The organism is Brevibacterium yomogidense, from assembly GCF_016107685.1.
GTDB classification, from domain to species: Bacteria; Actinomycetota; Actinomycetes; order Actinomycetales; family Brevibacteriaceae; genus Brevibacterium; species Brevibacterium yomogidense.
On sequence record NZ_JABASY010000002.1, the window covers coordinates 230,687 to 343,954 of the forward strand.

General features: G+C 67.8%; 107 protein-coding genes and 5 tRNA genes (2 of these 112 only partly in view). 84 read left to right on the forward strand and 28 right to left on the reverse strand.

Annotated elements, in window-relative coordinates; translation table 11 throughout:
• The 4 genes from JFC09_RS05355 to JFC09_RS05370 form a co-directional block, all read left to right on the forward strand.
• Positions 1 to 648, forward strand: partial view of a hemolysin family protein gene (locus JFC09_RS05355; RefSeq protein WP_198392980.1) — the 3' end only. It extends 804 nt beyond the left edge of the window; only the last 648 of its 1,452 coding nucleotides appear in the window; the start codon falls outside the window, past its left edge; its stop codon occupies positions 646 to 648.
• Positions 645 to 1,703, forward strand: coding sequence for a hemolysin family protein (locus JFC09_RS05360; protein WP_198392981.1), 1,059 nt, complete (start codon positions 645 to 647; stop codon positions 1,701 to 1,703). Before JFC09_RS05355 ends, JFC09_RS05360 begins: the two co-directional genes overlap by 4 nt.
• A 156-nt stretch (positions 1,704 to 1,859) precedes the next feature.
• Positions 1,860 to 2,783, forward strand: coding sequence for a M15 family metallopeptidase (locus JFC09_RS05365; RefSeq protein ID WP_232483202.1), 924 nt, complete (start codon positions 1,860 to 1,862; stop codon positions 2,781 to 2,783).
• Between the two features lie 124 nt (positions 2,784 to 2,907).
• A tRNA-Arg gene (locus JFC09_RS05370) sits at positions 2,908 to 2,983 on the forward strand.
• A gap of 79 nt (positions 2,984 to 3,062) precedes the next feature.
• Here JFC09_RS05370 and JFC09_RS05375 read toward each other — a convergent pair.
• From JFC09_RS05375 to JFC09_RS05400, 6 genes are all read right to left on the reverse strand, one after another.
• The gene (locus JFC09_RS05375; RefSeq protein WP_198392982.1) at positions 3,063 to 3,977 is read right to left on the reverse strand and encodes a tyrosine-type recombinase/integrase; all 915 of its coding nucleotides are present in this window, start codon (positions 3,975 to 3,977) and stop codon (positions 3,063 to 3,065) included.
• 188 nt (positions 3,978 to 4,165) lie between these two features.
• Positions 4,166 to 4,381 (reverse strand): helix-turn-helix transcriptional regulator, encoded by a 216-nt coding sequence (locus tag JFC09_RS05380; RefSeq protein ID WP_198392983.1) that lies wholly within the window; start codon positions 4,379 to 4,381, stop codon positions 4,166 to 4,168.
• 249 nt (positions 4,382 to 4,630) lie between these two features.
• Complete coding sequence (locus JFC09_RS05385) at positions 4,631 to 6,118, reverse strand: hypothetical protein (protein WP_198392984.1); 1,488 nt, start codon at positions 6,116 to 6,118, stop codon at positions 4,631 to 4,633.
• Positions 6,119 to 6,785: 667 nt separating this feature from the next.
• Positions 6,786 to 7,013: a hypothetical protein gene (locus JFC09_RS05390; protein WP_198392985.1), complete on the reverse strand. Its 228-nt coding sequence runs from the start codon at positions 7,011 to 7,013 to the stop codon at positions 6,786 to 6,788.
• Positions 7,010 to 7,345: a helix-turn-helix domain-containing protein gene (locus JFC09_RS05395; RefSeq protein ID WP_198392986.1), complete on the reverse strand. Its 336-nt coding sequence runs from the start codon at positions 7,343 to 7,345 to the stop codon at positions 7,010 to 7,012. The genes JFC09_RS05390 and JFC09_RS05395 overlap by 4 nt, the downstream gene beginning before the upstream one ends.
• A gap of 136 nt (positions 7,346 to 7,481) precedes the next feature.
• A complete protein-coding gene (locus tag JFC09_RS05400; RefSeq protein WP_332839661.1) occupies positions 7,482 to 8,618 on the reverse strand; it encodes a protein rep in 1,137 nt (378 codons plus the stop codon).
• A 671-nt stretch (positions 8,619 to 9,289) separates the two neighbouring features.
• Here JFC09_RS05400 and JFC09_RS05405 point away from each other — a divergent pair.
• Positions 9,290 to 10,021: a GAF and ANTAR domain-containing protein gene (locus JFC09_RS05405; RefSeq protein WP_198392988.1), complete on the forward strand. Its 732-nt coding sequence runs from the start codon at positions 9,290 to 9,292 to the stop codon at positions 10,019 to 10,021.
• Positions 10,022 to 10,042: 21 nt separating this feature from the next.
• Here the strand turns inward: JFC09_RS05405 and JFC09_RS05410 are convergent, their stop codons facing one another.
• Together JFC09_RS05410 and JFC09_RS05415 are read right to left on the reverse strand one after the other, a co-directional pair.
• A complete protein-coding gene (locus tag JFC09_RS05410) occupies positions 10,043 to 10,336 on the reverse strand; it encodes a hypothetical protein (protein WP_198392989.1) in 294 nt (97 codons plus the stop codon).
• Positions 10,337 to 10,445: 109 nt separating this feature from the next.
• Positions 10,446 to 10,604, reverse strand: a complete 159-nt coding sequence (locus tag JFC09_RS05415) for a hypothetical protein (protein WP_198392990.1) — start codon at positions 10,602 to 10,604, stop codon at positions 10,446 to 10,448.
• Positions 10,605 to 10,811: 207 nt separating this feature from the next.
• On the opposite strand from JFC09_RS05415, the gene argS reads away from it, so the two are divergent.
• The 21 genes from argS (at position 10,812) to murA (ending at position 33,145) form a co-directional block, all read left to right on the forward strand.
• Entirely contained in the window at positions 10,812 to 12,452 is a 1,641-nt protein-coding gene (argS, locus tag JFC09_RS05420) for an arginine--tRNA ligase (RefSeq protein WP_198392991.1), read from the forward strand.
• An 11-nt stretch (positions 12,453 to 12,463) separates the two neighbouring features.
• On the forward strand, positions 12,464 to 13,888 hold the full coding sequence (lysA, locus tag JFC09_RS05425; protein ID WP_198392992.1) for a diaminopimelate decarboxylase: 1,425 nt from the start codon (positions 12,464 to 12,466) through the stop codon (positions 13,886 to 13,888).
• 10 nt (positions 13,889 to 13,898) lie between these two features.
• On the forward strand, positions 13,899 to 15,209 hold the full coding sequence (locus JFC09_RS05430) for a homoserine dehydrogenase (RefSeq protein ID WP_198392993.1): 1,311 nt from the start codon (positions 13,899 to 13,901) through the stop codon (positions 15,207 to 15,209).
• A gap of 33 nt (positions 15,210 to 15,242) precedes the next feature.
• The gene (gene thrC / locus JFC09_RS05435) at positions 15,243 to 16,331 is read left to right on the forward strand and encodes a threonine synthase (RefSeq protein WP_198392994.1); all 1,089 of its coding nucleotides are present in this window, start codon (positions 15,243 to 15,245) and stop codon (positions 16,329 to 16,331) included.
• Complete coding sequence (thrB, locus tag JFC09_RS05440; RefSeq protein ID WP_198392995.1) at positions 16,328 to 17,284, forward strand: homoserine kinase; 957 nt, start codon at positions 16,328 to 16,330, stop codon at positions 17,282 to 17,284. Before thrC ends, thrB begins: the two co-directional genes overlap by 4 nt.
• A 313-nt stretch (positions 17,285 to 17,597) precedes the next feature.
• Positions 17,598 to 19,658, forward strand: coding sequence for a transcription termination factor Rho (gene rho / locus JFC09_RS05445; RefSeq protein WP_332839662.1), 2,061 nt, complete (start codon positions 17,598 to 17,600; stop codon positions 19,656 to 19,658).
• 152 nt (positions 19,659 to 19,810) lie between these two features.
• A complete protein-coding gene (gene prfA / locus JFC09_RS05450) occupies positions 19,811 to 20,926 on the forward strand; it encodes a peptide chain release factor 1 (protein WP_198392996.1) in 1,116 nt (371 codons plus the stop codon).
• Complete coding sequence (locus JFC09_RS05455; RefSeq protein ID WP_198392997.1) at positions 20,923 to 21,852, forward strand: N5-glutamine methyltransferase family protein; 930 nt, start codon at positions 20,923 to 20,925, stop codon at positions 21,850 to 21,852. Before prfA ends, JFC09_RS05455 begins: the two co-directional genes overlap by 4 nt.
• A gap of 11 nt (positions 21,853 to 21,863) precedes the next feature.
• Complete coding sequence (locus JFC09_RS05460) at positions 21,864 to 22,577, forward strand: L-threonylcarbamoyladenylate synthase (protein WP_198392998.1); 714 nt, start codon at positions 21,864 to 21,866, stop codon at positions 22,575 to 22,577.
• Complete coding sequence (locus JFC09_RS05465) at positions 22,578 to 23,684, forward strand: MraY family glycosyltransferase (RefSeq protein ID WP_198392999.1); 1,107 nt, start codon at positions 22,578 to 22,580, stop codon at positions 23,682 to 23,684.
• Complete coding sequence (locus JFC09_RS05470) at positions 23,681 to 24,130, forward strand: hypothetical protein (RefSeq protein ID WP_198393000.1); 450 nt, start codon at positions 23,681 to 23,683, stop codon at positions 24,128 to 24,130. Before JFC09_RS05465 ends, JFC09_RS05470 begins: the two co-directional genes overlap by 4 nt.
• A 299-nt stretch (positions 24,131 to 24,429) precedes the next feature.
• Positions 24,430 to 25,224, forward strand: a complete 795-nt coding sequence (gene atpB, locus JFC09_RS05475; RefSeq protein ID WP_198393001.1) for a F0F1 ATP synthase subunit A — start codon at positions 24,430 to 24,432, stop codon at positions 25,222 to 25,224.
• Between the two features lie 78 nt (positions 25,225 to 25,302).
• Positions 25,303 to 25,539 carry an ATP synthase F0 subunit C gene (locus tag JFC09_RS05480; RefSeq protein WP_198393002.1) on the forward strand — a complete coding sequence of 79 codons (237 nt, stop codon included), beginning with the start codon at positions 25,303 to 25,305 and terminating at the stop codon, positions 25,537 to 25,539.
• A gap of 18 nt (positions 25,540 to 25,557) precedes the next feature.
• Positions 25,558 to 26,121 (forward strand): F0F1 ATP synthase subunit B, encoded by a 564-nt coding sequence (locus JFC09_RS05485; protein WP_198393003.1) that lies wholly within the window; start codon positions 25,558 to 25,560, stop codon positions 26,119 to 26,121.
• Positions 26,121 to 26,930 (forward strand): F0F1 ATP synthase subunit delta, encoded by an 810-nt coding sequence (locus JFC09_RS05490; protein ID WP_198393004.1) that lies wholly within the window; start codon positions 26,121 to 26,123, stop codon positions 26,928 to 26,930. The genes JFC09_RS05485 and JFC09_RS05490 overlap by 1 nt, the downstream gene beginning before the upstream one ends.
• Positions 26,931 to 27,009: 79 nt before the next feature.
• Positions 27,010 to 28,641 (forward strand): F0F1 ATP synthase subunit alpha, encoded by a 1,632-nt coding sequence (gene atpA, locus JFC09_RS05495; RefSeq protein WP_198393005.1) that lies wholly within the window; start codon positions 27,010 to 27,012, stop codon positions 28,639 to 28,641.
• Between the two features lie 40 nt (positions 28,642 to 28,681).
• Entirely contained in the window at positions 28,682 to 29,608 is a 927-nt protein-coding gene (locus tag JFC09_RS05500) for a F0F1 ATP synthase subunit gamma (protein ID WP_198393006.1), read from the forward strand.
• Positions 29,609 to 29,645: 37 nt separating this feature from the next.
• Complete coding sequence (atpD, locus tag JFC09_RS05505) at positions 29,646 to 31,100, forward strand: F0F1 ATP synthase subunit beta (protein WP_198393007.1); 1,455 nt, start codon at positions 29,646 to 29,648, stop codon at positions 31,098 to 31,100.
• A gap of 3 nt (positions 31,101 to 31,103) precedes the next feature.
• Positions 31,104 to 31,367 (forward strand): F0F1 ATP synthase subunit epsilon, encoded by a 264-nt coding sequence (locus tag JFC09_RS05510; RefSeq protein ID WP_198393008.1) that lies wholly within the window; start codon positions 31,104 to 31,106, stop codon positions 31,365 to 31,367.
• A gap of 21 nt (positions 31,368 to 31,388) precedes the next feature.
• Complete coding sequence (locus JFC09_RS05515; RefSeq protein ID WP_198393009.1) at positions 31,389 to 31,847, forward strand: DUF2550 domain-containing protein; 459 nt, start codon at positions 31,389 to 31,391, stop codon at positions 31,845 to 31,847.
• A complete protein-coding gene (murA, locus tag JFC09_RS05520) occupies positions 31,844 to 33,145 on the forward strand; it encodes a UDP-N-acetylglucosamine 1-carboxyvinyltransferase (RefSeq protein WP_198393010.1) in 1,302 nt (433 codons plus the stop codon). Before JFC09_RS05515 ends, murA begins: the two co-directional genes overlap by 4 nt.
• Before the next feature lie 48 nt (positions 33,146 to 33,193).
• Here murA and nucS read toward each other — a convergent pair whose 3' ends face one another.
• Entirely contained in the window at positions 33,194 to 33,889 is a 696-nt protein-coding gene (gene nucS, locus JFC09_RS05525; protein ID WP_198393011.1) for an endonuclease NucS, read from the reverse strand.
• Between the two features lie 31 nt (positions 33,890 to 33,920).
• Here nucS and JFC09_RS05530 point away from each other — a divergent pair, with 31 nt between their 5' ends.
• On the forward strand, positions 33,921 to 34,220 hold the full coding sequence (locus tag JFC09_RS05530) for a hypothetical protein (protein WP_232483204.1): 300 nt from the start codon (positions 33,921 to 33,923) through the stop codon (positions 34,218 to 34,220).
• 114 nt (positions 34,221 to 34,334) lie between these two features.
• On the opposite strand, the gene JFC09_RS05535 is transcribed toward JFC09_RS05530, so the two are convergent.
• Positions 34,335 to 35,957, reverse strand: a complete 1,623-nt coding sequence (locus JFC09_RS05535) for a cell division protein (RefSeq protein WP_198393012.1) — start codon at positions 35,955 to 35,957, stop codon at positions 34,335 to 34,337.
• Positions 35,958 to 36,430: 473 nt separating this feature from the next.
• Between JFC09_RS05535 and JFC09_RS05540 the strand changes: the two genes are divergently transcribed.
• From JFC09_RS05540 to ettA, 8 genes are all read left to right on the forward strand, one after another.
• On the forward strand, positions 36,431 to 37,627 hold the full coding sequence (locus JFC09_RS05540; RefSeq protein WP_198393013.1) for an acetyl-CoA C-acetyltransferase: 1,197 nt from the start codon (positions 36,431 to 36,433) through the stop codon (positions 37,625 to 37,627).
• 3 nt (positions 37,628 to 37,630) lie between these two features.
• Positions 37,631 to 37,948: a thiamine-binding protein gene (locus JFC09_RS05545; protein ID WP_198393014.1), complete on the forward strand. Its 318-nt coding sequence runs from the start codon at positions 37,631 to 37,633 to the stop codon at positions 37,946 to 37,948.
• Positions 37,949 to 38,097: 149 nt separating this feature from the next.
• Positions 38,098 to 38,170: transfer RNA gene (locus JFC09_RS05550), tRNA-Arg, on the forward strand.
• 180 nt (positions 38,171 to 38,350) lie between these two features.
• On the forward strand, positions 38,351 to 40,057 hold the full coding sequence (locus JFC09_RS05555; protein WP_198393015.1) for a dynamin family protein: 1,707 nt from the start codon (positions 38,351 to 38,353) through the stop codon (positions 40,055 to 40,057).
• The gene (locus JFC09_RS05560) at positions 40,054 to 41,670 is read left to right on the forward strand and encodes a GTPase (protein WP_198393016.1); all 1,617 of its coding nucleotides are present in this window, start codon (positions 40,054 to 40,056) and stop codon (positions 41,668 to 41,670) included. Before JFC09_RS05555 ends, JFC09_RS05560 begins: the two co-directional genes overlap by 4 nt.
• Before the next feature lie 195 nt (positions 41,671 to 41,865).
• Positions 41,866 to 42,498 carry a single-stranded DNA-binding protein gene (locus JFC09_RS05565; protein WP_198393017.1) on the forward strand — a complete coding sequence of 211 codons (633 nt, stop codon included), beginning with the start codon at positions 41,866 to 41,868 and terminating at the stop codon, positions 42,496 to 42,498.
• 148 nt (positions 42,499 to 42,646) lie between these two features.
• Positions 42,647 to 43,306, forward strand: a complete 660-nt coding sequence (locus tag JFC09_RS05570; RefSeq protein ID WP_198393018.1) for a DUF6993 domain-containing protein — start codon at positions 42,647 to 42,649, stop codon at positions 43,304 to 43,306.
• Between the two features lie 82 nt (positions 43,307 to 43,388).
• The gene (gene ettA / locus JFC09_RS05575) at positions 43,389 to 45,071 is read left to right on the forward strand and encodes an energy-dependent translational throttle protein EttA (RefSeq protein ID WP_198393019.1); all 1,683 of its coding nucleotides are present in this window, start codon (positions 43,389 to 43,391) and stop codon (positions 45,069 to 45,071) included.
• 94 nt (positions 45,072 to 45,165) lie between these two features.
• Here ettA and JFC09_RS05580 read toward each other — a convergent pair whose 3' ends face one another.
• Positions 45,166 to 46,050, reverse strand: coding sequence for an acyl-CoA thioesterase (locus JFC09_RS05580; protein ID WP_198393020.1), 885 nt, complete (start codon positions 46,048 to 46,050; stop codon positions 45,166 to 45,168).
• Positions 46,051 to 46,188: 138 nt separating this feature from the next.
• Here JFC09_RS05580 and JFC09_RS05585 point away from each other — a divergent pair, with 138 nt between their 5' ends.
• Both JFC09_RS05585 and JFC09_RS05590 read left to right on the forward strand, forming a co-directional pair.
• A complete protein-coding gene (locus JFC09_RS05585) occupies positions 46,189 to 46,734 on the forward strand; it encodes an acyl-CoA thioesterase (RefSeq protein WP_198393021.1) in 546 nt (181 codons plus the stop codon).
• Positions 46,727 to 47,494: a hypothetical protein gene (locus JFC09_RS05590; protein WP_198393022.1), complete on the forward strand. Its 768-nt coding sequence runs from the start codon at positions 46,727 to 46,729 to the stop codon at positions 47,492 to 47,494. Before JFC09_RS05585 ends, JFC09_RS05590 begins: the two co-directional genes overlap by 8 nt.
• 25 nt (positions 47,495 to 47,519) lie before the next feature.
• Here the strand turns inward: JFC09_RS05590 and JFC09_RS05595 are convergent, their stop codons facing one another.
• The 3 genes from JFC09_RS05595 to pepN are packed head-to-tail and all read right to left on the reverse strand — an operon-like array spanning position 47,520 to position 51,837.
• Positions 47,520 to 47,963: a globin gene (locus tag JFC09_RS05595; protein ID WP_198393023.1), complete on the reverse strand. Its 444-nt coding sequence runs from the start codon at positions 47,961 to 47,963 to the stop codon at positions 47,520 to 47,522.
• A complete protein-coding gene (locus tag JFC09_RS05600) occupies positions 47,960 to 49,126 on the reverse strand; it encodes a mechanosensitive ion channel family protein (RefSeq protein ID WP_198393024.1) in 1,167 nt (388 codons plus the stop codon). The genes JFC09_RS05595 and JFC09_RS05600 overlap by 4 nt, the downstream gene beginning before the upstream one ends.
• A 38-nt stretch (positions 49,127 to 49,164) precedes the next feature.
• The gene (gene pepN, locus JFC09_RS05605; RefSeq protein WP_198393025.1) at positions 49,165 to 51,837 is read right to left on the reverse strand and encodes an aminopeptidase N; all 2,673 of its coding nucleotides are present in this window, start codon (positions 51,835 to 51,837) and stop codon (positions 49,165 to 49,167) included.
• A gap of 127 nt (positions 51,838 to 51,964) precedes the next feature.
• Here pepN and JFC09_RS05610 point away from each other — a divergent pair, with 127 nt between their 5' ends.
• Both JFC09_RS05610 and JFC09_RS05615 read left to right on the forward strand, forming a co-directional pair.
• Positions 51,965 to 52,573, forward strand: a complete 609-nt coding sequence (locus JFC09_RS05610; protein WP_198393026.1) for a mycothiol-dependent nitroreductase Rv2466c family protein — start codon at positions 51,965 to 51,967, stop codon at positions 52,571 to 52,573.
• 88 nt (positions 52,574 to 52,661) lie between these two features.
• A complete protein-coding gene (locus tag JFC09_RS05615) occupies positions 52,662 to 53,120 on the forward strand; it encodes a ribose-5-phosphate isomerase (RefSeq protein WP_198393027.1) in 459 nt (152 codons plus the stop codon).
• Positions 53,121 to 53,158: 38 nt separating this feature from the next.
• On the opposite strand, the gene JFC09_RS05620 is transcribed toward JFC09_RS05615, so the two are convergent.
• The 4 genes from JFC09_RS05620 to JFC09_RS05635 all read right to left on the reverse strand — a co-directional run bounded on the left by JFC09_RS05620 (position 53,159) and on the right by JFC09_RS05635 (position 56,447).
• A complete protein-coding gene (locus JFC09_RS05620) occupies positions 53,159 to 53,689 on the reverse strand; it encodes a methylated-DNA--[protein]-cysteine S-methyltransferase (RefSeq protein WP_198393028.1) in 531 nt (176 codons plus the stop codon).
• Positions 53,686 to 55,380: an AlkA N-terminal domain-containing protein gene (locus JFC09_RS05625; protein WP_198393029.1), complete on the reverse strand. Its 1,695-nt coding sequence runs from the start codon at positions 55,378 to 55,380 to the stop codon at positions 53,686 to 53,688. The genes JFC09_RS05620 and JFC09_RS05625 overlap by 4 nt, the downstream gene beginning before the upstream one ends.
• Positions 55,381 to 55,435: 55 nt before the next feature.
• Positions 55,436 to 56,284 (reverse strand): type II CAAX endopeptidase family protein, encoded by an 849-nt coding sequence (locus JFC09_RS05630; protein ID WP_232483205.1) that lies wholly within the window; start codon positions 56,282 to 56,284, stop codon positions 55,436 to 55,438.
• A gap of 92 nt (positions 56,285 to 56,376) precedes the next feature.
• Positions 56,377 to 56,447, reverse strand: a tRNA-Gly gene (locus JFC09_RS05635).
• 127 nt (positions 56,448 to 56,574) lie between these two features.
• Here JFC09_RS05635 and JFC09_RS05640 point away from each other — a divergent pair.
• Positions 56,575 to 56,648 (forward strand) — tRNA-Pro (locus tag JFC09_RS05640).
• Positions 56,649 to 56,762: 114 nt separating this feature from the next.
• Here JFC09_RS05640 and JFC09_RS05645 read toward each other — a convergent pair.
• Entirely contained in the window at positions 56,763 to 56,939 is a 177-nt protein-coding gene (locus JFC09_RS05645) for a hypothetical protein (protein ID WP_198393030.1), read from the reverse strand.
• 68 nt (positions 56,940 to 57,007) lie between these two features.
• A complete protein-coding gene (locus tag JFC09_RS05650) occupies positions 57,008 to 57,253 on the reverse strand; it encodes a hypothetical protein (protein WP_198393031.1) in 246 nt (81 codons plus the stop codon).
• Positions 57,254 to 57,368: 115 nt separating this feature from the next.
• On the opposite strand from JFC09_RS05650, the gene JFC09_RS05655 reads away from it, so the two are divergent.
• The 12 genes from JFC09_RS05655 (at position 57,369) to JFC09_RS05710 (ending at position 69,693) form a co-directional block, all read left to right on the forward strand.
• Entirely contained in the window at positions 57,369 to 58,625 is a 1,257-nt protein-coding gene (locus tag JFC09_RS05655) for a hypothetical protein (RefSeq protein WP_198393032.1), read from the forward strand.
• 125 nt (positions 58,626 to 58,750) lie between these two features.
• Positions 58,751 to 60,211, forward strand: coding sequence for a purine-cytosine permease family protein (locus tag JFC09_RS05660; RefSeq protein ID WP_198393536.1), 1,461 nt, complete (start codon positions 58,751 to 58,753; stop codon positions 60,209 to 60,211).
• The gene (locus JFC09_RS05665; RefSeq protein WP_198393033.1) at positions 60,208 to 60,837 is read left to right on the forward strand and encodes a cysteine hydrolase family protein; all 630 of its coding nucleotides are present in this window, start codon (positions 60,208 to 60,210) and stop codon (positions 60,835 to 60,837) included. The genes JFC09_RS05660 and JFC09_RS05665 overlap by 4 nt, the downstream gene beginning before the upstream one ends.
• A 119-nt stretch (positions 60,838 to 60,956) precedes the next feature.
• Positions 60,957 to 61,883 carry an ABC transporter substrate-binding protein gene (locus tag JFC09_RS05670; protein WP_198393034.1) on the forward strand — a complete coding sequence of 309 codons (927 nt, stop codon included), beginning with the start codon at positions 60,957 to 60,959 and terminating at the stop codon, positions 61,881 to 61,883.
• A complete protein-coding gene (locus JFC09_RS05675) occupies positions 61,880 to 62,932 on the forward strand; it encodes an ABC transporter ATP-binding protein (RefSeq protein ID WP_198393035.1) in 1,053 nt (350 codons plus the stop codon). Before JFC09_RS05670 ends, JFC09_RS05675 begins: the two co-directional genes overlap by 4 nt.
• Positions 62,929 to 63,576: an ABC transporter permease gene (locus JFC09_RS05680; RefSeq protein WP_198393036.1), complete on the forward strand. Its 648-nt coding sequence runs from the start codon at positions 62,929 to 62,931 to the stop codon at positions 63,574 to 63,576. Before JFC09_RS05675 ends, JFC09_RS05680 begins: the two co-directional genes overlap by 4 nt.
• Positions 63,573 to 64,226 carry an ABC transporter permease gene (locus JFC09_RS05685; RefSeq protein WP_198393037.1) on the forward strand — a complete coding sequence of 218 codons (654 nt, stop codon included), beginning with the start codon at positions 63,573 to 63,575 and terminating at the stop codon, positions 64,224 to 64,226. Before JFC09_RS05680 ends, JFC09_RS05685 begins: the two co-directional genes overlap by 4 nt.
• 127 nt (positions 64,227 to 64,353) lie before the next feature.
• On the forward strand, positions 64,354 to 65,724 hold the full coding sequence (gene tig, locus JFC09_RS05690; protein WP_198393038.1) for a trigger factor: 1,371 nt from the start codon (positions 64,354 to 64,356) through the stop codon (positions 65,722 to 65,724).
• A 245-nt stretch (positions 65,725 to 65,969) separates the two neighbouring features.
• Positions 65,970 to 66,563: an ATP-dependent Clp protease proteolytic subunit gene (locus JFC09_RS05695; protein ID WP_198393039.1), complete on the forward strand. Its 594-nt coding sequence runs from the start codon at positions 65,970 to 65,972 to the stop codon at positions 66,561 to 66,563.
• 35 nt (positions 66,564 to 66,598) lie between these two features.
• Positions 66,599 to 67,249, forward strand: a complete 651-nt coding sequence (locus JFC09_RS05700) for an ATP-dependent Clp protease proteolytic subunit (protein ID WP_198393537.1) — start codon at positions 66,599 to 66,601, stop codon at positions 67,247 to 67,249.
• A gap of 197 nt (positions 67,250 to 67,446) precedes the next feature.
• Positions 67,447 to 68,727: an ATP-dependent Clp protease ATP-binding subunit ClpX gene (gene clpX / locus JFC09_RS05705; RefSeq protein ID WP_198393040.1), complete on the forward strand. Its 1,281-nt coding sequence runs from the start codon at positions 67,447 to 67,449 to the stop codon at positions 68,725 to 68,727.
• A gap of 255 nt (positions 68,728 to 68,982) precedes the next feature.
• On the forward strand, positions 68,983 to 69,693 hold the full coding sequence (locus JFC09_RS05710; RefSeq protein ID WP_198393041.1) for a transcriptional regulator: 711 nt from the start codon (positions 68,983 to 68,985) through the stop codon (positions 69,691 to 69,693).
• Between the two features lie 167 nt (positions 69,694 to 69,860).
• On the opposite strand, the gene valS is transcribed toward JFC09_RS05710, so the two are convergent.
• Positions 69,861 to 72,542 carry a valine--tRNA ligase gene (gene valS / locus JFC09_RS05715; RefSeq protein ID WP_198393042.1) on the reverse strand — a complete coding sequence of 894 codons (2,682 nt, stop codon included), beginning with the start codon at positions 72,540 to 72,542 and terminating at the stop codon, positions 69,861 to 69,863.
• Positions 72,543 to 72,668: 126 nt separating this feature from the next.
• Here valS and JFC09_RS05720 point away from each other — a divergent pair, with 126 nt between their 5' ends.
• The 7 genes from JFC09_RS05720 (at position 72,669) to ndk (ending at position 81,856) form a co-directional block, all read left to right on the forward strand.
• On the forward strand, positions 72,669 to 73,856 hold the full coding sequence (locus JFC09_RS05720; RefSeq protein ID WP_198393043.1) for an acyltransferase: 1,188 nt from the start codon (positions 72,669 to 72,671) through the stop codon (positions 73,854 to 73,856).
• A 128-nt stretch (positions 73,857 to 73,984) separates the two neighbouring features.
• Positions 73,985 to 74,737, forward strand: a complete 753-nt coding sequence (locus JFC09_RS05725; RefSeq protein WP_198393044.1) for an SDR family oxidoreductase — start codon at positions 73,985 to 73,987, stop codon at positions 74,735 to 74,737.
• A 49-nt stretch (positions 74,738 to 74,786) separates the two neighbouring features.
• Positions 74,787 to 76,022 carry an FAD-dependent monooxygenase gene (locus JFC09_RS05730; protein WP_198393045.1) on the forward strand — a complete coding sequence of 412 codons (1,236 nt, stop codon included), beginning with the start codon at positions 74,787 to 74,789 and terminating at the stop codon, positions 76,020 to 76,022.
• A gap of 283 nt (positions 76,023 to 76,305) precedes the next feature.
• Positions 76,306 to 79,584 (forward strand): isoleucine--tRNA ligase, encoded by a 3,279-nt coding sequence (ileS, locus tag JFC09_RS05735; RefSeq protein ID WP_198393046.1) that lies wholly within the window; start codon positions 76,306 to 76,308, stop codon positions 79,582 to 79,584.
• Positions 79,581 to 80,978, forward strand: coding sequence for a bifunctional folylpolyglutamate synthase/dihydrofolate synthase (locus tag JFC09_RS05740; RefSeq protein ID WP_198393047.1), 1,398 nt, complete (start codon positions 79,581 to 79,583; stop codon positions 80,976 to 80,978). The genes ileS and JFC09_RS05740 overlap by 4 nt, the downstream gene beginning before the upstream one ends.
• On the forward strand, positions 80,975 to 81,346 hold the full coding sequence (locus JFC09_RS05745; RefSeq protein ID WP_198393048.1) for a DUF4233 domain-containing protein: 372 nt from the start codon (positions 80,975 to 80,977) through the stop codon (positions 81,344 to 81,346). Before JFC09_RS05740 ends, JFC09_RS05745 begins: the two co-directional genes overlap by 4 nt.
• A gap of 87 nt (positions 81,347 to 81,433) precedes the next feature.
• Positions 81,434 to 81,856, forward strand: a complete 423-nt coding sequence (ndk, locus tag JFC09_RS05750; RefSeq protein ID WP_198393049.1) for a nucleoside-diphosphate kinase — start codon at positions 81,434 to 81,436, stop codon at positions 81,854 to 81,856.
• A 163-nt stretch (positions 81,857 to 82,019) separates the two neighbouring features.
• On the opposite strand, the gene JFC09_RS05755 is transcribed toward ndk, so the two are convergent.
• Positions 82,020 to 82,655, reverse strand: a complete 636-nt coding sequence (locus tag JFC09_RS05755) for a vitamin K epoxide reductase family protein (protein WP_332839663.1) — start codon at positions 82,653 to 82,655, stop codon at positions 82,020 to 82,022.
• A gap of 84 nt (positions 82,656 to 82,739) precedes the next feature.
• On the opposite strand from JFC09_RS05755, the gene JFC09_RS05760 reads away from it, so the two are divergent.
• The 14 genes from JFC09_RS05760 to JFC09_RS05825 all read left to right on the forward strand — a co-directional run bounded on the left by JFC09_RS05760 (position 82,740) and on the right by JFC09_RS05825 (position 97,917).
• Positions 82,740 to 83,291 carry an NUDIX hydrolase gene (locus tag JFC09_RS05760; RefSeq protein ID WP_198393050.1) on the forward strand — a complete coding sequence of 184 codons (552 nt, stop codon included), beginning with the start codon at positions 82,740 to 82,742 and terminating at the stop codon, positions 83,289 to 83,291.
• A gap of 267 nt (positions 83,292 to 83,558) precedes the next feature.
• The gene (locus JFC09_RS05765; protein ID WP_232483206.1) at positions 83,559 to 86,936 is read left to right on the forward strand and encodes an Rne/Rng family ribonuclease; all 3,378 of its coding nucleotides are present in this window, start codon (positions 83,559 to 83,561) and stop codon (positions 86,934 to 86,936) included.
• 304 nt (positions 86,937 to 87,240) lie between these two features.
• Positions 87,241 to 88,815: an alanine/glycine:cation symporter family protein gene (locus JFC09_RS05770; protein WP_198393051.1), complete on the forward strand. Its 1,575-nt coding sequence runs from the start codon at positions 87,241 to 87,243 to the stop codon at positions 88,813 to 88,815.
• Positions 88,816 to 88,993: 178 nt separating this feature from the next.
• Positions 88,994 to 89,320: a chorismate mutase gene (locus JFC09_RS05775; RefSeq protein WP_198393052.1), complete on the forward strand. Its 327-nt coding sequence runs from the start codon at positions 88,994 to 88,996 to the stop codon at positions 89,318 to 89,320.
• 209 nt (positions 89,321 to 89,529) lie between these two features.
• Complete coding sequence (gene rplU / locus JFC09_RS05780) at positions 89,530 to 89,838, forward strand: 50S ribosomal protein L21 (RefSeq protein ID WP_198393053.1); 309 nt, start codon at positions 89,530 to 89,532, stop codon at positions 89,836 to 89,838.
• 30 nt (positions 89,839 to 89,868) lie between these two features.
• Positions 89,869 to 90,120, forward strand: a complete 252-nt coding sequence (gene rpmA / locus JFC09_RS05785) for a 50S ribosomal protein L27 (protein ID WP_198393054.1) — start codon at positions 89,869 to 89,871, stop codon at positions 90,118 to 90,120.
• A 223-nt stretch (positions 90,121 to 90,343) separates the two neighbouring features.
• Positions 90,344 to 91,924, forward strand: a complete 1,581-nt coding sequence (gene obgE / locus JFC09_RS05790) for a GTPase ObgE (protein WP_198393055.1) — start codon at positions 90,344 to 90,346, stop codon at positions 91,922 to 91,924.
• Positions 91,921 to 93,075 carry a glutamate 5-kinase gene (gene proB / locus JFC09_RS05795; protein ID WP_198393056.1) on the forward strand — a complete coding sequence of 385 codons (1,155 nt, stop codon included), beginning with the start codon at positions 91,921 to 91,923 and terminating at the stop codon, positions 93,073 to 93,075. Before obgE ends, proB begins: the two co-directional genes overlap by 4 nt.
• Positions 93,072 to 94,355, forward strand: coding sequence for a glutamate-5-semialdehyde dehydrogenase (locus JFC09_RS05800; protein WP_198393057.1), 1,284 nt, complete (start codon positions 93,072 to 93,074; stop codon positions 94,353 to 94,355). Before proB ends, JFC09_RS05800 begins: the two co-directional genes overlap by 4 nt.
• A gap of 109 nt (positions 94,356 to 94,464) precedes the next feature.
• Positions 94,465 to 94,620, forward strand: coding sequence for a hypothetical protein (locus JFC09_RS05805; RefSeq protein ID WP_198393058.1), 156 nt, complete (start codon positions 94,465 to 94,467; stop codon positions 94,618 to 94,620).
• A 36-nt stretch (positions 94,621 to 94,656) separates the two neighbouring features.
• The gene (nadD, locus tag JFC09_RS05810; protein ID WP_332839664.1) at positions 94,657 to 95,277 is read left to right on the forward strand and encodes a nicotinate-nucleotide adenylyltransferase; all 621 of its coding nucleotides are present in this window, start codon (positions 94,657 to 94,659) and stop codon (positions 95,275 to 95,277) included.
• A complete protein-coding gene (locus JFC09_RS05815) occupies positions 95,270 to 96,820 on the forward strand; it encodes a hypothetical protein (protein ID WP_198393059.1) in 1,551 nt (516 codons plus the stop codon). The genes nadD and JFC09_RS05815 overlap by 8 nt, the downstream gene beginning before the upstream one ends.
• Before the next feature lie 27 nt (positions 96,821 to 96,847).
• Complete coding sequence (gene rsfS, locus JFC09_RS05820) at positions 96,848 to 97,258, forward strand: ribosome silencing factor (RefSeq protein WP_198393060.1); 411 nt, start codon at positions 96,848 to 96,850, stop codon at positions 97,256 to 97,258.
• Between the two features lie 2 nt (positions 97,259 to 97,260).
• Positions 97,261 to 97,917 (forward strand): histidine phosphatase family protein, encoded by a 657-nt coding sequence (locus JFC09_RS05825; protein ID WP_332839665.1) that lies wholly within the window; start codon positions 97,261 to 97,263, stop codon positions 97,915 to 97,917.
• 42 nt (positions 97,918 to 97,959) lie between these two features.
• On the opposite strand, the gene JFC09_RS05830 is transcribed toward JFC09_RS05825, so the two are convergent.
• Entirely contained in the window at positions 97,960 to 99,057 is a 1,098-nt protein-coding gene (locus JFC09_RS05830) for a glycosyltransferase family 4 protein (RefSeq protein ID WP_198393061.1), read from the reverse strand.
• A 149-nt stretch (positions 99,058 to 99,206) separates the two neighbouring features.
• Here JFC09_RS05830 and JFC09_RS05835 point away from each other — a divergent pair, with 149 nt between their 5' ends.
• From JFC09_RS05835 to JFC09_RS05860, 6 genes are read left to right on the forward strand one after another with little or no spacing between them, the layout of a single operon-like run.
• Entirely contained in the window at positions 99,207 to 102,293 is a 3,087-nt protein-coding gene (locus JFC09_RS05835) for a DUF4040 family protein (protein ID WP_332839666.1), read from the forward strand.
• The gene (locus tag JFC09_RS05840; protein ID WP_198393062.1) at positions 102,290 to 102,616 is read left to right on the forward strand and encodes a sodium:proton antiporter; all 327 of its coding nucleotides are present in this window, start codon (positions 102,290 to 102,292) and stop codon (positions 102,614 to 102,616) included. Before JFC09_RS05835 ends, JFC09_RS05840 begins: the two co-directional genes overlap by 4 nt.
• Entirely contained in the window at positions 102,616 to 104,178 is a 1,563-nt protein-coding gene (locus JFC09_RS05845) for a monovalent cation/H+ antiporter subunit D family protein (protein WP_232483207.1), read from the forward strand. Before JFC09_RS05840 ends, JFC09_RS05845 begins: the two co-directional genes overlap by 1 nt.
• On the forward strand, positions 104,171 to 104,683 hold the full coding sequence (locus JFC09_RS05850; protein WP_198393063.1) for a Na+/H+ antiporter subunit E: 513 nt from the start codon (positions 104,171 to 104,173) through the stop codon (positions 104,681 to 104,683). Before JFC09_RS05845 ends, JFC09_RS05850 begins: the two co-directional genes overlap by 8 nt.
• Entirely contained in the window at positions 104,680 to 104,940 is a 261-nt protein-coding gene (locus tag JFC09_RS05855) for a monovalent cation/H+ antiporter complex subunit F (protein WP_198393064.1), read from the forward strand. The genes JFC09_RS05850 and JFC09_RS05855 overlap by 4 nt, the downstream gene beginning before the upstream one ends.
• Positions 104,940 to 105,458 (forward strand): cation:proton antiporter, encoded by a 519-nt coding sequence (locus tag JFC09_RS05860; RefSeq protein ID WP_198393065.1) that lies wholly within the window; start codon positions 104,940 to 104,942, stop codon positions 105,456 to 105,458. Before JFC09_RS05855 ends, JFC09_RS05860 begins: the two co-directional genes overlap by 1 nt.
• Before the next feature lie 25 nt (positions 105,459 to 105,483).
• Here the strand turns inward: JFC09_RS05860 and JFC09_RS05865 are convergent, their stop codons facing one another.
• Positions 105,484 to 106,569 (reverse strand): alpha/beta fold hydrolase, encoded by a 1,086-nt coding sequence (locus tag JFC09_RS05865; RefSeq protein WP_198393066.1) that lies wholly within the window; start codon positions 106,567 to 106,569, stop codon positions 105,484 to 105,486.
• Positions 106,570 to 106,679: 110 nt separating this feature from the next.
• Between JFC09_RS05865 and JFC09_RS05870 the strand changes: the two genes are divergently transcribed.
• Positions 106,680 to 106,752, forward strand: a tRNA-Ala gene (locus JFC09_RS05870).
• 390 nt (positions 106,753 to 107,142) lie between these two features.
• Here JFC09_RS05870 and JFC09_RS05875 read toward each other — a convergent pair.
• The 3 genes from JFC09_RS05875 to JFC09_RS05885 form a co-directional block, all read right to left on the reverse strand.
• Complete coding sequence (locus JFC09_RS05875; RefSeq protein WP_198393067.1) at positions 107,143 to 107,829, reverse strand: SDR family NAD(P)-dependent oxidoreductase; 687 nt, start codon at positions 107,827 to 107,829, stop codon at positions 107,143 to 107,145.
• A gap of 153 nt (positions 107,830 to 107,982) precedes the next feature.
• Positions 107,983 to 108,717: a dihydrofolate reductase family protein gene (locus JFC09_RS05880; protein ID WP_198393068.1), complete on the reverse strand. Its 735-nt coding sequence runs from the start codon at positions 108,715 to 108,717 to the stop codon at positions 107,983 to 107,985.
• Between the two features lie 66 nt (positions 108,718 to 108,783).
• Positions 108,784 to 109,803 (reverse strand): alpha/beta hydrolase, encoded by a 1,020-nt coding sequence (locus JFC09_RS05885; protein ID WP_198393069.1) that lies wholly within the window; start codon positions 109,801 to 109,803, stop codon positions 108,784 to 108,786.
• A gap of 204 nt (positions 109,804 to 110,007) precedes the next feature.
• Here JFC09_RS05885 and JFC09_RS05890 point away from each other — a divergent pair, with 204 nt between their 5' ends.
• Genes JFC09_RS05890 through JFC09_RS05900 form a run of 3 tightly spaced genes read left to right on the forward strand, consistent with a single transcriptional unit; the run spans position 110,008 to position 112,362 of the window.
• Positions 110,008 to 111,051 (forward strand): NAD(P)-dependent alcohol dehydrogenase, encoded by a 1,044-nt coding sequence (locus JFC09_RS05890; protein WP_198393070.1) that lies wholly within the window; start codon positions 110,008 to 110,010, stop codon positions 111,049 to 111,051.
• Between the two features lie 37 nt (positions 111,052 to 111,088).
• Entirely contained in the window at positions 111,089 to 112,036 is a 948-nt protein-coding gene (locus JFC09_RS05895; protein WP_332839667.1) for a helix-turn-helix transcriptional regulator, read from the forward strand.
• Positions 112,021 to 112,362, forward strand: a complete 342-nt coding sequence (locus tag JFC09_RS05900; RefSeq protein ID WP_198393071.1) for a cupin domain-containing protein — start codon at positions 112,021 to 112,023, stop codon at positions 112,360 to 112,362. The genes JFC09_RS05895 and JFC09_RS05900 overlap by 16 nt, the downstream gene beginning before the upstream one ends.
• A gap of 109 nt (positions 112,363 to 112,471) precedes the next feature.
• Here JFC09_RS05900 and JFC09_RS05905 read toward each other — a convergent pair whose 3' ends face one another.
• Positions 112,472 to 112,924 (reverse strand): pyridoxamine 5'-phosphate oxidase family protein, encoded by a 453-nt coding sequence (locus JFC09_RS05905; protein WP_198393072.1) that lies wholly within the window; start codon positions 112,922 to 112,924, stop codon positions 112,472 to 112,474.
• A 206-nt stretch (positions 112,925 to 113,130) separates the two neighbouring features.
• On the opposite strand from JFC09_RS05905, the gene JFC09_RS05910 reads away from it, so the two are divergent.
• Positions 113,131 to 113,268: the 5' portion of a TetR/AcrR family transcriptional regulator gene (locus JFC09_RS05910; RefSeq protein ID WP_198393073.1), read on the forward strand. 396 nt of this gene lie beyond the right edge of the window; only the first 138 of its 534 coding nucleotides appear in the window; it begins with the start codon at positions 113,131 to 113,133; the stop codon falls past the right edge of the window.

Below are 113,268 nucleotides of genomic sequence, written 5' to 3' on the forward strand. Positions count from 1 at the left end.
GCGCTGTCCGTTCCCCTCGACAACCGGTCGGACGCGTTCGCGGGCGGCCTCATGACCGATGTGGCACAGGTCCCGGAGACGCTGCCGCTGGACCGCCTGCTGCTGCGGCTGCGGACCCGGTCGATGCAGATGGTGGTCGTCGTCGACGAGTACGGCGGCACCGCGGGTGTCGCGACCCTCGAGGACGCGGTCGAGGAGCTCGTGGGCGAGGTCGCGGACGAGCACGACCGTCTGCGCGTGCACGTGCGTCCGGCACGGGACGGGTCGTGGATCGTCCCCGGTCGGCTCCGCACGGACGAGGTGTCGTCCGCCGTCAACATCGACATCCCGGAAGAAGCGGACTACGAGACCGTCGCGGGCTATGTGATGTTCGTGCTGGGGCGGATCCCGGACGAGGGCGACGAGGTGCGCATCGACGGTGCCCGCATCATCGTCGAGCGGATGCACGGCAGGCGCATCGAACGACTGCGGCTCGTCCCGGACTACCTCGTCCACGACCGTCTGCGAGCACGCGCGGTCGCCGCCGTCGCCGGCGAGAGCGGCGACCGCGCGGGCGGCGCGACGGCCACCGTGCCCGGGAGCGCGGAGCCCGGGGGCTCCCGTTCCGGGGCCTCCGCTGATGCGCAGAGGGGAGGTGCGGCCCGATGAGTGACTGGATGGGACTCGTATGGCTGGCGCTCCTGCTGCTGGGCAACGCCTTCTTCGTCGCCGCGGAGTTCGCGGTCGTGTCCGCGAAGCGGTCACAGATCGAGCCGTTCGCCGACGCCGGCCGGAAATCCGCCAAGACGACGCTCTACGCCATGGAGCACGTCTCGCTCATGCTCGCCGTCTGCCAGCTGGGCATCACTGTCTGCTCACTGCTCATCGGCAATATCGCGGAGCCCGCGATCCACCACCTGCTGGTGGGCCCGCTGAGCGCGCTGGGGATCCCGGCGTCGCTGTCGGGCGTCATCTCCTTCGTGCTCGCGCTGTCGATCGTCACCTACCTGCACGTCGTCGTCGGCGAGATGATCCCCAAGAACATCGCGATCGCCGTCTCGCAGCAGGCGGCGATGCTCCTCGCCCCGCCCCTGGTTTCCCTGGGACACGTCCTCCGCTTCGTCATCCATCCGATGAACGCATTCGCGAACTGGACGCTGCATCGCCTGGGGGTCGATCCGCGGGATGAGGTGAACGCGGCCTACACGGTCGAGGAGGTGCAGTCGATCGTGGCGGAGTCGCAGCGGGAAGGCCTCCTCCACGACGATTCCGGCCTGCTCAAGGGCGCCCTCGAATTCTCTGACAAGACGGTCGACGAGGTCATGGTGGCACGCGACGACCTCGTGACGATCGACCAGACGGCCACGCCGGAACAGGTGGAGGCCCTCATCGGCCGTACGGGCTTCTCCCGTTTCATCGTCACCGATGACGACGGGCAGCCGGTGTCCTACCTCCACATCAAGGACCTGCTCTACGCGGACAACGACGAGGCGCACCGTGCACCGGTCCAGGACCGCCGGTTCCGATCGATGACCTCCGTCGCCGCGCATGCGGAGATCGAGGACGCGCTCCAGGAGATGCAGTACGCGGGCAGCCACGTGGCGCGCGTGCACGATCCCGGAGGTCGGGCGGTGGGTGTGATCTTCCTGGAGGACGTGCTCGAAGAGCTGGTGGGCGAGGTCGACGACGCGATGCAGAGGAACGCGCGGCGTTCTCGTTCGTGATCATCAGTCACAGTTGTAATATGGTTGTCACGGCTTTGACCTGCGGAAACGCCTCGATTGGACTCCAATGTAACAACCTCGTTATAGTGTTGTGACACATGGAGAGAGCCCGGGGTGAAGCCTGGGCATTCCACCGCAATCTGACTGGAGTGATGCATGGCCGAGCAGCCTGCCGAGCAGGTCTTCACCAGCCGCCGCGAACGCCGGATGGCTGAGGCGGCAGACCGACGCTCGACTCGCCGGATCACGCTTCGCCGCACCCCTGCACCCGCTCTGCCGGCCCCAGCGCCGCGCGCGCGTGTGGGTGCGGGCGCCGTCGCTTTCCGCGGCTCCGATGGTTCGATCGTGCGCGGGATGCGCCGTCGCCGTGCTGTCGCGACGACCGCACTCACCGGAGTTTCCGTCGCGGGTGCCGCGGCGGCCGTCGTGCTCATCTCCGGCAACGGCGCAGGTCAGGCGCAGGCTGCGGAGTACAACGAGGACGCGCCCGTCCTCACTGCCCTGGGTGCGGAGACCGTGTCCGCGGATGTGGGCGACGGTGCCGACGCGGCTGCCGGCCGCACCGCGTCCGGTGCGGTGCCCAGCGCAGAGGGCGAGAGCGCACAGGCTGCGGGCCGCTCCATCACGAAGACCGTGCTCCCCGGCTGCTCGGAGGACGCTGACTTCGGCGATGCGACGAACGGGGAGCTGCCGGATTCGTGGCTGTGCGATCTGGGGATCGGCAACCACAAGCTCCGGGCGGATGCCGCGATCGCGTTCGCGAAGATGAATGCCGCGTACAAGGAGGAGACCGGCGAGGACATGGCCCTCACGGACACCTACCGCTCGCTCGAATCCCAGGTGTCCGTCGCCGGTCGCAAGCCCGGTCTCGCCGCACGTCCGGGAACGTCCATGCACGGCTGGGGCATCGCCATCGACTTCGGCGGGGGTGCCGCCTCCGCGTCCGGCAAGCAGTACGACTGGCTCGTGGCCCACGGGGCGGAGTACGGCTGGGAGAACCCGGACTGGGCGAAGTCCAGCAAGTACGAGCCATGGCACTGGGAGTACGTCCCGGCGCGCCAGGACGTCCGCGGCTCCTGACAGTCGTGTTCGGGCCGTCCGGCCCGACTTCCCGCGCGTGACGATCCTCACGGAGCGCCGCGTGGATCCTGCCGCGGAAGAACGTGACTCACCGCCCCACCGGTGTTAGTGTGGGGTGTCGCCCGCCCGCGTAGCTCAGTGGATAGAGCGTCTGCCTCCGGAGCAGAAGGTCGTAGGTTCGAATCCTGTCGCGGGCACCAATTACGAGGAAGCCCCTGGTCCACTGACCAGGGGTTTTCTCGTTCCTGCACGACACGTTCAACTTTCAATGGACTGTTACTACTGCTCTGTGGCCACACTCTGGCCATGCGAGCCACCGAGAGCCGCTTCTAGGGACGCTCCCAACTCGTCGATCTCGTCGTCATAGAGGTGGCCGTACCGGTCGATGGTCGTCGCGATCTCCCGATGACCGAGCACCTTCTGAAGCACATAGATGTCAGCACCGGATCGGCGGACCAAAGAGGCGTAGGTGTGACGCAGATCGTGCAACCTGACACGGCCAAGACCCAACGAATCGAGAGCAGCCTTCCACCCGGCATCACGCCGCCAGTTGTTCGGATTGAACCGAGCACCACGACGCGGACCCAACACCAACGGCGCATACGGGTGACGGTCCTCCTCGGGGCGCTCAGCGATTCGCCGCTCAATGACCGACCTCGCTGCACCGATCACCGGAACGGTTCGCTTCCCTGCTTCCGTCTTCGGCTCACCAACCACAGCGCCACCACGAGGCCAGGAGACCGCCCGAATCACCGACAGACGCGACCGGGCAGCGTTATAGTCCCGAACCTCCAGACCTGCAAGCTCCCCAACCCTCAGGCCGGTGAAGGCCAGCAGCTCGACAACATCCCCATGCAAAGGGCCGATCTGAGCCGCAAGCGCCTGCACCTCCTCAACACTCAAAGCGCGCTGAGCGGTCTCAGGAGGCCGAGGAGACGGCATAGACACCGTGGCAGGCACAACCTCGTAGCCCAGCGACCGCGCATGCTTCACAGCCCCCTTCACAGCGTTCACAGCCTGCCGAGCCACATACGGACTCAACGACTCCACTGCCTCCCTAACTACCTCTGGAGTCAGACGATCCACCCGGACGGTAGCAATGCAGGCCAGTCGATCCGCCGCAGAAGCATTAACCACAGCAGTCTTCGACCGCCACCGATCTGCGTTGACCTCCTGCCAGAACCCCAGCGCCATGCCGAGCGTGAGGCGATCACCGGCACCACGAGGCCGACCCGCAGCACCCATCGCCTCAACCTTGGCACGGTACGCCCGAGCCTCACGCTGAGTTCCGAATGACCGGCTCCGCAGCTTCCCGGCAACGTCGTACCAGCGCACCTGCCACGACACACCCGAACGCAACTCACGCCGCCTCACCGATGCCATCACTGACCCCGCTTCTGCTCGATCCAGGCCACCACATCCGCCTTCGCCCAGACACGCTTACGGGGCGAGAGCTGGATATGCGGAGGACCGAACGCTGACCGACCACGATCCGCATCAGCAGCCCAGTTAGCCAGCGTCGACTTCGGCACCCGAGTAATCTCCGAGACTTCCTCGACGGTCAACAGCTCCGGTACTTCAACACGCACCACCGTCACAGCAGACCACCTCCTGTACTGTCGCCTACGGCGGGGCCACCCGGCAAAATACTCGTTCCTCGCATTTCACCGGCTATCGAGGAATGTCGCGCCACTAAAACGATGTCCAGAGACGACTCAGCCCTATGAAGCAACCGTTCGACTCGCACACGGTCGTCCTCCTCAACACATGCAGCCACCCACTCCCGCAGCGCAGCCACAACGTCACCCGCTTCCAAGTGCGTCAACGGGCAATAGTCATAATTTGATTCAGGCAGCAACACGATGCTTCACCCTTTCCAGATAAGTTTCGTAACTCGTGTAGTCGGCCCTGTAACGACGTTGACCGAAACCTGGGCGCTCAATGAGTCCCTGACCCGGCTCGAACGCCGCGACGATAGGTGCCCACTCTGTGCCGTTGTCGTGGAGCATCGAGACCGCATCCGCGTTGTCCACGCGCAAGGTATGACGGACACCAAAATTAGAGCGGCTATCGGTATCGAGTGCCTTTGAGGACAATCGCTGCCCCAGGAGAATGACCCGAATCCCAGATTTCGCGCCCTCAGCGACCAAACGGCCGACAGCAGCCTCGATCTTCGGGCCTACCCGCTCCGCTGCCTTACGGTTCTCAGCAGCGTCCTCAGATACAGCAGCCCTACTGATGCCAGGCCACTCCTCCAGCACGGTGACGAGGCACGGCAGCTCCGAGGAGAAGTCACCAGCATCGAGCTTGTCCTTACCATCAGCAGCCAGCTGCAATGTTCGCCGGTCCATTTCCGAGACAATGCCGGTCAGTACGTCGAGAAAGTGCCTGTAGATCGGAGAATCGCCCGCATTCCCGGGGACACCAATGCGCCGGTTCCCCGCAGAGACAAATGGCCCGAGCAGAACGCCGGTCGGATCCAGGCCGCACACTTCCACATCCTCGCGGGCAGCGATCCCGGAAAGACGGGTGTACTCCTGAATGGACTTCCCGCTCCTCGTCATGCCTTGGACAGCCGTATGAGTCGCGTCGAACGGATCCCACATCACATCCTCGCCACGTTCATCGAGTCCGATTTGGACCGGAGAACGATCACCAGTCGGCTCCCGCGACGACCGTGAACCCGACAACGGGTCAGACCACAGCAGCCGGAAGATGGTGTGAGGCCCATCCACCTCTGAACGCAGGATCAGCGACCATGCACCAGTCAGTTCCTTGAACGTCTGGGCGAATTTCTGAACAGAATCAACTGAACCTACGTCCTCCGCCGTTGTACCCGCCTTACCACGCCGAATGCGCAACGTCATCGACGTAGTTGTTACCGACCAGGCCACGAGGCGAGGCGTATCGAAATAGCGCTCCGCGCGCTCCGCCCTAACAAGACCAGCGAGGAACAGCCCATACCGGACAAGACCGGTCCATGCGTCGTCGTCATCCTCAGTCAAATTCGGATTGCGCTCCAACCGTGCACGGCGCACTTCGTCCTCCGACTGCCCGTGGCCACTCCTCCAGGCGATATAGGGCCAGAGCGTCGAGATGCGAACCGCTGCCGATGCGACGTGCCACGGGACCCCAGTCAGCAACTTGACGTACAGGATGTGAACCACGGTCCGCATGGGCAGCGCTGCGAAGGCCCCAATCACCCAGAGCACCCATAGAAGTAAAGACAACGCAGAGGAGTCCACCAGACCAACGATGATCCCGGTGACCACCGCCGCAACCAGGCCGCGAGCCGCCCACGCGATCCACCGTGCAACTCGACGTAAACTGATCATGGTGCATCACCTCGGGCCGCTTGAAACTGCTCAGAGTGATGAACCTCCGGCGAGGGGCAGGCATGCTTACCAGGCTGAAGACCTGCCCCTCGCTCCTGAGATACCTGCATCCGTCTACGGGCACCGCCTCGGCGCGATCCCAGCGCGAACATGGACCACAACGCACCAATGACCGTTGCGCCAGCGATAAACCCTACGATCACGCAGTCCCACGCCCAGGGGGAGTTGAACAGCGTCATCAAGAGCTGATGCCCCGACGAACCTCCGGGAAGCATCGTCACTCACGACCCTTCGCGCTCTCCTGCTGCGGAGCTGCCTGGACCTTACTGGTAGTTCCCACAGGCTCCACCTCAGAAGCGCTCAGCGACACGCCGGATCGACCGCCTTCCATGGACCAGGCCATTGCAAGGAGCCCCTTAGGGAACCGAACTTCAGTGAACACCGGGATAGTCGGAGGGCTTGAAGTCGCCAGCTTGATCTTCGCCGTCGTGCCTTCGGCATTCTCGTCTGCCGGTTTGACGTAGCACTGAATCTCGTACACTGGGGTGTTATTTCGGTCGACACGCTGCACTCCATCTCTGTCGACTCTCGGGGCCGGGCCTTCAGTTAGGAAGAAGGCGCCTGTGCCTGCTTGATCCAGCATGAATCGGTTAAGCATTGTTACTCCTTAGAAAGATGTTTCGATCAGTCGGAACACATTCGTGTGCGATCCAGGGGCGACAACTCGCACCTGCTCCAGGTCTCCCGCAAGGAGAAGGTTCTGCACCGCCTCGACCGCGTCTACGCGCCTCATATCGCAGCCGCGCGCTAGAGCGCTGAGATTCACGGCTGTGAACTCCTCGGCATTGACATCGCTCCACATCTTCAGTTCGTCCAGAACCTTTGTCTCGTTCACTTGCCCTCCTCCGTTTCGGCAGCGATAGAGAGGAATTCCTCTGAGTAGCCTGCATAGTTGACTGGACGGCCTTCACGCACGACTTGCACCTTGATGACGCCGAATGCTGACAACCGATCCAGGCTATTGCGGGTCGTGATCCGCGACAGGCCGGATTCCCTTGCAATCTGGCTGAGATTTATCGCAGTCATATCTCCGGATGCGAGTAAGTAACCGGCCAGCACGTTCAGCAATCTCGTAGCTTGTCCCTCAACTGGCAGCGAGTCGTGTTTCTTCTCAAATTGCCGCAGGGTTCTCCATGCGGTGCCTACTGAAAGTCTCTTGGATTCCATCGGCTCAAACCTTTCGCTAGGTGGCGATCGCCCCCTATTGAGTGACGATGGTTCCACCGTAGCCAACTGGTACGAACCTTGTCAATAGGTACGATGCATATGATCCTTAGGGGTAGGAGCGTATCGGAGGGCCAGCTCACTCCCTCACCTCGTCCACCGATCGAGCCCGCTCAGGTGGCTCATCACCAGGCAGCAGAGCCTGCACGACCGGCCAGTTCTCACCCGCAGCAGCATCGAGGACTAGCGCCAGCAGCTCCGGGTCAGACCGCCTCAGCGCGTCATACGAGCGCCCGTCAGCCACCCACCGGACCGGCGCAGCCTCGGTCTCCTCGATGACCTCCTCATCCGACTTCTCGCCCACGTCATAACGTGCCTTCAGGCCGCGAGACCAGGTGATCGCCCGCCGGCCCTTGGTGCCTGTGTAGTACTCCACCCATAGCCGGCGGCGCTGGGGGAGGGGCAACGGGTGATCGAAGTCGAGCAGCTCGAACGGCACGAAGTTGTCACCACGGCCCCGCTTCACATCAGCACGAGCAAGCTCCGCCGCCGAATCCCACTTCTCCGTCTTACTGTTCCCCTCGTCTTGCACCTTCGCCAGGTACTTACCGAGCACCTGACCATTCTCATCAACCTGCTGCACATCCGTCCCATGCTCACGAGTCGGCAACTTCCCGGTCGCCTTATGCGAGAACCGCGCCCAGCGGGTATGGAGTTCATCCCCAAAAGCCGCCACCTCAGTGCCAGATAGCTTGTCATCGGTGAAGAACAGCGCGTGAATGTGCGGATGCCACCCATTCGACCCATAAGTCACTTCGGTGCTGCGGATATAGCCCGAGACCCGGTAGCGATCCCGCGCCCCCTGCTTCGACTTCGAGCCGACCCAGGCGCTTCCCTGCAACAGCTTCCGCCACGACCCCAACACTGCATCCATGCTCTGCTTCAGCGAGTCAGCACGATCATGTCGAATCGTCAGAGTCACGAATAGGATCGACCCACCCGCTGCATGATGAGCCTCCACCGCTTGTGAAATCTCCCGAGCGCGCTCCGCCCGGATCACGGCTGAACACACTGGGCACGCCCACACAGACGAACACCGCTCAGTCCCCGAGAAGTGAGCAAACTGCCCATCCGAGTGCACAGCCACGTTCTCGCCAATCCGCCAACCGCACCGAGCCGGACGAGGCGGACGCACCCAATCCGAATCCAGCACCTCCCCGCTCGCGGTATCCACGAATAGACCATCACCTAGCTCCTCAACGGTCGAAGAGTCCACCGCGTCGGCAATGAGCCACTTCGAGGATCGGGAACGACGACCAAAACGCGACCGACGCAGCCCGTCAGATGTATGCCGTTGACCAGTGGGGAAACTCTGTCCGCGATGTACGTACCAAGGGCGCCGCCTCTGGCGGCGCCTGCGGGCCAGCCGGGCGTGCGGCCTTCGGCCGTTCCGGGCCGGTCCTCAGCGCAGCCGACGTCGGCGCGTGGCCTCCGGCCACAGTGACCCCACCGGAGCCGGGCTGACTTAGAACTGCTTGACGGGTATGATTTACGGACACGAATCCCTCCCAGGGTTCCAACCGCCTCATGGGTCACTACCCCAGGGGCGGTTATTCGTGTCGTGGCCACAATCGGGCCATGCCAGCTCGTCAGATGTAGCTCTGACAACCGGATTTGAGCCTCAACTGACCCGTAGCTCCGTGGTAATCTGGGCACGTATGGGCCCGTCGCTATCTCCGGAGCAGAAGGTCGTAGGTTCGAATCCTGTCGCGGGCACCACCGGAAGAGCCCCTTGGACACCCGTCCAAGGGGCTCTTCCGCTGTCCTCAGCGAAACGGTGCTTCCCAGAGCAAGACACCTTGACGGCGATTGGGACGGGCCCAGCGCACAGTGGGGTGTCACATCGCATGGGGGACACTCCCATCGGTCTGTGGCACGATCAGGCCCATGGACCTCACGCTCACCCAGGAAACCGCCTCGGAGCAGCTGCTCGCGCTGCTGTCGGAGGAATACGATCTCGTCGAGTTCCTCGACCGTTTCGCACGGCTGTCCGCCCACGGGCTGGGAGGGGGAGTGGAGGTCGACTGCGGCATCACCCTCAAGCTCGCCAAGCGGTCCACGGTGGTCGGCAGCGGCTCCGAGCAGGCGAGGCTCATGGACGAGGTGCAGGTGGGCTTCGAGGAGGGGCCGTGCCTCGAAGCGCAGAAGACGGACTCCTCCATCATCATCGACGACGTGCGCAGCGATGAGCGCTGGCCCGCCTACATGTCCGCGGTGCGCGATCGCGGGTACCGGTCGGCGCTCGCAGTGCCGCTGGATCTCAAGAGCGGTGCCGTCGCCGCCATGAACTTCTACGCCGCCGAACCCTGTGCGCTCGGCCCCGACGACGTCGCGCGTGCGCAGGAGTACGCGGCGATCGCCTCCCTCGTGCTGAGCGTCGCGGTGCGGGTCGCCACTCACGCGGATGAAGCGGAGCACCGTCGGATCGCGATGGCGACCCGCACCGCGATCGACACGGCGGTGGGGATCGTCATGGCGCAGAACCGGTGCTCGCAGTCGGAGGCGTTCGCACTCCTGCGCGACGCGTCTTCACACCGCAATATCAAGCTCGCGCGGCTCGCGGAGGAGGTCGTCGCCGCGGTGGGCGGCGGGGAGGCCCTCACACACTTCGACGTGTGAGAACACGCGAGGCACCGGCGGTCACAGCTTGCCGGGATCGATGACGATCGGTTCCGTGCCCGCAGAGGTGCCGGTGAGGAGCCGTTGCGAGATGGTGCAGAGGACGCGCACGCGCATCCGTCGCGAGTGCGCCTCCTCGAGACCCCTGCGCAGGACTTCACGGCGGTGGGAATCGGGTGAGTCGTCGTCGATCGATTCGCAGTAGACGAACCACATCTCGTCCGTGGTGAAACGGTAGTGCAGTGAAGCGACCAGCCTGCCAGGCAGGTAGAGGTCGAGCTTCGACGACTCCATGTTGTTGAGCAGCGTGTACACCGAGGGTCTCCAGGTACTCCGGTGGCCGGCTGCTTGACCGCCCCGATCGTAGCGGATCCGAGGGGCCCGTCACGAATCCGCCTGCACGCTCCCGGACGGCGTCCGCAGGTCACTCGTCGACGTGCACGGCCCTCGATGCGGTGAGTCGCTGAGCGAGCAGCCTGGCCTGTTCCGATTCTTCGGGCCCGAACGCCGTGCCCAGCCCCGTCGCGTACTCCTCGAGTGCCAGGAAGATCAGGGTCACATCGGCTGTCGTGAGGTCTGCCATGAGTCGTTCGTCCTCGGGTCCCGCAAGCGCGTGTCGATCGGTGGGATGTCTCAGTCCTGAAGCTAAGAAGACTGCCGGGCGGGCACAAGCCCCCTGGTGGGATTCCCTGTTCCGTGGTACGCACTCTCCGTCCCGCGCCGATCGCCACGGACATCCTCGCCCGGGGGCGATTGTCCGCACGTGCCGGCCACCCACTATCCTGAGCGGGTGACTCCGGAAGAACTCAAGGCGGCCATCGCCGCAGCACTCGACGCGTACAGCACTTCGTCCGGCAGGGAGATCGCCCCTCCTGCTGCGCTGGTCGTGGAACGACCGAAGAACCGCGACCACGGCGACTGGTCCTCGAACATCGCGCTGCAGATCGCGAAGTCCGCGGGTCTGCCGCCGCGCGAGCTCGCAGAGGGGCTCGCCGCCGTGCTGCGGGAGAGCGCCGGCATCGACGCAGTGGACGTCGCAGGCCCCGGGTTCCTCAACATCACCCTGTCTGCCGCCGCTGCCGGCGCCCTTGCAGCGGACATCGTCGCTGCCGGACCCGAGTACGGTCGCGGAGACGCGATGGCCGGCCATGTCGTCAACATGGAGTTCGTCTCCGCCAACCCGACCGGACCCCTGCACCTGGGGCACACGCGGTGGGCCGCACTGGGCGACGCGATCGCACGGGTGCTGACCGCTGCCGGGGCGGACGTCACGAGCGAGTACTACGTCAACGACGCGGGCTCCCAGATGAACGTGTTCGCGGATTCGGTCATCGCTCGCATGAAGGGCCGGGACGTGCCGGAGGGCGGCTACCCGGGCCAGTACATCGCAGACATCGCGGAGGCGATCGCGGAGGACCAGCCTGCGCTGGCCGATTCGTGTGACGACGCGACGCGCGACGAGGTCCGCCATCGCGCCTACACCCTGCAGCTGCAGGACATCAAGGACACGCTCACGGAGTTCGACGTGCACTTCGACGTCTGGTTCTCCGAATCGTCGCTCCACGATTCCGGTGCGCTCGCGTCAGCGGTGGAGCGGCTGCGGGAGCAGGGGCACGTGTACGACGAGAACGGTGCCGTCTGGCTGCGCACCACCGATTTCGGGGACGACAAGGACAGGGTCCTCATCCGCAGCGACGGGGCACCCACGTACTTCGCCGCGGACGCCGCGTACTACCTCGACAAGAAGGACCGCGGCTTCACGGAGAAGGTCTACCTGCTGGGGGCCGACCACCACGGGTACGTCGGCCGCCTCAAGGCGATCGCTGCCGCCGCGGGCGACGACCCGAAGGTGAACATCGAGGTGCTCATCGGGCAGCTCATCAACGTCAACGGTGCGAAGCTCTCGAAGCGCGCGGGCAACATCATCGAGCTGCGCGACCTCGTGCGTTGGCTGGGCCGCGATGCGCTGCGGTACTCGCTCGCCCGCATCCCCGCCGACTCCCCCCTCACACTCGACCCGGAGGTCCTGCGCAGCGCCAGCAACGACAACCCGGTCTACTACGTGCAGTACGCCCATGCCCGCGCGTGCGGTGTCGAGCGCAACGCGCTCGCGGCCGGGGTCGACGCCTCGCTCTTCGACGCCTCGACCCTCAGCCACGCGGCGGAGGCGGCGCTGCTCGCGGGCCTCGCGGACTTCCCCCGCGTCGTCGCCCAGGCGGCGCAGCTGCGTGAACCGCACCGCATCGCCCGCTACCTCGAAGCCCTCGCCGGCCTGTTCCACAAGTGGTACGACTCGTGCCGGGTCACGCCTTTCGGCGACGAGCAGCCGGGTGCCGTCCACGGCTCCCGGCTCGTGCTGGACCGCGCCACCGCGCAGGTGCTGTCGAACGGACTCGAGCTGCTCGGGGTCAGCGCCCCCGAGCGCATGTGACAGGAGCCTGAATGCCCGCGCACATCTCCGGTGTCCTCCATGCCGGTCCGTCACCGGTCTGGCTGCCGTATCCGGATGACGTCAATGCCCTCATGCCCAGCCTGTGGTCCGCGCACGTGGACAAGGACGCGGACGGGGTCCTCACCGTCGCAGGCCATCGCGCCACGGATCTGGCGGAGGAGTACGGGAGCCCGCTCTACGTCCTCGACGTGGACGACCTCCGTACGCGTGCCCGCCGGTTCGTGGACGCGTTCTCCGCCTCGTTCGATGCGGTCGGCACCCGTGCCCGCACGTACTACGCGGGGAAGGCGCTGCTCACCTCCGCGATCGCCCAGTGGGTCGCCGGAGAGGGCATGGGGATCGACACGTGCTCGCTGGGTGAGCTCATGACGGCCAAGCGCGCGGGTGTGGACCCGTCGGTGGTCGGGCTGCACGGCAACAGCAAGTCGGACGCGGAGATCGCGTTCGCACTGGACTGGGGGATCGCCCGCATCGTCGTCGACTCCCTCGACGAGATCGACCGCATCGAAGCAGCCGCGTCCGCCCGGGGGATGCGCGCACCCGTCATGATCCGTGTGACGGTGGGTGTGGAAGCCCACACGCACGACTTCATCGCGACAGCGCACGAGGACCAGAAGTTCGGCCTGTCCCTGCATTCGGGTGCGGCGCGCACGGCCGCGGACCGGATCCTCGCCTCATCGCACCTCGACCTCATCGGCCTGCACAGCCACATCGGCTCGCAGATCTTCGACCGGTCGGGCTTCGAGGTCGCGGCGCGGCGGATCGCCGGCCTGCGCGCGGAGATCCAGCGCGACCACGGCGTCGTCCTCGCGGAGATCGATCTGGGCGGCGGGTTCGGCATGCGGTACACGTCGCAGGACACGCCGCCGCCCATCGAGGACATGGCCGCCCAGCTCGCGGAGGTCGTCGCGAAGACCTGCGCCGACGAGGGCACCGATCTGCCGGTGGTCTCGTTCGAGCCGGGGCGCGCGATCGTGGGCCCGGCGGTCTTCACGCTCTACACCGTCGGCACGGTGAAGCCGGTGGAGACGGAGACGGGCGTGCGCACGTATGTGTCGGTCGACGGCGGCATGAGCGACAACGTGCGGACCGCGCTCTACGATGCTGACTACTCGTGCACGCTCGCGTCCAGGTCGACGCCGGCCGAACCCGTGGTCGTCCGTGTCGTGGGCAGTCACTGCGAGAGCGGGGACATCGTCGTCCGCGACGAATACCTGCCGGGGGACGTGCGGGCGGGGGACCTCGTCGCGGTGCCGGGCACGGGGGCCTACTGCCAGCCGCTGTCGTCCAACTACAACCTCACGCCGCGACCCGGCGTGCTCGCCGTTCGCACAGGCCGTGCGGACTGGCTCATCCGACCCGAGACGCATGATGATCTGCTGGCCCGCGACTGCGGCCCGATCGTCGATTCCTGAGAGGACCACCATGGAGAAGCTCACTGTCGCACTGCTGGGCGGGGGTGTCGTCGGCACGGAGGTGGCGCGCACCCTCCTCACCCAGTCGGATGCGCTGGCCGCGCGTGTGGGGGCGCGACTGGAACTCGCGGGGGTGCTGGTGAGGGATGCGGAGAAGGAGCGCGAGGGCATCCCGCAGGAGCTGCTGACGACCGACGCCGAGGCCGTGGTCGCCGACGCCGACATCGTCATCGAGCTGCTGGGCGGCATCGAGCCGGCCCGCACCCACATCCTCGAGGCGATGGCGTCCGGTGCCAGCGTGGTGACGGCGAACAAGGCCCTCCTGGCACAGCACTTCCCGGAGCTCATCACGGCTGCGGACGACGCGGGCGTGCGCATCGAGTACGAGGCGGCCGTCGCGGGCGCCATCCCCATCGTGCGGCCGCTGTCCGTGTCGCTCGCGGGCGATCGCATCCAGCGGGTCATGGGCATCGTCAACGGGACGACGAACTACATCCTCGATCAGATGGCCAAGGAGGGGTGGGACTTCGACACCGCTCTGTCGACGGCGCAGGAGCTGGGCTATGCGGAGGCGGACCCCACGGCGGACGTCGGCGGGTTCGACGCTGCGGCGAAGGCCGCGATCATCGCGTCGCTCGCGTTCCAGGTCCCCGTCTCGATGGACGACGTCCACGTCGAGGGCATCACGTCGGTGAGTGCGGACATGATCGCGACCGCGGCCGCGCAGGGCTTCACGATCAAGCTGCTCGCGATCTGCGAGCGGGTCGACGGCGCGGACGGCGCGAAGAGCGTGTCGGCACGGGTCTACCCCGCTCTCGTCCGCGACGACCATCCCCTCGCCTCCGTGTCCGGTGCCTTCAACGCGGTCTTCGTCGAAGCGGAGAACGCGGGATCGCTCATGTTCTACGGGCAGGGCGCCGGTGGCGCCCCCACGTCATCGGCGGTCATGGGCGACCTCGTGTCCGTGGCGCGGCGCCGCGTCCTGGGCGGGCGCGGTCAGGTCGCGCAGCAGGTGCGCCGCAGCGGTGACATCCTTCCGATCTCACGGGTGACCACGCGGTACCAGATGACCCTCGAGGTGTTCGACCGTCCCGGCGTGCTTCTGCGCGTCGCCGAAGTCGTCGCGGCGGAGGGAGTCTCGATCGAGCTCGTCCAGCAGACCCGCCTGGAGACGGAGGACGAGGACGCGCCGGCACGGGCGAAGCTCGTCATCGCGACGCACTCCGCCGTCGAATCCGCTCTCGCGGCGACGGTCGACGCACTCGCGGGGCTGGACGTCGTCGAATCCGTCAAGTCGGTGCTCCGAATCGAAGGCGCCTGAGGCGTCCGGAACAGCAGGAAGAGGCAAGCAGCCATGGCAGCAGCACATCGTCCCCAGTGGCGCGGGGTCGTCAACGAATACCGCAACCTGCTCGACGTCGGAGCGGAGGTCCCCGCGGTGACTCTGGGAGAGGGCGGGACCCCGCTCATCCACGCGGAAGGGCTCTCCGCGCGCGTCGGCGCGGAGGTCCACGTGAAGTACGAGGGTATGAATCCCACGGGCTCCTTCAAGGACCGGGGGATGACGATGGCGATCACGAAGGCCGTCGCACGGGGTGCGAAGGCGGTCATCTGCGCGTCGACCGGCAACACCTCGGCGTCGGCAGCGGCGTACGCGACGAAGGCCGGGATCACGTCGGCCGTCCTGGTGCCCGCGGGCAAGATCGCGATGGGCAAGATGAGCCAGGCGGTGGCCCACGGCGCCCAGCTGCTCGAGGTCGACGGCAACTTCGACGACTGCCTCACCCTCTGCCGGAAGCTGTCGGAGGCCTACCCCGTCGACCTCGTGAATTCGGTGAACCCAGACCGCATCGAGGGCCAGAAGACCGCCTCGTTCGAGATCGTCGACGCACTGGGCCGGGCCCCGGACATCCACGTGCTACCGGTGGGCAACGCCGGCAACATCACCGCGTACTGGAAGGGCTTCCGCGAGTACGCGGAAGCGGGCCTGGCGGACGGGACGCCGCGGATGTGGGGCTTCCAGGCCGCCGGTGCCGCACCTCTGGTGCTCGGTCACCCGGTCGATGAACCCGAGACGATCGCGACCGCGATCCGGATCGGGAATCCCGCCTCCTGGGAGCAGGCGATCGCGGCACGCGACGACTCCGGCGGACTCATCGAGGCCGTGACGGACGAGGAGATCCTCGTCGCCCACCGCCTCCTGTCGTCCACGGAGGGGATCTTCGTCGAGCCGGGGTCCGCCGCCTCGGTGGCGGGTCTGCTGAAATCCGCCGACGCGGGTCGCATCCCGGCCGGCGCCGTCATCACGGTGACGGTGACCGGACACGGCCTCAAGGACCCGCAGTGGGCGCTGCAGGCCGCGGACGGTTCCGCCGTCACTCCCACACGCGTCCCCGTCGACGCGGTGAGCGCCGCCCGCGAACTGGGTCTCGAGGACGCATGAGCGGCCTCCGGATCCCCGCCGGGTTCTCCGTCGAGGTGACCGCCCCGGCCACCTCCGCGAACCTGGGTGCCGGCTACGACTCGTTCGGCCTGGCGCTCGGCTTCGCGGACACCGTGAGGGCACGGGTCTCCGAAGCCGCGGTCCCGCACGAGGCCCGCGTCGACATCACGGGGGAGGGGGAGCGGAGCCTGCCGCGCAGCGGCGACCACCTCATCCTCCGGATCGCGGAGCAGATCCTCGCCGCGCGCGACGTGGCCGGCGGAGACCGACTGGTCCTCGAGTGCGAGAACGCGATCCCGCAGTCACGCGGGATGGGCTCCTCTGCGGCAGCGGTCGTCGCGGGCCTGTCGATCGCGGATGCGGCGAGCACGGCCGCGGGGCTGCCGGAGCCCACGGCTGCGGAGAAGCTCGCGTGGGCGACGCATTTCGAGGGACATCCGGACAATGCCGCACCCGCCCTGTTCGGCGGTGCGACGGTGAGCTGGTACCCCGAACCGGAACGGGCCTCGTCGATCTCGCTGCCGGTGCATCCCGAGGTGCGCGTCGCGGTGATCATCCCGCAGGAGCGTCTGGACACGGGCATCGCACGCGACCTGCTCCCGCGGACGGTGCCGCACGCCGATGCCGCCGCGAACTCCGCGATCGCGGGTCTGTTCGTGCACGCGCTCTGCCACGACCCCTCCCTGTTGCTCGACGCCACCGTCGATCGTCTCCACCAGGAGTACCGCCGCCCCGCGATGCTCGCGTCGCTCGAGCGGATCGACCTGCTGCGAGCCACGGGACTCGCCGCGGTCGTGTCCGGTGCCGGACCGACGGTGCTCGTGCTGGGCACGGGCGACGATCTGGGGGAGCGTGTGTCCGCCGCTCTGGGCGACGACGACGCGGACGTGGTGCCGACCGTCATCGCGGAGAACGGCGCGACGACGCTGTCGTTGCGGCGCCTGTCCGCCTGACGGCGATGCTGTCGGATCGCAGGACGGTGCGGTCGGGACACGACCCGCGCGCGGAGGCCGAAAGAAGGCAGTGGCGCGATTCGCGTACGTCTGCCCCGGCATGTACAGTTGGGGGTGTTCCGAACGCAGTTCCGTTCAGGTCTCAGCACCACGAACCGATCACGCACATTTCTTCGGAACATCTACAGGACGCCTTCGGCCGTTTTCGACCTGCGTCTTTCCCACATGCACCTCAGGTGCCATCCATCGCTGTGCATCCGGCGCATCTCGCGCATCTTTCACGCACAGCCGAACGAGGGAGAAGGAAACCTTCGTGACTGAAACCACCGCGAACGACACACAAGCACGTTCGGGAAGTCTCACCGCGCTCCGTCTGCCCCAACTGCAGGAGATCGCAGCCGGGCTGGAGATCAAGGGCTATCGCCGCCTGAGGAAGAGCGACCTCATCGAAGCCATCCAGACCGCACGCGGTTCGTCGGCGAACGCGGGTGCGGCTTCTGAGAAGCCGGCGGCGAAGGCCGCACCGTCCCGCACGTCGAAGGCGGCCGCCGCCCCCGCACAGGAGACGGAGAAGCCCGTTCAGGCGCCGTCTGCTGACACCCAGGAGCCGTCGACGCAGTCGTCAGCCCCACAATCATCTGCACCACAGGCATCAGCACCGAAGGCCGCGGCCTCGGACGCTCCCGCTGCACAGTTCTCCGACGACGGTTCGTCGGAGACGGACGATCAGCGGTCGGAGGGCAGGTCCCAGGACCAGCGCGACGACGACGGAGGGCGCCGTTCGCGCCGCCGTCGGAACGACAGCCGCTCCGACGACGGCGGTGACCGCGGAAGCGATCGCGCCTCGGACGACCAGGGCTCCTCCGACGACAACGGCTCCGGTCAGGGCCGCGACGGCCAGAACGGTCGCGGCGATCAGAACGGTCGCGGCGGCCAGAACCGCCGTGGCGGCCGGCAGGACCAGAACGACCGGCGCGACCGCCAGGATCAGAACGATCACAGCGACCAGCACGACCGCGACGACCGCGGTGATCAGCAGGGTCGCAGTGACCGCGGCGAGCGGCGCTCGCGCGGCGACCAGAACGGTCGTGGCGGACGGGGCGACCAGCGCGGCGATTCGCGCAATCAGCAGGGTGGCAACGACGACCGCTCGAACCGCGGACGCGGTCGTGACCGCCGCCGCCGCGGCCGCGACGACGAGCAGGTGCACGCGGACGACGTCCTCATCCCCGTGGGCGGCATCCTCGACGTGCACGACAACTACGCGTTCCTGCGGACCTCCGGCTACCTGTCGGGACCGAACGACGTGTACGTCTCCGCCGGCCTCGTGAAGAAGAACGGTCTGCGGAAGGGCGACGCCGTCACCGGCGCCATCCGCAAGCCGCGCGAAGGCGACCGGCAGAACCGCCGGGAGAAGTTCGACGCGCTCGTGCGTCTGGACTCCGTCAACGGACTGACCGTCGAGGACGCGAAGCGCCGGGTCGAGTTCTCGAAGCTCACACCGCTCTACCCGCAGGACCGCCTGCGACTGGAGACCCAGCCGAAGAACATCACGACCCGGATCATCGACCTGGTGGCGCCTATCGGCAAGGGCCAGCGCGGACTCATCGTCGCGCCGCCCAAGGCGGGCAAGACGACGATCATGCAGCAGATCGCGAACTCGATCGCGGAGAACAACCCTGAGGTCCACCTCATGGTCGTGCTCGTGGACGAGCGTCCGGAAGAAGTGACGGACATGCAGCGCGCCGTCAAGGGCGAGGTCATCGCCTCGACCTTCGACCGTCCCGCGGACGACCACACGACGATCGCGGAACTCGCGATCGAACGTGCGAAGCGCCTCGTGGAGATGGGGCAGGACGTCGTCGTGCTGCTGGACAACATCACGCGACTGGGCCGTGCATACAACATCGCCCAGCCGGCGTCCGGCCGGATCCTCTCCGGTGGTGTCGACGCGAACGCGCTCTACCCGCCCAAGAGGTTCTTCGGCGCGGCCCGCAACATCGAGGGCGGGGGATCGCTCACGATCCTCGCGACCGCACTGGTGGAGACGGGATCGAAGATGGACGAAGTGATCTTCGAGGAGTTCAAGGGCACCGGCAACATGGAGCTGCGCCTGTCCCGTCACCTGGCGGACAAGCGGATCTTCCCCGCCGTGGACGTCAACAGCTCCGGCACGCGTCGTGAGGAGAACCTCATGCGTCCGGAGGAGCGCAAGGTCATGTGGCAGCTGCGCCGTCTCCTGTCCGGCCTGGAACAGCAGCAGGGCATCGAGCTGCTCATGTCCAAGCTCAAGGAGACCAGCTCCAACGCGGAGTTCCTCATGCAGGTGCAGAAGACCACGCCGCTTCCCAAGTCGGCGTCCGACGACCACTGACGCGGGAGTGGGATGTGAGGGGAGCACGTGCGGAGTGCACGCGCGCGCATGACTGTTGAGCATGCTTCTCGCATGAGCCGAGGGCTGCAGGGTGACCTGCGGCCCTCGGCTCATGCGCGTACGGGACCGATACCGGAGGGGCGGGTGCGGACATGACCACGGAGGAATCAGGGACAGCGGAGCAGGAGCTCGAGGCTCTTTCCGCGACCGTGCGCTCCCTCCTGGACGAGCACGCCCGCGTCGAGCAGGCGCTGGCGGACCCGGACGTCCACGGCAGCCCCGGCCGAGCGCGCTCCCTCACCCGGAGGTACGCCGAGCTGGACCGTATCGCCCGCGTCTGGGCGCGGCTGCAGACGATCGCCGACGACCTGTCCGCTGCGCACGAGATGGCTGAAGCGGACGCGTCGTTCGCAGAGGAGGCCGCGGAGCTGGACGGCGCCCTGGGGGCGGAGCAGGTCGCGCTCATGGCAGACCTGCGCGAACTGCTGGTGCCCTCGGATCCCGACGACGGCCGCGATGCGATCCTCGAGATCCGGGCCGGCGAGGGCGGCGACGAATCTGCACTGTTCGCTGCGGACCTCGCACGGATGTACGAGCGGTGGGCCACGACCAAGGGCTGGTCGACGGAGGTCCTCGACGCTGCGCACACGGAGCTCGGGGGCGTCCGGGAACTCACGATGGCGCTCAAGTCCTCGCAGGACGGCGTCTACGGGTGGACGAAGTTCGAAGGGGGAGTGCACCGGGTCCAGCGTGTCCCGGTGACGGAGTCCCAGGGACGGATCCACACCTCGGCGGCCGGGGTCCTCGTGTTCCCGGAGGCGGACGCCCCGGACGAGGTGGAGCTGCCGGACGCCGAGCTGCGGATCGACGTCTACCGGTCGTCGGGCCCCGGCGGGCAGTCCGTCAACACGACGGATTCCGCCGTACGCATCACCCACCTGCCCACGGGCATCACCGCGAGCTGCCAGAACGAGAAGTCGCAGCTGCAGAACAAGGAGGCCGCGCTGCGGATGCTCCGAGCACGCATCCTCGCCGCGCGCGCGGAAGCAGCAGCCGCAGAGCAGACGGCCCAGCGCCGGTCGCAGGTGCGCACCGTCGACCGGTCGGAGCGGGTGCGCACCTACAACTTCCCGGAGAACCGCGTGACGGACCACCGCACCGGGTACAAGGCCCACAACCTCGACCAGGTGCTCGACGGCAGGCTCGACGAGGTCGTCGCCTCGCTGCGCGCCGCGGAGCGCGCCGAACGCCTCGAGGACATCGGGTGACCGACCCGTCGATCGCCTCCGTCCTCGGCGCGGCGGAGCAGCGGCTGGCCGCTGCCGGAGTCGATTCGCCCGGGACGGACGCGTCGATCCTCCTCGCCCACGCATGGGGCCTCGACGGTCGCGGCCTGTCCCGCGCCCGCCTCATGGGTGACCCAGTGCCGCCGGCCGTCGTCCCGGTGTTCGACGCACTCGTGGAGCGTCGCGCCGCCCGCGTCCCCGCCCAGCACCTCACCGGTGCCGCTCATTTCCGCACCCTCACCCTGCCGGTGGGCCCCGGCGTCTTCGTGCCGCGGCCGGAGACGGAGCTGCTCGTCGACCCGGTGCTCGCCCACCTCGCCCGCACCCGCCCCGACGGGGGCGGGCGCGTGGTCGACCTGTGCACCGGGACGGGAGCGCTGGGACTGGCGGTCGCCACGGAGGCGGCCGGGACCTCGGCGGTGGGCGTCGAGATCGACCCCACGGCCGTCGGATGGGCACGCAGGAGCGCGGAGGCCGTCGCCGCGGACCTCGCAGGCGCAGGCTCGACCTTCATCGTCGTGGAGGCCGACGCCTCCGACCCCGGCGCGGTCCGGAAGGTCGTGGACGATCGCCTGGCGGGCACCGTCGACGTGGTCGTGAGCAACCCGCCCTACGTCGTCGCCGACGGCACCACCACCGCACCCGAGGTCGTCGACCACGACCCCCCTTCTGCCCTCTGGGGAGGGGGAGACGACGGCACACGCCTGCCCCGGGGGATCATCGCAGCGGCGGCGCACGTGCTCGCCGACGGGGGGCTGCTCGTCCTCGAGCACGCAGACACACAGGGCGTCCTCCTGCGTGAGGCGAGCATCGCAGCCGGATTCGCACGGGTGACCACCCATGCCGACTACACTGGACGAGATCGTTTCACCACGGCTGTTCGACAGTCGCATCTTGAGCGGAAGTGAGCCCACGACGCATGAGCCGGACCTTCGACATCCGCAACGAGCAGGTACGCGAGCTGGTGCTCAAGGAGGCCGGCCGCGTGATCGCGGACGGCGGGCTCATCGTCATGCCGACGGACACCGTGTACGGGATCGCGGCGGACGCCTTCAGCGCCCGCGCGGTCGCCTCGCTGCTCGCCGCGAAAGGACGCGGCCGCGACATGCCGCCTCCGGTGCTCGTCCAGGGCAGGGACACCCTGCTGGCGCTGTCCGCGGGCGCCGACGAACGCGTCATGGCGCTCGTGACCGCGTTCTGGCCCGGCCCCCTCACCGTCATCTGCCACGCCCAGCCCATGCTCGACTGGGACCTGGGCGACACGTGGGGCACCGTCGCACTGCGCATGCCGGACGATCCTGACGCGCTCGCGCTGCTCGCGGAGACCGGGCCGCTCGCGGTGTCGAGCGCCAACTCCCACGGGGAGCCCCCCGCAGAGTCCGCCGCCGTCGCGGAATCCATGCTGGGCGATTCCGTCGATGTCTATCTGGACGGCGGTCCGCGCTCGGGCCAGGCCTCCTCGACCATCGTCGACATGACCGCGAACCCCCCGCGCATCGTCCGGGAGGGCCCACTGAGCCTCGAACGCCTGCAGGAAGCCGTCCCCGACCTCGAAGGACTGCTGACCACCCCTGAACCGGAGGGCGGCGCCTCGTCCGACCCGGACCGGGACGGCACCGACCGGGACGACTGAGTGCGCGCCTACCTCTTCATCCTCCTCACGGCGGCGGTGATCTCCTACCTCGTCACCCCGATGGTGCGCCGGATCGCCGAACGCGGCCTCATCTTCTCGCCGCTGCGCGAACGCGACGTCCACTCCGTCCCCACCCCGCGGCTGGGAGGGGTCGCGATGTTCGCGGGCATCATCGGCGGTCTCCTCATCGCGTCGCGGACCCCGTTCCTCGATCGGGTGTTCGACGAACCGGGTCCGGTCATCGGCATCGCAGGAGCCGCCGCGATGCTCTGCCTGCTGGGCGTCATCGACGACATCTGGGACCTGCACTGGACCACCAAGCTCGCCGGACAGACCCTTGCAGCGGGGTTCATGGCGCTCAACGGCGTGAGCCTCCTGTCGATACCCCTGGGCGGCGTGATCATCGGCTCGCCGCGCATGTCGCTCGTCCTCACAGTGCTCGTGGTGCTCGTCACGATCAACGCGGTGAACTTCGTCGACGGACTGGACGGACTGGCGGCCGGCGTCGTGTCGATCGGCGGCGCGGCGTTCTTCGTCTACAGCTACAGCCTCGCCGTCGACGCGACCCCGGACAGCTACGCGAACCTCGCCTCCCTCATCATCGCGGTGCTCGTGGGCGCCTGCGTGGGGTTCCTGCCCCACAACTTCAACCCCTCCCGGATCTTCATGGGCGACTCCGGTTCGATGCTCATCGGACTGATGCTCGCCGCCTCGACGATCCGGGTGACCGGCCAGGTGGACCCCGCACTGCTCGCCGACGAACGGGCGCTGGCGGCATTCCTCCCGATCATCCTGCCCATCGCGGTGATGGCGCTGCCGCTGCTGGACCTGGGCCTTGCCGTCGTCCGGCGGATGATGGCGGGCAAGTCGCCGTTCTCCGCGGACGCGAAGCACCTCCACCACCGCATGCTCACACTGGGGCACTCCCACGCCCGCTCCGTCCTGCTCCTCTACCTGTGGACCGCGATCTTCGCGTTCGGCTCCGTGTCGTTCCTCCGCTTCCCGGTGACCCAGGTGCTGCCCGTGCTCGCCGTCCTCGTCCTCGTCACCCTCGTCCTCACGTTCTACCCGCTGGGCAGGCGCCTGGCACGCAAGGAGACCCCATGAACCCGTCCTCAACTGCCGGAGCGGGCTCCGGCCGCAGCGACAGCGTCCGCTCGATCATGCGATGGACGATCATCGCCGGGCTGCTCATCTCGATCGTCATCGGCACCGTCGCGAGCTTCGTCGGCGCCCTGATGACGGGCCTGCCCGGTGTCTGGGGCGCTCTCATCGGCGCAGTCGTCGCCTTCGTCTTCTTCGCCATCACCGCGGCCATCATGTACTTCACCGCCGATTCCAGTCCGACCGCGATGGCGGCCGGCGTGATGGGCGGCTTCCTCGTGAAGGTGATCGGCTTCATGGGGGTCGGGGTCGCGCTGCGGGGGAGGGACTTCTACGACCCGTGGACCCTATTCCTCACCCTGGCCGTGGCCGCCATCGCCTCCCTCGTCGCAGACGTCGTCATCGTCCAGCGGGCACGACTACCGATCGTCGACGAGACCACTAGGTGAGACGAACTCCACACCCCTGATCGCCGCAGATACCCGGAAGTGGTTTTGTCCCCTTCTCTACGCTTGGTAGAGTATCCGGGGACACGCTGGGAGTAGGCGGTCAGAAACCTGAGACTGACATGGAATGAGTGTCTCAGAGCTTCAGACACGTTCATGGCCCCGCGCCAGACCATCGCGAAATCCCGATCGGACGCCCGTCCGACGACCGCGCCCGATCGAAGTGCCGTCGCCGGTCACCGCACCCGCGGAGGCCGCATAGCCGTCAGGAGACCGCCCTGTTCATCAACGCCCTGCCAACGGTGTCGCTGCTCGCAGCTGAAGGGGGAGGGGGATTCACAGCACCTGGGCTGGAAGAATTCTTCCCGGCGGTCTTCCTCTTCGAGGGGACCGGCTTCGACGTCAACCGGATCATCCTGGTCCGGATCATCGCCACCCTGGCCCTCCTCCTGCTGCTCTGGCTCGCACTGCGCAAGGCGACGGTCGTCCCCGGCCGTGTCCAGTCGGTCGTCGAACTCGCCTTCGACTTCGTGCGCAAGGACATCGCCTACGGCATGCTGGGTCGCAAGGACGGCGACCGCTTCTTCCCGCTCATCGCGGCCATCTTCTTCGGAGTCTTCGCACTCAACATCACGGGCATCGTCCCGTTCCTCAACATGTCGTCGAACGCCCTGATCGGCATGCCGCTGGTCCTGTCGCTCGTCGTCTACGTCGTCATGATCGCCGCGGGCATCCAGGCGAAGGGCGGCTTCCGCTACCTCAAGGACGAGCTCTTCCCCGCGGGCGTCCCGAAGCCCATGTACATCCTCGTCACACCCATCGAGATCGTGTCGACCTTCATCGCCCGCCCCGTGAGCCTCACGCTGCGTCTCACGTTCAACATGCTGGTGGGCCACCTCCTGCTGGTGCTGTGCTTCGCAGCCACGCAGTTCTTCTTCTTCGAAGCGGGTGGCGCTGTCGCCGGCTTCGGTGCCCTGACACTCGTCGGCGGCTTCGCCTTCACTCTGTTCGAGATCCTCGTGGCAGTGCTGCAGGCCTATGTCTTCGCTCTGCTGACCGCTGCCTACATCCAGCTGAGCGTCGCCCAGGACCACTGAGTCCCGGACCCACAATCTGTCATCCGCAAGACAGGGGCCAGCTGAAGAGCCGGCCCTCAACCGAAAGGGAATACCCACGTGGACACCACCATCCTCGCCGAAGTGACCGGCAACCTGCAGACCGTCGGCTACGGCCTCTCGGCCATCGGCCCCGGTATCGGCATCGGCATCCTCGTCGGCAAGACCGTTGAGGGCATGGCGCGTCAGCCGGAGGTCTCCGGCCAGCTGCGCACGACGATGTTCCTCGGCATCGCCTTCGTCGAGCTGCTTGCCTTCCTGGGCATCGCGGCCGGCTTCATCTTCCCCGCAGCCTGATAGGGAGCGAACGCGCACATGACCCCGATGACAGTTCTCGCGGCGGAGGGCGGCCACCCGCTCATCCCTGCCGCCTATGACATCGTCTGGTCGGCGGTCTGCTTCGCTCTCATCTTCCTCGTCTTCTGGAAGGTCCTCCTTCCGAAGTTCCGTGTCGTCCTCGACGAGCGCTCCAGCGCTATCCAGGGCGGCATCGAGAAGGCAGAGAAGGTGCAGGCAGAGGCGGACGCCGCCCTCGCCGAATACCAGAAGCAGCTCGCGGACGGACGTGCCGAAGCCGCCAGACTCCGGGCCGAGGCCCAGGAGGAAGGCGCACAGATCATCGCTTCGATGAAGCAGCAGGCGACTGAAGAGTCCGAGCGCATCATCACGCAGGCGAAGGCCCAGATCGAGGCGGAGCGCCAGTCGGCGATGGTCTCGCTGCGGTCGGAGGTGGGCGGTCTCGCGACCGACCTGGCTTCGCGCATCGTCGGCGAATCGCTCGATGACGACACCCGTTCGGCCAACGTCGTCGACCGCTTCATCGCCGACCTCGAGGCCCAGACGCCGGTGGCAGCCGCCTCCACGGCCAAGGAGTTCTGATGCTCCAGTCGAGCAGGATGTCCCTGCAGCAGGTCCTCGCCCAGGTCGACCGCACGGTGTCCGGCACCACGGTCGACCCAGCAGTGGGCGACGGCCTCCTCAGCATCGTGTCGGTGCTGTCGGAGGACGTGTCCCTGCGCAAATCCCTCGCGGACGCGTCGATCGATGCCCGTGCCAAGGGCGAAGTCCTCGATCAGCTCTTCGGAAGCCAGGTGGATTCCAGCGCGCTCGACATCGTGCGCGACGCCGCAGGCCTCCACTGGGCTCGCACACAGGACTTCGTGACAGCAGTCGAGGTCGCGGGCGTCACGGCTGTGGCCGCCCGTGCACAGGCGGAATCCCGTCTGGGCCGTGTCGAGGAGGAGCTCTTCCGCTTCGCGCGGACGATCGAATCCGACCACGAACTCGGCTGGGCATTCGGGTCCGACAGCGGGGCGCGCGCCAAGCGCACACTCGTGCAGGACCTGCTCGGCTCCGCCGCTGCGGAGGAGACAGTGCTCCTCGCGTCGCAGGCGGCGGCTCATCCCCGTGGACTCCGCGTGGCGGAGACGCTCGACAACTACGGCGAGGTGCTGGCCGCACGCCAGCGCCGTTCCGTGGCCGAAGTCGTCGTCGCCCGTCCGCTGAGCACACAGCAGCAGGAGCGTCTCACCCAGGCACTGTCCCGGTCGTACGGCAGGGAGCTCGTGCTCCATGTCACCGTCGACCCCGACGTCGTCGGCGGTGTGCGGGTGCAGGTCGGCGACGAGGTGATGAGCGGAACGATCGCGGATCGCCTCTCGGACGTCCGCCGTCGACTCACCAGCTGATCGCGCCCCTCACGGGCGCACGAACAACCGCTGCGACGCGCACGCAGCCTCACGTCAAGTAAGGAAGCAGGGAAACCAGATGGCGGAACTGACAATCAGCCCGGAGGAGATCCGGGCCGCACTGGGGAAGTTCGTCGAGTCGTACTCACCCCAGTCGGGAGACAAGACCGAAGTCGGCACTGTCGTCACGGCTGGTGACGGTATCGCGACCGTGTCCGGCCTGCCCAGCACCATGGCCAATGAGCTGCTGCGCTTCGAGGACGGCACACTCGGACTCGCACAGAACCTCGACGAGCGCGAGATCGGCGCTGTCGTGCTCGGTGAGTTCTCCGGCGTGGCGGAGGGCCAGCAGGTCTACCGCACGGGCGAAGTGCTCTCCGTGCCCGTGGGCGACGGCTACCTGGGTCGCGTCGTCAACCCGCTGGGCGAGCCGATCGACGGCCTCGGCGACATCGACACCATCGGCCGTCGTGAGCTCGAGCTCCAGGCGCCCGGCGTCATGGACCGCAAGGAGGTCAAGGAGCCGCTCGAGACCGGTCTCAAGGCCATCGACGCGATGATCCCGATCGGCCGCGGCCAGCGCCAGCTCATCATCGGCGACCGCAAGACCGGCAAGACGGCCCTCGCGCTCGACACGATCATCAACCAGAAGGCGAACTGGGAGTCGGGCGACCCGACGAAGCAGGTCCGCTGCATCTACGTCGCGTGCGGTCAGAAGGGCTCGACCATCGCGTCGGTCCGCCGCAGCCTCGAAGAGAACGGCGCACTCGAGTACACGACGATCGTGGCCTCGCCCGCGTCCGACCCGGCCGGCTTCAAGTACCTCGCCCCCTACGCGGGCTCTGCGATCGGCCAGCACTGGATGTACGAGGGCAAGCACGTCCTCATCGTGTTCGACGACCTGTCGAAGCAGGCTGAGGCCTACCGTGCGATCTCGCTGCTGCTGCGTCGTCCGCCGGGCCGTGAGGCTTACCCTGGCGACGTGTTCTACCTGCACTCGCGCCTCCTCGAACGCTGCGCCAAGCTCTCCGACGAACTGGGCGGCGGGTCGATGACCGGTCTTCCGATCATCGAGACCAAGGCGAACGACGTGGGTGCGTTCATCCCGACGAACGTCATCTCGATCACCGATGGACAGATCTTCCTGCAGTCGGACCTCTTCAACGCCAACCAGCGCCCCGCGGTGGACGTCGGTGTGTCGGTGTCCCGCGTGGGCGGTTCCGCACAGCGCAAGCCGCTGCGCGGTGTGTCCGGCACGCTGAAGATCTCCCTGGCGCAGTACCGCTCGCTCGAGGCCTTCGCGATGTTCGCGTCGGACCTCGATGCTGCGACCCGCCGCCAGCTGGACCGCGGTGCGCGTCTCATGGAGCTGCTCAAGCAGGGACAGTTCCAGCCGATGCCGTCCGAACGTCAGACGGTGTCGATCTGGGCGGGCTCCGAAGGCCACCTGGACGAGATCCCCGTCGAGGACGTCCTGCGGTTCGAAGAGGAGTTCCACTCCTACCTCGAGCGCAAGACGGACATCTTCGACCAGATCGCAGCGCTGAACGACAAGCTCAGCGGGGACCTCAAGGACGCCCTGACCTCCGCAGTGACGGAGTTCCAGAAGGAGTTCCAGGTCTCCGACGACTCTGCTGCCGGCTCGGAGGAGACCGCCGCTGCGGAATCCTCTGAGATCGAGCAGGAGAAGATCGTCAAGCGGAAGCGCTGAGGTCGTCCGACGTGCACGCCACGACTGAAAGGAAGTGCTGATGGGAGCACAGCAGCGGGTCTACAAGGCCAAGATCAATTCCACCAGTTCGCTGCGGAAGATCTTCAAGGCCATGGAGCTCATCGCGGCCTCCCGGATCCAGAAGGCGGTTGCTCGCGCACAGGCGGCCAGCCCGTACGCGCGTGAGATCACCCGTGCCGTCTCTGTGGTGGCGACGCAGTCGAACGTCGAGCACACGCTGACGACCGAACCTGAGTCGATCGACCGCGCAGCGGTCGTCGTCATCGGTCCCGACCGCGGCTTCGCGGGTGCTTACGCTGCGAACGTCATCCGTGAAGCGGAGGAGCTCATCACGCACCTGCGCGAAGCGGGCAAGGACGTCGCGCTCTACACGGTCGGGCGGAAGGCGGAGACGTACTACACCTTCCGCGACCGCGCGATCGCGAAGTCGTGGACCGGGTTCTCCGAAGCACCTTCGGGTGCGGACGCCCGGACCATCGGCGAAGAGCTGCTCGAAGCATTCGAGAAGTCGTTCGACGCCGGGGGTGTCGATGAGATCTACCTCGTGTCGACCGTCTACCGGTCGGCCGTCGACCGTCAGCCGGAGTACCGCCGTCTCATCCCCCTCGAAGTCGTCGAGGAGGAGTCGGCTCCCGGTACGGGTGCGGCAGGGGGAGACGATCAGGTGTTCCCGTTGTACGACTTCGAGCCCAGCGCGGAGCAGGTGCTCGACGCACTGCTCCCGCGCTACATCGACGCGCGGATCCAGGCGGCGCTGCTGAGCGCCGCCGCTGCGGAGCAGGCCGCGCGTCAGCAGGCGATGAAGACCGCGACGGACAACGCCGACGACCTCATCAAGACGTACACCCGTATGGCCAACACGGCCCGACAGGCAGAAATCACCCAGGAGATCTCCGAGATCGTCGGCGGCGTCGACGCTCTTGCGGCCTCCGGCGCCAGCGACTGAGCCTCGCCCGGTGAAGAGAGCAGAAGAGAAAGAGAACATGACTGCCACAGTTTCCGAAACTCCCCAGGTCCAGGGGACCACTGGCCGGATCTCGCGCGTCATCGGCCCCGTGGTCGACATCGAGTTCCCGCTCGATTCGGTCCCGACGGTCTACAACGCGCTGACGACCGAGGTCGCACTGTCCGAAGGCGTTCGCAAGATCACCTTCGAGGTCGAGCTGCACCTCGGCAACGGCATCGTGCGCGCGGTCTCCCTCCAGCCGACCGACGGACTCGTCCGCGGCCAGGAGGTCGTCGACAGCGGAGCGCCCATCAGCGTTCCCGTGGGCGACGTGACCAAGGGCAAGGTCTTCAACGTGACCGGCGACGTCCTCAACGACTCGATGCTCGAAGAGCCCTACGAGATCACCGAGCGGTGGGGCATCCACCGTGAGGCACCGACCTTCGACAAGCTCGAATCGAAGACAGAGATGTTCGAGACGGGCATCAAGGTCATCGACCTCCTCACCCCCTACGTGCAGGGCGGCAAGATCGGCCTCTTCGGGGGTGCGGGCGTCGGCAAGACGGTCCTCATCCAGGAGATGATCACCCGTGTCGCGCAGGATCACGGCGGTGTGTCCGTGTTCGCCGGCGTGGGTGAGCGCACCCGTGAGGGCAACGACCTCATCTTCGAGATGGAGGAGTCCGGGGTCCTCAAGAACACCGCCCTGGTCTTCGGCCAGATGGATGAGCCGCCGGGCACGCGTCTGCGTGTGGCGCTCACCGGTCTGACGATGGCGGAGTACTTCCGTGACGTCCAGAACCAGGACGTGCTGCTCTTCATCGACAACATCTTCCGCTTCACGCAGGCGGGTTCAGAGGTGTCGACGCTGCTGGGCCGCATGCCCTCCGCAGTGGGCTACCAGCCGACACTGGCCGACGAGATGGGTGTCCTGCAGGAGCGCATCACCTCGACGCGCGGCAACTCGATCACCTCGATGCAGGCGATCTACGTGCCCGCGGACGACTACACGGACCCGGCCCCGGCCACGACGTTCGCGCACCTCGACGCCACGACGGAACTGTCGCGTGACATCGCGTCCCGCGGACTGTACCCGGCTGTCGACCCGCTCGCGTCCTCGTCGCGAATCCTCGACCCGCTCTACGTGGGCCAGGACCACTACGAGGTCGCGTCGCGCGTCAAGCAGATCCTCCAGAAGAACAAGGAGCTGCAGGACATCATCGCGATCCTCGGTGTCGACGAACTGTCGGAAGAGGACAAGGTCGTCGTGCATCGCGCACGCCGCATCGAGCAGTTCCTGTCGCAGAACACCTACACCGCTCTGCAGTTCACCGGTGTCGAGGGCTCGACGGTTCCGATCAAGGACGCCATCGAAGGCTTCAAGGGCATCTGCGATGGCGACTTCGACCACATCCCCGAGCAGGCCTTCTTCAACGTGGGCCCGATCGACGACGTGCTGCGCAACTACGACAAGCTCCAGAAGGAGTCCTGACCGATGGCAGAACTGACAGTCGTCGTCGTCTCTGCCGACCGCGAGGTCTGGTCGGGCGCGGCCACGCGTGTCGTGGCCCGCACGACCGAAGGCGAGATCGGGATCCTGGCCGGCCACGAACCGGTCATGGGGCTCGTCGCCGGGGGAGAGGTGCGCATCCTCACGACGGAGGGGAACACCATCCGGGCGCAGGCCAACGGCGGGTTCCTGTCGGTCGCCAACGACAGGGTCTCCGTGGTCGCGGATGCCGCAGAGATCGTGGACTGAGAGTCTGCAGGTAGACACGACGTGCTCGCATCCGTCCTGCTGATCATTCTGCTCTCGTCCGTGGGAGCGGCTGTGGTCATCGTCGTGCTCTTCTCCGTCAGGCGCCGGTCGCTCACCCGAGCGGCCGGCGCCTTCGACTGCTCTTCCGAAGCAGTCGGCAAACCGGGGGTGTGGCGTCTGGGTGTCGCGGTGTTCGGCGTGTCCGCACTGGACTGGTACCCGGTCTTCAGCCTCCGCCCCCACCCCAGTTTCGTTCTGCCGCGCTCCGACCTCGAGATCGTCGAGCGCGGTCTTCCGACGGAAGCGGAGAAGTACTCCCTGCTTCCTGACGCCCAGGTCATCGTCTGCCGCTACGACGTGCATCAGGGTTCCCCCAAGACCATCCGGATGGCTCTCGACGGCGAGGCGCTGTCCGGCTTCTCCTCTTGGCTCGAATCAGCGCCGCCCGGCGCCAATCACACGATGGGACGGTTCACGTGAGGCAGGTCTTCGTCATCGAGGGTCCGACGGTTCTCCAGGGCGACGTCGACGTGAGGGGGGCGAAGAACTCTGTCCTCAAGCTCATGGCCGCGGCACTGCTGGCACCCGGCCGATCGCTCATCACCAACGTCCCCGCGATCGCGGACGTCCGCATCATGTGCGAGCTGCTGAGCCGCCTGGGCTGTGGGATCGACTACGACGCGGACGCGGGCACCGTCGCGATCGAAGTGCCAGAAGCCCCCGGCATCACCGCCGACTACGAACTGGTCCGTCTGATGAGGGCGTCGATCTCCGTCCTCGGTCCCCTGGTGGGCCGCATGCACGCGGCGGAGGTCGCCGTTCCCGGAGGCGACGCGATCGGTTCACGCGGCCTCGACATGCACCAGCGCGGTCTCGAGCAGCTCGGCGCGGACGTGCGACTGGACCACGGGTACTTCGTCGCGAGTGCCCCCGGCGGGCTGCGGGGGGCGGACATCGCCCTCCCCTTCCCGTCCGTGGGTGCCACGGAGAACCTCGTCATGGCCGCCGTGCTGGCCGACGGTGTCACAACGATCGAGAACGTCGCGAAGGAACCGGAGATCGTCGACATCTGCACCATGCTCGTCTCGATGGGAGCGGACATCGAGGGCATCGGGACATCGCGCGTCGTCGTCACAGGTGTGGAACGACTGCATCCGGTCGAGCACCGCTGTGTGGGCGACAGGATCGTCGCTGGGACGTGGGCGTTCGCCGCTGCTGCGACCGGTGGTGACGTGACCGTCCACGGGGTGGGGCTGGATCTCCTGCCCAACGTCGTCGACAAGCTCATCGAGGCCGGTGCGTCCGTGGAGGCCATCGGTTCGGAGGACGCGGCGGTAGCGGGCTTCCGGGTCCGCGGGCCGGAGCGGCCCCGGCCGCTGCGCGTGTCCACGCTCCCGTTCCCGGGCTTCCCGACTGATCTGCAGCCGTTCGTCATCGCCCTCAACGCTGTGGCCGGTGGGGTGGGGCTGTTGACGGAGAACCTGTTCGAGGCCCGGTGGCGGTTCGTGAATGAACTGTCCCGTCTGGGCGCGCAGGTGAGCATCGACGGGAACCACGCGCTGGTGACGGGTGTGGGATCCCTGTCCGGCGCGGAGGTCGAGGCCAGCGACATCCGGGCGGGCGCAGGGCTGGTGCTCGCGGGGCTCACCGCGTCCGGGACCACGGAGGTGTCCGGTATCGATCACATCGAACGCGGCTATGAGCATTTCGTGGAGAAGCTCACGGGTCTGGGCGCGGCGATCACACGCGTGGAGAAGCCGGAGACCGTGATCCCCTGACCGGTCGGAACCGTTGTTCCCCGACCGGCCAGAGGGCCGCCGCACCCATCAGAAGAGGCGCGTCTCCGGATCGTCCATCCCGCGCAGCGCATCGTAGTCGAGGACGACACAGCGGATGCCGCGGTCCTCGGCAAGGGTGCGCGCCTGCGGTTTGATCTCCTGGGCTGCGAAGACCCCGGTGACAGGGGCGAGCTTCGGGTCGCGGTTCATGAGTTCGAGGTAGCGTGTGAGCTGTTCGACGCCGTCGATGCCTCCGCGCCGCTTGATCTCGACTGCGATCGAGGACCCGGCCGCGTCACGGGCGAGGATGTCGACCGGGCCGATCGCGGTCATGTACTCGCGGCGGATGGTCGTGAAGCCGTCGCCCAGCGTGTGGATGTGTTCGGCCAGCAGCTCCTGCAGGTGCGCTTCGACGCCGTCCTTCACGAGGCCGGGGTCGAGGCCGAGCTCGTGTTCGATCTCCGTCACGATCTCTGCGATGGAGATGACGAGGGTGTCGTCGGTCTTCTTCTGCCGGACCGTCCAGATCTCCGTGAAGCCCGCGTCCGTCTGGTCCTCCGAGGGTTCCCCGACCGTCAGGGTGCAGGGCGGTGACATCCAGTTGAGCGGCTTGTAGGAGCCTCCGTCGGAGTGGACGAGCACGCTGCCGTCCGCTTTGATCATCAGGACCCTTGTGGCCAGGGGGAGATGCGCGGACAGTCGTCCGGCATAGTCGACCTGGCACTTCGCAATCACGACTCGCACAGCCGTCAACTGTACGTGAGACACTGTCGGCATGCCACGTTCGTCCTCGTCGCGCCGTGCCAACAAGTGGCAGCGTCCGGTGCGTGAATTGTCAGCCGGGTTCTCGACCCGTCGTCGGGTCGACGACGCGCGCGATGGTCAGTGGATCGTCCAGGAGGTCACGGGGTCCGCCTCCGGCAAGACCTATGTGTGCCCCGGCTGCCAGCAGCAGCTGCCCGCGTCCGTCCCGCACACGATCGCATGGCGGGAATCCGCCGCGTACGGGATCGGGACCGGACCGGGCGCCCGGCGGCACTGGCACACGCACTGCTTCCGCGGCCGTCGTCGCTGACTGAAAAGGGCTGTGGCCGGGCGGATTCCGCCCGGCCACAGCCCTTTTGCTCCTGTCAGCCCTCCGTCCGTCTCAGAGGATCGGTGACGTCCCCCGGATCAGCGCCGACCCGGATCAGCGCAGACGGTTGTTCGGCTGTGTACGACCACGCAGGTTCTGCGCGCCTCCGCGTCCGCGCCCGGTACCGGGCGCGTTGCCGCCGGGTCCGGAACCGGGCTTGCCGGATGCCGGTCGGCTCCCGGCTGCGGAGGAACCGGTCTTCTTCGCACCCTCACCGGCTGAGTCGTCCGTATCGCCGTCCTCGTCCTCGTCCTGGTCGGCTGCGTCGTCCGCGGCCTCGGGAGCGGGGTCCTCGGTCTCCGGCTCGGTGACGACCGCGTCCGGGTCGGTGTCTGCGGCCTCGGCCGTCTCTGCTGAGTCCTGGTCCTTCTCAGTGTCCGCGGAGCCGGCGCCCGCCTCCGCACGGAGCGCTTCGAGTTCGTCCTCGTCGCCGATCTTCTCCGTCGGGACCGCGCCGGCGGCCACACGTTCCGGGCTGGGCTCCTTCTGGGCGTCGGTGGTGGGGAGCAGACCGGGGGTGGCGAACATCGAGCGGAGCTGATCGAGCTGCGCCGCGATCGTCTTCCGCTGCTTCGTGAGCAGGTCGACCTGGGACTGCGCGGACTGGATGTTGCGGCGGGACTCCGCCTGCGACTCCTCGATCGTGGCTTCCGCCGTGGCACGGGCCTCGCTGATGAGCGTCTGCGCGCGCTTCTTGCCGTCGGCGATGATCGTGTCGGCCTGCTCGACGGCCTCCGTGCGCGTGCTCTCCGCTCGCTCCGATGCGGACTTCGCGTCCGCCTCCGCCTTCTCCGCACGCTCCCGTGCTTCCTTCATGAGGCGGTCGTTCTCCGCCTTCGACGTCTCGAAGCGGTCCTTCTCCGCCTTCTCGAACTCGCTCCTCTTCGTCGCGAGCTCCAGCTCCAGGGCTTCGGAGGCCTTCCGCGCCTCGTCTTCGCGCGCCTTCGCGTCGGCGAGGACGGCGTCGGCCTTCTCCTTCGCGCTCGTGCGGAGTTCGTCGGCCTCCTCCTGCGCCTTCGTCCGGATCGATTCGGCTTCGGCCTTCGCCTCACTGCGGAGACGGGCCACCTCTTCGTCCGCGTCCGCACGCTGCGTGGCGAGCTCACGGGTGAGGGCCTCACGCGAGTCCGATGCCTCCGCCGCTGCGGTCGACCGCAGCCGCTCCGCCTCGCGCTCAGCGGAGTCCAGTGTCTCCTTGGCCTTCTTGTCCGCCGCCGTGATCGTCTCCGACGCGCGCAGCTCCGCCGAGGAGGTGATCGCCTCCGCCTCGGAGCGTGCGCCGCTCAGTGTGTCGTCGGATTCGGTCCGCATGCGCGCGCGCTGGCCCGCCGCGTCCGCCCGCGCCTTGTTCCGGATCGTCTCCGCGTCCGCGGTCGCCTGTGCGAGGGTCTCCCGTGCCTGCGACTCCGCGATCTTGAGGAGGTGGTCGATGCGCGTGCCGGGTGCGCCGTCCGTATCCGGCTGGCTGCTCGCGGCCTTCTTCAGCTGCTGCTTGGCCTCCGACAGTTCGCCGGCGACCTGCAGCTTGGCGCGATCCGCACTGATCACCTGACTGCGGGCATCCTTGAGGGCCTTGCGGAGGGAGTCGATCTCCTTCTTGAGTTGCCCGATGCGCGTATCGACTTCACTCTTCTCGTACCCGCGCATCGCCGTGCGGAACTCTTCTGGAGGCGTCACTGAGGCTCCCATCCTCTTCAGGTCGTGCTGTGTGGTGCTGTAGGACGTGCGGCGACGACGGATGTCACCGGTCGATCCCGACGGACGACCGTCGGGCCGCACTTCGCTCACCAGTCTAGTGCCAGCGGGTGGACGCGGGGGAGTCGCAGCGGTGTCTGAGACGACTGTCCCAGTGTCCTCTGAGGTGCGGATGCCGGCCGGCCCGTATCCAGTGCGCGTGCCAGCAGCCGGCCGGCGCCAGGAGAGTACGGGAATCGGCCCGGAGGGAGCACCGGGTTCGGCCCGCCGTGAGCACGGGGACCGGCCCGGAGCCGACGAGGTGAGAATGCGTCCGAGGAACCCCTTCCTGTCCTCTGCGGCAGGGGCTTTCGATAGGCTGGGGGCGACGTGCGATGCAGGACACAGATGCTGGACACATTCGTCGCGTGCTGGGCCTCATGCGGAGGTGCACTGCAGATTCTTGAGGAGGAGTTATGACTGAAGCCGTCATTGTCGCGGGGTCGCGTACGCCGTTCGGCAAGATGTCAGGGGCGCTTGGCTCGCTGACCGCCGTGGACCTGGGAGCGGAGGCCATCCGCGGCGCACTGGACCGTGCGGGTGTGAGCCCCGACCAGGTCGAGCACGTGATCATGGGACAGGTGCTGCAGGCTGGACTGGGGCAGGGTCCTGCACGTCAGGCCGCGGTGAAGGCGGGCATCCCGATGTCCGTCCCCGGGATCACGATCAACAAGCTCTGCCTGTCCGGGATCAACGCGATCACGCAGGCGGCCATGCTGGTGCGCGCGGGTGAGTACGACGTCGTCGTGGCCGGTGGCCAGGAGTCGATGACCAACGCCCCGCACATGCTGGAGAAGTCGCGCGCCGGGTACAAGTACGGCACCGTCCAGGTCCGCGACCACATGGACTACGACGGACTGTGGGACGCCTTCACGGATCAGGCGATGGGCGGACTGACGGAGGCCGCGAACGACGAGGACGACCCGAAGCGCTCGTTCACACGCGCGCAGCAGGACGAGTTCGCCGCGACCTCCCACCAGCGCGCAGCTGCAGCCCAGGAGGCCGGCCGCTTCGCCGACGAGATCACGCCGGTGACGCTCAAGACCCGCAAGGGAGAGGTCACTGTCGAGACCGATGAAGGCGTTCGTGCGGACACCACGCCGGAATCGATGGGGAAGCTGCGCCCGGCGTTCCGCAAGGACGGGACGATCACGGCGGGCAACGCCTCGCAGATCTCCGACGGCGCCGTCGCGGTCGTCGTCATGTCGAAGGCGAAGGCGGAGGAGCTGGGTCTGCCCATCCTCTGTGAGATCGGTGCACACGGCTGGACCGCGGGCCCCGATTCGTCGCTCCAGCACCAGCCGTCGCAGGCGATCCGAGCTGCGGCCGAGCGTGCGGGGGTCGCTGCGGATTCCTTCGACCTGTACGAGCTCAACGAGGCCTTCGCCGCAGTGGGCCTGGCGGCGACTGCTGATCTGGGGATCGACCCGGATAAGGTCAACGTCAACGGCGGTGCGATCGCGCTGGGTCACCCGATCGGGGCCTCGGGCGCGCGGATCGTCCTGGACCTGGCGCTCGAGCTCAAGAGCCGCGGCGGCGGCTCCGGAGTCGCCGCGCTCTGCGGTGGGGGCGGTCAGGGCGACGCGCTCATCATCAACGTTCCGAAGGAGTGAACCATGCTGCTCGCATTCTCAGTCGCACCGTCAGGCGGCGCCGACACCGCAGGTGACGGCGGTGTCCACGACGCGGTCGCGGCCGCCGTCGCCGTCGTGCGCGAATCCGGCCTGCCGCACCGCACGGACGCGATGTTCACCACGATCGAAGGGGAGTGGGACGAGGTGTTCGCCGTCGTGAAGGCCGCGACCGAGGCGGTGGCCCCCTTCGGTCCCCGCGTCTCCCTGGTGATCAAGGCCGATATCCGACCCGGCCGCACTGGGGAACTCGACGGCAAGCTCGAACGGCTCGAGCAGGCCATCGACCGCGCTGACGACTGACACGAGCGTGAGCTCCGCGTGAGTGCCGGTCGGCGGCTGTCCGACCGGCACTCATGTCCTCCTCGGGCACACTCCGACCGATCACCGGCCGGAGTGTGCCCGAGGCGTCTGCGACGGTAAGATGCTTCGTGGCCGCGTCCCAGCGGCATGCCCCCATAGCTCAATGGATAGAGCAACGGCCTTCTAATCCGTAGGTTGCAGGTTCGAGTCCTGCTGGGGGCGCCGACACCTTCTCCACCCTCTTCTGTCGACCCGCGGTCTCGTTCGGCTGCGGCTCGCGAACAGGCGCGGTGCGCGTCGCAGGGTCGTGACAACAGCTCCCAGCTAAAGCGCAGGTTCACGGCGTGGTGAGTGGAGGTTGGGCGCGTGGAAGACGATGATTGCCGTGTGGATGCCCGCCCTTTGACTCAATCCGTCGGCGCAGGTGCCGCTCCCGCTCTGGCGGAGCTGCTGCGACGCGTTCAGGAAGTTCGCCTTCCGCTGGAGACTCCGGATGCGCTCGATGCCCGGGCTCTGCAGCGGTCGCTGTCGGACCAGCTCGAGGACTACTTGCTGCCCCGCGTGGAGAACCCGGACGCTCCACTGCTGGTCGTCATCGGCGGTTCGACGGGTGCCGGCAAGTCGACGCTCGTGAACTCGATCCTGCGGAAGTCCGTCACGGAATCCGGCGTGCTGCGGCCCACCACCCGGTCTCCTGTTCTCGTGCACCACCCCGACGACGAACAGCATTTCCAGTCCGACCGTGTCCTGCCGGGGTTCGCTCGGGTGACGCGTGAGGAGACGCGGCTCGACAAGCCCCAGCTGCGGCTCGTGGCGGACGACTCGATCCCGCCCGGCCTCGCTCTCCTCGATTCGCCGGACATCGATTCGGTCATGGAATCGAACCGTCGCATCGCCCGCCAGCTGCTCGCCGCGGCGGACCTCTGGCTCTTCGTCACGACCGCCGCCCGCTATGCGGATGCCGTCCCGTGGGCGCTGCTGACCGAAGCGCAGGCCCGTGGCACGACGGTGGCGCTCGTCCTCGACCGGGTGCCGGGGGAGGCGAACCGCGAGGTGCGCCGTCACCTCACGGAGCTGCTGAGCGGGGCGGGCCTGGGTTCCTCCCCGGTCTTCACGGTTCCCGAAGTCACGCTTCAGGACGGTCTGCTTCCGGAGGCCGCCGTGTTCACCCTCACCTCGTGGATCCTCAACCTGGGGCGCAGCGAGAAGGCGCGGTCCCGGGTCGTCGAGAAGACGCTCGTGGGTGCTTTGGCCTCCGTGCCACCGCGGGTGGAGGAGCTCGCCGCTCAGGTCGCGGACCAGGAGGACCAGCACGCACGTCTGAGCGCAGCGGTCGATGAGGCGTTCGACGCCGGTGTGAAGGAACTCGACGCATCCCTCGCCGATGGTCGCGTGCTGCGGGGCGAGGTGCTGGCCCGCTGGCAGGACTTCGTGGGCGCCGGACAGTTCTTCCGGGGCCTGGAGCCGACGGTCGCACGTCTGCGCGACCGCTTCACCGCGGCGGTCACCGGTCGCCGCGACACGGCCGAACCCCTCGAAGTCGCGATCGAGCAGAGCGTCGCCTTCCTCATCCGAGAACAGGCCGTGCAGGCGGTGGCGCAGTCGCGCATGCGGTGGGAGGACACTCCTGCGGGCTCCGCTCTCATCGCCGGGCAGGACGGTGCGGCAGCCTTCCGAGTCCCGGCGGACTTCGATTCCCGTGTGGGCCGGATGGTCGCCGAATGGTCGGCCGGAGTGAACGAGCTGGTCCGCGATGTGGGCCAGTCGAAGCGGGCGAAGGCGCGCATCCTGTCGTTCGGTGTCAACGGGGTCGGCGCTGTCCTCATGCTCGCCGCTTTCGCCGGGACCGGCGGGCTGACCGGGGCGGAGGTGGGGATCGCGGGGACCACCGCCGTCGTCGCCGGAAAGCTCCTCGACACGATCTTCGGGGACCAGGTGACCCGCGACCTCGCCGCGGAGGTGCGCACGCGCCTCCTCGATTCGGCGCAGTCGCTCGTCCTGTCCTGCCGCACCCCGTTCGATGCAGCGCTCACCGCCGCCGAGGTGCCGCCCCGGCAGGCGGGCACCCTGCGGTCGAGCGGCCACAGACTTGAGGAGGCACTGGGATGACTGACGTGTCGACACCTGCGTCCCCCGCGGCGCACGCGGATCCGGCGCACGTGGAACTCTCACGGCTCACCGACGGACTGCGCTACGCGCTGGATCACGGGGAGGACACCCTTCGCCCCGAGGTGGTCACCGATGCCCGTGAGCTCCTGGCGCGCGTCGACGAACGCATGCGACTGGGGGAGGACCACACCGTCGTCGCGTTCGCCGGTTCGACGGGGTCCGGAAAATCGTCGCTCTTCAACGCGGTCGCAGGTCTGGAGATCGCCCGGGTTGGGGTGCGCCGCCCCACCACGTCGAAGCCGACCGCGTGCGTGTGGGGCACGGGCGGCGAGGAGATCCTCGACTGGCTGGAGGTGCCGGTCGAGAACCGCTCCTGGCGGGAATCGGCGCTGGACGGCGACGACCAGTCCGCGCTGCACGGGCTCATCCTCATCGACCTTCCCGACCATGATTCGACCGCAGTGGAGCATCGCGTGGAATCGGACCGCATGGTCGGTCTGGTCGACGTCGTCTTCTGGGTGGTCGACCCGCAGAAATACGCCGACTACTCCCTGCACACGGGCTATCTCGCCGCGTTCGCGGAGCACAGCACTGCGATGGTCTTCGTCCTCAATCAGATCGATCGGATCGCCTCGGACGATCGTCCGGCTGCGGTCGATCACTTCGCCTCCCTCCTGGCCGCCGACGGACTCGTCGACGCCCGTGTCCGCCCCGCCTCCGCTGTCACTCGTGAAGGCGTGCCGGGACTGCGCGACATCCTGTCGGAGACGATCGCAGCGAAGCAGGCGGTGACGGAGCGCCTGCTGGCCGACGTGCGGACGGCGAACGCACGTGTCCTCGAGGAGATCGGCGAGCCGCCCCACGGGATCGCGGATATCCAGGGTGCACAGGAACTGGTCGGTGCGATGACGGACGCCGCGGGCGTCGATGCGATCGCCCAGACCGTCCACGACGACTACCTGCGCCGCGCATACAAGCGCACTGCGTATCCCGTGTTCGCCTGGATGCAGCGTTCGAAGGCGGATCCGCTGGGCGCGAAGCACGGTGCGGATCGTGACGACCTGGTCCGTGCGGGCGCACCGGAGGTCACCCGTGCGCAGAGGGCCCGAGTGAGCCTGGCCGCCCACGACCTCGTCGACTCCGCCGTGTCCGGCATGCCGTCCGTCTGGCGGAACCGGGTCGCGAAGGAGGAGCGCGCCAGCGCGGAAGCGCTGTCGGAGAACCTGGACCGTGCGATCACGGCGGTCGACGTCCCCAGGCCCCAGCCGGGCTGGTGGACGCTGGCGGGCATCCTCCAGGTACTGTTCTTCGTCGCGACCTGCTTGGGCCTCACCTGGCTGGTCGTGCAGATCCTCGCGATCGTGGGAGTGGGGTTCGACCCGAACCCCGTCCTGTGGATCGCACCGGCTGTCCTCCTGATCGGGGGAGTCATCGGTTCCTTCGTGGTCTCCGCGTGGGCGTCGAGCAAGCGGCAGAAGGGCGCCGTCGATGCGGCGGGCACCATCACCGAACGCCTGCACGAAGCCGTGAGATCGACGGCGGAGAGCGCCTTCCTCGACCCGATCACCGCGGTCGTCGAAGAACACCGGCGCATCCACGACGGTCTGCGCTGACGGCAGCCCACTGATCCTCTCCCCGCGTCACAGCGGGAGGACGCGTCGGCACTGCGGTGCGCACACGGTCTGTGTGCGCACCGCAGTCGTTTCCACAGCGCTCGCCGGCCCGTTGAACGGTCTCCGCCCTCGGAATGGACTCGGATCCATCACGTGGGTGGGAGAGCCCCATCCAGTGCGTGGAAGGGGAGTGACATGAAGATCACGAACGTCTTCATCGGAACAGCCGGCCAGGATCCGCGATCGGGAGCATTCGACGACGGCCGCTCGTGGGCGAACGTGCGCATCGCAGTGAATCACGACTACTTCAACGGTGCGACAGGGGAGGTCGTCAACCGGGGAGTGAGCTGGTTCGATGTGAGCGCATACGGGGCTCTTGCACGGAACCTCGCGTTCTCCGTGCGCAAGGGGGACAGCATCATCGTGGTGGGCGAGCTGCGGATGCGCGACTGGGAGAAGGACGGACGGACCGGGACCAGTGGGACGATCATCGCGGACGTCGTGGGACCCAATCTGCTGTTCGGGGTGTCGAAGTACATGAGGTCGAGTGCGCTCATCCCTGACACACCGGACCCCGAGGCCGGCGACGGGTCGGGGACGAGCGGAGCGGACAGGCGGAATGGCGCATGGGGAAAGCTGGGTGCTCCGGCCGAAGCTCGCGGCACCGCGTCCGGCGGCGGCTTCTCCGAGTCCGCAACCGTGCCTCCGCCAGCGGAGGAGACGGACAGCACCGAGAGCACGTCGACGGCCGATCTGGACGGGGAAGCGTCCGGATCGGACGCGGACGAAGGTGCGGCGACGAAAGAACCTGCCGAGGCGCCCTTCTGACGCGGCGGGGCGGTCCCGTGCGGCCGGCGGAGCACCCACGTGTGTGAGGAGCTTCGTGACCGCGTCGCGTGCTGGGAGCCGCGAGTCGTGGCGGCGGGTGTGCCCCGCTAGAGTGGGACGCGCGAAACCGCTCACCGGAAGGACCCGCATGGTCACAGTGCCCCGTCGACCCGTCGCGACCCGTCGACTCGCAGCCCTCACGGGGTCTGTCGCAGTGCTCCTGACCGGGTGCTCGTTCCTGGACAAGGAGCCGTCCGAACCGACGGTCGTGGAATCCGAGGAGCCCGCGATCGTCGATGACGTCACGGCTGTCCTGGAACCCCTGCTGGGCGACGCGGAATCCCTGCCGACGTCCGAAGAGCTCTTCGACACGCTCATGGACGCGGGCTACGAAGCGGACCAGCTCGAGGCGACGCAGGACGACACCCCGCTGTCCACCGGGGTGTCCTCGAAGATGTTCGCGGTGCTGGTGGACGAAGGCTGCATCGTCGGTGAGATCCGTGAAGGCGACGTGATGGCACACCTCATGCCGCCCTCGGAGTCGACCGGCACCTGCCTGTACGGCGGTGTCGACCGTCCGGAGGGAGCCGCGGAGCCCAGCGGGGAGCCGCGTGAGGACGGTGCCGAGGACAACGGTGCCGGGCACATCCCCGGAGAGGACTTCTCCCGACCGTCGGAGGACGGTGGCGGAGGTTCCGGCGACGACGGACCCGGTGGTGCGGGAGACGGCGGTGATTCGGGCGGTTCCGGCGGTGAAGGGGGCGGCGCCGGTGACGAACCCGGTGACGCGGGCCTCGGCGGCAACTGACTGCCGCAGTCATCGAAGGTGACGGGGGACGCCTCCGGTGGAATGGTCGTAGGCCAGCCTGCGCTATAGGCTGGGAGACACTATGGCAGAGTTCATTTACACCATGCACAAGGCGCGCAAAGCGCACGGTGACAAAGTCATCCTCGACGATGTGTCGATGTCGTTCTATCCCGGAGCGAAGATCGGCATGGTCGGCCCCAACGGCGCCGGCAAATCCACCATCCTCAAGATCATGGCGGGTCTCGAACACCCGTCGAACGGCGAAGCACGGCTGAGCCCCGGCTACTCGGTCGGCATCCTCCTGCAGGAGCCTCCTCTCAACGAGGAGAAGACCGTCCGCGGGAACGTCGAAGAAGCCGTGAGCGACATCAAGGGCAAGCTCGACCGGTTCAACGAGATCTCTGAGGAGATGTCGAACCCGGACGCGGACTTCGATGCGCTCATGGGAGAGATGGGCAAGCTCCAGGAAGCGATCGACAACGCCGACGCGTGGGACCTCGACTCGCAGCTCGAACAGGCGATGGACGCACTGCGCTGCCCTCCCGGCGATGAAGCGGTGACCCACCTGTCCGGTGGTGAGCGCCGCCGTGTGGCACTGTGCAAGCTGCTCCTCGAGAAGCCGGACCTCCTGCTCCTCGATGAGCCCACCAACCACCTGGACGCTGAATCCGTCCTCTGGCTGGAGCAGCACCTGTCCAGCTACCCCGGCGCCGTCATCGCGATCACCCACGATAGGTACTTCCTGGACCACGTCGCGGAATGGATCGCAGAGGTCGACCGCGGTCACCTCTACCCCTACGAAGGCAACTACTCGACGTACCTGGAGAAGAAGCAGGAGCGTCTCCAGGTCGCCGGCAAGAAGGACCAGAAGCTGCAGAAGCGCCTCAAGGAGGAGCTCGAGTGGGTCCGGTCGAACGCGAAGGCACGGCAGACGAAGTCGAAGGCCCGCCTCGCCCGCTACGAGGAGATGGCCGCAGAAGCGGAGAAGACCAGGAAGCTGGACTTCGAAGAGATCCAGATCCCGCCGGGCCCCCGCCTGGGCAATCTGGTCATCGAAGCGGACAACCTGCAGAAGGGCTTCGACGGGCGCAAGCTGATCGACGGCCTGTCGTTCTCGCTTCCCCCGAACGGCATCGTGGGTGTCATCGGACCGAACGGTGTCGGCAAGTCGACGCTCTTCAAGACGATCGTCGGCATGGAGCAGCTGGACGGCGGCGAACTCAAGATCGGCGACTCCGTCAAGATCTCCTACGTCGATCAGTCGCGTGGCGGCATCGACCCGGAGAAGTCGCTGTGGGACGTCGTCTCCGACGGACTCGACTTCATCCAGGTGGGCAACGTCGAGATGCCGTCGCGCGCCTACGTGTCCGCGTTCGGCTTCAAGGGGCCGGACCAGCAGAAGAAGGCCGGCGTGCTGTCCGGCGGTGAGCGCAACCGCCTCAACCTGGCGCTCACCCTCAAGCAGGGCGGCAACCTGCTGCTCCTCGATGAGCCGACGAACGACCTGGACGTCGAGACGCTGGGATCGCTGGAGAACGCGCTGCTCGAATTCCCCGGCTGCGCCGTGGTCGTGTCGCACGACCGGTGGTTCCTGGACCGTGTCGCCACGCACATCCTCGCGTGGGAGGGCACGGAGGAGAACCCGGCGGCCTGGTACTGGTTCGAGGGCAACTTCGACTCGTACGAGAAGAACAAGGTGGAGCGCCTGGGTGAGGACGCCGCACGTCCTCACCGGATGACGCACCGCCGCCTCACGCGCGACTGATCTCACACAGGCGCGGCGCACAGCACGTGCGCACCGCCGAATGACGGAAGGGGCTCCCCAGGGGGAGCCCCTTCCGTCATTCGGCCAGACGTGCTCAGCTGCGTTTGAGGCGGACCATGCCCTGCTGGGTCGCGTGGGCGACGAGCCGTCCGTCGCGCGCGTGCACACGTGCGGTCCCCAGGGCGCGGCCGTTGTTGGACCTCGGTCCCGTGAGGTCGAACAGCAGCCAGTCGTCGAAGTCGAACGCGGAATGCCACCACATCGAGTGGTCGAGGCTCGCCATCCGCAGCTCCGGCGTGTACCAGGGGATGCCGTGGACGCGCAGTGTCGGTTCGAGGAGGTTGTAGTCCGACACGTACGCCAGCGCAGCGGCATTGCGCACGCGGTCGTGGCCGAACGGGGCGACCGTCTTGACCCAGAACATCTCGCTGGCCTTGCGCTCACCCTGGAACGTCGCCTGGATGGCCGGTTCGACGGGTCGGATCTCGAAGGGGCGCTTGAACACCCACCCCTTGAGCAGGGGATGGTCGATCCCCGCCAGCTGCTCCGTGAGGGAGGGCAGTTCTTCCGGCGGCGGCACGTCTTCGGGCATCGTGTCCTGGTAGTCGAGGCCGTCCTCGTCGCGCTGGAACGACGCCATACCCGTGAAGATCGGCTGGCCGTCCTGGTAGGCCTGCACGCGACGGGCGGAGAACGACCCACCGTCCCGCAGGACGTCGACACCGAACGTGAGGTCGGAGAAGACGGAGCCGGCCCGCAGGAAGTATCCGTGGAAGGAGTGGATCGGCCGGTCATCGGCCACGGTCGCGGATGTGGCGATGACGCACTGCGACAGCACCTGCCCGCCGAACAGCCGGTCGCCCGGCTTGGGCTGGTTCCATCCCTGGAAATTGTGCTCTTCGCCACCGACCCCCGGCGTGTCGAGCCGGCGCAGGTCCAGCACCCGCTGCAGTTCGTCGATGTTCGCGTCTACGTCCACGTTCCCCTCCTCGCGGCCAGGCCGCTGGCCAATCCTGTGCAGTGACCGATCCTACCTCCGGTACTGATCGTGCGTTCAGGACGACCGCTCTGTGTCGCGGTGCGTCATGTGAGCGGCGCGGATGGCAGGATGGAGCCTATGGATCAGACGTCTGCGCCACTCACGAACCCCCTCATCCCCGGTGCGTTCACCCGGGTGCTCATCGAGCTGCGCTGGGGTGACATGGACGCGTACGGCCACGTGAACAACGTGACGCAGCTGCGGGTACTCGAAGAGGCCCGCGTCCGCGTGTTCGGGTCACCCACGGCTGCGCGGGACGCACCGAACGTGGTGGTGCCGGGCGCGGGTCGTACAGTCCTGGGCGACGGCCTGCCGGACGTGCTGGGCCGTGCGAGCGCGGACACGGATCTCCTGGTGCTCTCGCACCGCATCGAATACCGCACGCCCATCCCGTACCGGGAGGGCCCCCTCGCCGTCGACTGCGTGGTGTCCGGGGTGTCTCCCGCGTCGATGACGGTGGGCTACGTCATCGCGGAGCCCGACGGCGCCGCGGCGTACACGGTTGCGGAGACGGAGGTGGTCTTCGTCGACTCCGCCACCGGGCGGGCCCGGCGCATCCGCGACGACGAGCGCGCGGAGATCGAGGCCGCGGTGTCCGCACCCGTGAGGCTGCGCCATGTCTGACGGGATGCTGATTCCGGCGGAGAGGTCGGCCCTCACGGATTGGCGCACATTCGTCGCGCGCGCCCTCCACACCGACGCGGATGCGGCGATCCGTCTGGCCGTGACCAAGGACGTCCTCGTGCTCACCGTCGCACCCCTGCACCCGCAGGGGCTGAGCGACAGCATGCCGCTGGTGCTGGGGATGCGCATGCTGCGGCTTAGAAACCTGTCGATGGACGGCCTGGACGTCGTCGTCGAAGCCCGGGCGCTGCTGGACCGCTTCGCCCGGATCGATGCAGAGCAGAAGCCGTTCGACGTGCTGTCCGATCTCAGCGCTGATGCGCAGCACTCGGGTGCGGACACCGTGGGGGAGGGTGACGGGACCGCCCCGGGGGTCTCCGTCCCTCCCGCCGAGGTGCGGGTCCCGTGGACCGGCATCTCACCTCCGAGGGGCCCCTGGGAGCCGCTGGGCACCGTGAGCGCCGATTCGCTGCGGGGCGTGGCGGAAGCGGGGATCGAAGAGGTGGCGAAGGGGACACCGGAGAACGCGGGGTCCCATGCGGTGGACGCGCTGAGGCGGCAGGTCTGGTCCCGCACGGCACTCGAGGTGGGGTTCATCCCGGCGTCGTCGGACGTCGAGCATTCCCAGCCGATCCCGGCCGGTGCCGCTTTCGGCCTCTACACGCTGGGTTTCCTCCCCGCCACAGGGGCGGCGCACGTCCTGCGCTGCGGCGTGTGGACCCGCCTGAGCCTGCCGGCGGGTCACGTCCTCATCCGATGAGGAGGCCCCTCAGTGGGACGAGCCCTCAGAGGAGGGGGCCGGGCGGCTGACGGTCGCCGTCTCCGGTGTTCACCATCGCGGTGGCGGCGCGCTGGAAGTAGTCCCACATGAGTTCGTCGTACATGGGCGGCAGCGCGACGGCGTCCAGTGCTGCGCGCATGTGGGTGAGCCAGCGGTCGCGCGCGTCGAAGGTGACGGGGAACGGTGCGTGCCGCATGCGCAGGCGCGGGTGACCGCGCTGCTCGGAGTACGTGGTGGGTCCCCCGAAGTACTGCTCGAGGAAGGCCTGCAGGCGCCATTTCGCGCCGTCCAGCTCGAGCCCTTCGGGATACATCGCGATGAGCTCTTCGTCCTGGGCGACGCCGTCGTAGAACGCGTCGACGAGAGCGGTGAATGTCTCGTGTCCGCCGACGGAGTCGAAGACGCTCGACGGTCTGCCGACAGGGATGAGGGGGCGGGACGCGGTCATGTGGTGGACTCCTCGGAGGTATCGGCGGTGTCAGCGGCACGTTCGGCCGCCTTGCGTGTGGCGGTGGCGGCCGACGGTTCAGGCATCGTCCGGATGACGGCCTGGCTCCACGGTACCGACAGGCCGTGCGCGGCCATGTGCTGCTTGAACTCGCCGCGGAACGCGCGCCCCACCCCGAACTGCTCGCCGGGCTTCGTCTTGATCGTCACACGGATTGTGACGGCCTCGCCGGAGATCTCCTGCACCCCCATGATGGTGGGTGTCTCGAGCATCGCGTCGTCGTACTCCGGGAACGCCCGCAGTGCGTCCGCGGAATCGTTGATGATCGTCGTGACGGTGTCCTCGTCCGCGTCGTACGGGAACGGGAGGTCGAGCAGAGCGTTGCCGAAGCCCTGGGAGAAGTTGCCCACCCGCAGGATCTCGCCGTTGCGCACGTGCCACAGGGTGCCGTCCAGGCTGCGGACCTTCGTGGTGCGCAGCCCCACCTCTTCGACAGTGCCGATCGCTTCGCCCACGTCGATGACGTCGCCGATCCCGTACTGGTCCTCGATGACGATGAAGAAGCCTGCGAGGTAGTCCTTCACGAGAGTCTGAGCCCCGAAGCCCAGCGCGATGCCCGCGATGCCGGCCGACGCGAGCAGCGGGGCGAGGTCGAATCCCAGCTCCTGCAGGATCATGAGCGTCGTGAGGACCCAGATGATGATGACCGCGATGGATTTCAGGAGCGATCCGACGGTCGTGGAGCGCTGCGCGCGCCGGGTGCGGGCCGCAGCGTCCGCGGCGCCCGAATGTGCGCGGCTGCTGCTGGAGGAGGAGCGGCGACCGCGCTTCGTGTGGCCGTCGGCGATCGACTGGGCGAAGCGGTGGATGAGCCGGCGCGCCACGAACGTGATGATGATCGCGACGACGACGATGAAGGCGATGCGGAGTCCGGGTCCGGTGAGGAATTCCAGACCGGAGGACGCGGACTTCTCGACACTGCGCTGCACGTCGTCGACGGTCACCGGCGAGGCGCTCGGTGAGGGCGGGGTCGTCGCCGCGTCCGTCGGGGCGGCGCTCTCAGCCGGTTCCGTGGCGGTGTCCGTCTGCGTGGAGGCCAGGATGCTCAGGGCGTTCCCGGTCAGCAGCGACGGAATGGTGTGGAGGAGAGGTGATGCAAGCATACGGACCCGAGGCTAACTCCGGTTCCTGGACGACGCACTCAAGAATCCTCCGGTGTCTGAGGAGACGCTCCATCGCCCATCCCGACTGTCTGTGCGCGGAGTGCGCGCAGTGTCGTGTCGAGGTTCTCCCGCATGAGTCGCAGGAGTCCCTTGGGCGCCTTGGGGTGCGTCTCGATCCACGTCTCCGTCGCCCGGGCGGTGCGTTCCGACGCCGGTGGGTAGAGCCCGAGGGTGAGGGACTGCGCGATCTCGAGCGTGCGTGATTCCCACCACCCGGTGACTCTGTCGAAGTACTCACGGGAGAAGTCGGTGAGTGGGGATTCGGCGGCGATCAGAGTCCCATCGTCGTGCTCGATGCCGCGGGCGAAGCCCTGGGTGATCGCACCGATCATCGCGTTGGGCAGCGAGCGGTCGTCCACGAGGTCCAGGAACGCCCGGGTCTTCGCTTCCGACGTGGATCGGGCCGCGGTCGCCGCGGCCGCTGCGCGCTGTCCGGCGGCGGTGTCGTCGGTGCGCAGATGTTCGGCGATCTGTGCGGCGGACCAGCGTCCGCCGGCGGCGAGCGCGGTGACGACGGTCCACGCGAGGTCCGTGTCGACGGTCAGGCCCGGAACGGCCGGCGCGCCGGTCTCGTGAGCGGACAGCACCTCCTCGAGCCGGTCCCAGTGGGAATCGGCCGAGGCGTGGCGGCAGAACGCCTGGAAGAGCTGCAGCTGCTGGTCCGACCCTGCCGGAACGGTGTCCGCACCGACGCACAGCTCCCACAGCCGGTCGGCGATGCGGGTGCGCAGCGCTTTCCGCCGCGTGTGCGGCACGTAGCAGTCGAGTGCCGTGGTCAGCTGGCGCAGCTGGACGAGCAGGCCGGAGGAGTGCGTGATCGCCGGCAGGTGGTCGTGGAGCAGTTCGACGTAGTGGGCGGCCGCGAGCTCACCATCGCGCACCATGTCCCAGATCGAGGACAGGACGACCAGCTGGGTGAGCGAATCGTCGAAGCCGCCGATGTGGGCGAGCACCTGCTCGAGCGAGCCCTCGTCCAACCGGATCTTCGCGTAGGTGAGGTCGCTGTGGTTGGGGACGACGACCTCGGCGGCGGAGGCTCCTTCCGGCAGCGGGACGTCGACGGCCTCGCCGTCCAGGTCCGTGTCCACGGACGCCAGCCGGACGAACCGGCCGTCTTCGCCCAGACGGTAGAAGCCGACGCCCACGCGGTGGGGGCGGAGGCTGGGGACGGGCTGCCCGGGGATGACGTGCGGCTCCTGCGTGAGGGTGAGTGACGTGAGAGACCCGGCGGCGTCGCGGACGGGCAGAGCTCGGATGATGTTGACCCCGGACTCCTCGAGCCACAGCTGCGACCATGCACGGAGGTCGCGGCCGGACGCCTCCTCCAGGGGGCGGAGCAGGTCGCTCAGCTCCGTGTTCGCCCACGCGTGCTCGTGGAAGTAGCTGCGCAGCCCCGTGAAGAACTCGTCACGCCCCACGTAGGCGACGAGCGCACCCAGGACCGCGGCACCCTTCGCGTAGGTGATGCCGTCGAAGTTCACCTCGACGTCCTCGAGGTCCTCGATCTGCGCGACGATCGGATGGGTCGACGGCAGCTGGTCCTGCCGGTAGGCCCACGACTTCTCCAGCGTGGCGAACGTGGTCCAGGCGTCCGTGAACTCGGTGGCCTCCGCCGCGGCGAGCGTCGACATGAACTCCGCGAACGACTCATTCAGCCACAGGTCGTTCCACCAGCGCATCGTCACGAGGTTGCCGAACCACATGTGGGCCAGCTCGTGGAGGATCGTCACGGCACGCCGTTCGACCATCGCGCGGGTGGGGCGGGAGCGGAAGACGTAGTTCTCGAGGAACGTGACGGCCCCCGCGTTCTCCATCGCGCCCGCGTTGAACTCCGGGACGAACAGCTGGTCGTACTTCTCGAACGGGTAGGGCACCCCGAACTGCGATTCGAAGAAGGAGAAGCCGGCGCGGGTGAGCGCGAAGAGGCGCTCCGCGTCGAGGTGCTCGGCCAGGGAGGCGCGGCAGTAGACGCCCAGTGGCACCTCGGCGCCGTCCGCACTCGTGAGGGAGGAGTGGACCGACGAATACGGTCCGGCGATGATGGCGGTGATGTAGCTCGAGATCCGGGCCGTGGGCGCGAACTGCCACACGGACAGTCCGGTCCCGTCGATGCCCAGCCCCTGGGTGAGCGAGTGCTGCCCGGCTTCGTCCGCGTGGGGCGTGGGGGAGTTGCTCACGACAGTCCAGTGCGACGGTGCCAAGACGGTGAACGTGAAGGACGCCTTGAGGTCCGGCTGCTCGAACACCGCGAAGACGCGGCGGGCGTCTGGCACCTCGAACTGGGTGTAGAGGTAGGTCTCGCCGTCGACCGGGTCGAGGAAGCGGTGCATCCCCTCGCCGGTGTTCATGTAGGAGAACTGGCCGTCGACGGTGAGGACGTTGTCCTCCGCCAGGTGCGACAGGGTGATCCTGCCATCCGTGACGAACTGCTCCGGCTCCAGCTCCTCGCCGTTGAGGACGAGCCGGTCGACCCGGTCGCAGATCGCGTCGATGAACGTCCCGTCGCGGGTGGCGGAGGAGAACGCCACCGTCGTGACGGAGCGGAAGGTCGGCCCCTTCCCGTCGAGGACGAGGGTGACATCGTAGGAGCGCACATTCAGAGACGCCGCGCGGTCGCGTGCTTCTGCGCGGGTGAGATTGTGCTGGGGCATTCGGTCCTCCGGTCGACGGCTGCAACTGTGTCCGTGTCGCACTCATTCTGTCATGCAAGGAGCCATGCGCGGTGGGCACGCGTAGGCTGGAGGGACAAGCAATCGATCGATCCTCTGGGAGGGGACTGTGGCCGCTGAGACTCTGGATTTCTGGTTCGACCCGATCTGCCCGTGGGCGTGGATGACGTCGCGCTGGGCGCTCGAGGTGGAGAAGGTTCGTGACGTCGAGGTGGTCTTCCACCAGATGAGCCTCTCCGTCCTCAATGAGGGCAACGAGGACCTGCCGGACGATTACAGGGAGTCGATGGCGGAGGCGATCAAGCCCGCGCGTGTCATCACAGCGGCGCGCGTGGAGCACGGCGAGAGCGTCCTCCGTGACCTCTACACCGCGATCGGCACCCGTATCCACCCCGGCGAGGAGAAGGACTGGATGAAGGCGGTCGCGGAGGCGCTCGACGAGGTCGGTCTTCCGGCGAGCCTGCTCGAGGCCGCGGATTCTGACGCGTACGACGCGCAGCTGCGCGAGTCCCACCACGAGGGGATCTCGAAGGTCGGTGAGGACGTGGGCACCCCGGTCGTCGCGGTCGGCGATGTGGCGTTCTTCGGTCCCGTCATCTCGCCCGCGCCCAAGGGCGAGGACGCCGGTCGCCTGTACGACGGCGTGTACGCCGCCGCGAGCATCCCCGGCTTCTACGAGCTCAAGCGCACCCGCACGACCGGTCCGATCTTCGACTGACCGAGGCTGTGCCCTACCGGTGTCGGCCGACCCTCACTCACCATCCTCACTCACCACCTCGCCTGACCCCCTGACCGAAAGGACCGCCATGGAGATCCACCTGGGCACCGACCACGCCGGATACGACTTCAAGGAGGCGCTCAAGGAGCACCTCACAGCCGCAGGACACGACGTCGTCGACCACGGGGCGCTGGAGTACGACGCGCTGGACGACTACCCGTCGTTCTGCATCGCCGCCGCCGAGGCCGTGGTCGCCGCCCGCGGCACCGGCACCGACGCACTGGGAGTCGTCATCGGCGGGTCCGGCAACGGCGAGCAGATCGCGGCGAACAAGGTGAAAGGGGCCCGTTGCGCCCTGGCGTGGAACACGGACATCGCGAAGCTCGCCCGTGAGCACAACGACGCGTGGCTCGTGTCTGTGGGCGCACGCCAGCACGAAGAGGAGGAGGCGCTCGCGATCGTCGACGCCTTCATCGCGACCCCGTACAGCGGCGACGATCGCCACACGCGTCGGATCCGCCAGATCGGGGACTACGAAGGACGCTGAGCGGGAGGCGCGTGCCGTGGGCTCGCGCGGGAGCGGACTTACGCGCCCTCCCGCGTGAGCAGGCTCAGCTTGATGTCCAACCCGTAGCGGAAGCCTCCCAGTGAGCCGTCCGTGCGGACGATCCTGTGGCACGGGACGAAGAGCGCCGCGGCGTTGAGAGCGCACGCCCCTGCTGCGGCGCGGACGGCTGCGGGCCGGCCGGCGGCCTCGGCGTACTCGGTGTACGTGAGGACCGACCCGGCGGGTACCTCCCGCAGGACGTCCCACGCGTGCGTGCGGAACTCACCGGACTGCTGGACCACGGGGACCCGGGCCGGGGCGGCGAGGTCACCTGCGTAGTAGCCGCGGACGGCCTCGGCGGCGGAGGCGGCGACGGCTTGCATCCCGTCGGTCGACCCTGCCGCGCCTGTCGTGATGGCCGTCGGCCGCAGCGAGGGGTGGACGAGGGCGACGAGGGCATCCGGGTCGGCCGTCCAACCGGAGGCGAGCACGGAGTGATCGGACACGACGGCGGTGAACGGGCCGTCCGGGGTGTCGATCGTGGTGGCGAGCGCGCTGCGCGAGTTCATCGCGAGTCCTTTCGTGGGGGAGCCGTGGGCGAGGGGGCCGAAGGTCCGGGGTCGGCGTTGGTGCGCCACAGCCGGACGACGGCGTAGGAGCGCCACGGGGACCAGCGGGCGGAGCGCTCGTCGAGGTCATCCGTGAACCGCAGGGAGCGGCTGGCGGCTGCGAGTGCGGCGTCGCCGGGCAGCCAGACGTCGGGATCGCCCAACATGCGCATCGTGACGTATGCGGCGGTCCACGGGCCGATCCCCGGCCGGGTGACGAGTGCCGAACGCATCTCAGCGGCTTCCATGCCGACGTGGAGGGTGAGCGTGCCATCCGACAGGGCAGTGGCGAGGGAGTGGATCGTCGCGAGCGACCGTCGTGGCAGCCGCAGCGGGCGGGCAGGGTCCAGGGGCGTCTCCGCGGGGACGGGGAGGACGGCCTCGGCGATCTGCGCAGGCGTCGGGAAGAGGGTTGTGAGACCGGGCGCCGCGGTGTCGACGGGAGTCCCCGCGTGGGAGGCGAGCCTGCCCAGATGCGTGCGGGCGGCTGCGACGGAGATCTGCTGCCCGATCACGGCGCGCACGACGAGTTCGTGCGGATCGACGGCACCGGGGACGCGCACCCCCGGTACCGCGGAGACCAGGGGAGCCAGCAGCGGATCCTCGGCCAGGACGGCGTCTGCGGCGGTCGGATCCGCGTCGAGGTCGAGCATCCGCCGCAGACGGCTGATCACTGTGGGGACGTCCGCCAGCGACGTGACGGCGAGATGCGCACGCACCGTCCAACGAGCGTGGGGTGGTGCGGGCTGGGCGGTGGCGACGACCTCGGCGACGGCGGGCCCGTGCGGCAGGGACAGGGTGCGTGCATAGCGGAGCTGCGCGGGGTCGGTGAGGTCCGCGACCTCGACTCCCGGGATGGCGCGGACCGCGAGGAAGCCGAAGGTCCCCGGCGCATCGAACGGCTCCCGCACCGGCAGGTCCACGGACAGGCGGACGGACGACGCTGCTGTGGGCTGATCTGGCGCGGCGGGCTGGTCAGACTGCGTGGACTGGGAGGGCGTGGCGCCCCGGGGCCGCCTGCGGCGTGCACGCAGCTCCCCGGGCGTGATGTCGAAGACCGCACGGATCGTGTCGTTGAACTGCCGGATGGAGCCGAATCCGGCGGCGAAGGCGATGTCGGCCAGCGGCAGGTCCGTCGCCGTCGCCAGGGTGCGGGCCGTCTGTGCGCGGTGGGCGCGGGCCAGGGCGAGGGGCCCTGCGCCCAGCTCAGCCGTGAGGAGGCGGGTGAGGTGTCGCGGTGTGAAGCCCAGCTGCCTCGCGAGTCCGGCGACACCCTCCCGGTCCACGACGCCGTCGCCGATGAGCCGCATCGTCCGCGCGGCAACGTCGCTGCGGAGGTTCCAGGCGGGCGTGCCGGGGACTGCCCCCGGGAGGCAGCGGCGGCACGCGCGGAAGCCCGCCTCGTGCGCGGCGGCTGAGGTGAGGAGGAAGACGACGTTGCCCGGCTTCGGCGTGAGCGCCGGGCAGGACGGCCGGCAGTAGATGCCCGTCGATGTGACCCCGGTGACGAACTGGCCGTCGAAGCGGGCGTCACGCGCACTGATCGCCCGGTAGCGCTCCGCGAACCCCGCATCGCCCTCCGCGCACACGGGTGCGGTGGGCGCGACGGTGACCGCCGAGGTGCGCGCCGTGTCCCGCGCTGTCGTCTTCATACCTCCAGTCAAGCATGGGCCGGCGGGCCCGGCTAGCGGATTTCGGACATGACTGTCAGTACCAGAAGAACGGCAGCCACTGAGGATGGTGCGCGTGGACGATCGAGCAGAACACGATGAAGTCGAAGAGCAGGTGGACCGTGATCGTGTACGGAAGGGAGCGCGACTTCGTGAAGACGACGGCCTGGACGAGTGCGAACGGGATCGTGAGCAGCGGCCCCCAGGACCGGTAGCCCAGCTCCCACAGGAAGCTCACGAAGATGACCGACGTGAGGACGTTCGCCGTCCAGAACGGGAAGTGGCGCCGCAGAAGGGTGAAGATCATGCAGATGAAGAACAGCTCGTCCCAGATCCCCACCGCGTTCACGCCGATGAAGAGCCGCCCGATCTCACTGGGGGATTCCACGGCGGGCCAGTTGAGGTAGGCGCCGGAGTGGATGAAGTACCGCGGCAGGATGAACCAGGCGGCGAGGAGGACGAAGACCAGCCACCCCCACTCCAACACAGACCAGGGCTGTCCGCGACGGCGCGGATAGCGGATCGCGTCATCGCGCAGCACTGTGCGGTGGAGAGCGTACGGCACGACGACCGCAGCGCTCAGCACGGCGCCCATGAGGAAGAAATGGGGCCACGAGATATCCGCCGCGACGGAGATCGTGTCCACGATGGCGAGCCCCAGGGCGATGAGCCCGAGGTCCCGACCCAGCGGACGCGACGCGAGGAGGCCCAGCCCCACGCCCGCGAGGAGGGGCACGTAGCCCCACGGGGTGAGGAGGCCGAAGAGGAGCACCGCTGCGGCGGCGACGAGTGCGGCGGCAAGACCACCCGTGCTCACGGTGGGCAGCGGTACGGGCGGACCGAGGACAGGAGACGGTGTGTTCTCCCGAGAGGCGGCGGCGTCCATGCACTCAGCCTACGATCCCGGAGGCGCAGGGAGCCTCGCGAGGCCGGTTCGTGAATGACGGAAGCCGCTGGCACCAGCGGCTTCCGTGTCGGAGGGGATGACGGGAATCGAACCCGCACCATCAGTTTGGAAGACTGAGGCTCTACCATTGAGCTACATCCCCGAACAGGGCACAACACTAGACGAATCCGTCCGGCCGCGCAAAACGACGCCGGTCGGCAGTGCGGGCGACTCGCTGGCGTGGGCCGTGGTGCAGAAGGCTCCCCACCTGGGCTAGGATGACGACGTCACGGGATGTAGCGCAGCTTGGTAGCGCATCTGCTTTGGGAGCAGAGGGTCGCAGGTTCAAATCCTGTCATCCCGACACGACACGAAAGGCCCCCTCACCTGCGAAAACAGGTGAGGGGGCCTTTTCGTCGTCACGTACGCCGACTGAACCGTCGCTCAGGCCGACTGAGGCGTACTCCTCGGATCCTCTCTAGAGGAGGGAGCTGATCACGACGATCGCGATCCCGACGAGGACGAGGACGACCCATGTCCAGCCGAACCGCGGCATGTAGTTGTGGCCGTCCTGTGCCCACCACGTGGGGATCCATTTCCGTTCCCTGCGGGACTCGGGGTCATCGTCCCGGTCGGGTCTCCGGTCGTCGCGCATGAGCCCTCCTCTCGGATGGTTGCGTGGCTCGGAGCGGGTCGGAGTGGGACGGGGTGGGTCGGAGTGGGTCAGGCCCTGCTGACGGCGAGCGGCTCCTCCGCCGACATCGTCTCCAGCTGCTCGAGGATCAGGGTGAGGCCGATCGGGTTGTCCGGATGCTCGCGTGCCAGGTCTGCGACGCGAGCGAGGTGTCCGGCCTGTTCCGTCGGAGTGCCGGCCAGGTAAGCGCTGAACGGGGTGGCGTCTGCCATCGTGTCCCTTCCGTCCTGAGGAGTCTGCGTCTGCGCGGCCCCCTGAACGGGGATCGCTGTCATGTGCTCGTGGTCTCATGGAAACCTGATCAGCCGCTGGGATTCAAGCTCAGCACCTCATGGTGGGACAGCCGAATGCCGGACCATCGGTGGGGAGGAGTCTCCTACAGTGGGTTTCATGAACAGTTCCCCGGGGAGGCTGCCGGTGGGGCCTCCGCGCCCGCCCCGCCCGCGCCGCGGCGCGTCGCCCCTGCGCGACTTCCCCGTCGTCGTCTGGCTGCTGCTGGCGGTCGTCGCTGCCTTCATCCAGCCGGTCCTGCGGGAGTCCACGTGGGTGATGGTGCACCTGGCGCTCCTGGGCGCGATGACCCACGCGGTGCTGGTGTGGAGCACCTTCTTCGCCCAAGCGCTGCTCAAGACCCCGGAGTCAGTGGATCCGGCGGCACATCAGACGGTCCGCCTCGCGGTACTGGTGGTGGGGGTCGCCTGCGTCGTCGTCGGCGTCCCGTCAGGGCTGTGGTCCCTCGTCGTCGTGGGCGCTGTCATCGTCGGGGCCGCCGTCGCCTGGCACGGCGTCGCGATGGCCAGACGGCTGCGCGTCGCCCTGCCCAGCAGGTTCGCGGTCACCGTCCGCTACTACCTCGCCGCCGCCGTCTGCCTGCCCGTGGGGGCGGTGTTCGGGGTGCTGCTGGCCCGATGGCCCGCCAGTGACCTGTTCGGCCGTCTGCTCATCGCCCACACCCTCACGATGCTGGTGGGGTGGCTGGGCCTCACGGTCATGGGGACGCTCGTGACGTTCTGGCCGACGATGCTGCGCACCCGTGTCGACCCCCGCGCAGCCGGACTCGCCCACCAGGCGCTCCCGGTGGTCCTCACCGGGCTGGGGCTCATCATCGTGGGCGCACTCGTGGGTCTGCGCGGCCTCGCCGTCGCGGGCATGGTCGTGCACCTGGCCGGAGTCCTCTGGTGGGGCCGAGGCCTCATCGGGCCCCTCCGGGCCGCACCGCCCCGTCGTGCCCCCGCGCTTTTCGCGACCGGCGCGCTCGCGTGGGGTCTCGTCCTGCTCGTGAGCCTCCCACTCCACGTGGCGACCGCGGAATCGTGGGGTGGTGTCGCAGGCGGCTATCTGCCGATCACCACCGTCGCCGTCCTCGGGTTCGCCCTCCAGCTGCTCACCGGCGCGCTCTCGCAGCTCATCCCGACCGTGCTGGGCGGCGGTCCCGCCATCCGCATGGCGGTCGACGCGGAATTCGCCCGCCTCCTCCTGACCCGCTTCATCGTCCTGAACGCCGGTCTGCTGGTGACCCTCCTGCCCGTTCCGCCCGACGTCCGTCGCGGGGCGATCGGCGCGGCCATGGCGGCGGTCGCACTGCTCATCCCGCTCATCCTGCGCGGAATCTTCGTGGGTGTCCGGGCGAAGCGGGCACGCGCCTGAATCTTTATCGCGAAAGCGCGAAAAAGACGCCGGGACCGGCTAGTATCAAGCGCAGCCCACCCCACCGGACGAAAGAAGAGGAGGCGACTGTGTCGGATCCCGTCGTGAACCTTGCCGATCCCGCCGTGCGTGCCGCACCCTCCGCCGCGGCACCCGCACTCATCGAGCGCGCGGGCATCGAGATCATCGGGGAGGCCGAGCGCACCGCGAAGCCCCACCACCTCTTCTGGCCGTGGTTCGCGGCGAACGTGTCCGTGTTCGGAATGAGCTACGGCTCGTGGGTCCTGGACTTCGGCATCTCGTTCCTCCAGGCGACCGCCGTCGCGCTCGTGGGGATCGTCGTGTCGTTCGGACTCTGCGGGCTCATCGCGATCGCGGGCAAGCGGGGGAGCGCGCCCACGATGATCCTGTCGCGCGCGGCTTTCGGCGTGCACGGTCAGAAGCTGCCGGGCATCGTCTCCTGGCTCACCTCCATCGGGTGGGAGACGATGCTCGCGATCTCCGCGGTGCTCGCCACGGCCACCGTCTTCTCCGCCCTGGGGCTCGCCTCCGGCCGCGGGGTGCTCGTCATCGCGGCCGTCGTCATCGCGGCCCTCATCGTCGCCGCCTCCGTGCTGGGCTACCACACGATCATGAAGCTCCAGTCGGTCCTCACGTGGCTCACCGGCGCGATGACGATCGGCTTCATGATCCTCACGGTGCCGCAGATCGACATGTCCGCCGTCCTCGAACAGCCGTCCGGGTCCCTCCAGCAGGTCATCGGCGCGCTCGTCATGGTGATGACCGGGTTCGGCCTGGGCTGGATCAACATCGCCGCCGATTGGTCCCGCTACCAGCGCCGCGACACCCCGGACGGGAAGATCGTCCTCTGGAACACGATCGGCGGATCCGCCGCACCCGCGATCCTCGTCGTCTTCGGTCTGCTGCTCGCCGGCTCCGACGAGGGTCTCCGCGCGGCCGTCGGAGACGACCCCGTCGGTGCGCTCGCCTCCATCCTGCCCCTGTGGGCGCTCCTGCCGTTCCTCGTCACCGCCGTGCTCGCGCTGGTGTCCGGCGCCGTGCTCGGCATCTACTCGTCGGGGCTGACCCTGCTGAGCCTGGGGATCGACATCCCCCGCCCGTTGGCCGCCGCGATCGACGGCGTGATCCTCACCGTCGCGACGATCTGGGTCGTGTTCTTCGCCCAGTCGTTCATCGGTCCCTTCCAGTCCTTCCTCATCACGCTGGGGGTGCCGCTGGCCTCGTGGGCCGGCATCCTCATCGCGGACGTGCTGGCGCGGCGCCGGCCCTACGACGAGGCCGCGCTCTTCGACGCGACCGGCCGGTACGGATCCGTGGACTGGGCCGCGGTCACGACGATGGTCGTCGCCTCCGTGATCGGCTGGGGTCTGGTCGTCAACGGCTTCGCGGACGACGCCGCGTGGAACAACTGGCAGGGCTACCTGCTGGGTCCGCTGGGCGGTCACGACGGCGCCTGGGCAGCTGCGAACCTGGGCGTCCTCGTCGCGCTCGTCCTGTCCTTCGTCGTCACCTGGTTCGTCCGCCGGCGGACCATTCGCACGCAGGAGGAGGTGGCTGTCCCATGACGAGCCCCACTGCCGCCGGATTCCCGGACCCTACTGCCGCCGAGGCGGCGTGGCTGGTGGTCATCGACCCGCAGGCGATTTTCGCCGACCCCTCCTCGGACTGGGCGTCGCCGGAGTTCGACGCCGCGATGAGCGCGATCGAGCGCATCGCCCCGCACTTCGGCGACCGGGTCCTCGTGACGCGGTGGCTGCCGACCGCACCGCGGGCGGTCGAACCGCGGGAGGGCTCACCGGCCCGCACGGCGTCGACCCGCCCCACCTCATGGGACCCGTACTTCGCGGCCTGGCCGTTCGCGGACCGTCCGGCGGACGATCCGCTGTTCGATCTGGTGCCGCGCGCGCAGACCCTTGCCGCGCGCCCGACGATCGACGTGCCGACGTTCGGGAAGTGGACCGAGGCTCTGCGGTCGGTGACGGGCGAGGCTCCGCGGCTCGTGCTCACGGGGGTGTCGACGGACTGCTGCGTCATCGCAACCGCCCTTGCCGCCGCTGATGCGGGGGCGCACGTCCGGGTCGTCGAGGACGCCTGCGCGGGATCGACGCCCGCGGACGGGGCGGCCGCGCTGCGCGTGATGGGTCTGTTCGCCCCGCAGATCCGCCTGTGCTCCGCTGACGATCTCGTCTAGCCGCAGGTGAGGCCTCTGGCGATCCACGACCTTTTTCCGATCGGCCGCCCTGTGCGCGCGCGGTCCGTTGTACGCTCGAGGAACATACGAACCGGTAACGGAAACGAGGCGAGTGAGCTGTGAACACGTCCCGCGGAACCGCAGCAGCTGCGGTCCTGACCACACTCCTCACACTGGGCGCCTGCGGGGGTGGTGATCCCCTGTCCGGAGGTGACGGATCCGGTGGGGACGGCCCACTCGTGGTCTCCAGTGCGAACTTCACGGAATCGGAGATCATCGGCAACCTCTACGCCCAGGCGCTCGACGCCGCGGGTGTGGAGGTGGAGACCCAGTTCAACATCGGATCCCGTGAGGCCTACATCCCGGCGCTGTCCGACGGCTCCATCGACGTGATCCCCGAGTACACGGGGAACCTGCTCCTCTTCTTCGACGAAGACGCGGACGTGTCCAGCCCAGACGCGATCGCGGAGGGTCTGCCCGCAGCGCTCGCAGACGAGGGGCTCGAGGGGCTCCAGCCGGCCGAGGCGGAGAACAAGGACGCGGTCGTCGTCACGACGGAGACCGCTGAGGAATGGGACCTCACCGACATCGGGGACCTCGCCGACCACAACGACGAGCTCACGGTGGCGGGGCCACCCGAATTCGCCGAACGCGCCGTCGGCCTCCCGGGTCTCGAGAAGACCTACGGGATCACGGCGAGCTCATTCGATCCGATCGCGGACGGCGGCGGACCCGCGACGGTCTCCGCTCTGGTCGACGGCGACGTGCGCGCTGCGAACATCTTCACGACGAACCCGGCGATCGAGTCGGAGGACCTGGTCGTCCTCGAGGACCCGGAAGGCCACTTCGCAGCCCAGAACGTCGTACCCGTCGTCCGTGAGGACCGTCTGTCCGACGAAGCGCAGGCAGCACTCGACGCAGTCTCCGCAGAACTCACGACCGACGACCTCATCGCGCTCAATCTGCGCGTGTCCGGTGACGAGAAGGCGGAGCCCGCCACGGCCGCCGCCGACTGGCTGGAAGACAAGGGACTCGCCGGGTCATGATCGAATTCGAGGGAGTCTCGAAGACCTACCCCGACGGCACGGCAGCGGTCGACGGGCTCGATCTGAGGATCGACTCGGGGTCCCTCACGGTGTTCGTGGGCCCCAGCGGCTGTGGGAAGACGACCTCGATGCGGATGATCAACCGCATGGTCGAACCGACGGCGGGACGGATCCTCATGGACGGGCAGGACACCGCGCAGATCCCCACGGTGAAGCTGCGGCAGTCCATGGGCTATGTCCTGCAGGGTGCGGGACTGTTCCCGCACCGGACGGCGATCGACAACGTCGCCACCACCCTGCGGCTGGCCGGCGCATCGAAGGCGGACGCACGGCGGCGCGCGGGGGACGCGCTGCGGCTGGTCCGGCTGCGGCCGGAGCTCGACGACCGCTTCCCCTCGCAGCTGTCCGGCGGGCAGCAGCAGCGGGTGGGCGTCGCCCGCGCACTCGTCGCCGACCCTCCGGTCCTCCTCATGGACGAGCCGTTCTCCGCCGTGGACCCGGTGGTGCGGGCAGAGCTCCAGGGGGAGCTGCTGCGCCTCCGGGGCACACTGTCCCAGACGATCGTGTTCGTCACGCACGACATCGACGAGGCGCTGCTCCTGGGCGACCGCATCGTCGTGTTCGGCCCCGGTGGGACGGTCCACCAGTGCGCGGAGCCGCAGACCATCCTCGAACGTCCCGCAGACGCATTCGTCGCGCAGATGGTGGGCCGGGACCGCGGATTCCGGGCCCTGGGCTTCCACGTGGAGGATCTTCCCGTCCTGCCACTGGGCGACCCGGGCGCGGACGGCGCTCTCGAGGTCCCCGGCGGATCGTGGCGGCTCACGGTGGACGATGCGGGGCGTCCGCTCACGTGGGAGAACGGCGTGACGCGGACACCTGCAGGCGACGGGCACGCTGCGGGTTCGAGCCTGCGATCCGCACTCGATGCCGCACTGTCCTCACCCGCCGGCACCGCCGCCGTGGTCGACGATGCGGGACGCGTGGTCGGCTGGCTCCAGCGCAGCGCAGTCCTGACGGCGCTCGAGGCACCGGCGGGCCGTCCATGAACTGGATGTTCGCGAACCCCGACGAGTTCGCGGCCCTCTTCGCGGAGCACACGGCACTGTCCCTGCTCCCCACCCTCATCGGCCTGGTGGCCGCGGTACCGCTCGGTGCAGCGCTGCGCGGGCTGCCGCGTGCGCGCGCGATCGCAGTCGTCGTCGCGGGCATCGTCTTCACGATCCCGTCGCTGGCGCTCTTCGTCGTCATCCCCGGCCTCATCGGCACTCGCATCCTCGACCCTGTGAACGTCGTCATCGCGCTCAGCATGTATTCGCTGGCACTGCTCGTCCGCTCCGTGCTCGACGCACTCGACGGCGTGCCGCCGGCGGTGCGGGACGCCGCGCGGGCGATGGGATACTCCTCGCTGCGCCGCATCGTCGCCGTCGACCTCCCCGTCGCCGTCCCGGTGCTCGTCCCCGCGCTCCGCGTGGTCGCCGTCACCAACGTGTCGCTCGTGTCCGTGGGCGCCGTCATCGGCATCGGGGGACTGGGCCGCCTCTTCACCGCCGGCTACCAGCGCAGCTACCCGGATCAGATCGTCGCGGGGATCATCGGCACGGTCGTCCTCGCGCTGCTCATCGACCGGCTCCTCGCGCTCGCCGGGTGGTCGCTCACCCGGTGGCAGCGGGTCACGGAGGCGGCCGCATGATCGACACGGCGACCGTCCTGCTGCGGGTCCTCGAGCACCTCGGCTACTCCGGGCTGGCGCTCGGCATCGCGGCGCTCATCGCGGTCCCACTGGGGCTCTACATCGGCCACACCGGGCGGGGGAGCTGGATGATCGCGGGGGCGAACGCGCTGCGTGCCCTGCCGAGCCTGGGCCTCATGACCCTGCTGGTCCTCCTCATCGGCGCGGGAGTCGTCCCGCCGACGATCGCCCTCGTGATCCTCGCGGTCCCGCCGATCCTGTCGAACACGGCAGCAGGGATCTCGGTCGCGGATCCCGCTGCTGTGGACGCGGCGCGGGCGATGGGGATGACGGACCGGCAGCTGCTCCGTCAGGTCGAGCTGCCGATCGCACTCCCGCTCGTCGTGAGCGGGTTCCGGGCGGCGGTGCTGCAGGTCGTCGCGACGGCGACGATCGCCGCGTTCGTCAACCTGGGCGGCATCGGCCGCTTCATCTTCGACGGGCTCGCTCTCTACGATTACGGCCGTGTCGTGCTGGGCGCCGTGCTCGTCGCCGCGGTCGCCCTGGCCCTCGATGGAGCACTGGCACTCGTCGCACGCGCCGTGACCCCGGGACGTGTGGGGCGCACGCGTACACGACCTGATTCTGCAAATGAACGCGTCGGTGAGTAATATTGCGGACGATGTGCGGTCGAGACCTGTGCGACCGCAGATGCACCAGCACGTGACCGTCCGCTCCGCACCCTGCTGCACGGCCCGGCCGTGCTCCGAAAGCGCAGCAGACAACGAGAGGGATACTGTGAAGAGCTCCGTCGAGAACATCGACCCCACAAGGGTCAAGGTCAGCATCGACGCGCCATTCGCCGAGCTCAAGCCGAGCGTCGACGAGGCCTACCGGGAGATCGCCAAGCAGGTGAACGTCCCCGGATTCCGCCGCGGCAAGGTCCCCGCTCGCATCATCGATCAGCGCGTCGGCCGTCCTGCCGTCATGCAGGAGGCCGTCAACGGCAGCCTGGACGAGTTCTACCGCCAGGCGATCACCGAGCACGACCTCAGCCCGCTCGGCCAGCCCGAGGTCGAGGTGCAGGAGATCCCGGGCCTCGACGGCAAGGACGAGGGCGACCTCAAGGTCACGATCGAGGTCGACGTGGCCCCGGCCATCGAACTGCCCGCCTACGATTCGATCGAGGTCGAGGTCGACTCCGTCGAGGTGACGGACGAGGACGTCGCGGAGCAGCTCGACGAGCTGCGTGAGCGCTTCGGCACCCTCGTGAGCGTCGACCGCCCGGCGAAGAAGGACGACTTCGTCACGCTCGATCTCGTCGCGAAGGTCGACGGTGAAGAGATCGATCAGGCGACGGACATCTCCTACGAGGTGGGCTCCGGCTCCATGCTCGAAGGGATGGACGAAGCGCTCGACGGCCTGTCCGAGGGCGAGGAGACCACCTTCGAGTCGACGCTGGCCGGCGGCGAGCACGCCGGCGAGACCGGCATGGTGACGCTCACGGTGAAGGCCGTCAAGGTCCGTGAGCTGCCCGAGGTCGACGACGAGTTCGCCCAGCTGGCCTCCGAGTTCGACACGGTCGAGGAGCTCCGCGAGGACCTCAAGAAGCAGGCCGCGGAGAAGAAGGAGTTCGACCAGGGCGTCGAAGCGAGGGACAAGGTGCTCGACGCACTGCTCGAGCAGATCGACCCGCCGGTCCCGGCGAAGGTCGTCGAGGACGAGGTGCACCGCCACCTCGAGGGTGAGAACCGCCTCGAGGACGACGAGCACCGCGCCGAGGTGACGGAGGAGACGACCCGCAATCTGCGCGTCCAGTTCGTGCTCGACGCCGTGGTGAAGGCAGAGGAGATCGAGGTCTCCCAGCCGGAGCTCATCGAGTACATCATCAACGCCTCCCAGCAGTACGGCATGAACCCCAACCAGTTCGCGCAGTTGCTGGAACAGCAGGGCCAGGTGCCCGCACTCATGGGTGACGTCGCGCGTCGCAAGGGCCTTGCAGAGGTCCTCGCGAAGGCCGTCGTGAAGGACCCCGAGGGCACCGTCCTCGACATGACCGCCTTCACGACCCCCGGCGGTGCCGCTGCGGAAGCCGCAGCAGAGGAAGAGGCGGCAGAGGAAGAAGCCGCCGAGGCGGAGTCCTCGGACGAGGCCGCAGACCAGGAGTGAGCAGGGCGCTCCGTTCGGGAGCGCAGCGGCGGTCCACGACCGACGCGGCCTGTGGAAGGACCCCCGGAGACTTCTCCGGGGGTCCTCTGCGTCCACCGACCCCGGCCCGTTCACGCTGAGGGCGAACACGGGGTGTCCGGAGGACTATTCGGGCGAATGCCCGGGTTACGCTTCCAGACAGACTTCCACACCGACGACAGGAGTGAGACGTGAGCAATGGAGGGACCTCCTCGCTGAGCCCGGTCATGGCAGAGCCTCAGGGCGGACTGGGACTCGACGACCACATCTACAACCGGCTGCTCCGTGAACGGATCATCTGGCTGGGATCGGATGTCCGCGACGACAATGCGAACATCATCTGCGCGCAGCTCATGCTGCTCGCGGCCGAAGACCCGGACAAGGACATCTGGCTGTACATCAACTCGCCCGGCGGCTCCGTCACGGCGGGCATGGCCATCTACGACACCATGCAGTACGTCCAGCCGGACGTCGGCACCGTGGCGATGGGCATGGCGGCGTCCATGGGCCAGTTCCTGCTGTCCTCCGGGACGAAGGGCAAGCGCTTCGCCACCCCGCACACCCGCATCCTCATGCACCAGCCTCTGGGCGGGATCAGCGGTACCGCCACGGACATCAAGATCCAGGCGGAGCTCATCCTGCACATGAAGCGCCAGATGGCGGAACTCACGGCGGAGCAGACGGGCAAGTCCGTCGAGCAGATCCTCGAGGACAACGACCGCGACCACTGGTTCACTGCGGACGAAGCTCTGGACTACGGCTTCATCGACGGCGTCGTCCAGAGCGCCAAGGACCTCACGAACGGGCCCACCGACGCGTGACCGTCGGCGCAGAAGGGAACACTGAAGGACACATGATGAACCACACTCCGTGGAGCGCTGCCGGACAGATGCCCACCTCCCGCTACGTCATGCCGCAGTTCGAAGAGCGGACCCCTTACGGCTTCAAGCGGCAGGACCCCTACACGAAGCTGTTCGACGACCGCGTGATCTTCCTGGGCGTCCAGGTCGACGACACGAGCGCGGACGACGTGATGGCCCAGCTCCTGGTCCTCGAATCACAGGATCCGGATCGTGACATCACGCTCTACATCAATTCGCCCGGCGGCTCGTTCACCGCGCTCACGGCGATCTACGACACGATGCAGTACGTGAAGCCGGAGATCCAGACGGTCTGCCTGGGCCAGGCCGCGTCCGCAGCAGCCGTGCTGCTGGCCGCCGGTGCACCGGGCAAGCGGCTCGCGCTGCCGAACGCGCGGATCCTCATCCACCAGCCGTCGATGCAGGGGCAGGGCCAGGGCCAGGCCTCGGACATCGAGATCCAGGCGAACGAGGTGCTGCGGATGCGCGAATGGCTCGAGGAGACGCTCGCGTCGCACTCGAACAAGTCGCCGGAGCAGGTCTCGAAGGACATCGAGCGCGACCTGTTCCTCACGGCGGAGCAGGCGAAGGACTACGGTCTCGTCGACCAGGTCCTCACCTCGCGCAAGGCGATCCGTCCGGCATGACGAGGGCGTGCGCCGGACGGTCGTCTGCCTCGACGCGGACCGTTCGGTGAGAACCTCACGGCGGCTCAGGACCGGTACGGGCATGACACGCCTGGACCGTCCTGGGCCGCCGTGTCCGTGGGGTATGGGATGCTTGAGGCGATGGAAGTTCGGGGGGTCCGCTGGAAATCGGCGCACCCCTGGGGAAGGCGGTGACAGTGGCGCGCAGTGCAGAGGGAGCTGACCTCCTGAAATGCAATTTCTGCGGGAAGTCCCAGAAGCAGGTCCGGAAGCTCATCGCCGGACCTGGCGTATACATCTGCGACGAATGCATCGGGCTGTGCAACGAGATCATCGAGGAGGAGCTCAACGCGACCGTCGACGAGGCGGATGAGGCGGAGCTTCCGAAGCCCCGTGAGATCTTCGGCTTCCTCGAGGAGTACGTCGTGGGTCAGGACCCCGCCAAGCGCGCTCTGGCCGTGGCGGTGTACAACCACTACAAGCGGATCCGCACCCAGACGGAAGCGCAGCAGGACGACGACATCGAGATCGCGAAGTCGAACATCCTCATGGTGGGCCCCACCGGTTCCGGCAAGACCTACCTCGCACAGACGCTGGCGCGGAAGCTCGACGTCCCGTTCGCCGTCGCAGACGCCACAGCGCTGACGGAGGCCGGCTACGTCGGTGAGGACGTGGAGAACATCCTCCTCAAGCTCATCCAGGCCGCTGACTTCGACATCGAACGTGCGCAGCGCGGCATCATCTACATCGATGAGATCGACAAGATCGCCCGCAAGTCGGAGAACCCGTCGATCACGCGGGACGTGTCCGGTGAGGGTGTCCAGCAGGCGCTGCTGAAGATCCTCGAGGGGACGGAAGCCGCGGTGCCCCCGCAGGGCGGCCGCAAGCACCCCCACCAGGAATTCCTCACGATCGACACGACGAACGTCCTCTTCATCGTCGCCGGCGCGTTCGCCGGTCTCGAAGAGATCATCTCCGCCCGCAAGGGCAAGCACGGGATCGGGTTCGGCGCTCTCCTGCAGTCGGCGGACGATGACGCGGACGTATTCCAGGACCTGCTTCCGGAGGACCTCCACAAGTTCGGGCTCATCCCGGAATTCATCGGTCGTCTCCCGGTCATCGCTGCCGTGGGCAACCTGGACCGTGCCGCACTCATGCAGATCCTCAGCGAACCGAAGAACGCGCTCATGAAGCAGTATCAGCGGATGTTCGAGTTCGACGGCGTGGAGCTCGTGTTCGAGCAGGAGGCGCTCGAAGCGATCGCGGACCTGGCGCTGCTGCGCGGCACTGGGGCGCGCGGACTGCGCTCGATCATGGAAGAGGTCCTCCAACCCGTCATGTTCGACATCCCGTCACGGGACGACGTGGACCGTGTCGTCGTGACGAAGGACGTCGTGAACGACAACGTCGCACCGACAATCGTCCCCAAGGAAGCATCGAAGACCAGCCGCAGCCAATCGCGCCGCAAGAGCGCCTGACGAACCGCCGTGGCAGGCGCCTGACGTCCCCACGGGGCTCGGATGGCCGCCGCGGGTTGCGATGCCTGCACTGACCTCGGAAGCCCACTGCTGATGCGGTGGGCTTCCTTCGTGTACCCGCGGCTGCCGCATGTTCCCGTCCCGGCAGGGCTGTGCCGGGACGGGAACACGAAAGGCAGGGGGACCCCGGGATGCCGTCTTTAAGCTTGAGATCGACCACGCGAAGTGCGTACGGACGATACCCGTGGAGGGATCATGCAGACGACACCCCTGAAGACGACGATTCGATCGGTCCTCGCCGCGGCTGCGGCAGCGGGCATCGCGCTCACCGCCAGTGCGTGCGGCAGTGCAACGCCGGAGGGCTCTGCGGCGGAGGAATCAGTGGTCGCAGACGACACCGGAGCTGACGACACGGCCGCTGAAGGCGCTGGGTCACGAGAGGACGCTGCGGAGGCCGATGGCGCGAGTGGAGGGGACTCCGACGAAGCCGCCTCGTCCGCGGGTGGGGAGAAGACCGAGGTGCAGATCGGCGAGACGATCGAGGACCCCGACATGGGCGATACCCTCGAGGTGCTGAGCGCCGTCCGCGACTTCCCCTCGGAGGAGGAGGCCGACCTGATCGCCGACGGGGGAGAAGTCGTCCTCCTGGAGGTGAGCGTGTCCCCTGGCGAGGAGTACGGCGGACTCGTCTCCATGAACAATTTCAAGATCTCCTGGGACGACGGCGTCGACTTCTGGGGCAGCAAGACCCGCATGATCGAGGACGAATTGGACGACGCGGGCTATCCGGTGTTCGAAGACGTGTCTCGCCGTGACGGGGGAGAGCACACCGGGTGGATGGCGTTCCTCGTGGACGAGCGGGCTGACACGTACCGTGTGAACTACGAGCGGCGGGGCGCAGAGGTCATCGGCTCCGACGACGTGATCGACCCCTTCGAGGACCAGTTCGAGATCCCCGGATCCTGACGTCGAGATCCGCGGACCGGCAGACAGCCGCCTGCGGATACACGAACGGGGCTGCGGGGGATCTGCAGGGGCCGGGGCTCGTCATCCGAGCACCCGGCCCCTCCGTCATCGTCCTGCGATTCCGGCCACGCGAACCGATGGTGCTGATCAGCACCATCGCGGCGGTGTCAGGCGTCCGCGGTCTCGAAGACGACGTCCGTGACGTGCACGGAGGCCTCGATGTCGCTGCCCTCTGCACCCGCCGGGACCTCGGCGGCGGTGCCGGCCGCGGTGCGGACCTCGAGGTCGTCGACGCGGCCGGCAGCCAGCAGATCGTCTCGTGCGGCGGCGACCGCCGTGAGCACGTCCGTGGGTGCGTGGAGCACGGCGTGGGTGATCCGGGTCTTCTGGGAGACCTTCGCCTCGGTCTTCGTCTGCCGGACCTTCGACAGGGCGGACGCGACTTTCTCGAGCATGTCCGTGGGGACCTGCGCCGGTTCCGCGGTGGGCCACGGTGCACGGTGGATCGATCCCTCGCGCCACCACGACCACACCTCTTCCGTGACGAATGGCAGGAACGGCGCAAACAGCCGCAGGAGCGAGTCCAGAGCGGTAGCCAGCGCGGCGTGCGCGGACTGCTGCGCCTCTTCACCCTGCGCACCGTACGAGCGGTCCTTCACGAGTTCGACGTAGTCGTCCGTGAAGTCCCAGAAGTACGATTCGACGACGCGCAGCGCCTGCGCGTTGTCGTAGGCCTCCATATGACGTCCCGCTTCCGCGACCACCGTCCGCAGCCCGGCGATGACGGACCGGTCGAGCTCGTGGGTGAGGAGGTCCTCGCGGCCCACGTGACCGGCGTGCACGCCCTGTGCCAGCGCGAACTTCGAGGCGTTGAGCAGCTTCATCGCCAGACGCCGGCCGATCTGCATCTGCTGCGTGTCGTACGCGGTGTCCGCACCGAACCGGGCACTGGCCGCCCAGTAGCGCACGGCGTCGGGACCGAACCCGGGCTTCTGCTCCGCGAGGATGTCGCTCGGCACGACGACATTGCCCTTCGACTTCGACATCTTCTTCCGGTCCGGATCGAGGATCCAGCCGGACAGTGCGGTGCGACGCCACGGGACGGAATCGTTGAGCGAGTGGGCACGGACCATCGTGGAGAACAGCCATGTGCGGATGATGTCGTGGCCCTGGGGGCGCAGGTCCATCGGGAAGACGTTCGCGAAGAGGTCCTCGTCCCGCGTCCATCCGCTCACCAGCTGCGGTGTGAGCGACGACGTCGCCCATGTGTCGAGGACGTCCGGGTCCGCACTGAACCCGCCGGGCTGGTCCCGCTGGTCCTCGGTGTAGCCGTCCGGTGCGGTGACGAGCGGGTCGATCGGCAGCTGTGCGTCCTGCGGGACGAGCGGATCGTCGTAGTCCGGGGTGCCGTCCGCATCGAGGCGGTACCAGAGCGGGATCGCGACGCCGAAGTGGCGCTGGCGGGAGACCAGCCAGTCGCCGTTCAGCCCGTCGACCCAGTTCTCGTAGCGGGACCGCATGTAGCCGGGGTACCACTCGATGTCGCGTCCGCGGTCGATGAGCTCTCCCCGCAGGTCCGCGGAGCGCCCGCCGTTGCGGATGTACCACTGGCGGGACGTGACGACCTCGAGCGGCTTGTCGCCCTTCTCGTAGAACGGCACCGGGTGGGTGATGGGCTCCGGCTCCTCGAGCAGGTCACCCGAGGCCTCGAGCAGCTCCGCGATCTCCTTGCGGGCCGTGAAGGTGGTCTTGCCTGCGAGTGACTGGTAGGCCTCGCCGGCACCCGGAGCTGGGGAGTCCGCGATCCAGGACGGGGTCTCCCGGCTGAGCCGCCCATCGCGCGTGATGACCGCGCGGGTGGGGAGGTCGAGCTCGCGCCACCAGGTGACGTCTGTGAGGTCGCCGAACGTGCAGACCATCGCGATGCCCGTGCCCTTGTCCGCCTTCGCGAGGCCGTGGGCGCGGACCTCGACCTCCACACCGAAGAGCGGGGACACGACGGTCTTCCTGAACAGGTCCCGGTACCTCTCGTCGTCCGGGTGGGCGACGAGGGCGACGACCGCGGGAATGAGCTCCGGCCGCGAGGTGACGATGACGACGGGCTCCTGTGTGCGGTCGGCAGTGCCGTCTTCCGCAGCCGGGTAGAAGGCGACCTTGTGGTAGGCGCCGTCCCTCTCACGGTCCTCGAGCTCCGCCTGCGCGACAGCGGTGCCGAACGACACATCCCACATCGTGGGGGCGTCCTGCGAGTACGCGTTGCCGGTCGACAGGTCCGCGAGGAACGCGCGCTGGGAGATCGCACGTGCGGTGTCGTCGATGGTCCTGTACGTGTACGACCAGTCGACTGACAGGCCGACGGAGCGGAACAGGTGCTCGAAGACCGCCTCGTCCTCGGCGGACAGGGTGAGGCACAGCTCGATGAAGTTCTGGCGCGACACCTTCACGAAGTCGCGGGTGTTGCGCGGGGCCTTCGCCGGAGGCGTGAAATCGGGGTCATAGGGCAGTGACGGGTCACACGTGACGCCGTAGAAGTTCTGCACCCGGCGTTCGGTGGGCAGGCCGTTGTCGTCCCAGCCCAGCGGGTAGAAGACGTTCTTCCCCGTCATCCGCTGGTAGCGGGCGATGACGTCCGTCTGCGTGTACGAGAACACGTGTCCCACGTGCAGAGAACCGGACGCGGTGGGAGGAGGGGTGTCGATGGAGTAGACATCGTCGCGGGAGGTGTCCGGGTCGAACGCGTAGACACCCGTCTCACTCCACGTCGTGTCCCACTTGTCCCTGAGGCCCTCGAGGGCCGGCCTGTCCGGAAGATGCACCGAGTCATGTGTGCTGGAATCGGAAGTCGTCATGCGTGCGATTGTCCCACACGGGCCCCCGGACGCCGGACGGGTGGAGCGCCCCGCCGCAGGTGGAGTGGTGCAGCTGACGCCCTGCGGAGGTGGGATCCCGCCGCGCGCCCTGGCAGGATTGAGCGCATGGCACTGATCGACCGCGTGGACGAGACGGGACCGCCCCCGCGGTCCACCCAGTGGATGAACCCCACCCGGTCCCTGGCGATCATCGCGGTCATCGCCATCCACACGATCGCGGACACCGTCGGCCTCCGCTTCGCCGACCACGGCAGCGGGCCGTGGTGGGCCGCGAACCTCATCGACTCGGCGAGCCGCTGGTCCGTCCCGGTGTTCCTCATGATCGCGGGTGCGCTTGCACTGGATCCGACGAAGGGCGGTCGGCCCCGCGACTTCCTCTCGAAGCGGTTCTGGAGGATCGGCGTCCCCCTCGTGGCGTGGACCGCGATCTACATCCCCTACCGGCTGTTCGTCATGGCGGGTCGGGAGACGGGGTGGGACCCCGTCACGGCGATCCTCACGGGTTCGCCATTTGTCCAGCTCTACTTCCTCTACGTGCTGGCGCTGCTCACACTGCTCACCCCCTTCATGCGGCAGCTCACCGTCCACGGGTCGCGGCGCGCGCAGTGGGGCACCGCACTCGTACTGCTGGGCATCGGCATGGTCGACCACTTCGCGTCGGTCCTCGCCGGGGTGGGGGAGCCGAACATCGCCACCCGGTTCCTGCCGCTCATGGGCTACTACCTGTTGGGCTGGATCCTGCGCGACCACCTGGTGCGGGGGCGCGCGTTCGTGTGGGCAGTCGTGGGCTTCGTGGGCTCGATCGCGTTCACAGCACTGTGGGCGGGGTGGGGTCCCGGCGACCGGCCGTGGGTCATCGTGTACGAGTACATGGCGCCCACTGTCGTGGTCATGAGCCTCACCGGCTACCTCGTCCTCCACCGGGTCTTCGCGAACGACTTCCGCCCGTACCTGGGCCTGCGCAGGCTGTTCCCCTATTCGTTCGGGGTGTTCCTCCTGCATCCCCTGCTCGTGTACTCGCTGCGGAAGGTCATCGGGGTGCCGGACTCCGTGACCGCAGTGCTGTTCCACGGTCTCGTCCTCCCGCTCGTCTACGCCCTTGTGTGTGCGGTCGTCACGAAGATCGCTCTGCGGACGCCCGTGGTACGGATCGCGTTCGGTGAGGTGCCGGTCGGCGTGGCCGCGCCGGTGCAGCTGCGTGCCGCTGTGCCGGTGGAGGACGCGGGTCCCGCGAGCGATGAAGGTCCGACGGAGGCCGACGACGTCGACGGGGCGGCCGCAGGCGGGCGGTAGCGGGGCACGGGAGTGTCCGCCGGGGCGCGGAACGAGAGCACCGCTTCTCTGCAGGGCTCCTCACTAGACTGCAGGGAGGAGACCGCTGCCGTCACCGGACGGCAGCCCGTTCTGCAAGGAGGAGACACATGTCCGCATTGCGAGCCGTCGTCACGGGAGCCAGTTCAGGCATGGGCGCGGAGACCGTCCGCAAGCTGCGAGCCCTCGACTGGGACGTGGTCGCAGTCGCACGCCGCGAGGAGGAGCTCAAGGCGCTGGCCGAGGAGACCGGGTGCGACTACATCGTCGCCGACATGACGAGCGACGAATCGGTCGCTGCGATGGCGGAGCAGGTCCTGGCAGGAGGGACCGTCAACTCGCTCGTCGCGAATGCGGGCGCAGCCTTCGGGAGCGATCAGGTCGAAGGGGCGGACCTCGACGACTGGTCGGGCATGTTCGACCTCAACGTCCTGGGAGTCGTCCGCAGCGTCAAGGCTCTGCTGCCCGCGCTGGAGGAATCGGGTCGCGGCGACATCGTCGTGATGTCCTCCACAGCAGGCCACATCGTCTACGAGGGCGGTGGCGGCTACGTCGCGTCGAAGCACGGATCACACGCGGTCGCCGCGACTCTGCGGCTCGAACTCGCGGGACGCCCGGTGCGTGTCATCGAGATCGCGCCCGGCATGGTCGCGACGGAGGAGTTCTCCCGCAAGCGGCTGGGGTCGCAGGAGGCGGCGGACAAGGTCTACGAAGGTGTGGAGAAGCCCCTGACGGCAGAGGACTGCGCCGACGCCGTCGTCTGGACTCTCACCCGCCCCCACCACTTCAACGTCGATCTCATGGTCATCCGCCCCATCGCGCAGGCCGCCCAGCACAAGGTCGCGCGGAACCAGGGGCTGTGACCGGAAGCTGGTCGACGCGGGGAGGTGCCCCGTGAACCATGGCGGGTCGATGGCTGAGGGTTTGCGCGTGGCCGTCGTCGGGGCGGGGATCGCGGGTCTTGCCACAGCCGTCGGTCTGACCCGCGCAGGGGCGGCGGTCACCGTCTTCGAGGAAGCGCCGGCGGTGAGGTCCGCAGGATCGGGCCTCACCGTCTTCGGCGGCGGACTGCGTGCACTCGACGCCCTCGGGGTGGGTGGGGCCTTCCGTGCCCTCACCGATGCGGACGTCCGCCTGCTGCGGGGCGGGCAGCGCACCCCTGACGGCCGCTGGCTCGCCGCGATCCCCTCCGACGCGGTCGCGGAGATGAGGGTCGTCGACCGCGGCGACTTCCATCGCATGCTCCTGCGGGCAGTGGGGTCCGCCGCGACGATCCGCACGGGGACACGCGCGACGTCCGCGGCACCCGACGGCACCCTGAGATGGGAGACGGCGGAGGGGCACCACCGCGCGGGCTCGTTCGACCTCGTCGTCGGAGCCGACGGCATGCGGTCGAACGTGCGTGCCGCGTTCCCCGACGACCCGGGCGGACGCTACGCCGGATACAGCGCGTGGCGTGGCATCACCTCCGCGCCGGTCGACCTCGACGGTGAGGCCGGCGAGACGTGGGGTGCCCGCACGCGCTTCGGCATGGCGCCCCTCGCAGACGGCCGCGTGTACTGGTTCGCGGTCGCGACGATGCCGGAGGAAGCTGTCTTCCACGACGAGCCGGCAGTGCTCAAGGCACTGTTCGGCCACTGGCACGACCCGATACCCCGCCTCCTCGCCGCGACCGACCCCGCCAGCGTGCACCGGCTGCCGATCCTCGAACTCGCCCGCGACCTCGGCTCATACGTGGCCGGGCGGATCGTGCTGGTCGGCGATGCGGCCCACGCGATGACCCCCAACCTGGGGCAAGGGGGCGGGCAGGGCCTCGAGGACGCCGCGGAGCTGTGCGCTGTGCTGGCCCACCATGCCCGCCCAGCCCACCATGCCCGCCCAGCCCACCGCGAACACGGATTGGACGAGGCGCTCGCCCGATACGACGCGCGGCGCAGACCGCGATCTCAGCGCATCTCCCGATTGTCCCGGCTCATCGGGGACGTCGCACATGTTCCCGGCCCCCGCCTCACACGGCTGCGGGACACGATCCTGAGCCTCACTCCGGAGGCCGCACTGCGACGCCGGGTCCGCGCCGTGCAGGAGTGGGACGGACCAGGAGTGGGACGGACCGGGGAGCTGCGTGCGTTAGACTCGTGCGTGCGTTGATCCGGCCATCACCGGGGAGCATCCGGAAGAACGGTCTGTGGGGTCGCAGCACCATCGCGAGATGTGCTGCTGCGAGAGTCGCACAGGATCCAGTAGAACCGGACGGGCCGGCCCGTGACAGCCGAATGAGCGATTCGCGGCGCGTTCCACGGGACGGGCGCGCGGATAAGCGGGGTGGTACCGCGGCAGCGTCCAGACACGCAGTCGTCCTCGCACGGGAAGAACCGTAAACAGGGAGACGGGTGCCGCCTGGTGCACGTGTCCCGCGCACCAAAGGACGCTCATGAGTGACAGCATCTACCCCAAGCAGGGATCGGCCTTCGGCCTGTCCGCCTCACCGTCATTCCCTGCTCTGGAACAGCGCATCCTCGACTTCTGGGATGCGGACGACACCTTCCGCGCCAGCGTCGAAGCCCGCGGCGCGGGGGAGAACGGCGAGAACGAGTTCGTCTTCTACGACGGCCCTCCGTTCGCCAACGGTCTGCCCCACTACGGACATCTCCTCACCAGCTACGTGAAGGACGTCGTCCCCCGCTACCAGACGATGCGCGGCAAGAAGGTCGAACGCCGCTTCGGCTGGGACACCCACGGGCTGCCGGCAGAGCTCGAGGCGATGAAGCAGCTGGGCCTCAAGACGAAGGACGAGATCCTCGACATGGGGGTCGGGAAGTTCAACGAGGCCGCCCGCGCTTCCGTGCTCCGCTACACGGACGAGTGGGAGTCGTACGTCAACCGGATGGGCCGCTGGGTCGACTTCGAGAACGACTACAAGACCCTCAACCCCACCTTCATGGAGTCGGTCCTGTGGGTCTTCAAGACCCTCTACGACAAGGGGCTCATCTACGAGGGCTACCGCGTCCTCCCGTACTGCTGGTCGGACGAGACTCCGCTGTCCAACCACGAGCTGCGCATGGACGACGACGTCTACAAGATGCGTCAGGACCCGGCGGTGACGATCGGCTACAAGCTCACGGAACCCGGTGCGGACGGCGAGGACGAATGGGTCCTCATCTGGACGACGACCCCGTGGACGGTCCCCAGCAACCAGGCCGTCGCCGTCCACCCGGACACCGACTATGTGGCAGTGCGCGCAGGCGATGACGCACCGGAGGAGTTCCGGGGGAAGACCTTCGTCCTCGCTCGTGCCCGCCTGGGTGCATATGCCCGCGAACTGGGCGAGGAGCCGCAGGTGCTGCGCTCGTATTCCGGCAGGGACCTGCTGGGCCGTTCGTACGAGCCGCCCTTCCCCTACTTCGAGGGCCGGCAGGCCGAATACGGCGAGCGGATGCACACGATCCTCGAAGCGGACTTCGTCACGACGGAGGACGGCACCGGGATCGTCCACCAGTCGCCGGCGTTCGGTGAAGAGGACAAGGTCCTCACCGATGCGTACGGGATCACGGCGGTGCGCCCCGTCGACGACGCGGGCACCTTCGACCATCAGGTGCCGGACTACCGCGGCCAGCAGGTGTTCGATGCGAACCGTGACATCGTCCGCGATCTCAAGAACCACACGGGCCCGCTCGAGGGTCGCTCCGCCGTGCTCCTGCGGCACGAGACCTACGACCACTCCTACCCGCACTGCTGGCGCTGCCGGAATCCTCTGATCTACCGCGCCGTGTCGTCGTGGTTCGTCTCCGTCACGACGATCAAGGAGACGATGCTCGCGACGAACGAAGAGATCACGTGGGTGCCGGACAACGTCAAGCACGGGCAGTTCGGCCGGTGGCTGGAGAACGCCCGCGACTGGTCGATCACCCGCAACCGCTTCTGGGGCTCTCCCGTCCCGGTGTGGCAGTCTGACGACCCGGAGTACCCGCGCCTGGACGTCTACGGATCCTTCGCGGAGCTCGAGCGCGACTTCGGACGTCTGCCGGTCGGCCCGGACGGCGAACCGAACCTCCACCGCCCGTACATCGACGAGCTCACCCGGCCCAACCCGGACGACCCGACGGGGAAGTCGACGATGCGCCGCGTCGAGGACGTCCTCGACGTGTGGTTCGACTCCGGCTCCATGCCGTACGGCCAGGTCCACTACCCGTTCGACAACGCGGAGTGGTTCGAGAACCACTACCCGGCCGACTTCATCGTCGAGTACATCGGGCAGACCCGCGGCTGGTTCTACACGCTGCACATCCTCGCGGCCGCGCTGTTCGAGAAGCCGGCGTTCCGTGACGTCATCTGCCACGGGATCGTCCTGGGCTCCGACGGGCAGAAGATGTCGAAGAGCCTGCAGAACTACCCGGACGTGAACGAGGTCTTCGACCGCGACGGCTCGGATGCGATGCGCTGGTTCCTCATGTCCAGCCCGATCCTGCGCGGCGGCAACCTGGTCGTCACGGAGCAGGGGATCCGCGACGGCGTGCGGCAGGTGCTGCTGCCGCTGTGGAACGCGTGGCAGTTCTTCGCGACGTACGCGAACACGGCGGACGGCACTGCGGGCCCCGCGACCGGCTACGAGGCGAAGGACTCCCTGATCTCCGATCAGGTGCTCGACCGCTACCTCGTGGCGAAGACGCGGGAGTTCCTCGACGAGTTCCGCGCAGCGATGGACTCGTACGACATCTGGGCGGCCTCGGCGCTCACGCAGAGTCATCTGGACATGCTGACGAACTGGTACGTGCGGCGTTCGCGCCGTCGCTTCTGGGACGGCTCGGAGGTCACACACCCCACGTTCGACGTATTCGCGACGAGCTTCGAAGCACTGCTGCGTGCGATCGCTCCGCTCCTCCCGTTCGCGACGGAGGAGATCTGGAAGAGCCTCACCGGCGGCCGCTCCGTGCATCTCGCGGACTTCCCCGACGCCCAGGCATTCCCGGCCGACGAGGATCTCGTCGCCGCGATGGACTTCACCCGATCCGTCTGCTCCGCCGGTTCCGCTCTGCGCAAGGCCCGCAACCTGCGGGTCCGGCTGCCGCTGTCGGAGCTGGTGCTCGTCACCGACCTCGCCCTGGGTGAGGAATTCACGTCGATCATCGCGGATGAACTGAACGTCAAGACGGTCCGCGTGCTGGGCAGCGCCGAGGCCCGCGACGCCGGCTTCGCGTTCGAACGCCGCCTGACCGTCAATGCGCGTGCCGCGGGCCCCCGACTGGGCAAGGACGTGCAGCAGGCCATCCGCGGGTCGAAGACCGGTGACTGGTCCGTCGAGGACGGTGTCGTGACCTCCGGCGGCATCGAGCTCGTCGACGGCGAGTACTCGCTGGACGAGCACGCTGAGTCCGCTTCCGAATCGCTGGCGCTCGCGCCGGTCGAGGGCGGGTTCATCGCCCTCGAGACTGCTCTCACCGATGAGCTGTCGGCCGAAGGCACAGCGCGCGATGCGATCCGTGCGATCCAGGGTGTGCGCAAGCAGCTCTCGCTGCACGTCTCCGATCGCATCCGGGTCACCCTCTACGTGCCCGAGGCCGTCGCCTCCGCGCTCACCACCCACCACGACCTCGTGGCCGGGGAGGTGCTCGCCGTCGATCTCGCGGTCGCGCCGCCGGACAGTGCGGAGACCGCTGCGCTGGCAGTGGGCGAGTTGGGCGAGGGCGCGTCCGTCATGGTGGTGAAGGCATGACGGAACACGACTCCGGCGAGCTGGCGCGGGTCTATGCGTCGCTGCTGGCACGGGCCGGTGAGACGCAGGTCGAACTGCGCCTCGATGCGACTCGCCGTGCGTGCGAGCTGCTGGGCGACATCCACACGGCGGCACCTGCGATCATGCTGACCGGCACGAACGGGAAGACGTCGACGGCACGGATGGTCGACACGCTGCTCACGGCGCACAACCTGCGGGTGGGACGGTTCACGAGCCCCCACCTCACGCGGGTGACGGAACGGATCAGCGTGGATGGCGAAGAGGTGGACGTCGCGACGTTCGCTCGGATCTACGACGAGGTCGAGCCGTACCTGCAGATGGTGGATGCGGCGCTCGCGGAGGAGAACAGGCCTGCACTCACGTTCTTCGAGGCGCTCACGGTGCTGGCGCTTGCCGTCTTCGCGGACGCCCCGGTGGACGTCATGGTGCTGGAAGTCGGTATGGGCGGCGAATGGGATTCGACCAACGTCGTCGATGCGCGCGTGTGCGGCTTCACCGGGGTGGGGCTGGACCACCAGGCCTTCCTCGGCGACACGGTCGCTGGCATCGCCCGCACGAAGGCGGGGATCCTCGACCGCTCGGTCGATCCGACACCGGAGCCGGAGCCTCTCGTCATCATTGCGGACCAGCCGGAGCAGGAGGCCTTCACCGCGCTCGCGGACGAGGTCTCCCGGAGGGGTCTGCGCGCCTGGACGGAGGGGCAGGGGTACGGGGTCCTCGACCGCACCCTCGCCGTCGACGGGCAGATGGTGTCGCTGCGTGGCATCGGCGGTGACTACCCGGACCTGTTCCTCCCGCTGCACGGCGCACACCAGGTGCACAATGCGGCGACCGCACTGGCGCTCACCGAAGCGTTCCTCACCGGCGGAGACCGGCCGCTGGCGGCGGACGCGGTGGGAGAGGCCTTCGCCGCGATGACCAGCCCGGGACGGCTGGAGGTCCTCAAGGCGGAGCCGACGATCCTCGTCGACGGGGCACACAACCCTGCGGGGGCGAGTGCGCTCGCAGACGCGATGCACGAGGCGTTCGAACTGACCGACGTCACCGTCGTCCTGGGCATGTTCGCGGACAAGGACCCGCACGGGGTCCTGGAGCACGTGCATCGGTTCGCGGACCGTGTCATCGTCACCCAGGCGCTCAGCGAGCGCGCGATGGACACGTCCGCTCTCGCAGCCGCCGCGGCGGAATGGTTCGACGAGGACGATGTGACAGTGAAGTCGACGGTGAAGGATGCCCTCATGGCCGCGTTGGATCTTGCCGACGTCGCCGAGGCCGCCGCGGGTGAGCGTGCCCGCGCGGGCATCGTCGTGACCGGCTCGCTCCTCACGGTCGCGGAAGTGCGCATCCTGCTGGGACGAGGAGGTGTGGAATGACAGAACAGGCGAGATCCAAGATTCCGGTTCTCTGCGGGACGGTGCTGGTGTGCGAGGTGCTGGTCCTGTACTTCGCGGGCCTCACCGGCTACGGGCTGCGCCCCGAGACCGTCCCGTACGGGGTGTTCGTCGGGCTGCTGACGGCCACCGCCGTCCTCATCATCGCGGCGGCGGCGCTCCTGCCCCGCCGGCGGTTCCAGAAGCGGCCCGGCATCCTCCTGGGGTGGATCGGACAGGTCGTCATCCTCCTGCTGGGGATCGTCATGCCGGCGCTCATCGTCATCGCCGTCGTGTTCGGCGCGATGTGGGCGGTGGGGGTCTACTGGGGCCTTCGCATCGACCGGGAGGCGGCTGCCCGCGAGGCGTGAGCCGTGTCGCCGCTACACTGGGCGACCGGACCGCGGTCGCTGGACACCGCATTCGAACCCCCGTACTCCCTCAGGAATGGAGACCCCATGTCAGAGCGCACGCTCATCCTCGTGAAGCCCGACGGCGTCGAACGCGGCCTCGTCGGCGACGTGCTCGCCCGCATCGAGCGCAAGGGCTACCGTCTGGACCGGCTGGAGCTCGTCGAGGCGACGAACGATCAGCTCGCGGCTCACTACGCGGAGCACGAGGGCAAGCCGTTCTATCAGCCGCTCGTCGATTTCATGTCGTCCGGGCCGCTCGTCGCCGTCATCGCCTCCGGTGAGGGCGTGATCCGCGGCTTCCGTGTGCTGGCGGGGACGACCGATCCCACGGAGGCCGCACCGGGCACGATTCGCGGCGACCTCGCCCGCGATTGGGGCGCGAACGTGCAGAAGAACATCGTCCACGGTTCGGACTCCGTCGAATCCGCGGAGCGTGAGATCGGCATCTGGTTCCCCGCAGGCGCCTGACGCGCACGCGAGGCAGGAGCCGGAAGCACACGCGCATGCGAGGCAGGAGCCTCGCGAGCGGTCGCGCAGAGAGAGGGACAGGTCTCAGGACCTGTCCCTCTCTCGTGTGGTTGTGGGTGCTTCGTGCCCCACGGGGGCCTCGGACCGCACGGGGTGGGGAGGCTCAGATGAGTGAGCCGAAGTAGGTCCAGAACTCGACGATCATGGTGGCGGCGATGACGAGCAGCCAGACGGCCGCGATCGCGACGGGTGCGGACGCCAGGACGCGGAGCACTGTCGAGCGCTGTGCGGTCGCGCCCAGGGCGCCGCGCAGGATGTTCGACGCGACGACGACGCAGAACTGGAGGATCGTCACGACCCAGACGACCATGCACCACGGGCACCCCACGCCGATCTCGAAGATCGAGGTGTATTGGAGGAACGTGACGAGGGCGACGCCTCCCAGCAGTCCGATCGCGAGTCCGTTCATGATCCAGTGCGGCACGTCGACGCGCGACAGCAACAGGACCCCCAGGACGATGGGGACCATGAAGGCGAACACTCCCAGGAGCTGATTGGGGAACCCCAAGAGCTCTGATTCCTGGTACGTCATGACGCTGCCGCACGAGAAGAACGGGTTGAGGTCGCAGCCCAGCACGACGTCGGGGTCCTCGAGGATCCGGAACTTGTCGAGGGTGAGCTCGAATGCCGACAGCAGTCCGATGACCCCAGTGACGACGAGGAGGGCTCCGAGCCCTCTGTGGCCGGTGAACCATCGGCGGGGCTGATCGGTCACGGGCGCGGTCTCGAGTGTGCTCACGGTGCAAGAATGCCCGACTCCACGACGGGTGCGCAAAGCCTGGGAACGGCTGAAGGGCGAAAGGGCGAGAGGTACTGTGCCCGTATGGAGTTCCGTGACTACGACACCCGACTCGCCGCCTACTGCGTCATCGTCGAACCGCGAGAGGGCCGTGACTGCGTCCTCCTCAGCATGTTGAGCGCGGAGCGGACGCGCTGGGGGAGCATGTGGACGCTGCCGGGCGGAGGGGTGGAGTACGACGAGGGGTTCGAGAGCGCGGCGGTCCGGGAGGTGAAGGAGGAGACCGGGTACGACGCCCGCATCGTCGGTGTGCTGGGGGCACGGACCTTCACCCCTCAGTCGCGTGGGACGGACGAGCCCGGCGGGAGGCCGTTCAAGAGTGCTGCCGTCGTCTTCGAGGCGGTCGTCACGGGTGGGGAGCTGGGAACTCTCGAAGTGGGCGGGAGCACGGAGTACGCGGCGTGGGTGCCGATCGAGGACGTCATGCCGGTGCCGCGGGGCTCCGCACCTCCGCCCGACCACACGTCGGCGGGGCCCGACCGTGCGAGCGACGGTGTCCGAGTGGTCTCCACTGTTGGGTACGCACTCGATCTGTGGCTGCGTCTTCAGAGAACGCGCAGTCTCCCTGTGACATAATGATCGGAGTGCAGGCCCGTACACACCCGGGCCGGTCCCGCTTCCACCGAGCCGAGCAGCGCGCGTGGCGGTCTCACCGCCGTGTGATACCCCTCGAGCCGGTCTGCCAAGCAGAAGCGGCACGTGTCAGGCCGCCGCGCGCATCCGCGCGAGCCGGGCGCAACGCACCGCAGGTTTCCAAGCCCGCCGCAGAGAGCCGGGCGCTGACGACCGACCGCGGTCGGGACGCAGGTGTGGCGCTCCGATCGTGGGCAGGAGACTCGACACATGGCAACATCACACGACGACGGGATGGACCCGACGGAAGGGATCCTCGCCGACCTCGCCTCCCTGCGCGCTTCACGCGAAGCCGCGGACCGTGGACACGAGGACGATCCCGACAAGCTGTCGGCGCTCGACGACATCGCCGAGGCCGCTGCCCGGCTCCGTGAAGGAGAGCCGGCCGCTGATCACAGGGATGACCGGGTGGACCGGGACCACCAGGTGGGCCGGGACGAACAGGTGAACCGGGATGACCGGGCGGACGGCGACGACCGGGTGGACATGGCGCGCGGGACGCAGCGCGGCCTCTTCTTCGCCCCGTTCGCCGAGGACGCGCGCAATACGAATGCCGACCCCGTCGACGTCGACGAGGACGACGCGGATCAGGACGACTCCGGCAGCGGGAGTGCCCCATCGGCTCCTGTCGTGGACCCGCGGAACCCGTTCTCCCACTCCAGCGCGGCGACACCGGACGCCTACGCACCCCTCCCGGCGCCGGCAGGCGGCGGGCTGCTCTTCCAGGCGCCGCAGGAGGAACTCGCCCAGCCGGTCGATTCCGAGTGGTTCTCCGATGATGACGGCGATGACGATCACGATGCGGACACCGACGACGACCGGGATGACGAAGAGACGTCCGACGACGCCCGCTCGAGCGGCAGCGACGACGACGGCGATGACGACGACGGCCGGTCACGTTCCCGCCGTCGACGCGGGGGCCGCGGACGGCGCTCCCGCAGCCGCGACCGCTCCTCGGACTCCGGGTCGGACGACGACCGGTCGCGTGGGTCCGACGATCGCTCGCGCGGGTCCCAGCCCGGTCCGGACCACGACGAGGCGGAGCACGCGGAGGGCGGTGCCGACAGCACTGCGACCTCGGACGACGACTCCTCGGGTTCGGGGGACGACGACGGCTCGGGCGGCGGCCGGCGCGGCAATCGTCGCGGACGCCGCCGCCGGGGCTCCGGCGACGAGGGGCAGGGTCAGTCCGGCACCTCGGGCGACGGCGACTCCTCCGGTTCGTCGGTGGAGGCGAACCGCGACGACCGCACCTCGTCGGATGACGACCAGGACGATTCCGACGACGACTCCGCGTCGTCGCGTCGTCGGCGCCGCCGTCGGGGACGCACTTCGCGTCGTGAAGGCGGGGGCTCCTCCTCCGGCAGCGAATCGACCGGAGACGACCAGGTCACCGCGATCAAGGGCTCGACGCGACTCGAAGCGAAGCGTCAGCGTCGCCGCGAGGGCCGCGAAGCCGGTCGCCGTCGCCCCCTGCTGACCGAGGCGGAATTCCTCGCCCGCCGCGAATCCGTGTCACGGACCATGCTCGTCCGCGAGCAGGAGGGCCGCACGCAGCTGGTCGTGCTCGAGGACGGCATCGCCGTCGAGCACTACCTCAGCGAGCACAAGGCGCAGGCCTCCCTCATCGGCAACGTCTACCTGGGCCGCGTGCAGAATGTTCTGCCCAGCATGGAAGCTGCCTTCATCGACATCGGCAAGGGACGCAACGCGGTCCTGTACGCGGGTGAGGTGAACTGGGACGCGCTCGGCATGAGCGGCAAGCCGCATCGCATCGAGCAGGCGCTGAGCGCCGGCGACCCGGTCCTCGTGCAGGTGACGAAGGACCCGGTGGGGCACAAGGGGGCCCGGCTCACCAGCCAGATCTCCCTGCCCGGCCGCTTCCTCGTGTACATCCCCGGCAATTCGATGACGGGGATCAGCCGAAAGCTGCCCGACAACGAGCGGGCGCGGCTGAAGAAGCTGCTCAAGGAGATCCTGCCGGAGAAGGCCGGTGTCATCGTCCGCACGGCGTCCGAAGGCGCGAGCGACGACGAGCTGCGGCGGGACGTCGACCGCCTGTCGAAGCGGTGGGAGTCGATCGAGAAGAAGTCGACCGCGCCCAAGGCCTCCGCGCCCCGGCTGCTCTACAGCGAGCCGGACATGATCGTCCGCATCATCCGCGACGTGTTCAACGAGGACTTCGAATCCCTCGTGATCGACGGCGAGGGTGCGTGGGACACGATCCACGAGTACGTCGAGGCGGTCGCACCGGACCTGCTGGAGCGTGTCAGCCGCTACGGGGCGGAAGGTACGTCGACCGCTGACTCCGGGGCCGCGGGCACCGACATCTTCGACCACTTCCGGGTGAACGAGCAGGTGGAGAAGGCGCTGAACCGCAAGGTGAATCTCCCCTCGGGCGGTTCGCTCGTCATCGACCGCACGGAGGCGATGACGGTCGTCGACGTGAACACCGGCAAGTTCACCGGGTCCGGGGGCAACCTCGAGGAGACGGTGACGAAGAACAACCTGGAAGCGGCGGAGGAGGTCATCCGCCAGCTGCGTCTGCGAGACATCGGCGGCATCATCGTCGTCGACTTCATCGACATGGTCCTCGAGTCGAACCGGGACCTCGTGACGCGCAGGCTCGTCGAATGCCTCGCGCGGGACCGGACACGGCACCAGGTCGCGGAGGTCACTTCGCTGGGCCTCGTGCAGATGACCCGCAAGCGGATCGGCACGGGACTCGCCGAATCGCTGGCCGCAGCGGGGGAGGACCTGTCAGGGCGCGGCCTCATGCTGCCCGGCACGGACGAGAAGGACTCGAACGGCTCTCAGCGGAACTCCTCACGCGGTGGACGTCGCGCACGCAGCGGCAGTGACTCCGGCAGCACGGCGGGGGAGTCCTCGAAGCAGCAGAGCAGCCCGGTGGACGACGAGAAGCACAACCAGTCGCGGTCCGCCGTCGCGGCGATCGCGAAGGCGACGCTCAAGAAGACCGACGACGACTCATCGGACAGTGGGGCAGCGGTTTCCACGGAGCCGTCCGGTGCCTCCGGCGACAGCGCGTCACGGGACAAGGACGGTTCGTCACGGGACAGCGGTGCCGGGTCGCGCGACGGTGGTGACTCGTCCTCGTCCGATGGTCGCAGGTCACGACGTCGCGGCGGTCGCTCGCGGAACGCATCGCAGGACGAGTCCCCGAAGAGCGACTCTGAGGCGCCCGTGAGGAGCGAGTCCGAGTCGCCGGTGACAGCGGCGGATGACACGCCGTCGAAGCCGGTGGACGACGCGCCCGCGAAGACGGACGCCGAGGCACCTGCGAAGGAGCCCGAGGCGTGGGAGGCACTCGTGCCGCCGGAGCCCACGGGGCCGGCGCCTCTCATGATCGGAGCCGAAACGACGACGAGCATCCAGACGAAGCCGAAGACGGACGCTGCGAAGCCGGTGACGCCACCGGCAGAGGAGTCGAAGGCGCAGGAGCCGAAGGCGGAGAAGTCGACGGCCGAGGACTCGAAGGCGGAGGCTGCGAAGGAGACCGCCGCGGAACCCACTGAAGAGCCCTCGCTGCCGTCAGGCCCCATCCTCATGCTCGGCATGGACGACTGACAGTCCCTCGGACGGGTGCCAGACGGCTCACATCCCGTCGACGGCACACGCCAACCGCCCGGTCACCGCTCACGCGGTGACCGGGCGGTTGCGTCCTGGGTCAGGTGCGTCCTGGTTGGTGCGCGTCATGATCGGCAGTCGCCGCAGACCACTGTTTGCCGCGCCCCGGGAGTACGTATTTGCACGCATTCATGCAGGAACCTGCTCAATGGAGGCAACCTGTAGGTAACAATCTCGTAAAGTTGCCGGAATCGATGTTTCTGAGTGTGATCCACGTCATGTCCTGCTTGTAGTCTCTGTCATCATGAACACACAATTGAGCGCATACCTGAGCGCGCAACCCGCGGGGCAGGGCGCCGTCCAGACGGTCGAGGACACGGTCAACGGAGTCCTGGACCCGATCGTCGCAGTATTCGGCAACATCGTCTTCTTCAAGGCGGGCCCCTTCCCGCTCATCGTCATCTGGCTCATCGTCGCAGCCATCACCTTCACCATCTACTTCGGCTTCATCCAGTTCCGCGGCTTCAAGGTCGCGCTGGAAGTCGTGTCCGGTCGGTACTCCAGCGCAAGCGACCCGGGTGAGGTGACCCACTTCCAAGCGCTCACCTCGGCCACTGCGGCAACCGTCGGCATGGGCAACATCGCCGGCGTCGGCGCCGCGATGGCAATGGGCGGACCGGGCGCCGCCTTCTGGATGGTCGTCGCAGGCCTGCTCGCGATGTGCACGAAGTTCGTCGAGTGCACGCTGGGAGTGAAGTACCGCGAGATCGACGAGGACGGGATCGTGAACGGCGGGCCGTTCAAGTACCTCCCCGTCGCCTTCAAGAAGTTCCCGCGGGCGGTCTCCACGGCCCTCACCGGTTTCTTCGCGATCGCTATCCTGCTGTTCGGTGTGGCCGGCGGCGGTATGTTCCAGGCGAACCAGACGGCTGTCCAGGTCCGTGAGGTCACCGGTGGCGCGGAGGGCATCCTCGGCGGGCCGATCGGCGGCCTCATCATGGGCATCATCATCGCGTTCCTCGTCGGCCTCGTCCTGATCGGCGGCATCAAGTCGATCGGCAAGGTGACCGAGAAGCTCGTGCCGGCCATGGCGATCTTCTACGTCCTGTCCTGCCTCATCGTCATCCTGGGCAACGCAGACCAGATCATGCCTGCTCTCAATGCGATCTTCACCGGCGCATTCAGCCCCGACGGCATCACCGGTGGCTTCTTCGGTGTCATGTTCGTCGGCTTCCAGCGCGCGGCGTTCTCCAACGAGGCCGGCATCGGCTCTGCACCCATCGCGCACGCGGCCGTCAAGACGCGTCGGCCGGTGTCGGAGGGCTTCGTCGCACTCCTCGAGCCGTTCCTCGACACGGTCGTCGTCTGCCTCATGTCGGCGCTCACCGTCGTCATCGGCGGGGGCATGGTCTTCGAGGACGCGATGGCAGAGTACGTGGAGACCGGCAGCTCGCCTGACGGCGTGCTCCTCATCTCAGAAGCCTTCAGCACGATCACCGGCTGGTGGCCGATCCTGCTGGCGGTCGCGGTCATGCTGTTCGCGATCTCCACGCTCATCACGTGGGGCTACTACGGCCTCAAGGCGTGGCACTACCTGTTCGGCCGTGGCCGCACATCGGACAACATCTTCCGTGCCATCCTGCTGGCCTTCATCATCATCGGCTGCATGGCGTCGTTCGGTACGATCGTCGACTTCGCGGACGCCGCACTGTTCTGCTGCGCCTTCGTCAACATCCTGGGTCTCTACCTCCTCATGCCCGTCGTGAAGAGGGAGATGCAGGAGTACCTGGCCGACCGCAAGTCGGGCAAGCTCCACGAGCTGGGCGCGGCCGACGACGCGCACCTCGCCCGCATCCGGGAGGAGCAGGGCAACGCCTGACACGGACAGCACGGTTCGGGACTGCTCCTCATGAGTGGCCGGACCGGATGACATACGGATAGGAAGCGCTGTGCGCCCCGGCCGCCGCCGGGGCGCACAGCGCTGTATCGTGGGGTGTCGTATCCAGGCGTCGAACCGGCGACGCCTGCCCGACGACACCGTGGACCCAGGAGGCGGCATGCCCGACATCCCCGCAGAGCTCGAATCGCTGCGGGGCAGCATCGACAACCTCGACGCTGTCCTCATCCACGTCCTGGCCGAGCGCTTCAAGCTCACCGAGCGTGTGGGGCGACTCAAGGCGGACCACGCGCTTCCCGCGGCGGACCCGGCGCGAGAAGCGCGCCAGGTGGAGCGCCTGCGGGCGCTCGCGGCGGACGCCCACCTCGACCCCGAATTCGCGGAGACCTTCCTCTCGTTCATCGTGGCGGAAGTCATCCGGCACCACGAGCGGATCGCAGGCGAGTCCCGCGTGAGCGGTGCGGCCGGATCCGGCGCGCCTGAGTGAGCGCCTCAGCGCTTTGACCAGCCTCCTCGCAGTGCGCTAAAGTTGCTCGTCGGTGCCCTGGGCACCGAGGGCAGATCCCACCTCGTAATGGGCCTTCCGTGGTCATCCGGTTCGCGCCGGTCACGGAGAAGCCAAGGAGGGGTCGCCCGGTACAGGGAGAAGACGCGCGGTGCACGACTGCGCGCAGGAGTGAAGCGAGAGGTACGCACATGGTCTACGCCATCGTCCGCGCCGGCGGCCACCAGGAAAAGGTCAGCGTCGGCGACGTCATCACGGTCAATCGGATCAAGGCGGAGGCCGGCGACACCGTCGAACTCCCCGCAGTCCTCCACGTGGACGGCGACACCGTCACCACGGATGCTGATGCACTGTCGAAGATCACGGTCTCCGCAGAGGTGCAGAACGAGCTCCGCGGTCCCAAGATCGTCATCCAGAAGTACAAGAACAAGACGGGCTACAAGAAGCGTCAGGGCCACCGCCAGGACCTCACCCGCCTCAAGATCACCGGCATCGCCTGAGCGACTGCGACACCTGAAGGAGAGAAGCCAATGGCAACCAAGAAGGGCGCAAGCTCCACCAAGAACGGCCGCGACTCGAACGCGCAGCGCCTCGGCGTGAAGCGCTTCGGCGGCCAGACCGTCAGCGCAGGCGAGATCCTCGTCCGCCAGCGCGGCACCCCGTTCCACCCGGGTGACAACGTGGGCCGCGGCAAGGACGACACGCTGTTCGCACTGGCTGCGGGCACGGTTCAGTTCGGAGCGAAGGGCGGCCGCAAGGTCGTCAGCATCCACGAAGTCTGAGTCCGTACACCCTGCGGAATCCTGCGTGAGCGGGGCGAGTCGATCGTGACTCGCCCCGCTCAGGCGTTCCCGCAGTTGCTCACCATCGTAAGATCGATGGTGAGCAGGTTCCCCGGATCCGTCCGCCGCGGGACCGCGCCTCACCGGCACGATCCCGCCACACCGCGTTCCCGCCCCACCCCGCTCCGCAGTTCGACACCCCTTCCATCCTTGCGAGGAGACCATGGCCACTGAGTTCATCGATCGCGTCACGCTGCACATCGCGGGGGGCGACGGCGGCAACGGCTGCGTCTCCATCCGGCGGGAGAAGTTCAAGCCCCTGGGCGGACCCGACGGAGCCAACGGCGGCGATGGCGGTGATATCGTCCTCGAGGTCGACTCGCAGACCACCACGCTGCTGCCGTACCACCGATCCCCGCATCGCCGGGCGACTCACGGCGGTCTTGGCAAGGGCGACCTGCGGCACGGACCGGACGGCGGAGACCTCGTCCTCCCGGTGCCGGAGGGCACCGTCGTGAAGACGCGTGACGGCGAGATCCTCGCCGACCTCGTGATCCCGGGGACGCGCTTCATCGCGGCCGCGGGAGGCCGCGGCGGCCTCGGCAATGCCGCGCTCGCGTCCACCAAGCGGAAGGCGCCGGGCTTCGCGCTCCTCGGTATCCCGGGGGAGCAGCGCGACCTCGTGCTGGAGCTCAAGACGGTCGCGGACATCGCGCTCGTCGGGTTCCCCTCCGCCGGCAAGTCGAGCCTCATCGCCGCGATGTCCGCTGCCCGCCCCAAGATCGCGGACTACCCGTTCACGACCCTCGTCCCCAATCTGGGCGTCGTGGAGGCCGGAGGCACTCGCTTCACCGTCGCTGACGTTCCCGGTCTCATCCCGGGCGCAGCGGAGGGCAAGGGGCTGGGCCTCGAGTTCCTGCGGCACGTCGAGCGATGCGCGGGGCTCGTCCACGTGATCGACCTGGCCACGTGGGAACCGGATCGCGACCCGGTGAGCGACCTCAAGGCGCTGGAGGCGGAGCTCGCGGACTACGCGGTCGACATCACTCACGGCGGTGATCTGCTGCCACTGGACGAGCGTCCCACGCTGGTCGCCCTCAACAAGATGGATGTCACGGATAGTCGTGAGATGGCCGACCTGGTGCGGCCTGAGCTCGAAGCTGCGGGCTACAGGGTGTTCGAGATCTCCGCCGTCTCCCATGAGGGCCTGCGTGAACTGTCGTTCGCGATGGCGGGTCTCGTCGAGGCGGAGCGCGCCCGTCGCGAGGAGGAGCCGGACGAGCCGGAGCGCATCGTCCTGCGCCCCCGGGCCGTCGATGATGCGGGGTTCCGCGTGGTCGTCGAACATGCGGGGGACGAGACGATCTACCGGATCCTGGGGGAGAAGCCGGAACGCTGGATCCTGCAGACCGACTTCTCGAACGACGAAGCGGTGGGGTACCTCAGCGACCGGCTGGAGCGTCTGGGCATCGAGAAGGAGCTGTTCCGCGCGGGAGCCATCCCGGGTGCCACCGTCGTGGTGGGCCCCGACGATGGCGTCGTCTTCGACTGGGACCCGACGATGATGGCCGGTGCGGAGCTGCTGGGCAATCGCGGGCAGGACGCCCGCCTCGAAGACCACACGCGTGCCACCCGCCGCGAGCGGAAGGAGGCCTTCCACGACCGCATGGACGCGAAGGCCGCCACGCGGGCGGAGTTCGAGGAGGAGCGCCTCGCGGAGCGCGCTGCTCAGGAGCAGAGCGCGCGTGCGGCGCGGGACGCCTCCCGTGACGCCCAGGACGGTGGCGAGGACGACCTGTCGTGAAGACGGAGGCACAGACCCGTGCTCAGGTGCGTGACGCGAAGCGCATCGTCGTCAAGATCGGCTCATCGTCCCTCACGACGGTTCAGGAGGGACTGGACCACGACCGCCTGCGGCGCATCGCTCACGTCCTGGGCGCGCAGCGCGCTGCCGGACGGGAGGTGGTGCTGGTGTCATCCGGCGCGGTCGCAGCGGGTCTGGACCCGATGGGGATCTCCCGCAGGCCCAAGGACCAGGCGACCAAGCAGGCCGCTGCGGGTGTAGGGCAGAGTCTGCTCATGGCCGCCTACACGCAGGCGCTGAGCGAGCACAGTCTCGTGCCCGCTCAGGTCTTGCTCACCGCCGACGACCTCATCCATCGAGCGAAGTACCGCAACGCGCAGCGCGCCGTCGAACGAATGCTGTCCCTGGGCATCTTCCCCATCGTGAACGAGAACGACGCCGTCGTGTCCCACGGCGTGCGGTTCGGCGACAACGACCGGCTGTCGGCGCTCGTCGCCCACCTCATCCACGCGGAAGCGGTCGTCCTGCTCTCCGACGTCGAGGCGCTCTTCACCGCACCCCCCGGGACGCCGGGGAGCTCGCGTGTTCCGTTCGTGTCCGGGCCCCAGCACCTGAGTGATCTGAGCATCGGCGGGACGGGCGCTGCGGGTACCGGGACGGGCGGCATGGTGACGAAGGTGCAGGCCGCGACGATGGCCGCCGACTCCGGGATCGCCTCGATCCTCACATCTGCGGACAACGTCGCCGAGGCCGTCGCCGGCGGCTCTGTCGGCACCGCCTTCGCCGTCACGCACCGCAGGCGCCCCACCCGTCTTCTGTGGATCGCCCACCTCGCCCAGAAGCACGGGACGATCCACGTGGACGCGGGGGCTGCACGCGCGGTGTCCGAACGCGGGCGCTCCCTCCTGGCAGTCGGTGTCATCAGCGCCGACGGCGGATTCGACGCCGGTGATCCCGTCGATGTGCGTGGCCCGGACGGCGTGCTCGTCGCCCGCGGGATCGTGAACTTCGCGGAGGACGAGCTTCCTGCGATGATCGGAAAATCGTCCGAAGAGTTGGGGAACACACTGGGGGCGGACTACCGTAGAGAGGTCATTCACCGTAACGACATGGTGCTCACGGACGCGGTCTTCGAACAAGGGGAACAATGACGACTGACTTAAGCCCTCGTGTGGTTCGCGGGGTCACTCGGATCGTGGCGGCGGCGAAGGAAGCATCGAGCGGTGTCGCTCAGGCGTCCACGCAGCAGAAGAACATTGCACTCGCCGCGATCGGCGACGCGCTCGAAGCGAACGTCGGAGACATCCTCGCCGCCAACGCGGAAGACATCGAGACCGCACGGAAGCGAGGCACCGAGGGCCCTCTCATCGATCGGCTCACGCTCTCGGAGGAGCGCGTCCACGACATCGCGGGAGCCGTCCGCGAGGTGATCGGCCTGCCGGATCCTGTGGGCACCATCATCCACGGCCAGACGATGCCGAACGGCATGAGGGTCAGTCAGGAACGCGTCCCGGTGGGCGTCGTGGGAGCGATCTACGAAGCGCGCCCCAATGTGACGGTCGACATCGCGAGCCTCGCCCTCAAATCGGGCAATGCCGTGGTCCTGCGGGGCGGCTCGGCCGCTCGTTCGTCGAACACCCTCCTCATCGAACTCATCCGCACGGCCGTGGAATCGGTGGGCCTGCCCGAGGACACCGTCACAGGCATCGACGAGTTCGGACGCGACGGCACGACGGTGCTCATGCAGGCACGCGACTACGTCGACCTGCTCATCCCGCGCGGCGGTGCGGAACTCATCTCGAAGGTCGTCCACGAATCCCTGGTCCCGGTCATCGAGACGGGTGTGGGCAACGTCCACATGTTCATCGATTCGAACGCCCCCGTGCGCATGGCGACGGACCTCGTCCTCAACTCGAAGACCCACAGGCCCAGCGTGTGCAACGCGCTGGAGAACCTCCTCGTGCACGAGAAGGCCGCCAAGCGCGTGCTGCCCAAGGTGCTCGCCGCGCTCAACGGGGCGGGTGTCGTGGTCAGGGCTGACAAGGCGGTGGAGGAGTTCGCTCCAGAAGGCATGAAGATCCGACGCGTGACCCGACGGGACTGGGCGAAGGAGTACCTCGGCCTGGAGCTCGCTGTGAAACTCGTCTCGTCCGTCGACGAAGCCATCGACCACATCCACGCGTACTCGTCAGGCCACACGGAGGTCATCGTCACGAACGATCTGGCGAACGCGGAGACGTTCGTGCAGGCGGTCGATGCGGCAGCGGTGGGGGTGAATGTCTCCACCCGGTTCACGGACGGCGGACAGCTGGGTCTCGGAGCGGAGGTCGGCATCTCGACCCAGAAGCTGCATGCACGCGGGCCGATGGGGCTCGAAGCGCTCACCACCACCAAGTGGGTCATGCGCGGCAGCGGGCAGACGCGCGACTGAGCGACAACCCCTGCTGTGGAACGGCGGGCCGCTTCTGCATTCGCCGATCCGACATGAGACACTATTCCCGAACAGCCCGAAGCTGGCATCGACACGAAGGACGAAGACCATGACGACTTCCATTCTGGCCGCCGTTGCAGAGACGCCCCACGTCGTTTACGACCTGCCGATCCCTCCCATCGGTTTCGGCCTCATCACCTTCTCCATCCTCATGTTCCTGGGCGTTGTCACGCTCTCCTGGAACGGCATCTCGCACAGGCACTGACGGACGACCTCCCCGCGACCGCATAGTCCTCAGCGAGTGAATCCCGTTCACGTCGACGTACCGCCCCGCCGCATCGGTGTGATGGGCGGAACATTCGACCCCGTCCACCACGGCCACCTCGTCGCAGCCAGTGAGGCTGCGGCGACGTTCGAACTGGACGAAGTGGTGTTCGTGCCCACGGGTCGGCCGTGGCAGAAGGAAGAGCAGCGCGTGACCGCTGCCGAGGACAGGTACCTCATGACGGTCATCGCCACGGCGTCGAATCCCCGCTTCACGGTCTCGCGGGTCGACATCGATCGGCCTGGGCGCACGTACACGATCGACACCCTGCGCGACCTGCGTGAGGTGTACGGTGAGGATGCGGACCTGTTCTTCATCACGGGCGCGGATGCGCTCGCGCAGATCCTGTCGTGGAAGGACGTGGACGAGCTCTTCTCCTTGGCTCACTTCGTGGGGGTGTCTCGTCCGGGTCACGATCTGACCGGAGACGGGTTGCCGACCGGGCGACTCAGCCTGCTGCAGATCCCGGCGCTCACGATCTCGTCGACGGACTGCCGACAGCGCGCGGAGAGGGGCCTGCCCGTGTGGTACCTCGTCCCTGACGGAGTCGTCCAGTACATCGCTAAGCACAATCTGTACAGGAGTGACATTGGCTGAGAAGTTCATGACGCGACGGGAGCGCCGCGAAGCGGAACGACTTGCTGCCGACGCAGCCTACGACGCTCAGCACGCATCGGGATCAGATGACGAGGAGAACACGGGCGGGGCCGCCCTCGCAGGGGCACCGAACCACACGGGCTCGCTGTTCCCCAGCAGCTCCGGTTCCTCTCCCGTGCCGCCGCGCCCTGACGCGGCAGCCTCTGCACAGCCCGCTCCCGAGCAGTCCGCTCCCGCGCAGTCGGCGCCCGGCCCGTCCACGGAGGCGGGATCTGACCAGTCGTCGCTGCTGCCCCCGGTGACCGACGCGGGCTCCGGCATCCCGCCGGTTCCCTCTGCGCCTCCCTCAGCGCCCTCCGCGCCGTCGTCACCGACCGCGGGTCAGCCGTCGTCCCCGGCCGCGGAACAGGATGTGCCGCTCTTCACCTCACGCAGTGAGCGGAAGCGATTCCTGCGGGAGCACGGTCTTCCCGCAGATATCTCCACCGCTGCGATCCCCGTCGTGCTGGCGCAGCGCGACGCAGACGGCGGCGAGATCCGCACCGGGCCGGACGAAGCACCCACGAACGAAGCACCCGCGGGTGATGCCCTGACCGAGGACGCGTCCGCGGGCGCACCGTCGGGGGACGAAGCGGTGGGGGACGAAGCGGCGGACTGGACCGGCACCTCGGCGACGGACGAGCCGGCCGGCCAGGTCGAGTCCGGCCCCTCCGCAGTCCCGGACGTGTCCGGCTGGGATGCCCTGTCGGAACCCAGCAGCGGGGGCTCCGGCTTCCAGCAGGTCTTCAGCACGTCCGAGAGCACTGGAGCCGTACACGCGGCGTCACCCGTCACCACCGGTGCGACCGACGGCGCCTGGGGCCAGGACCCGGTTGCGACCCCCGACATCGGAGGTGGCACTCACGATCAGGCAGCCACTCACGATCAGACAGCCGCCCACGACCAGGGTGGTGCGCACGACCAGGCGGAAGCCGCCGACGGTTCTCCGTCGTACGATCTCGCAAGCCGACGCGTCGACGCCTACCCGACGGGCCCGGACTTCGAGACCAGCTCGACCGCGGTCATCACACCGTCGGCGCTGGGAGACTTCGATGCCCCGCTGCGCCGGCGCAGCCCCGTGGTGAAGCCGCCCACGGGTGCGAACATCCGCGTGGTGACCGGTGCCCTGCCCATCGTCACCCCCGAAGACCTCGCGGAGAACCCTCCGACGACCCCGCTGTCCGCGATCGACGACTCCGCGCTGAGTTCCGGAGCGCTCGGAACGGGGACGTTCAGCACCGGCCCGCACGCCGCCGGTCCCTCCACGTCTCCTGCACCTGCCACCGACCCGTGGACGCACGCGGGTCTCGCAGACGAGGAGGAAGAGGACTCCGACGAACTCGACGAACCGCCGGCGAAGCCCATGAGCGCACGGTCGGTCACCCACGAGGACGGGACGATCCTCGTGGCCGAACGAAATTCGATGGTCCCCTACATCGTCCTGGGTGCGGCGGGCTTCGTCGCACTCGCACTCGTCGTCATCGCCCTCCTCCTGCTCCTCTAGAGCCCATGCCACCACCGGAAGGACCCCGTGTCAGCCACTCCTGAAGCAGTCACACTGGCGCAGTCGGCCGCATTCGCCGCATCCGAGGCGCTGGGAACGAACATCGTCGCCCTGGACGTGAGCAGCCAGCTCGTCATCACCGACATCTTCGTCGTCGCCTCCGCACCCAGTGAACGCCAGGTCCTCTCGATCGTCGACAGGATCGAGGAGCACCTCCTCACGACACGGGACGCGAAGCCCGTCCGCAGGGAGGGCAAGAGCGGCGGTCGCTGGGTCCTGCTCGACTACGCCGACATCGTCGTGCACGTCTTCATCGACGAGGACCGTGAGTTCTACGCGCTCGAACGGCTGTGGAAGGACTGCCCGGTCGTCGACGTGTCCCAAGCCGTCGCGGCGGCGGGGAACACATCCGCAGGCAGTGAGACGGAGGGGAACTGACAGTGGTGCGATCACTCACACTGCTGCGCCACGGGCGCACCTCCTACAACGCAGAAGGTCGCTTCCAGGGGCAGGTCGACGTGCCCCTCGACGAGCTGGGGCTCGAACAGGCGCGGGCCGTCGCCCTGCACCTGGCGGGTTCCGCGTCGATCTCACGGATCGTGTCCTCGGACCTCCGTCGGGCCGCACAGACGGCGCAGGCGCTGTCGGAGGCCACCGGAGTGCCGGTCGCCCACGACGCTTCCCTGCGTGAGATCAGCGTGGGGGACTGGGAGGGCTACACCCGCGACGAGGTCGCGGAGAAGTGGCCTGAGGAACTCGACGCGTGGCTCGCCGGCACCGATATGCGTCCGCCCGGCGGTGAGAGCCGCAACGAGTCCGCCACACGCGTGTTCGAGGCGATCAACCGCCTTGTCGACGAGGCGCCGGAGGACGAGGACCTCGTCGTCGTCGCGCACGGCGCTGTCATCCGCAGTGCGACGGAGATGCTCCTCGACATGGCCGACGGCCGAGGCCGCCTGGGTGTGCTGACGAACTGCACCTACGCGCGGCTGAGCCCCGGCCGCACCGGCTGGGTGCTGCGCGCCTGGGGCGGCGGCGCGGAATCGGTCGCCCTGGCACGTCCCGACACGGACGCCACCGTCGTCTCCGCATCCTGACGTCACGTCTGGGTGAATGGCCTCACGCCTCGGTGAGTGATCTCAGGAACCGGTGAGTTCACGCGCGAGCTCGAGCAGCCGCAGCGCGGACTCGTCCCACGAATGCTGCGCGGCACGTGCGGGTGCCGCTGCTGAGGCCCGCTTCCAGCGCACCGGGTCCTCGAGGAGCCTGACCGCCCGGGCGAAATCCTGTGGATCGTCCGGGTCGGCGAAGAGCGCCGGGCCCTCCTCCGGTCCCGCGATCTCCCGGAAGATCGGCATGTCCGTCACGACGACCGGCACACCACGGGAGAGCGCTTCGACGACGGGCAGTCCGTACCCCTCCGCACGGGACGCAGTCACGAGCGCGGTGGCGCGGTCCAGCAATGCTGCGTACTCCTCGTCGCTGATCCCGCGATGGAAGACGAGGCGCCCGTGGTCGGGGGCGAGAGCCCGCAGTGCGGCCTCGCGTGCCGGTGTGATCCCGGATGCCATGTGGAGGGTGTAGCCGGGGAGCCATGCGAGGGACCGGACCAGCGCCTCGGCGTTCTTGTAGGGCAGAAACGCACCCATGTACACGAGGGTGCGGGCATCGTGCCCGCTCGCCCGCTGCGGGACCGGGTCCACCGGGTCCGCGGCGTTCGGGATGACGGATACGGGTTGCTTCGTGAGGGCGTGGGCACGGATCAGCCCGGCGGTCGTGTGCGAGACCGTCGCCACAGCATCCGCGCGGTCCAGCAGCAGCCTCTGCGGCCAGTACGCGGTGTGGAACGCCCGCCACAGTCCGCGGATGGGAAGCGGCAGGTCGTGCGGGGGAGTCGGGTGGGTGTAGTAGATGAGGTCGTGCAGCGTGAGGATGAGTCGGTAGTCGCGGCCCCACGATCCCATCGTCTGCATGGGGGAGAACACCACGTCCGGTGACAGCCGGTTCACCTGACGCGCGAGCAGGGGCTCCGCCGGGGACGTGGGTGACGTCACATGATGGGTGAGAACGTCGGGCAGCGGGGGAATCTGGCGGTCGTCGTGGACCAGCGCTTCGACGGTGATCGCGGGGTCCTGCGCAGAGATCCGCGCCAGGCCGCCCAGCAGCCCGGCGCCGTACCGCGAGATGCCATCGTGCCGCGGCCAGCGCGTGTAGCGGGCGTCGAACAGGAGCCTCATGACCACCCAGCGTAGCCGCCGCTTGGGGGCTCTTCTGATTTTGCCCGGTGACGCACACGCTCTGTACAGTGAGGGAGCTCATACTCCTTCGAACTTCGGGCCAGGCGCTCATTCGCAGAGGAGCTGAAGACGACCGGAGGGGAACCCGCGTGCCCATTGTGCTCACCATCGGTGTGCTCACCGCTCTCGTCATCCTCACCCCCGTCGTCACCTCGTTGCTGGGCCACCGGTCCGGCTGGGTGCTGGCCGGCGGCTATCTGCTCGCCACCGTGTCGTTCCTGCCCGCCGTCACCGCCGCCGTCGCTGGGTCGCCGCTGGAGTGGACGATGTCGTGGATCCCCGGGCTGGATGTGGAGCTCGCATTCCGGGCGGACGGGATCGGAGTCGTCTTCACCCTCATCGCGCTGCTCATCGGAGCGGTGGTGCTCGCGTACTCCGTCGGCTACCTGGAGCGCGGACGGCAGCTGAGCTTCTACTGGCTCATGGCCACGTTCACCCTCGCGATGACCGGGCTGGTCCTCACCGACGACCTGTTCGTCCTCTTCCTGTGCTGGGAGGCGACCAGCCTCGCCTCCTTCCTGCTCATCGCACGGTCCGGCACCACCGCCGAGGCCCCGTCGATGCGCACTCTCCTCCTCACCTTCCTGGGTGGGCTCACTCTGCTCACCGCGATCGCGGGCATCGTGGTCGTCACCGGCACCGCGCGCATCAGTGAGGCGCTCACCTCGCCGGCGTGGGACGGTGCGAACCCCGCGCTCGTGTCGACGATCGCGGTGCTCGTCGCCGTGTCCGCCATGACGAAGTCGGCGCAGTTCCCGTTCCACTCGTGGCTGCCGGACGCGATGGCCGCAGCGACACCCGTGAGCGCCTACCTGCACGCCGCCGCCGTCGTGAAGGCGGGCGTCTTCCTCCTCATCCGCTTCAGCCCCGCCTTCAGCGCTGTGCCGGCCTGGAACGGGCTCCTCATCGTCGCGGGACTCGTCACGACCGCGATCGGCGGGTGGTTCGCTCTCACCCAGACGGACATCAAGAAGCTCATGGCGTATTCGACGGTCAGCCAGCTGGGGCTGATCACCGCCGCGATCGGTGTGGGAACGGAAGCGGCGATGATAGCCGCGGTCCTCCACGTCATCGCGCATGCACTCTTCAAATCCGGCCTCTTCATGATGGTGGGGGTCGTCGACCACCTCGCGCACATCCGCGACGTCGGCCGCATCCCACGGCTCATCGGCCGCGCGCCCGTGTCATTCGCGGTGACGGTACTGGGCTGCGCGTCGATGGCCGGCATCCCACCACTGCTGGGATTCGTCTCGAAGGAATCGGTGTTCACCGGTCTGCTCGATTCCCCGGGTGGAGCGTGGGCGGGCTGGGCGGCCCTCGTCGCCGGCGCCGCGGGTTCCGTCCTCACGTTCGCCTACTGCGCGAAGCTGGTGTTCGGTGCGTTCGTCGACGGACCCGCGCTGCGGGACGAGGATCGGACGGGTAACGATGGGCCGCATGGCGAAGCCCCCCAGCTGGGCCCCCAGTCGCCGGTCATGCTCGTCTTCGCCGCGCTGCCGATCCTCGCCTCCGTCCCGCTCGCGTTCATGCTGCCGCAGCTCGAACGGCTCGTCGTCCCTGCTGTCACCGCCGCGCTGCCGGGCACCGAACCCGCACCGCATCTCGCACTGTGGCACGGCGTCACCCCGGAGCTGGTCGCGACCTTCGCGATCCTCGCGCTGGGCATCGTCATCATCGTTGCGCGCGCCGGCGTCTGGCGCTTCTTCGACCGCGCGGTCCTCCCGTTCGACGGTGCAGACGTCATCTCCGCGATCGAGCAGGGCCTCATCCGCCCCGCCCGCGCGCTCATGGACTTCACGACGCCCGTGCGCGCGGCGCGCCATGTGGTCCCCGGGCTGGCGATGCTCGCCCTCGTCATCCTGGGTGGGGTCGGTGCGATCGTGGAGGGACCGGGCCTGCCACAGCCGCAGGAGGGCCTCAACCGACCCATCGACGCGGTGCTGCTGGCTCTGATCACCCTCGCGGTGCTCGTCGCCTGCTTCGCACGGTCGCGGATGACTGCGATCGTCGCCCTGTCCGCGGTCGGCATCCTCGCCACCGTCCAGATCATGTCCCTGGGCGCACCCGACGTCACCCTCACCCAGCTGCTCGTCGAGGCGATGACGATCATCATCATGATGCTCGTGCTCCAGAAGCTGCCGCGCACGTTCTGGAAGTACCCGCGCCGGTTCCAGCTCAAGCGCGGCGCCTTCGCGCTCGTGATCGGCGTCTCCATGGGCACCGCGACGTGGGCGCTCGCAGGACGTCGTGAACGGTCGGACCTCGCGATGTACTACCTCGAGCAGGCGCCGGAGATCTCCGGCGGATCGAACATCGTCAACACGATCCTCGTTGAATTCCGTGCGCTGGACACGCTCGGTGAGCTCACCGTGCTCGGCATGGCAGGCATCGCGATCGTCGCGGTCATGTCGTCGGTGCGCGATCGCTACATCGATCCGCCGGCCGAGGACGTTCCCGAAGTGCCGCGCACCCCGTACGTGAAGCTCGGCCACGCCTCGTCGCAGCGCGCGGTCTTCGTGTCCTGGCCGAACGTCATCCCGATCCAGCTGACGGTGCGTCGCCTCATCCCGATCCTCGCGATCACGTCCGCGATCGTCTTCTGGCGCGGACACAACGAACCGGGCGGCGGGTTCATCGCCGCGCTCATCGGCTCCGCGGTGATCGGCCTCCTCTACATGTCGACGACGACAGACCGTGCGATCGGTCCACCGCAGGCGCCTGTCGGGCTGATCGGCGGCGGCGTCTTGACCGCGGTGCTGACGGGTGCCGTGGGGCTCATGGCGGCCGGATCGTTCCTCGAACCCCTCCACGGGCAGTTCCTGGGCCAGCACTTCACGACGTCGATGCTGTTCGACGTGGGCGTGTACCTGGCGGTGCTGGGTCTCATGCTCATCAGCTTCAACCTCCTGGGCACCTCGGACTCCGCGTTCACCCCGGCGGGCAATGATGTGCTGGTCGACGGGCAGATGCTGCGCGACGTCGTGGACGTGACGCCGGAGAGCACCCGTGAACGTGTCGACGAGATGGTCTACGGCGAGATGACCGGCCCCATGGAGTCCGTGCGGGGCGAGCGTCCCCCGTGGTGGAACAGGAGCGGGCGCATCAGGAAGCAGCGCGTCGGTGCGCGCACCGCGTCGATGTCCCGCGGCCGTGAGTCAGAGGAGGACGGATCATGATCCTCGCAGTCACCGTGGCGGTCCTCGTGACCGGAGGCGTGTACCTCACCCTGCAGCGGTCGATGGTCCGTGCCGTGTTCGGGATGACGATGATCTCCCACGCGGCGAACTTCATGCTGCTCGCGTCGGGGGTCTCCGCGTGGCGCGGTGAGCCCATCGACGGCCGCACCGATGTGTCGCTCGCCGCCGACCCGCTCCCGCAGGCGTTCGTGCTCACCGCGATCGTCATCACACTCGCCGTGACGATCTTCATGCTGTCGACCGCGGTCTTCGGTCACGACGACGACCAGTACAGGCTGCCGGAGACAGGGGAGGAGCGCTGATGGAACAGACTCCCGTCGGAGCACCGATCGATTCGGCACTCCTCCTGCTCCTCATCGCCGTGCCGCTCGGAGCTGCTGCTCTCAGTACGCTCATCAAGTCTCGGACGTTCGACCGGGGCCTCCTGATCGGGGTCCCCGTGTTCGTCGGGGCCTCCGCTGTCGGGCTGCTCGTCGTCCACCAGGATCACCCGGTGCTGGCCCATTCGGTGGGCGGGTACCTCAACGGCCTGGCAATCCCGTTCGTGTCCGACACCTTCGCAGCCCTCCTGCTGCTGGTGACGAGCATCGCCGCCGTGATGTGCGGATGGTTCCTCATCGCCACAGGGGAAGACCAGTACCGGTTCGTGCCCGCACTCATCCTCATGATGCTCACGGGCGTGTACGGCGCGATCCTCACCGGCGACCTCTTCAACATGTTCGTCTTCGTCGAGGTCATGGTGCTGCCGTCGTACGCGCTCATCGCCGTCACCGGCACGTGGCGCAGACTGGCCGTCGGGCGCATGTTCGTCATCGTCAACCTGCTCACCTCGACACTCCTGCTCATCGGTGTGGGCTTCGTGTACGCGACGACGGGCACGGTGAACATCGCCACCCTCGCGAACATGGAGGTCATCGACGAATCGGCCCAGCTCGCACTCGGCCTCGTCGTGGTCGCCTTCCTCATCAAGGCGGGCGCGGCACCTGCACACACGTGGCTGGTCCGCTCCTACCCCAACACCTCCGCCGGCATGATGGGCCTCTTCTCCGCGCTCCACAGCAAGGTCGCGATCTACGCGATCTTCCGGATCTTCGGCACGATCTTCGGTGAGCCACCTGCGTGGACGTGGGCGCTCGCGGTCATCGCGGTGGCGTCGATCCTCATCGGTTCGCTGTCCGGCATGGCGGAGAAGCGAGTGCGCGACACCCTCGCGGTCCAGATGACGTCCGGTGTGGGCCACATCCTCGTGGGGGTCGTGCTGCTCACCTCCACCGCACTCCAGGCGGGCATCTTCTACACGGTGCACCACATCCTCACGATGGCGGGCCTGCTGCTGGTGTTCGGTGCCGTCGAACAGGTGTACGGCAGCGGCCTCTACCGCAAGCTGTCCGGTCTCGCGGCGCGGGAGAAGCCGACCGCGGTGCTCGTCGTGCTGGGACTGTTCTCCCTCGTGGGGCTGCCCCCGACCTCGGGCCTCTGGGGCAAGGTGGGCCTCGTCGTCGGTGCTGCGGCCCCGACGGAGGGCGACGACACGTCCGTGCTGGGCTGGGTGCTCATCGCAGCGATCGTCGTCGGTTCGGTGCTGAGCCTGTTCGCGCTCATCCGTCTGTGGCGGGCCGTCTTCTGGGGCGATGCCCCCACCAGCTACCATCCTGATTCGCCGCTCACCGGCAGATCTCCGTCCATGAGTCTGCCCACCGACGTGCGGATCCCCACGCGCCTGCTGACCCCCGGCGCGATCCTCATCGGCCTGTCCGTGCTCCTCTTCGTGGCACCTCAGCCACTCATCGAGGTGACGCAGAGGTCCGCGGACGGGCTGCTGTCCCACGGCGACTACATCAGGGCGGTGCTCGGCCATGGTTAATCCGCTGCGACTCATCGGCTACTTCCTGTGGATCGGGAAGGAGATCGTCAGTGGGACGATCGACACCATCGGGGGTCTCGTCAATGCGCGCGGGTACAGCCGCCCCATGATCGTTCAGCTGCCGCTGCGCTGCACGACGGATCTCGAGATCACGATGTTCGCCTCGTCGATCACGATCACCCCCGGCACGCTCGTCGTCGCTGTGGCCGCGAGCGACGGCGCTGCCGAACCGCCGTCGCTGTTCGTCCACGCGCTGTTCGCCGATTCCGAGGAGGACGCCATGGACGGCCTCTACGACATGGAGACGCGCCTGCTCACCGCGATGCGCGGCCGGGCACCGCGGCCCGTCGCGGAAGTGCAGAAGACCGCACAGGCCGGCACCGATGGACCCGGTGCCCCGGGCACGGATCCGGACACACGCGACCAGACCACCGACGACCAGACCACCGACGACCAGACCACCGACGATCTGAACACCGACGACCAGAGGGGAGGATCGGCATGACCCTCGTCTTCTGGATCGCCATCGGGATCTTCACGCTGGCCATCGCCGTGGCGCTCATGCGCGTCGCGTCCGCGAAGGACCTGGGGTCGCGGGCGATCATCGGCGACCTCGTGTACTTCTCCGCGGTGGGGATCCTCACGATGATCGCGATGCTCACCGATCTGTCGATCATGCTCGACGTCATCTTCCTGTCGTCGCTGCTGGGCATCCTCGCCACCATCGCGCTGTCGCGCATCCTCACAAGGGGGTACCGCTGATGGGGAACACCGTCGTCGACGTCTTCATCGCCGCCTGTGTGCTGGGCGGTGCGACACTCCTGCTCGTGAGCGCGCTCGCGATGTTCCGTGCGAAGGACGCGCTGTCCCGCATCAACGTGTTCTCCCCGGCGACGGGGATGGGGATGCCGCTGGTGCTGGTGGGCTGCTACACGTATACGCTCCAGCACGAGGGGTTCTCCGTCTATCGGCTGCTCATCGCGATCGTCGGGTTCTTCGCGCTCATCATCGTGAGTTCGATCGCGTCGAACACCCTGTCGCGCTCGACGGTCCTCTCCGGTTCCCCTGTGCACCGGTACACACGGCCCAACCGTCTGGCCCACGCCCAGGGGGAGGACCCCCGGGAGGACTCGGATTCCGACGAGGACGCGGACCCCGGAGTGGAACCAGATGCCGGAGTGGGCTCGGACCCCGGATCGGAACCAAGACCCGGAGTGGAATCAGGACCCGGTGACGGAACCATGGACGACTCAGCCGGACGCGGCGACCCGACCGCCTGATCGTTCTCCCTGCCGGCCCGTCCGACTAGTCGTCGACCGTGCTGGTACGCCCAGAGTCCTCTGCCCCATCGGCACGACCTGAGTCGTCCATCCTGCGTGCGAACCCCTCGATCGCCTGGGCGACGGCTGCGGGGCGCTCGTAGTGGAGCAGGTGCCCCACCCCGGTGAGCGTGTGATCCTCCACGGAAGCCCCCACACGCCGCAGGGAGTCGACGAACGACTGTGCCGCACCGATGGGTGCGATGAGGTCGTCGTCCCCGGCGACCACGAGCAGGGGGCGCCCGGTCGTAGCGAGGCCGGCTGCGGCCTCGGCGACGGTGTGGGTGATCGAGACCCGGTAGGCCTGGGCGAGCGAGCGACGGTCCGCGTACCCGGAGAAGTAGCGAGCATGCTGATCGTGGATGAAGCGGCGGGTGACCCGGTCGGGGGACGTCGCCATGACCTCGCTCATGGCGCGCACGATGACGGGATGTGCCAGCAGTGCGGTGCCCAGCCTCTCCGGCAGCGACGCCCCTGCGGCGTAGTACAGGCGCGTGAGCTGTGTGAGCGTCCGGGCCGACCCCTCGAGCGGTGGCTGGACGATGGGGGACAGGAGGCCCAGTCCCGGGCTGATGTCCGTCGTCTGCGCGTACGTGTGGGCGGCGAGGACCGACCCGAAACTGTGCCCCACCAGCAGGGGGCGCTGTCCCGTCGCGGCTTCGCACGCGGCGCACACCGCGCGGATGTATGCGGTGAACGTGGACAGGTCGAGCCCGTCGTCCGGTGGGGACACCGCGCCGAAGCCGGGCAGGTCCGGCACCCAGACGTCGCGGTCGCGCAGGTCGTGGGCGATGAGGGCGAGACCGTGATGATCGCCCCGGAAGCCGTGGACGAGGACGACGGGGCGCGGCCGGGAAGCCCCCGAGGTGCGGGCCGGGTAGACCCACACCGCTGGTTCCGGCAGTGAGGACGCACGACGAGGTTCCTCTGCCGCCTCCTCTGCGATGTTCGTCACCGTGTCCGTGTCTGTCGCCCTGCCCCTGTCCGTCATCGAATCAATGACCGTGCGTGCAGGGGGCGGCCAGGGGAAGTCGACGTCGGGAAGAAGCCTCAGAGAGGGAGGGAACGACATACGGATAGTCTAGGAGAAGCAGGTCCACAGGCGCTCAGCCACGCGTTTTGCTTTCGCGTCCGGGGCCGCCTACTATGTATCGAGTCGTCCGGGAACGGACGGTGACCTCCGGGGGTATGGCGCAGTTGGTAGCGCGTCTCCATGGCATGGAGAAGGTCAGGGGTTCGAATCCCCTTACCTCCACCGGAAGAGAAGCCCCGCTTCGTGCGAATCATCGCAGGGAGCGGGGCTTTCTGCGTCCGCCGGCCTGATGAAGCACGGCCTGATGAGGGTCAATTGCCAAAATGTGTGTACAGGTACGGCGTGTCCTGACATGCAGTGTTGTGGTTATCGGTTGCGTCCTGCCCATCCGCGCTGGATTCCGTTGGCGTCTTCACAACTGAACTCGCCAATCCGTGGAGCTCACGACTGACCAGGGGTCTGAAGGATGCTCGGTGAGGCTGTGGAACAGCCGGTGGTCTCCCAGCTGAGGACGCCGGGGGACTAGGGGCTATCCGGATCCTCTGGAGCGGACTGCGATGTTTGGCAGAAGATTTCGGTTGCTACCTGTGACGGCCGCAGCATGGGGGAGTCCTACCAAGGAATGAGTTTCCCGTCCTGGTAGAAGCCGCCGGTACCCGCGTTGACTGGCAAGTTCACGACGTGCTTGATGGAAGCCGCACCCTCGGGCACGAGGCGTCCGCCTTCGCCGCCGAGATCGGTTGCCGTCCAGCCCGGCGATGCCGCGTGGACGGTGATGCCCTCGTCCTTCAGCTCCGCCGCGAGAGCAGCGGTGAAGGAGTTCAGCGCCGCTTTGGAGACGCTGTACGCGGAAGTGTACGGGCCGACGCGAGTGATTGAGCCGGCCTCGCTCGAGACGTTGACGATGCGACCGTTGTCAGACTTGCGCACCAACGGCAGGAACACTTGCGTAGTCCGCCACTTGCCGAACAGATTGAGGCCCAGCGCATCCTGTACGTGGGCGAGGTCGACGTCGGAGGGCCGCTGGTCGTAGCTAAACAGGCCGCCGACGTTGTTGACGAGCACGTCGACCTGGCCGTGCCCGGCCTCGACCTTCGCCGATGCTGCGTCGATGCTGGTCTGATCCGAGGTGTCGAGCTGGATAGGGTGGACGTCTCCACCGATCTCCCGTGCTGCTCGGACTGCCTTCTGCTTGTGACGGGCGGTCAGCAGAACGGTGTCGCCGTCGGCTGCGAGCTGGGCCGCGAGCTCACGGCCAATTCCGCGGTTCGCACCGGTGATAAGAACTATGCGTGCCATTGCTGGGTGTCTCTTCCTGGTTGAGAGTCGTTGGATGGGAGGTAATCGGGCGCGTCGTCACTGTTGGCCAATCGATTCGACAGGTGCTGGACGGGCCGGCCGAACAGCCGACAGTGGCTGTGACTGAGCCGATCAGTCAATGAGCGAACAGCACTATTCGATGGGCCCGTTGACCGCGTAGCGGAGCCATAAGCTGCCGTCATCGAGTCGGTCCGCGTGGTGCAGCTCAAAGGACGTCGGCACTGCGGTGGTGTAGCGGCCGTCGGCTTCGAAGATCGATTGTGCGTCTTTCGTGCCATCTGCTGCTGGAGTGATGACGAGGCTGATTTCATCACACAGCTCCGCTAGGACGAACGACCAGTTCAGTCCGCCCCCGCCGCCGAGGATCAGTTCACGGACATCGAACAACTCGCTGATCTTCCTGACCGCTTCATGGAGATCGAGTGAATCATCTCCAGCGATGAGATAGGAGATTCCTTGTGCGCGAAGGAACGCCTTGTAAGCATTGCTGGCCTTGTTGGTGAGAATCTCCACGATATGCGCAGTGGTCTCGAAGTAGTCGATCGTGTTTCCTTCCCAGGCGAGACGGCCTGACGGGTCGACTGAGAAGTAGTGCATGGGCGCGTCGGGATCGGCGATGTGGTCTCCGCTCGGAACAGGAGACACCGACTCATCGAGACGGGGCGCGCGGTAGTGGGTGAAGTTGTCTTCACTGCTGATGCGACCGCTGAGCCACCCTTTGTGCTGCCTGTAGTGGCGGTCTGTCCCAAGTATGAGGTTGTAGTACTCCCGCTGTGAGGCCATACCGACATCAGTCGGAAGGTAAGAGCCGACGATCTTCCCGTCGAGCGACATGTGCATATGACAGATGATCTGAGGTCTGGTCACTGAGAATCCTCCTAGTACGCGAACCGATGAAGATTCGCGGCAGCCGTGTCGGTCGTCCCGAACGCGCTATACGCGTGACGAACCGCTTGATTCCAGGTTCGTGAGGAAGAACCGCTCCAACTGGTCGAAAGGGATCAGCTCTGTTCTGTCGTACAGGTCGACATGATCCGCGTGGGGCACGACAACGAGTTCGGTTTTTCCCGGTGCCTCTCTGTGGACGTCTTGGGAATAGTGCAACGAATGTGCCTCTGAGCCGGAGACCAGTAGCACCGGCGCCATGATCTCGTTGAGGTGGGCCATCAGTGGGAACGCGAAAAACGATGCCGGAGTCGTCGCTGTCCACGCAGTATTCGAATTGATCGAACGCGTATGGTAACCACGTTCGGTACGGTAGTAGTCGAAAAAGCCCGACGTGACCGCGTCGGCATCCGCGGGGAGTGTCTCTGGGAGAACACGGTCGCCCGTGACGACGCTGCCGTCCGTGCCGAGGGGAACCTCGTGGAAACCGCGGGCGTAGGTGCCGTTCTCAGCATCGATCCAGCGCTGTCGGCTGTAGTAGTCGATCACGCTCAGGCGGTTCTCCGGTGTGTAGCTGTCTCCGAGGCCGCACGAAATGCTGCGCGACATGTCATACATCGAGGTGGTCGCCACCGCCTTGATGCGGCTGTCGCTGGTCGCTGCGGTGATAGCCATACCACTGAGACCGCAGATCGCCTGCAGTCCGATCCGGTCGCGGTCGACATTTGCCCGCTGCCCGAGGAAGTCCACGCTGGCGCTGAAATCTTCAGTGAAGACTTCCGGCGAAGCCACATCGCGCACTCCGCCGCCGCTCTCGCCGGTGAACGACGGGTCGAACGCGACGGTAATGAAGCCGCGACGAGCGAACTCGTTGGCGTACAGGCCCGAGGACTGCTCTTTGACTGCCCCGAACGGGCCGCTGACAGCCAGAGCCGGGAGCTTGCCGGAGACGTGTGCCGGGGTGTAAAGATCACCAGCGATCTCGATGCCGAAACGATTGCGGTAGCGCACCGAAGTCCGGGTGACCCCGTCTGCGAGTGCGAACGTGTAGTCGTCTGCGTTGACCATGATGATTCTCCTTGTTTCGCTCTAGTCAGTGGCGGGATCTGGTTTCGTTGTTAACTATGTCGGTCTTGCAACCGGACCGGGAGGGCAGGTCATGCCCCCTCAGAGGGGGCATGACCTGCCCTCCCAGCGCCTGCGGCTCTGCTCGACACTGGAGCGAGGGCACCGGACAGAGCACGTGCCCGACAGCCCGATGGAGGAGAACGAATGTCTACCACTGTGAATGCCTACGGGGCAGTGTCCGCCACTGAACGTTTAGAACCGATGACAATCGAGCGCCGAGACCTTGGCCCACACGATGTGCTCATCGCCATCGACTACGCCGGCATCTGCCACTCCGACATCCACACGGTGCGCGGCGAATGGGGGCCCATCGTCTACCCGCAGGTCGTCGGTCACGAGATTGTCGGACACGTCGCAGCCATCGGTTCTAAGGTCACCCATCAGGTCGGGGACCGCGTCGGCGTTGGGTGCGAATCTGGCTCTTGCGGCGTGTGCGAGCAGTGCGCCAAGGGTGAGGAGGTGTATTGCCTGAATGGCAACATCCAGACTTACGGCGGGGTTGACGTCGACGGCACGATCACCCAAGGCGGCTACTCGCAGGCGACCGTGGTCAACGAGCGCTTCGTGCTTCGGGTGCCCGACTCGTTGCCGAGCGAGAAGGTCGCCCCGCTGCTGTGCGCAGGCGTGACGCTGTTCTCGCCGCTGAAGCACTGGAGCGCAGGCCAGGGAACGAAGGTCGCGATCGTGGGCATGGGCGGCCTCGGCCACGTCGGTGTCAAGCTCGCTCGTGCCCTCGACTGCGAGGTCACCGTTCTATCCCGGACCCTCGCCAAGCAAGACGATGGTCTGAAGTTCGGAGCGGACCACTACTACGCGACGTCGGATTCAGCGACATTCGAGCAGTTGGCCGGCGAGTTCGACCTGATTCTGAGCACCGTCTCCGACAACGTCGACTACAACGACTACGTCAACCTGCTCGCCGTCGATGGCACTCTGGTGCTGCTCGGCGCCCCTACCGAGCCTGTCCGAGTCGACGCGATGGCACTACTGGCACACCGTCGTTCGATCGCTGGCTCTGCCAACGGCGGTATGAAAGTCACACAGGAGATGCTCGACTTCTGTGCTGAGCACAGCATCCTGCCTGAGATCGAGTTGATCGGAGTCGGACAAATCAATGAAGCATACGAGCGGATGGTCTCATCCGACGTGCGCTACCGCTTCGTCATCGACATCAGCACCTTGGGCTGACCTCGTAAGAGGCACGGGCCGACTGCAAAGGCGGCCCGTGCCTGCACCCATCGCATACTCTGGAGAAGCCATGAGCAGGAAAGACGAGATCCGCGAGTTCCTCATCACCCGAAGGGCTGGCGTCACACCGACCGAGGTCGGTTTGCCCGCTGGCGAGGACCGACGCGTACCCGGCCTGCGCCGTGAAGAGGTTGCGGTGCTCGCCGGTGTGAGCACGGACTACTACACCAAGTTGGAACGTGGAAAGCTGCGCACCGCTTCGGCCAGTGTGCTCACGGCGATCGCCGATGCGCTGCGTCTCGATGATGTCGAGCGCATCCACCTGTTCGACCTGTTCCGTGGGCCCGGCGCAGTGCCCAAGCCACTGGCCGCGGGGAACACAGGTGTGGCGATGCAAGAGTCAGTGCAGCGCGTCCTCGATGGGATGAGCGTGCCCGCGATCGTCTATGGGGTGACCCAGGACATTCTCGGATCGAACCTGCTGGGCCAGGCGATGTTCGCACCCCTGCTCGACGCGGAACGGCCGAACATGGCTCGGTTCATCTTCCTCGACTCCCGCGCTCCCGACTTCTACGATAATTGGGATCTCGCTTGCAGTCTTACGGCAGCAATGCTTCGCTACGAAGCCGGTCGTGACCCCCTCAACGAGGAGCTGACCGTGCTTATCGGCGAACTCTCCACCCGCAGTCCCCAGTTCCGCTCCCACTGGGCGGAGAGCGACGTCCACGAGCACCGGAGCGGGCGCAAGATATTCCACCATCCTGCGGTCGGAGCCATCGAAGCAGCCTATGACGTGCTCGAGCTCCCCGGCGAACACGGGATCTCCATCACGACCTACAGCGTCGACCCCAACACACCCAGCGCGGAGAAACTCTCGCTACTGTCTAGTTGGGCCGCCAGCATAAGTATCGACACCGACCTGGGAGGCAGCTCGCCGGACACGGCCGCACTTGTGGCGGAGGAGGACCGATGGACGGACACGTGATCGATCGTGCCGACGGACGTGTTGGCGGAGACGCCTGGGAAGGGGAGTTCGTCGGAGCCCGGTACAACGCCGGTATCTGCGTCGTGATGGTCAGCTCGCGGGACGCTGGTTACGGGCCCCGCCTCCACCAGCACCCATACCCTGAGACATTCATCATCCGCCGCGGGCGCGCACGCTTCACCGTCGGCAACGATGAGATGATCGGCCGCGCCGGGCAGATCATCGTCGTCCCGGCTTTTATCCCACACTCATTCCGTACGTTCGGTCCTTACGAGGCTGTCGATATCCACGCCAACAACGAAATCGTTACCGAGTGGCTGGAATGAAAGACGGCCCGCTATGAGACTGTCGAGCCCGGACACGACTGGTCCGACAACATGCAGATCTTGGTCAGAAGCTTAGACGCGGCGCAGCCGAGAGCGGGTCCATCACACCTCAGCCGGGCACTTCCGCTTCTCCGTATTCCGCGGCCGGACCGAAGAGGAACCTCCTGCCGGAGATGCGCTCGATGTCGACCGCGATGATCGTCGGCTTCCACGAGCCGATCCATGGCACAAGCCCGGAGGCGTCGACGGCGGCCTTCTCTGCGGCGTTCTCGACGATCCGCGTGGTGCCCCGGGCGATGACGCTGCACGCGCCCGTGTCGGTGAGTTCGTCGACCTCGAACGCAGCGGTCTTCGTGACCGTCGCCGCAAAGAGCTTGTCGCCGGGAGCCGTCCGGATGTAGAGCGTCCCCAGCCCCTTCCCCGTGTCGTGCAGGGCGTAGTTGACGGGGAAGATGTACGGCTCGCCCGCGATGACTGTCACCAGTCTGCCCAGTCGCGGTGCTGCGAGGAACGAGAGCGACTCCTCGTTCGTCAGGACCTGCATGATGTCGTCGTCCGCCATGGACCTCACCCACTTCTTCGTGTGTCGGATGGTCTGATGATACTGCCCCCGCAGACCCGTCCGTGACGACACTCACCTCACGGGGTGATGGGTGGGAGGGGAGCTTGTCACCACTCAGCGGCGCGGGACTGTCGTGGGCAGCGCTCGTCATGCCTCAGAATGCATAACTATTCGGTTTCTGTCGCACTCTGTCGTACGATCGCCTCATGGAGCGTCGCGAGCGGATCATCGCATCCGCGTTGCAGGTCGTTGCGGACGGTGGCCTCAAGGGCCTCACACACCGAGCGGTTGATCGTCATGCGAACCTGGCGGAAGGCAGCACGGGGAACCTCTTCCCGCGGCGC

What these genes read in the sequence shown, in the direction of transcription:
- JFC09_RS05360 (WP_198392981.1), top strand. Translation starts at nt 645, where the DNA reads ATGAGTGACTGGATGGGACTCGTATGGCTGGCGCTCCTGCTGCTGGGC.
- JFC09_RS05365 (WP_232483202.1), top strand. Translation starts at nt 1,860, where the DNA reads ATGGCCGAGCAGCCTGCCGAGCAGGTCTTCACCAGCCGCCGCGAACGC.
- JFC09_RS05375 (WP_198392982.1), bottom strand. Translation starts at nt 3,977, where the DNA reads ATGGCGCTGGGGTTCTGGCAGGAGGTCAACGCAGATCGGTGGCGGTCG.
- JFC09_RS05385 (WP_198392984.1), bottom strand. Translation starts at nt 6,118, where the DNA reads ATGATCAGTTTACGTCGAGTTGCACGGTGGATCGCGTGGGCGGCTCGC.
- JFC09_RS05395 (WP_198392986.1), bottom strand. Translation starts at nt 7,345, where the DNA reads ATGGAATCCAAGAGACTTTCAGTAGGCACCGCATGGAGAACCCTGCGG.
- JFC09_RS05405 (WP_198392988.1), top strand. Translation starts at nt 9,290, where the DNA reads ATGGACCTCACGCTCACCCAGGAAACCGCCTCGGAGCAGCTGCTCGCG.
- JFC09_RS05415 (WP_198392990.1), bottom strand. Translation starts at nt 10,604, where the DNA reads ATGGCAGACCTCACGACAGCCGATGTGACCCTGATCTTCCTGGCACTC.
- lysA (WP_198392992.1), top strand. Translation starts at nt 12,464, where the DNA reads ATGCCCGCGCACATCTCCGGTGTCCTCCATGCCGGTCCGTCACCGGTC.
- JFC09_RS05430 (WP_198392993.1), top strand. Translation starts at nt 13,899, where the DNA reads ATGGAGAAGCTCACTGTCGCACTGCTGGGCGGGGGTGTCGTCGGCACG.
- thrC (WP_198392994.1), top strand. Translation starts at nt 15,243, where the DNA reads ATGGCAGCAGCACATCGTCCCCAGTGGCGCGGGGTCGTCAACGAATAC.
- thrB (WP_198392995.1), top strand. Translation starts at nt 16,328, where the DNA reads ATGAGCGGCCTCCGGATCCCCGCCGGGTTCTCCGTCGAGGTGACCGCC.
- prfA (WP_198392996.1), top strand. Translation starts at nt 19,811, where the DNA reads ATGACCACGGAGGAATCAGGGACAGCGGAGCAGGAGCTCGAGGCTCTT.
- JFC09_RS05460 (WP_198392998.1), top strand. Translation starts at nt 21,864, where the DNA reads ATGAGCCGGACCTTCGACATCCGCAACGAGCAGGTACGCGAGCTGGTG.
- JFC09_RS05470 (WP_198393000.1), top strand. Translation starts at nt 23,681, where the DNA reads ATGAACCCGTCCTCAACTGCCGGAGCGGGCTCCGGCCGCAGCGACAGC.
- JFC09_RS05485 (WP_198393003.1), top strand. Translation starts at nt 25,558, where the DNA reads ATGACCCCGATGACAGTTCTCGCGGCGGAGGGCGGCCACCCGCTCATC.
- JFC09_RS05490 (WP_198393004.1), top strand. Translation starts at nt 26,121, where the DNA reads ATGCTCCAGTCGAGCAGGATGTCCCTGCAGCAGGTCCTCGCCCAGGTC.
- atpA (WP_198393005.1), top strand. Translation starts at nt 27,010, where the DNA reads ATGGCGGAACTGACAATCAGCCCGGAGGAGATCCGGGCCGCACTGGGG.
- JFC09_RS05500 (WP_198393006.1), top strand. Translation starts at nt 28,682, where the DNA reads ATGGGAGCACAGCAGCGGGTCTACAAGGCCAAGATCAATTCCACCAGT.
- atpD (WP_198393007.1), top strand. Translation starts at nt 29,646, where the DNA reads ATGACTGCCACAGTTTCCGAAACTCCCCAGGTCCAGGGGACCACTGGC.
- JFC09_RS05510 (WP_198393008.1), top strand. Translation starts at nt 31,104, where the DNA reads ATGGCAGAACTGACAGTCGTCGTCGTCTCTGCCGACCGCGAGGTCTGG.
- JFC09_RS05530 (WP_232483204.1), top strand. Translation starts at nt 33,921, where the DNA reads ATGCCACGTTCGTCCTCGTCGCGCCGTGCCAACAAGTGGCAGCGTCCG.
- JFC09_RS05540 (WP_198393013.1), top strand. Translation starts at nt 36,431, where the DNA reads ATGACTGAAGCCGTCATTGTCGCGGGGTCGCGTACGCCGTTCGGCAAG.
- JFC09_RS05545 (WP_198393014.1), top strand. Translation starts at nt 37,631, where the DNA reads ATGCTGCTCGCATTCTCAGTCGCACCGTCAGGCGGCGCCGACACCGCA.
- JFC09_RS05560 (WP_198393016.1), top strand. Translation starts at nt 40,054, where the DNA reads ATGACTGACGTGTCGACACCTGCGTCCCCCGCGGCGCACGCGGATCCG.
- JFC09_RS05565 (WP_198393017.1), top strand. Translation starts at nt 41,866, where the DNA reads ATGAAGATCACGAACGTCTTCATCGGAACAGCCGGCCAGGATCCGCGA.
- JFC09_RS05570 (WP_198393018.1), top strand. Translation starts at nt 42,647, where the DNA reads ATGGTCACAGTGCCCCGTCGACCCGTCGCGACCCGTCGACTCGCAGCC.
- ettA (WP_198393019.1), top strand. Translation starts at nt 43,389, where the DNA reads ATGGCAGAGTTCATTTACACCATGCACAAGGCGCGCAAAGCGCACGGT.
- JFC09_RS05585 (WP_198393021.1), top strand. Translation starts at nt 46,189, where the DNA reads ATGGATCAGACGTCTGCGCCACTCACGAACCCCCTCATCCCCGGTGCG.
- JFC09_RS05590 (WP_198393022.1), top strand. Translation starts at nt 46,727, where the DNA reads ATGTCTGACGGGATGCTGATTCCGGCGGAGAGGTCGGCCCTCACGGAT.
- JFC09_RS05595 (WP_198393023.1), bottom strand. Translation starts at nt 47,963, where the DNA reads ATGACCGCGTCCCGCCCCCTCATCCCTGTCGGCAGACCGTCGAGCGTC.
- JFC09_RS05600 (WP_198393024.1), bottom strand. Translation starts at nt 49,126, where the DNA reads ATGCTTGCATCACCTCTCCTCCACACCATTCCGTCGCTGCTGACCGGG.
- pepN (WP_198393025.1), bottom strand. Translation starts at nt 51,837, where the DNA reads ATGCCCCAGCACAATCTCACCCGCGCAGAAGCACGCGACCGCGCGGCG.
- JFC09_RS05615 (WP_198393027.1), top strand. Translation starts at nt 52,662, where the DNA reads ATGGAGATCCACCTGGGCACCGACCACGCCGGATACGACTTCAAGGAG.
- JFC09_RS05620 (WP_198393028.1), bottom strand. Translation starts at nt 53,689, where the DNA reads ATGAACTCGCGCAGCGCGCTCGCCACCACGATCGACACCCCGGACGGC.
- JFC09_RS05625 (WP_198393029.1), bottom strand. Translation starts at nt 55,380, where the DNA reads ATGAAGACGACAGCGCGGGACACGGCGCGCACCTCGGCGGTCACCGTC.
- JFC09_RS05630 (WP_232483205.1), bottom strand. Translation starts at nt 56,284, where the DNA reads ATGGACGCCGCCGCCTCTCGGGAGAACACACCGTCTCCTGTCCTCGGT.
- JFC09_RS05645 (WP_198393030.1), bottom strand. Translation starts at nt 56,939, where the DNA reads ATGCGCGACGACCGGAGACCCGACCGGGACGATGACCCCGAGTCCCGC.
- JFC09_RS05650 (WP_198393031.1), bottom strand. Translation starts at nt 57,253, where the DNA reads ATGACAGCGATCCCCGTTCAGGGGGCCGCGCAGACGCAGACTCCTCAG.
- JFC09_RS05655 (WP_198393032.1), top strand. Translation starts at nt 57,369, where the DNA reads ATGAACAGTTCCCCGGGGAGGCTGCCGGTGGGGCCTCCGCGCCCGCCC.
- JFC09_RS05665 (WP_198393033.1), top strand. Translation starts at nt 60,208, where the DNA reads ATGACGAGCCCCACTGCCGCCGGATTCCCGGACCCTACTGCCGCCGAG.
- JFC09_RS05675 (WP_198393035.1), top strand. Translation starts at nt 61,880, where the DNA reads ATGATCGAATTCGAGGGAGTCTCGAAGACCTACCCCGACGGCACGGCA.
- JFC09_RS05680 (WP_198393036.1), top strand. Translation starts at nt 62,929, where the DNA reads ATGAACTGGATGTTCGCGAACCCCGACGAGTTCGCGGCCCTCTTCGCG.
- JFC09_RS05685 (WP_198393037.1), top strand. Translation starts at nt 63,573, where the DNA reads ATGATCGACACGGCGACCGTCCTGCTGCGGGTCCTCGAGCACCTCGGC.
- JFC09_RS05695 (WP_198393039.1), top strand. Translation starts at nt 65,970, where the DNA reads ATGGCAGAGCCTCAGGGCGGACTGGGACTCGACGACCACATCTACAAC.
- JFC09_RS05700 (WP_198393537.1), top strand. Translation starts at nt 66,599, where the DNA reads ATGAACCACACTCCGTGGAGCGCTGCCGGACAGATGCCCACCTCCCGC.
- JFC09_RS05710 (WP_198393041.1), top strand. Translation starts at nt 68,983, where the DNA reads ATGCAGACGACACCCCTGAAGACGACGATTCGATCGGTCCTCGCCGCG.
- valS (WP_198393042.1), bottom strand. Translation starts at nt 72,542, where the DNA reads ATGACGACTTCCGATTCCAGCACACATGACTCGGTGCATCTTCCGGAC.
- JFC09_RS05720 (WP_198393043.1), top strand. Translation starts at nt 72,669, where the DNA reads ATGGCACTGATCGACCGCGTGGACGAGACGGGACCGCCCCCGCGGTCC.
- JFC09_RS05725 (WP_198393044.1), top strand. Translation starts at nt 73,985, where the DNA reads ATGTCCGCATTGCGAGCCGTCGTCACGGGAGCCAGTTCAGGCATGGGC.
- JFC09_RS05730 (WP_198393045.1), top strand. Translation starts at nt 74,787, where the DNA reads ATGGCTGAGGGTTTGCGCGTGGCCGTCGTCGGGGCGGGGATCGCGGGT.
- ileS (WP_198393046.1), top strand. Translation starts at nt 76,306, where the DNA reads ATGAGTGACAGCATCTACCCCAAGCAGGGATCGGCCTTCGGCCTGTCC.
- JFC09_RS05740 (WP_198393047.1), top strand. Translation starts at nt 79,581, where the DNA reads ATGACGGAACACGACTCCGGCGAGCTGGCGCGGGTCTATGCGTCGCTG.
- JFC09_RS05745 (WP_198393048.1), top strand. Translation starts at nt 80,975, where the DNA reads ATGACAGAACAGGCGAGATCCAAGATTCCGGTTCTCTGCGGGACGGTG.
- ndk (WP_198393049.1), top strand. Translation starts at nt 81,434, where the DNA reads ATGTCAGAGCGCACGCTCATCCTCGTGAAGCCCGACGGCGTCGAACGC.
- JFC09_RS05760 (WP_198393050.1), top strand. Translation starts at nt 82,740, where the DNA reads ATGGAGTTCCGTGACTACGACACCCGACTCGCCGCCTACTGCGTCATC.
- JFC09_RS05765 (WP_232483206.1), top strand. Translation starts at nt 83,559, where the DNA reads ATGGCAACATCACACGACGACGGGATGGACCCGACGGAAGGGATCCTC.
- JFC09_RS05770 (WP_198393051.1), top strand. Translation starts at nt 87,241, where the DNA reads ATGAACACACAATTGAGCGCATACCTGAGCGCGCAACCCGCGGGGCAG.
- JFC09_RS05775 (WP_198393052.1), top strand. Translation starts at nt 88,994, where the DNA reads ATGCCCGACATCCCCGCAGAGCTCGAATCGCTGCGGGGCAGCATCGAC.
- rplU (WP_198393053.1), top strand. Translation starts at nt 89,530, where the DNA reads ATGGTCTACGCCATCGTCCGCGCCGGCGGCCACCAGGAAAAGGTCAGC.
- rpmA (WP_198393054.1), top strand. Translation starts at nt 89,869, where the DNA reads ATGGCAACCAAGAAGGGCGCAAGCTCCACCAAGAACGGCCGCGACTCG.
- obgE (WP_198393055.1), top strand. Translation starts at nt 90,344, where the DNA reads ATGGCCACTGAGTTCATCGATCGCGTCACGCTGCACATCGCGGGGGGC.
- JFC09_RS05800 (WP_198393057.1), top strand. Translation starts at nt 93,072, where the DNA reads ATGACGACTGACTTAAGCCCTCGTGTGGTTCGCGGGGTCACTCGGATC.
- JFC09_RS05805 (WP_198393058.1), top strand. Translation starts at nt 94,465, where the DNA reads ATGACGACTTCCATTCTGGCCGCCGTTGCAGAGACGCCCCACGTCGTT.
- JFC09_RS05830 (WP_198393061.1), bottom strand. Translation starts at nt 99,057, where the DNA reads ATGAGGCTCCTGTTCGACGCCCGCTACACGCGCTGGCCGCGGCACGAT.
- JFC09_RS05840 (WP_198393062.1), top strand. Translation starts at nt 102,290, where the DNA reads ATGATCCTCGCAGTCACCGTGGCGGTCCTCGTGACCGGAGGCGTGTAC.
- JFC09_RS05845 (WP_232483207.1), top strand. Translation starts at nt 102,616, where the DNA reads ATGGAACAGACTCCCGTCGGAGCACCGATCGATTCGGCACTCCTCCTG.
- JFC09_RS05850 (WP_198393063.1), top strand. Translation starts at nt 104,171, where the DNA reads ATGGTTAATCCGCTGCGACTCATCGGCTACTTCCTGTGGATCGGGAAG.
- JFC09_RS05855 (WP_198393064.1), top strand. Translation starts at nt 104,680, where the DNA reads ATGACCCTCGTCTTCTGGATCGCCATCGGGATCTTCACGCTGGCCATC.
- JFC09_RS05860 (WP_198393065.1), top strand. Translation starts at nt 104,940, where the DNA reads ATGGGGAACACCGTCGTCGACGTCTTCATCGCCGCCTGTGTGCTGGGC.
- JFC09_RS05865 (WP_198393066.1), bottom strand. Translation starts at nt 106,569, where the DNA reads ATGTCGTTCCCTCCCTCTCTGAGGCTTCTTCCCGACGTCGACTTCCCC.
- JFC09_RS05875 (WP_198393067.1), bottom strand. Translation starts at nt 107,829, where the DNA reads ATGGCACGCATAGTTCTTATCACCGGTGCGAACCGCGGAATTGGCCGT.
- JFC09_RS05885 (WP_198393069.1), bottom strand. Translation starts at nt 109,803, where the DNA reads ATGGTCAACGCAGACGACTACACGTTCGCACTCGCAGACGGGGTCACC.
- JFC09_RS05890 (WP_198393070.1), top strand. Translation starts at nt 110,008, where the DNA reads ATGTCTACCACTGTGAATGCCTACGGGGCAGTGTCCGCCACTGAACGT.
- JFC09_RS05900 (WP_198393071.1), top strand. Translation starts at nt 112,021, where the DNA reads ATGGACGGACACGTGATCGATCGTGCCGACGGACGTGTTGGCGGAGAC.
- JFC09_RS05905 (WP_198393072.1), bottom strand. Translation starts at nt 112,924, where the DNA reads ATGGCGGACGACGACATCATGCAGGTCCTGACGAACGAGGAGTCGCTC.